This window comes from Arthrobacter sp. CP30, from assembly GCF_053470025.1.
This window is the reverse complement of the sequence record NZ_JBQEMM010000001.1, coordinates 114910-225755: the sequence shown is the minus strand read 5'-3', so window position 1 is coordinate 225755 and position 110846 is coordinate 114910. Positions and strand designations below refer to the sequence as shown.

Here is a 110846-nt window from a genome sequence, read left to right as displayed (position 1 = left end):
TCGCCCGTACCCTGCCCGTCCTGCTCGCCGCCACCGCCCTGGCCCTGCCCGCCGCACTCGCTACGCTGCCGGCGTCCGCCGCGCCCGCCCGCGACGACGTCGTCCTCGGGGACCCGCAGGCCGCCGCCCACGCGCACAACGACTACGAGCACGACTGTCCGCTGTACGACGCACTCGAGCACGGCTTCACCAGTGTCGAAGCCGATGTCCACCTCGTCGACGGGGAGCTGCTCGTGGCCCACGATGCCGAGGACGTGACCCCGGGTGTCACTCTGGAGAGCCTGTACCTCGACCCGCTGGACGAGCTCGTCCGCGGCAGGGCCGGCAGCGTCTACCCGGGGTGGGACGGCGAGTTCCAGCTCCTCGTGGACATCAAGGGCGACGCCGGGCAGACGTGGGCGGCCATCGAGGCGGAACTCGAGGAGCACCGCAGCATGCTCACGCGCTACGGCAACGGCACGGTCGAGCGGGGCGCGGTGAGTGTCGTCATCAGCGGTAACCGGCCGCTCGCGACCATGGCCGCGGACCGCCAGCGCCTCAGCTCCTACGACGGCCGGGCGACGGACCTCGGGGGTGCGCTCCCGTCGTCGCTCATGCCGCTGATCAGCTACAACTGGACCCAGCTGTTCACCTGGCGTGGGGTGGGCGAGATGCCCGTCGCCGAGCGTGCCGAGCTCGAGGCCTACGTCGCAGCAGCGCACCAGCAGGGTTCGCGCGTCCGCTTCTGGGCGACCCCCGACCTCCCCGGCGCCGCCCGCGACGCGATCTGGGCCGAGCTGGCCGACGCCGGCGTGGACCACATCACCACCGACGACCTCCCGGCTCTCGAGGCGTTCCTCGCCGCGCGCGGCTGACGCAGGGACCACTGACCCACGACGGCGCCCCTGCGGACCAGCGGAGGCGCCGTCGTCATGCCCGCGCGGGTTCCGGTGCCGGACGACTGTGCAGCCGTTCGTGCAGGCGCTTATCCAGGCGGACCGAGGCACCGTCGGGGTCGCGGGCGAATGCGGCGGGAATGCCGTGCAGACCTCCGTGGTTCGCTCTGACCATGAAGGCAATCGTCTACACCTCCCCAGGCCCCTCGTCCGTCCTCTCCGTCGTGGAGCGTGAGATCGCCGAGCCGGGCCCCGGGGAGGTACGGGTCCGTGTGGTCACGTCGGGCGTCAACCCGACCGACTGGAAGGCTCGTGCCGGCGGGACCATCGCGTTCCCCGAGGTGGTGCCGAACCAGGACGGCGCCGGTGTGGTCGACGCCGTGGGCGACGGCGCCGACGGGCACACGATCGGTGACCGCGTGTGGCTGTACCTGGCGGCTCACGGCCGACCGACCGGCACGGCCCAGGAGTTCTCCGTCGTGCCCGCCGAGCGTGCGGTCGTCCTGCCGGACGGCGTCGACCTCGGTCTCGCGGCGAGTCTGGGTGTACCCGCCATGACCGCGCACCGTGCGCTGACCGTCCACGAGCACGGCCCGTCCCGTCTCGCACCCGGCGCACTCGAGGGGCGCGTGATCCTCGTGCAGGGCGGCGCCGGGGCCGTCGGCCACGCGGCGATCCAGCTCGGCGTCTGGGCCGGGGCGACCGTCATCGCCACGGTCAGCAGCGACGCGAAGGCCGAGCTCGCCCGGGCCGCAGGGGCGCACCACGTGCTGCGCTACCCCGACGAGGCGCTCGCAGATCGCATCCGTGAGGTCGCGCCCGACGGCGTGGACCACGTCGTCGAGGTGTCCCCGGCGCAGAACGCGGCCCTCGACGTCGCGGTGATCGCCAACCACGGCAGCATCGCCTACTACGCGAACAACGGCGGGGACCACTTCTCCGCGCCGATCATCGAGAGCTTCGCGAAGAACGTCCGGTGGCAGGGCCTCCTGCTCTACACCGTGGGGCAGGATGCGCTCGACGCGGCAGCGGAGGACATCACCGCGGCCCTGCGGAGCGGTGCGCTGCCCGTCGGGGAGGATGCCGGGCTCCCCCTGACCTGGTTCCCGCTCGAGGAGACCGCCGCGGCCCACGACGCCGTGGAGGACGGGACCGTCGGCAAGGTCCTCGTCCGCGTGGCCGACGAGATCTCCTGAGACCCCCGGTGTCCGACGACTGCCCCTGCGGGTCCGCCGTGCCGTACGAGGAGTGCTGCGCACCGCTCCACCGGGGTGGTGCTGCCGGGACGGCGCTCGCCCTGATGCGGTCGAGGTACTCCGCGTTCGCCCTCGGGCTCGAGCAGTACCTGCTCGACTCCTGGCACGCGTCGACGCGGCCGCTCGGCATCGACCTCGACGGGGACACGGAATGGCGGCGCCTGCAGATCGTCGACACGACCCACGGCGGCCAGTCGGACGATGCGGGGTTCGTGGAGTACCGGGCGTCGTTCCGCAGCGGCGGGCAGCCGGGGCTGCTGGAGGAGCGCAGCAGGTTCATCCGGGTGGACGGGCGCTGGCTGTACGTCGACGGGGACGCGCAGTGGCGGTAGGGGATCGGACCAGGTAGTACGCCCGTCCTGTCCGACCCCTGGAGGTGCGAGATCGTCTCCACCGTCGATGAGCTTCGAGTCGGCGTCTGACGAGGCGCGGCACCGCGTCCGCGCTCCATCGCCGGCACCGTGTCCGCGCTCCATCGCCGGCACCGTGTCCGCGCTCCATCGCCGGCACCGTGTCCGGCAGGAGGGCCGGGAGCGGCTTGAAGGATGGCCATGGCCTGTGTGAGCAGCCGACGGCGCCCCTGCTCTCCGCGGGGGCGCCGTCGTCGCTCTCCTGATGAACCGAACTGGTGCTACGGCGTGACGGGGATGGTGCCCGCGTAGTCCGTGCTGTAGCCCGTGACCGGAGCGTGCGGGATCTCCTCCCACACCTCAGGATCGGTCTGCTGCACCTCGCCGTTCGCCAGCCCGGTGAGCAGCGTGCGCATGGCGAGGATGTTCTGCTGGATGCTCTTGCCGCGGGCCTTCTGGCCGAGCGAGCCGTCACTGGTGTTGCCGGAAGTCTCGAAGAACACCACAGGGTTGGAGTGACCCTCGGCGTTCAGGCCCTGGTAGTCCAGGCCCAGCATCATCGCCGAGACGACGCCGCCCTTGATGTCGATCTCGAGGCTGCCGCCCACCTGGTACCGGTCCATGGTGATGTAGCCGGCGCCCTTCAGTTCCTCGTAGACGTAGCCGTGCATCTGGCGGGTGAGGATGTCGTACGCGCCGCCCTCGAGCGTCGGCAACGTGGGTCCACCCGGCGCGAGCGAGATCCCGAGGGAGAGCGTGACGTCGTCGCCCGTGCCGTACTGCTGCTTGAGGCCCTGGTGGTGGATGTCGATGCCGTAGTCCGGGTCCACCATGGTCCAGTACTCGTAGAAGGCCAGCGACTCGCGGGCCTGGAACTTGTCCGCCACCCAGTCCCGGTTGAGGTCGACGATGAGGTCCCGACCGTTCGCGTCCTTTCGCGGGGCATTCGCGGCGGTGTCCCAGAGGACGGTCTGCCGGATGTTCAGCTCACTTCCGTCCGGGTTGTACATCGGGATGAAATGGATGGTGAAGGCGTCGCGGATCTCCTCGTACTGCGGGGATCCGTTGGTCCCGAGGTCCTTCAGCAGGCTGAGGATGGCCTCGGCGCCGTACGGTTCGTTGCCGTGGATGCGACCCTGCACCCAGACGTCCCGAGGCCCGTCGCCCACGGTCGCCACGTACAGGTCCCTGCCCTGTTCGCTGGTGTTCACCGTGGTGCCCGCTTCGGCGAGGGTGAAGACGTCGACGCCGTAGCGGGAGGTCTTCTCGATCTTCTCGAGCTCCTTGATGGTGTCGGCATAGGTGAGGATGCTCGCGGTGCTGGTGCTGCCCTCGGGTGAGGGGAAGTTCCCCTTCGCCTGTGCCGGCCCGGAGGTCAGCAGCGGCAGGCTGACGAGGGCGGCGAGACCCAGTGCCAGAGCGCGGCTCCTGGATGTCCTGGGCTTGCCTGATGCGGTGGTGTCGCTCCTGATCACGAAATTCCTCCATTGGCGCGTGAGTGGATGCCGGTCGGGAAACACCGCACGCACCCCCTGTGCGGTTGGTCCTCCCCAATGACTGGTGCGCCCTACGGTACCGTTCCGGAGCGACGGTGCACAGGGTGCTGAGTATGCTCGAAGGAACACGGTGGTCGAGGGGCCGGTGCGGTCCCGCCCGTTCCCGCCGGAGCCGGCGTCGAAACGGAAGGAACCGGTCATGTCGCGTTTCACGAAGGACGGCAAGGTCAAGCCCGAGACCCTGCCCAGCACACTCCAGCGGTCCGAGCTCAAGGCCCAGGACACGTTCGCCGCCACCCTCGATGCGGCGGAGGACCAGTACGGGGACGGTGAGCGCGCCCGCCGTACGGCGTTCGCCTCCCTCAAGCACGGGTTCGAGAAGGTCGGGGACCACTGGGAGCAGAAGGACTCGAAGGGGCCGTCCGACGACCAGGCGGCAGGCGGTGGCGCTGACGCGCGGCCGACCGCGGGGGGAGTGGATGCGAACTCCTCGAAGAAGCACCTCTACGACCTCGCGAAGAAATTCGACGTCCCCGGCCGGTCGAGCATGACCAAGGCCGAACTCGTCGAGGCCCTGCAGCGCGCCAACGACCGTGAGACGCGCAAGGCCCGCGAGAGGTAGCCGCAGCCTATTACGCAACGAAAGCATTTCGTAATAGAGAAGACCTTAGGTTAGCCTTACTTCTATCCCGTCCCCACGGCCTCCAGCGAGGCCATAGAAGCCAAGGAGCCTCATGGCCCCCTCACGCCTGCGCGGCCTGATCGCCGCTGCCGCCGTCGCCGCCCTCTCCCTCTCCGCCTGCTCCACCGGCCCCGCCGACGGCGGTTCCACGGCCACCGGTGGCAGCAGCGCCTCGGCCGACGCGGGAGCCTTCCCCGTCACCATCGAGCACGCCTTCGGTGAGACCACGCTGAGCGAGAAGCCCGAGCGTGTGGCGACGGTCTCGTGGGTGAACGCGGACGTGTCCCTCGCCCTCGGTGTCGTGCCCGTCGGGATGCCGGCCGACTCCTACGGCGGCAACGAGAACCAGTCGACGCCGTGGAAGGACACGAAGCTGGAGGAGCTCGGCGCCGCGATCGGCACCGAGAGCGCCCCGGTCCAGTACTCCGAGACGGACGGGATCGCCTTCGACGACATCGCCGCGACCGATCCCGACGTCATCCTCGCTGCGTACTCGGGCCTGTCGCGGGAGGATTACGACACCCTGAGCAAGATCGCCCCGGTCGTCGCCTATCCCGAGGTCGCCTACGGCACCGCATGGCAGGACTCGACGCGGATCATCGGCGATGCCCTGGGCCTGTCCGACGACGCGGAGCAGCTCGTCACCGAGACGGAGCAGGCCATCGCCGACGCCGCCGCCGACTACCCGCAGCTCGAGGGCAAGACCTTCATCTACGGCACGCTGGCTCCGGCGACCGCCGATGCCGTGAGTGTCTACACGGCCAACGACAACCGGCCCCGCTTCCTGACCGAGCTCGGCATGGTCCAGGCGGACGTCGTCACGGAGAACACGAAGGGGTCCGAGGAGTTTTTCATCCCCTGGTCCGCCGAGCGGGCCAACGAACTGGACTCCGACATCTTCGTCACGTGGGTCCCTGACGAGGCCACCAAGGACGCCATCGCCACCGATCCGCTGCTCGGCCAGATCCCCGCGGTGCAGGACGGCGCGCTCGTGGCCGACAGCGACAACACGCTGACGCTGTCCGTCTCCGCGGCGAACCCGCTCAGCCTCGTGTGGGCACTGGACCGCTTCCTGCCGATGCTCGGCGAAGCCGCGGACAAGGCCTGACGGACTGTCCTGATTGCCCTCCGGCCGCATCTGGGCTGGAATGGGAAGCGAACCGATCCTCGTCCTCGAAGGGAAGCCGATGTCTCAGGCAGAAATCAACAAGCTCCAGGCCGCCGTGGCCTGGGACAGCAAGGGCAAGAAACTCGGCGATGTGAACGACGTGCATCTCGAGAAGGAATCAGGCATCCCCGCCTGGATCACCGTGTCGCTGGGCCTGCTGAACTCCCGCAAGCACTTCGTGCCGCTCGCGAACTCGCGCTTCGAGGGTGCTGATCTCCACCTCGCCTGGACGAAGAGCGAGATCACCGACGCCCCGAAGTCCGCGAACAGCATCGAGCTCTCACCTGCCGAGGAGACTGCGCTGATCGACTACTACCGTCTCCGTGACGAGGCGTCCGCGTCCTAGCACGCTTCCCGCCCACGCAGAAGCCCCCGTCCGCTTGTCGCAGAAGCCCCCGTCCGCTTGTCGGTGGACGGGAGCTTCTGCGTGCTCGACAGGAGTGCCGGCTAGAACATCTGGAAGATGCCGACGATGTTCCCGACGATGAACACGAGCACCAGGAGCACGACCAGCCCGATCACGCCGAGCCAGACCCCCTGAAGGCCTTTCGATGGCGTCTCCTCATCCGCATGGCCCTGCTGCCAGGTGGTGCTCGCCTCGGCGGGTGGCGTCTCTCCCGGCGGGACGCCACCTCCCGGCTCGAGGCCGGTGATGTTGTTGTCCAGCGGATCGGGGTTCCCTGCGTTCGAGGGATCGGGGCGCTTCTCGCTCATGCTGTCCTCCACGTGGTTGGCAGTACGGTTTCCACCCACCCTACGCCCGAAACGCTAAGTGTGCTTATCGATGATCGCGGTCCGACCCATGGGCGGGTCGGGCCTCCGCACGGGTCGCTGGACGAGGCGCCCGCTCGGCTACTGGCCGACGCCGGCCGTGCTGCCTCCGGTCGGGTCGAACCGCTGGCCCGCGGCGGAGTGGGCTGCGGCGTCGGAGGCGTCCTGCTCGTCCTCGTCGGAGCCCCCTGCCGCTCGGCCCGTCTCGCCCGTCTCGCCCGTGCTGTGGGACGGAGCAGCCGCCAGGGACCCCTGCTCGCGCGGCGTCCAGGACATCGTGATGTTCACGCCCTCCTCGGTGTCCTCGACGAAGAGGTGGAGGTCCTCGCCGACCAAAGCCTCGTGGTGGACCGGATCGCCCGCCTCCCGGGCCATCTCCGTGAGCCGGCAGATCGCCACCGCCATGGCCCGTCCCCAGTCGTGGGGATGCTTGCTCGTCGATTCCGCGGTCGCCGCGAATTTCCTGTCGGTCGTCGCCATCGTCTTCCCTGCTGTCAGTGAGGAACTAAGTACCCTTGGCTTCCAGGTGAGGCAACTTTAGCAGTGCGTCATACGGGCCGGCACGTGATATCCCCTTAAGCATGACCGGCACGACGAGAGCACCGCAGGCCGCCGAAGAACGCAGCGCACGGACGGCAGTGACGCTGTTCCCGCTCCTGATCCTCGCCGGCGGACTGGTGGCAGTGCTCACGCCGGACACCTTCACGGGGCTCGGCCCCCTGGTGAATCCGCTGCTCGGCGTCATCATGTTCGGCATGGGTCTGACGCTCAGGCCGGTCGACTTCGCCCTCATCGCCCGACGTCCCCTCCCCGTGGTGATCGGCGTCGTGGCCCAGTTCGTCATCATGCCGTCGATCGGCTGGCTGGTGTCGATGGCGCTCGGGCTGCCGCCGGCGTTGGCCGCGGGTGTCATCCTCGTGGGCTGCTGCCCGGGCGGGACCGCCTCCAACGTCGTCTCCTACCTCGCCCGCGGCGATGTGGCGTTGTCGGTGGCCATGACCTCGGTCTCGACGATCCTCGCGCCGCTGCTCACCCCGCTGCTCACCCTCTGGCTCGCGGGCCGGTACATGCCCGTCGATGCAGCAGGAATCGGCCTCTCCATCCTCCAGATCGTCCTGGTACCGGTGATCGTCGGACTCGCCGTCCGCTTCTTCCTGCCCCGGGTCGTCGAGCGGCTTCTTCCCGCCCTGCCGTGGATCTCCGTGGCGGCCATCACCCTGGTGGTGATCGCCGTGGTGTCCGGCAGCGCGTCGATCATCTTCTCCGCCGGGCTCCTGGTCCTCGCGGCCGTCATCCTGCACAACGGGCTCGGCCTCGCGCTCGGCTACGGGGCCGCACGGCTGTTCGGGCTCCCCACGCCCGCGAGAAGGACCACGGCCATCGAGGTCGGGATGCAGAACTCCGGGCTCGCCGCAGGGCTCGCCCGGACCTACCTGACCCCGGAGGCCGCCCTGCCGGCGGCGATCTTCTCGATCTGGCACAACGTCTCCGGAGCCGCGCTGGCCGCCTACTGGCGTCGGCGTGACGCGCGCGCAGCCATCGTCTCTGCCGATCCCGCCTGACGTCCGCCGCCCCTGTCGACCAGGAGGGCGTGGTCAGTCCGGGCTGCCGCCCACACTGACCAGCCGCCAACCGTCGCGGGCGGCGTCGAATGCGATGCCGAACTCCAGGACGGGCGAGGCCGGTCCGGTCTGGGCGGAGAAGTGCCATCCCGTCGTCGAAGCCGCTGCTGCGGCCACCGTCGCCGGCCGGCCGATCACCTGCCAGATCCCGCCGTGCCACCTCAGGGCCAGTGGCCGGCCCTGAGGGGTGAAGCGCACGGCTGCCGGCTCGTCGAGCCGCCTGTGCCCGTGGTGCACACCGATCACCTGTGCTGTCATCTGCTGTCCTCCGTTGGTGCGTCCGCTTTCCTGTGAATAATAGAACACGTCTTCTATTCCTCGGCAAGGAGTGACGCGCCCACGGGTCCTCGCCGGGGCTGTGTGATCACCGGTCGGCGGAAGTGGGGGTGGCACCGGCTAGTGTTCCTCACGCCACGGTCTAGCAGCAGGCTTCGGTTCCTGACCATCATCGGATTCCCCATGACAGAGCCCTCAACTGTTCCCGATGTCACCAGCACCACCGGTGGCACATCGCTCCACTCCGTCTCCGGTCTCAGCCACACCGACACCATCCCGGCGCCCGACCGCGGGATCTCCACCGACGTGCCTCTCACCAAGCGGGAGCGCGAAGCACAGTGGATGGGCGCGGCCCTGGAGACACCCGACCTCTCCGCGGTGCCCCTGGCCGACCTCCGCATCCTGGCCAACAGGATGTTCCGCATGCTCGATTCCGACCATCCGCCACTGCAGGCGGGCGAACGCTACGCGGCGGCGGTGGAGGAGATCGAGGAGCGCTCGCGCAGGATCGCAGCCCGTGGCGAGGCAGGCGGGATCCGCGAGGTGTTCAAGGACTCGGGATTCAACTCCCGCTTCGAGCTCTACTTCGACGGCTCCCTCGCCGCCTACATCCGCTACTCGATGCTCGGCGGCCAGCTCACGCTGCGCGCACTGGTCGAGAAGCCCGGCTTCGAGGGCCGGGGCCTCGGGCCGGTGCTCATGCGCCACGCGATGCTCAACGCGCACAAGCGTCGGCTGAGCGTCGTGGCGGGGTGCCCTTCCGCGCAGGCGTTCGTCGAGCAGAATCCGCAGTACCGGACCCTTGCCCGGATGCCGCGCTAGCGCTCACGGACTCGTCCGGGGAACGATCCCTCGCCGGCTGCAGACCGGCCGGCCGCTGACCATGGGGGTCCGCGTGACCAAAAGCCGTCAGCCGCGGAGTGCAGCCCGTGCGGCGTGGCCGATCACCGCGCTGTACGTCGGGTAGGCGAACTTCACGCGGGCGAGCGTCGCGAGATCGGTTCCACCTGCCATGGCGGAGGCGACGGCCGTGATGACCTCGACGGCGTTCTCGCCGACCGCGTGCGCGCCCAGGATCAGTTCGCGCCGACGATCGACCACCAGTTTTAGGAAGCCCTGCTCCCGGTCGTCGATGATGGGACGCTCCACCACGGCGTAGGGCACCGTCACGGCGTGGCACTCGGCATCACGCTCGCGGGCCTTGGCCTCCGTGAGGCCTACACCCGCGTAGTCCGGATCGGTGAAGCCGCCTTCGGGCAGGAGGTGGTGGGGTGTGGTCCGCGTGGCACCGAGGACGGCGTTCTCCGCGGCCGTCTCGCCCTCGAAGACCGCGGCCTGCACGAGCATGCTGCTGCCGTTCGCGTCGCCCGCGACGAAGATGTGGGGCACGTTGGACCGCAGGTAGCCATCCACCGGGACGAAGGAGCGCGCGGTCTGCACGCCCGCCGCCTCCAGTCCGAGTCCCGGCAGGTTGGCCGGCCAGCCGGCGGCCATGATGACGGCGTCGACGTCGCGTGACTGCTGTTCGCCGTCGCGCTTCCAGGTCAGGGTGAGGTGCGCGCCGTGCCGGCTGATGCTGTCGATACCGTCGATGCCCGTCTCCACCTGCACCCCTTTGCCGGTGAAGCTGGCGGTGACCGCCGCAGCGACGTCCTCGTCCTCCGTCATGAGGATGCGCGGAGCGAGGTCGAGCAGGAGGACGTCGGATCCCATGGCGTCGAAGATGGTGGTCATCTGCGCGCCGGTGTGGCCGCCGCCGATGATGGCCACCGAGCCGGGGAGGCTCTCCAGGTCCAGGACCTCGTGCGGCAGGACGGCGAGTTCGGCGCCCTCGATGGGCAGCCGGCGCCCGCTGCCGCCGATGCACAGGATGATCGAGGCCGCCGTGACCTCCCGGCCGTCGACGAGGACGGCGTGCTCGCCGGTGAGTTCGGCGTCGCCCTCGATGAGCTCGATGTTGAGGCGCTCCATCGTGGGGCCGTACCCCTTGGCCTCGAGGACCCGGGCGACCGTGGCCCGCACGCGCTGCACGGTCTTGTCCCAGTCCACCGAGGGTTCGTCCACGACGATCCCGTAGTCGTAGGCCGTCCGCACCTCGCGGAACAGGCGGGCGGTCTTCGCCAGGACGCGGGTGGGGACGCATCCCGAGTTCACGCACGTACCGCCCAGAGCGGACCGTTCGACGACGGCGGTGCGCGCCCCGAGTTCGGCGGCGCGGGTGGAAGCGGCCATACCGGCGGGTCCACCACCGATCACGAGGACATCGAACGTGTACTCCATGGAACAGCTCCTTCGGTCCGTGCACGGGTCGCTGCCCCCATCCTCCACCGGATTCCGGCCGGGTCACAACGCGCCGCCGGATCCCGCGGGGAGTGTCGCCCACGGGCGGCTGCCCCTAGGATCGAAGCCTAGGATCGACGAAGGACGTGCATGACGGGGGACGCTGGGGAGCAGTCTCGATTCACCCTGACCGACGAGGGCGCCGTGCTGCGCCTGGCCTGGGCCGCAGGGGTCACCATCGAGGCCGACGACGTCCATGCGACCATGGCCGCGGTGACGGCGGCCTCGCCACAGGGCAGGAGGCCGCTGCTGGTCCTGATCGGCCTCGTCGAGGCCATCACGCTGGAGGCACGGCACCTCCTGATCGAGGACACGTGCTCGCTGCGCACGGGCGTGGTCGGCGTGGACGAGGTGGGCAAGGTCCTCACGGCGTTCAACTACCGGTCCGTCACCCCCAGCAGGTACTTCACGAACGAGCCGGACGCGCTGGCCTGGCTGACCGGCCATGCCGACGTCGGCGAAGCCACCAGCCGTCCGGCGGAGGAGCCGGAGCCCTACCTCGCCCGGCTCGACGAGGGCGTGATCGTGGTGGAGTGGGACCGCGGCACCAGCGTGAGGACGTCCACGGCGGAGTCTCTGGTCACGGCTGTCGCGGCGCTCGCGCCCGAGGGGTGCACACCGATGCTCGCGCTGAACAACAACATGGTCTCGCTGACGCCCGGCGCCCTGGAGGTGTTCGCCCACCGGCTCGGCGTGGCAGCGCTCGCGATCGTCGGCGTCGAAGGAGACCGTGTGATCGCCGCCTACTACAAGCAGCTGCACAATCCGCCGTATCCCACGCGTTTCTTCCCGACGGCCGCAGAGGCGCGTGCGTGGTTGGCCCGCGGAGCGAGCCCTGCGCGGGGGGATTGACCACGATCCGTGCCGGTCGGGGACCGTGCCGGCCCGATCTCCTACCCGGGTCCTATCCGTGCAGGTACCAGCAGGGCCTCCCACACCGATCCGATCCCGCCTACCGTGGAGGGGTGAGCACCCAGAGCGACATCCAGGACTTCCTGACGTCGAGGCGCGCTCGCATCACACCGGGCCAGGCCGGCCTGGCCGCGTTCGGTACCAACCGCCGTGTGCCCGGCCTCCGCCGCGAGGAGGTGGCGATGCTCGCCGGCGTCAGCGTCGACTACTACGTCCGCCTCGAGCGCGGCAACCTGTCCGGAGTGTCCGACGGCGTCCTCGAGTCCCTCTGTGCCGCACTGCAGCTCGACGACACGGAACGTACCCACCTCTACCATCTCGCCCGTTCCGGCACCACGGAGGTGCGCGCACGCCGGCAGCCGGCGTCGCGCCGGGTCCGCCCGAGCGTGCAGCGGTTGCTGGACACGATGGTGGGCGCTCCGGCGGTGGTGCAGAACGGCAGGCTGGACCTCCTCGCCGCGAATCACCTGGGCCGCGCGCTCTATGCGCCGCTGTCCGACGGCGCCCGGGGCCCCGCCAACTACGCCCGCGCCACCTTCCTCGACCCGCGGTCCAGGGACTTCCTCGGCAACTGGGAGCGGGCGGCCGACGACTGCGTCGCCCTGCTCCGGCTCGAAGCCGGACGCAACCCGCAGGACCGCGAACTGACGACCCTGATCGGCGAGCTGGCCACGCGCAGCGACACCTTCCGCGTACGCTGGGCCGCGCACAACGTCCATCTCCACACCACGGGGTCGAAGACCTTCCGGCACCCGGTGGTGGGTGAGCTCACCCTCACCTTCGAGGGCCTGCAGCTCGCCGCGGACCCGCACCTCACCCTCTTCGCCTACACGGCCGAACCCGGCTCTCCGTCGTCGGACGCCCTGGCGCTCCTCGCCAGCTGGAGCGCGCACGAGCGTCCCGGCACCGTCCCGGTCGGTGACAGCTCCGGCGGCCCGGCGGAGGTGCTGCCCGGCGACGGCGGACGCACCGACGGGTCGCGGTCCGTGCCTGGCGCCGTCCGGCTTCCTCCGGGCCGTTCCGTCGACGACGACGGCTAGACCGAGCGGCTCCCTTCCCGTGTCCCGGGTCGGGCAGCCCGCACCCCCGAGATCCACGGCCGGCGGTCCCGCCTGCCGTTCCGACATCCTCCAGGAGGAACCCATGACCACAGTCCACGCCTACGCAGCGCCGTCCGCCACGGATCCGCTCGTCCCCACCACCATCGAACGCCGCGAGGTCGGCGCACGCGACGTCCTCATCAAGATCGCCTACGCCGGGATCTGCCACTCGGACATCCATACCGTGCGGGGGGAGTGGGGGCCGCAGCAGTACCCGTTGACCGTCGGCCACGAGATCGTTGGTGTGGTCGAGGAGGTCGGCTCCGAGGTCACGCGCCACCAGGTCGGCGACCGCGTCGGTGTCGGCTGCATGGTGAACTCCTGCGGCGAGTGCGCCAACTGCGCCGAGGGTGAGGAGCAGTACTGCCTCAAGGGAAACGTCGGCACCTACGGCGCGAAGGACCGCGACGGCACCATCACGCAGGGCGGCTACTCCACGCACGTCGTGGTCGTCGAGAACTTCGTCCTCTCGGTCCCCGAGAGCATCCCCTACGAGGCTGCGGCTCCGCTCCTGTGCGCCGGCATCACCACCTACTCGCCGCTGAACCACTGGAACGCCGGTCCCGGCAAGAAGGTCGCCGTCGTCGGACTCGGTGGCCTCGGCCACATGGCCGTGAAGATCGCCCATGCCATGGGCGCCGAGGTGACCGTCCTGTCGCAGAGCCTCAGCAAGCAGGAGGACGGCAAGCGCTTCGGAGCCACCGACTACTTCGCGACGAGCGACCCGGAGACCTTCGAGAAGCTGGCCATGAGCTTCGACCTCATCATCAACACGGTGAGCGCGAAGATCGACCTCGACGCCTACCTCTCACTCCTGCGGCTCAACGGCACCATGGTCAACGTCGGGGCTCCGGCTGATGCGCTGCCCCTGCACGTGTTCACGCTGTTCAACCAGCGTCGCTCCTTCGCCGGTTCCGGGATCGGCGGCATCCGCGAGACCCAGGAGATGCTGGACTTCTGCGCGGAGCACAGCATCGCCCCCGAGGTCGAGGTGATCTCGGCCGAGGCCATCAACGAGGCCTACGAGCGCGTCCTGTCCTCGGACGTCCGCTACCGCTTCGTCATCGACACGGCGACGCTGGGCCAGGCGGGCTAGGGACCCGGATCGGGGCAGGCGCCGGCCGCCCTGCCGGACAGCGCGAGCCATCGACCGATGGCTCGCGCTGTCCGCGTTCGGTCCGCTGTGGACGGCGCCGGTCCCCACCCGTCCCGGAGCTGTCCCCGAGCTGTCCCGGACCACCTTGCGGCCCCTCGCCGTACGCCGTGCGGCCCTCGTGCCGCAGAGGACCCCACGGCGGACACCGGCCGGGACGGCCAACCAGTAAGCTGAGGTCCACGGCGGCCCTGCTCAGAGGGCGGACGGCAATTCTTCGGACGGGTAGTGGGATGGGCGAGGGGCGGATGCACGGGGTCGCGGGACGGCTGGCAGCGCTGTCGCCGACGACCCTGCATCTCCTGTTCGGTCCGGTGCTGGCCGCAGCCGCAGCCTTCGGCCGCAGCACGAACCTCGAGTCCTCGGGCCTCGCCCTGGTCTGGCCCGCGGCCGGTATCGCGTTCCTGTGGAGCCTCTGGGGATCGCGGTCCAGGCTCGACTTCACCGTCTCCCTGGTCGCCGCCTTCCCGATCCTCGCCTCGGTCAATCTCCTCACAGGTCTCAGCCCGTCCCTCGGCTTCGCCGTGGCCCTCGGCAGCATCGCCCAGACGGCCGCCGCCGTGGTCCTGTTCCGCCGATTCATCCCCGGACTCGAGATCCGGACCGTGGGGGACTACCTCCGCCTCGGATCCATCGCGATCGCGGCCTGCTCCGTCGGCGCCCTCGCGATCGTCGTGGGCAGCGCGATCGACGGATCCGCCGATCCCCTGTCCGCCTTCGTCCCGTGGCTGGTCCGCCACGGCGTCTCGCTCACCGGGATCGGATCGCTTGGCGTCGTGATCGCCTCGAGCATCAGGGCCAGGGCTGCGGGCCAGACACCTCCCTCGCTCCCGTCCGCCCGCCGTGCCGAGTACGCGATGCTCGCCGTCGTCTCCGTGGTCCTCTACGTCGCGACCTTCGGGGCCGGTACGGCGCTGCCCATCGCTTACACCACCATCCCGGCGCACATGTGGGCCGGACTCCGCCTCCGTTCGGGCTGGGCGATGCTCCATGGCCTGGTCAGCGGTGCCTTCCTCGTCTTCTTCACCCTCGAGCGCCGGGGGCCCTTCCAGGACCTGGACCCCGGCATCGCCGCGTACGTCGCGCAGTCCTTCATGTTCATCGCCTTCTCCCTCTCCGCCGTGCTGGCACTGAGCATGGATGAGCGGCGCCGCCTCATCTCCCGTCTCTACCGGGCCAACGCCGAGGCGAAGGCCGCCGCCGATCTGCGCGACCTCGTGATCGGCCGGATGAACGACGGCGTCCTGGTGGCCGGCGCGGACAAGCGCCTGATCTTCCAGAACGCGACGAGCGAGCGGTGGCTCGGCGGCGGAACCGCGCGTCCGGGCGAGGTGTGGCGGCGCGACTACACGGTCACGACGCCGGACGGGCAGCAGCTCCACGACGACGCCAACCCGCTGACCCTGGCACTCCAGGGCGTCGTGACCGAGCGGATGGACCTCGACCTCACGCACTGCTCGGGTGAGGTCATGCACCTGTCCGTCGACGCGATGCCGCTGCCGGGCGAGGGCGGCGCCGTCGTCGTGCTGCGCAACGTCACGCACGAGCGCCTGTACGAGCGGGATCTGGGGCGGTTCGCGTCCGTGGTGGCGCACGATCTCCTCACGCCGCTGACCGTGTTCGACGGCTGGTTGGAACTCCTCGAGGATCCGGACCTTCCCGCGGACGAACGCCGGGCCAGCATCGAGCGGCTGCAGCAGGCGAGCCTGCGCATGCGGACGCTCATCCGGAACCTGCTCGCCTACAGCCTCGCGAAGGAGGAGCGGCTCACCGCCTCACGGATCGACGTGGGCCGGATGGTGGAGGGGATCATCGACCTCCGGACGGCGCTGCCGGGCACACAGCTCCCCGAGGTGTCCTTCCACGTCGACGCACCGCACGCGGTCTACGCCGACGAGCGGCTGTTCCTCCAGCTCATGGAGAACCTGGTGGGCAACGCGATGAAGTACGGCCGGACCGACGGGACGGGCGAGGTGACGGTGACCACGACGTCCGAAGCGACGTCCGGCCGCACCCTCGTGCGCGTGCGGGACAACGGCATCGGTGTCCCGGACGCCGACCTCGACCGCGTGTTCGAGGAGTTCCACCGGTCCGAGAACGGGCTCAGCCAGGCGTCGGGGACGGGGCTGGGGCTCGCGATCTGCCGACGTATCGCGGAGAGCCACGGCGGATCGATTGTCGTCCGGAACGTCGAGGAGGGCGGCGCGGAGTTCACCGTCAGCCTGCCGGGTACGGCCGCGCAGCTACCCGAGGGCATCCCCTTCGTCGAGGCGGAGGGCTCGCCGCGGGTCTCCGCTTCCTGACCGGACCAGGGGCCCCGGAGGCTCCTGCCCGGAGTCGCCCCGCGCCGGGACCTCAGGCCGCGGACCGCGGGTACAGCTTGGGGGACGCACCGCGGCCCCACCCTCCCCGCAGCCCGGCCAGCACCTCGGCCATGGCCTCGCGAGAGGAGCGCCGCGCTTCCCAGCCGAGCACGGAGCGTGCCCGCGAGGTGTCCATGACGGGGCACTGGGAGGCCATGTCGATCCACCCCGGGTCGGTGCGCTGGACACCCAGCCCCCACGACGCCCCGACGATCCACCGGAGCACCCGTACGGGGAACCCGGTCACGCGGCGTGCGCCGAGGAGGTCGGCGACCCGCTCCGGCGTCAACTCGGGCTCCGCTGCGATGTTGAAGGCACCTGACGCCCGCCGGGCCACGACGCGCCAGTAGGCGTCGGCGACGTCGTCGGCATGGACCGCCTGGAACACGAAGGCCCGGGGAATCGGCAGGAGGGGGAGGGGGATCCGGCCGAGGACGATCTTCGGCACGAGCGGACCGAGGAAGTAGCGGCTGATCTCGCTGCCCGCCGCCCCCTGGAAGATGAGCCCCGGCCGCAGCCGGGCCACGGGGATCTCCGGGTACTCCGCCTCGAAGGAATCGAGCAGCCGTTCCTGCTCGGCCTTGTGGCGGCTGTAGTGGGACGTCCCGATACCATCCGTGGGCCATGACTCGTCCCTGCGGGTCTCCTTGTCCGACGGCGAATACGCCCCGACGGAGGACGCGCACACCACGTGCCGGACTCCTGCGGCGCCCGCCGCGGCCAGTACGTTTGCCGTGCCGGTGACGTTGGTGCGGTGCATGAACGCCTCGTCGCGGTTGGGCTGGATGGCCCAGGCCAGATGCACGACGGCGTCGATGCCGTCGAGCGCCCGCGTCAGGGCCTCCCGGCCCTCGTCCGTGCCGATGTCGATGGCGTGCCAGTCGATGCCGTCGTACGGTGCCCCGCCGGTATCGGGGATGGTCCGGGCGACGGCCGTGAGCGAGATGCCGCCCGTGTCCTCGGCGGTGTCGTACCCTGAACGCTGAATGGACTCGCGGTCCCGGGCGGCGCCCTGCAGCCGGGTGAGCAGGGCCGTGCCGACGTTTCCGGTGGCGCCGATGACTGCTATGCGCATGGGTGGCTCCTGTGACTCGAGGTGTCACGGGCGCGGGGTGCGCCCATGGGGACTGGACTACTAAGTAAGCTTATGGTGCAGTTGAAGCAGACGTACAGCCGTAAGCACGCCCCGCTCCGATTCCGGGGCCGAGACCTGGAGGATTCCGTGAGCAGCAACAGCAGGGTGAGCAGCGCGTCGCGCAGTGACGCGGCCGAGAAGGCGCGGAACGCGCCGGATCCCAACGATCCGCGCAAGCCGGACGATCCGAAGGACGTCAGGAAGCCGGCGTGGAAGTACGTGTTCAAGCGGTCCCTGAGCGAGTTCGGCAAGGACCAGTGCACCGATCTGGCAGCGGCGCTCACCTACTACGCCGTCCTCGCCATCTTCCCCGGCATCCTGGCGCTCCTGTCCCTCCTCGGTCTGTTCGGGCAGGCCCAGAGCACCACGAACCAGGTGCTGGAGATCGTCGGTCAGTTCGCGCCCCGCGATACGCTCGAGACGATCCGGCCGACGATCGAGGGCCTCGCCTCCAACCAGGCCGCCGGTCTCACGTTCGTCATCGGACTCGCGGGTGCCATCTGGTCGGCATCGGGCTACGTCAATGCCTTCTCCCGCGCCATGAACCGGGTCTACGAGGTCGAGGAAGGTCGCGGGTTCCTCAAACTGCGCCCGCAGATGCTCCTCGTCACGATCGTCGTCCTCGTCCTGATCGTGATCATGGGCCTCATGCTCGTCCTGTCCGGTCCCGTGGCGGAGGCCGTCGGCAACACGATCGGTCTCGGCAGTACCGCCGTGACCATCTGGAACATCGCCAAATGGCCCGTCATGGTGCTCTTCGCGGTGCTCATGATCGCGGTGCTGTACTACGGGTCCCCGAACATCAAGCAGCCCAAGTTCCGCTGGATGAGCCTCGGCGGCCTGATCGCCCTGCTGGTGCTCGCCATCACCACCGCGGCGTTCTCCCTCTACGTGGCGAACTTCGGCAGCTATGACAAGACCTACGGCGCCATCGCCGGGGTCATCGTGCTGCTGCTGTGGATCTGGCTGGCCAACCTGTCCCTGCTGTTCGGTGTCGAGTTCGATGCCGAAATGGAGCGCGGACGCCAGTTGCAGGGCGGTATCGAGGCCGAGGAGACCATCCAGCTTCCCCCGCGGGCCTCCAAGGCTGCGGAGAAGAAGCAGGAGAAGCACCTCAAGCTCGTCCGTGAGGGACGCGAATTGCGTGAGAAGTACGGACGGGATTACAGCAGGCAGTAGCGGCTCCCGCCCCGCTTCGGCATCCGTTCCACCAGGAGGCCCGGTCGTCACCGCAACCGGGCCTCCTGTCCGTCAGCACACCTAGACTGGCGGCATGACCGACACGCAGCAGTCCGAGCAGCAGTCCGAGCAGCAGTCTGAGCACAGCACCAGAGGGTCCTACGTCACCGGTGGTAAGGAGTTCACGCGGGACACGCAGTACATCGAGACGAGGATCACGAGGGACGGCGCCGACGGCTACCCCGTCGAAGCGGGTCGCTACCGCCTCATCGCCGCACGGGCCTGCCCCTGGGCCAACCGCACGATCATCGTCCGCCGTCTCCTCGGACTGGAGGACGCGATCTCCCTCGGCACCCCGGGACCCACCCATGACAGCAGGTCCTGGACCTTCGACCTGGACCCGGACGGCAAGGATCCCGTCCTCGGCATCGAGCGCCTGCAGGAAGCATTCTTCAAGCGGGACCCCGACTACTCGCGCGGCATCACCGTGCCGGCCGTCGTGGACACGACCACCGGCGCCGTGGTCACCAACAACTTCCCGCAGATCACCCTCGACTTCTCCGGCGAGTGGAAGGACTTCCACCGTGAGGGCGCTCCCGACCTCTACCCGGAATCACTCCGGGAAGAGATCGACACGGTCAACAAGCGGGTCTTCACGGAGGTGAACAACGGCGTCTACCGATGTGGGTTCGCCGGGTCGCAGGAGGCCTACGACGCCGCCTACGACCGCCTCTTCACCGCACTGGACTGGCTGGAGGAACGGCTGACGAACCAGCGCTTCCTCGTCGGGGACACCATCACGGAGGCCGACGTCCGACTGTTCACCACCCTCGTGCGGTTCGATCCGGTCTACCACGGCCACTTCAAGTGCAACCGGAACAAGCTGACGGAGATGCCGGCCCTCTGGGGCTATGCCCGCGACCTCTTCCAGACGCCCGGCTTCGGCGACACGATCGACTTCGAGCAGATCAAGCAGCACTACTACATCGTCCACGAGGACATCAACCCAACCGGGATCGTGCCGAAGGGTCCCGACCTCGCCGGGTGGACCACGCCGCACGGGCGCGAATCCCTCGGTGGCAGGCCCTTCGGGGACGGCACCCCGCCGGCTGCGGTGTAGGTCGCGGAGGGGTTGCGGACGAGGTGCCCCCGCAGCCCCTCGCGGCCCGGATTAGGGAACAAACTCGTTTCTTAATTGTCCGGAGCCTAGGCTAGCCTTACTTCAGACCGATCGTCCGTCCGAGGGAGGCACCATGGCAGTCCAGGCCTCCGCCGTGCGCCCCGCTCCCTCCACCGGTCCCCGGCCGGCCCCGGCCCTCCGCCGTCGGTCCTCGACGCCGCGGAACCTCGTCCGGCTGGGTGTCGCGGCGCTCGTGCTGCTCGCCGTCAGCATTGCCTCGCTCACCATCGGGGCGCGATCGGTCGGCATCGGCACCATGATCGACGCCGTCACAGCCTTCGATCCATCGAACGGCGAGCACGCCGTCGTCCTCTCCCGCGTCCCGCGCACCATCGTCGGGCTCCTCGTCGGAGCAGCGCTCGCCACGGCGGGCGCGGCGCTGCAGGGCGTCGCCCGCAATCCGCTGGCCGACCCGGGCATCCTCGGGATCAATGCCGGGGCCTCGCTCGCCGTCGTCATCGGGATCTACGTGTTCGGGCTCAGCAGCGCCTCCGGCTACATCTGGTTCGCCTTCGCCGGGGCGGGTGCGGCCGCCCTCACCGTCTACGCCGTGGCCAGTCTCGGCCGTGAGGGCGCGACGCCGGTCAAGCTCGCCCTCGCCGGCGCGGCCCTCGCGGCCGGCCTCGGCAGCCTCACCAATGCCGTCCTCGTGTCCAGCCAGGAGACCCTCGACGCCTTCCGCTTCTGGCAGGTGGGCACCCTCTCTGGCAGGGGGTGGGACGTCATCGGCGCGGTCACGCCCTTCCTCCTCGGCGGGCTCGTGCTGACCCTCGCCACGGGCAAGGTGCTCAACAGCCTGGCGCTCGGCGACGACGTGGCCCGCGGCCTCGGCCAGAACGTCGGCCTCGCGCGCGGAATCACGGCGCTCGGCGTCGTCATCCTCTGCGGCGCGGCGACGGCGGCAGCCGGGCCCATCGCCTTCGTGGGGCTCGTCATCCCGCACATGGTGCGGCTCGTAGCGGGCCCCGACTACCGCTGGATCCTCCCCTTCTCCGCCCTGCTCGGGCCGGTTCTGCTGCTCGGTGCGGACATCATCGGACGCGTGATCCTCCCGCCGGGCGAGGTCCAGGTGGGCATCATGACCGCCGTCGTCGGCGCACCCGTCTTCGTCTGGCTCGTGCGGCGCCGCCGGATGGCCCAGCTGTGAGCGCCCTCCAGCAGGCTCCCGCGCCCGCCGGGCAGGGTCCCGCCGGGGTCCGCAGCTCCTCGCCGGTTGGCGCCCGGGTGCAGCGCCGGCGGAGCACGGCCCGCCGCGTGGCAGCGGCAGCGTTCGCCGTCACCGTCCTGTTCGCCGTGAACGTGCTGCTCGGGACCTACACCGTGACCATCCCCGACTTCCTCCGCATCCTCGGCGGGGCGGACATCCCCGGAGCCAGCTTCATCGTGCTGGAGAACAAGCTCCCCCGTGCGGTCATCGGCCTCCTCATCGGCGTCGCGTTCGGCGTCTCGGGCGCCGTGTTCCAGACCATGCTGCGGAATCCGCTCGCAAGCCCGGACATCATCGGGATCAGCTACGGTGCGAGCGCCTCGGCCGTGGCGGCGATCGTCCTCTTCGGTGCTGCAGGTGCCGCGGTCTCGCTCTCGGCGCTGGTCGGGGCGATGGTGGTGGCCGCGGCGATCTACCTCATCTCCCGACGTGGCGGCGTGGCGGGGTACCGGCTCATCCTGGTGGGCATCGGGTTCGCCGCCGTCATGCACGCGCTCGTCAGTTTCCTCATCACCCGCACGGATCTCCGTACCGCCTCCGAGGCCGTGCTCTGGCTCAACGGATCGCTGAACTCGAGCACTTGGGACCGCGTCGTGGTGCTCGTCGCCTCCCTCCTGGTCCTGCTGCCGGCCGCAGTCGTCCTGTCGCGCAGCCTGCAGGGTCTCGAACTGGGCGACGACGCCGCGGCGGGCCTCGGTGTCCGCGTCGAGGCATCGAGGCTCGGACTGATGTCCACCGCCGTCGCCCTCGCCGCGGTCGCGACCGCGGCTGCCGGCCCGGTGGCGTCCATCGCGTTCCTGTCCGGCCCGATCGCGCGCCGGCTGCTCGGCAACCGACCATCGCTCGCGATGGCGGGACTCGTGGGCGCGGTGATCGTCCTCGCCGCGGACTTCGTCGCGGCGAACCTGATCGACGGCACCTCGCTTCCCGTCGGTGTCGTCACCGGCGTGCTGGGAGCGCCGTTCCTGCTGTGGCTGCTCGCCACGGCCAACCGCAGAGGCCAGGGAGGCTGAGATGATCCTTCGCCACGAACCGGCGGCGCATCCGCCGCGCACCACCTCTGCGGCTCCCGGTACCGCGCCGGACACGCTGTCCGCCGAGGCGCTCACGCTCGCGTACGACGAGCGCACCGTCGTCGACAAGCTCTCGCTGGAGCTGCCCGCGGGCAGGGTCACGGTCATCGTCGGGGCCAACGCCTGCGGGAAGTCCACCCTGCTCCGGGGCCTCGCCCGGCTGCTCAAGCCCGTCACGGGCAGTGTCATCCTCAACGGCACGGACATCCACGCCCGGTCCACCAAGGCCGTGGCCCGCGTCCTCGGTCTGCTCCCGCAGACACCGGTGGCACCGGACGGCATCAGCGTCGCCGACCTGGTGGGGCGCGGCCGCTACCCGCACCAGGGCTGGTTCCGCCAGTGGACCCCCGAGGACGACGACGAGGTCACCGCCGCGCTCGAGGCCACCGACACGCTGGCCCTCGCGGACCGGAACGTCGACGAGTTGAGCGGCGGCCAGCGCCAGCGGGTCTGGATCGCGATGGCGCTCGCGCAGCAGACCGGTATCCTGCTGCTCGACGAGCCCACCACCTTCCTCGACGTGACGCACCAGGTCGAGGTCCTGGATCTCATCACCGACCTCAACCGCCGATCAGGCACCACCGTGGTGATGGTGCTGCACGACCTCAACCTCGCAGCCCGGTATGCGGACCACCTCGTGGCCATGCGCGACGGCCGGATCGTGGCGCAGGGGCCGCCGTCGGACGTCGTGACCGAGCAGACGGTCTCCGGGGTGTTCAACCTCGAATGCCGCGTCATCGAGGACCCGGTGTCCCACACCCCGATGGTCGTCCCCATCGGCCGGCACCACGGGGCGGCGCCGGCCCTCCACCTTCCGTCCTCCCCGGGCGGCCGCGAGCCGTCACGGGGGTACCGACCCAATCCGCAGGACACCGTTCCTGCACGAGTGGAGGCAGCATCATGACCGACGTGACCGAGCGGACCGCGAGGCGGACCGCTTCCGACACCGAACCGATGGTCCTGGCCTTCGACGTCGTCGTCACCGCCGTGCAGGACCTGACGGCGTCCTTCCGCCGGATCACCTTCGGCGGTGCGTGCCTGACCTCCTTCGGGGTCGCGGGGGACACCCTCGACCTCCGCATCAAGATCGTCATCCCGTCCGAGGGCCGCGACTGCCCGGACATCGCCGGCATGATGGCCGGTGGGTCGGCGTCGAGCTGGTACCAGACCTGGCTCGGCCTGGACGCCGGGGAGCGGGGTTCCATGCGGACCTACACCGTGCGCGCAGCACGCTGCGGCGGCGAGCGGCCGGAGATCGACGTCGACTTCGTCCTGCACCTCGACGCCGACGGGCGTGGCGGGCCCGCCGCCGAATGGGCGGCCGCGGCACAGCCGGGCGACCGCGTCTGCGTCATCGGCCCGAATTCGTCCGCGGCGCAGTGCGCGACGGCGGGGGCCTACGGTGGGATCGAGTGGAGTCCGGGCCTCGCGCAGCACGTCCTGCTGGCGGGGGACGAAACCGCCGTCCCGGCGATCAGCGCGATCCTCGAGTCGCTGCCGGAGGACATCACCGGCCACGCCTTCCTCGAGGTCCCCGACGCGCGGGACATCCAGGACATCCGCACCCGCTCCTCGGTCTCCATCACCTGGCTCACCCGTGACGGGTCGTCCCACGGCGAAGCGCTCGATGCAGCGGTCCGTGACGCCGTCAGGGTCCCCGGCTGGGTCTCGCTCTCCGGATCGGGTGCAGTGAGCGGTGGCAGCGAGCCCGAGGAGGTGGACATCGATCGGACGATCCTGTGGGAGACACCGCAGCTCCTGGAAGCGGCCATCGTGAAGTCGACGGTCAATCCCGAGAGGTTCCCCGGCACGCAGCCGTTCTATGCCTGGATCGCCGGCGAGGCTGCTGTCGTCCGTGGCCTGCGCCGCTACCTCGTGCGGGACGTCGGCGTGGACCGGAAGCAGGTCGCGTTCATGGGCTACTGGCGCAAGGGTCGCGCGGAGCTGTCCTGACCCGGATCGGAGCCTCCGACCGCAGGTTTCGCCGGGCTTTTCCGCAGGAATCCGGAGCCGAACCGGAGTATCACAGATGATCCACAGGCGGGGTAACGGAATTGTAACTTCGCCCGTGGTGCCCTAGGGTTTGAGCAGCCACAGCAGCTTTCTCCCCCAGGTCCGCACGCCCGACCCTGTCAGCGGACCGCTGAACACCCTGTGACAGGGGCGGAGGAGCCACGGACCGGCGGCAGATGCCGCACCATCCGTGTCCCCCTCGCGGTCTAGTCGGCGCACGCCCTCCGCGGCTTTTCGCGGTGCTGCCGTGCCGACGAGCCGGATCGAGTCCTGCTCCGATCCGCCAACCGACGTCGCGGGCGTCCTGAAAGAGGTCAGTCGTTGAGCCAGACGGTCATGCCCGGTCGCCGCCGTGCGTCCGAGGGGCGCGCGCACCAGCAGGACACCCATCGGCGTCGCGCCGACCAGCACCCCGCCGATCCTTCCCAGACCGCCCGACGGATGACCCCCGTCCTCCCCACCCCTGCGGCCCGGGCGTCCGAGGTGCCCGCCCCCGCGCGGATCCCCGCTCAGACGTCCGAACGTCCTCCCACGACCCTCCCGTCCCGTCGGGCCCTCCGCGCGGCCCGGTCCGCGGACACGGCCGCGCCGCCGATCCTGCCCTCCCGTCGATACCTGCGTGAGGCCGCATCGGCCCCGGCGGGCGGACGTGCCACGGCGCCGCGGACCGCCGGAGGGCACCGCGCGGGCGGCCGCACCACGCGGCTGGAGCGGCTGCGGGGCAACGCGGCCACGGCCGGGATCGTCCTTGCCTCGGCAGGCCTGGTGATGGGTGCTGTCGCGCCGGCCGCCCAGGGCACCGCCCCCCAGGTCGCCACGGACGCCCCTGCGATCCCGGCGCCCCGGGTCTCCCCGGCCGTCACCGCTCCCGCCGATGCGGCGGTGACCTTCGGCCTCGTCGCAGCAGGTCCGGCAGCGGACGGCATCGCTCCGAGCATCGTCACGGCGCGCGCCCTCTCGGCGTCGCTCACACCGGCAGCGAAGGAGCGCAAGGCCTTCAGCGTTCCCGTGGACAACCCTGTCGTCGCCTCGACCTTCGGCTACCGCATCAACCCGCTGGGCGGATCGGGCGAGGAACTCCACACCGGCCAGGACTATGCGAGCGCCTGCGGGGCGGCCGTCAAGGCCGCCGACGCCGGCACGGTCGTGGACTCCGGCTGGCACGCGTACGGCGGCGGGCAGCGCATCGTGATCGACCACGGCGACGGCCTCAGCACCACCTACAACCACCTGAGCGTCCTCGACGTTGCCGCGGGCGCACGGGTGCAACGCGGCGACCTCCTCGGCGCCGTGGGCAGCACCGGGAATTCGACCGGTTGCCACCTGCACTTCGAGGTCATGGTCGACGACGAGAAGGTCGACCCCCAGCCCTGGCTCTGATGCCGGAGCCCGTCCGGAGCCCGGAGCCGGCCCCAAAGCCCGGAGCCCGCCCGGAGCCCGGAGCCGAGGCGCGATGCGGCCCGGAACGGGCTAGGGAAGCGGTTCGCTGACGACCGCAGGGTCCTTGTACCCCAGGGGCATCCGGAGCCTGAGCGAATCGGGCTTCACCTCGAAGGCCATGTGCGTGGCCTGGCCGAGGGGATCGCCGTCGAGCTGCACCTCGAGGGGTTCGCGCAGGGTCACCTCCGCGGTACGGCACTGGAAGTACTCGAGGGAGGGGTCCTTGCCCTTGCCCCGGGCGAAGAGTTTGCCCGCCACCGCGAGCCAGCCGAGCGCGCCCTTCGGTGCCACGGTCATGAGGTCCATGAGTCCGTCGTCGATCTTCGCGCCGGGGAAGATCTCGAGTCCGCCCATGATCTTCCCGCAGTTCCCGCCCATGACGCTGCGCAGCCTGCGCTCGAAGGGCTTGCCGCCGTCCACCGAGAGGGTGGTGCGCGTGGGCTTGCCCGGCAGGTTCCGCAGACCGGCATCGACGTAGGCGAGCCAGCCCACCTTGTCCTTCAGGTCGTCCCGGGTGTCGGACATGATCGCGGCGTCGTACCCGATCCCCGCCATGACGAGGAACACGTGTGCGTCCTGCGCCCGGTCGACGGTCACGTGCACGACGTCGATGGTCCGCTCGGTCCCGCGGAACGCGGCCTCGACGGCGGCATCGGGATCATCGACGGCGATGTCCAGGTTCCGGGCCAGGAGGTTGCCGGTGCCGAGCGGGACCAGTGCCATCATGGTCCCCGTCTCCGCGAGCTCCTCCGCGACGCAGCGCACGGTGCCGTCGCCGCCGGCGGCGATCACCAGGTCCACACCGGCGTCGAGCGCCTCGCGTGCCTGGCCGTGGCCCGGATCATCCGCCGTGGTCTCGATCACGAGCGGCTCGTCCCAGCCGTCCTCCTCGGCGATACGCCGGACGGCGCCCACGACGTCGACGTCGGTGGCCTTGATCGGGTTGATGATCAGGGCCGCGCGCCGGCGGGAGGAGCTGCCGGCAGGCGTGGCGTCCGTACGAGCCTCGGGTGGTGCTTCGGTCGGCATGGTGTCCTTCGGCAGGGTGTCAACGGATGGCTTCGTCGAGCTTATCGCGGGGCACCCCGACGTCGAAGGTAATCTTTGGTCGTGACCAACACCTCGCGCTACGTGGCCCTCGGAGACTCCTTCACGGAAGGCGTGGGTGACTGGGACCCCGAATCGCCCAACGGCGTCCGCGGCTGGGCGGACCGCGTCGCCGAGCAGCTGGTCCTGGCGGACCCGTCCTGGGAGTACGCCAACCTCGCCATCCGCGGCAAGAAGATGCGGCAGATCCTCGACGAGCAGATCGACGCGGCACTGGCCCTCGAGCCGACGCTCGTCACGGTGTACGCCGGCGCCAACGACATCCTCCGCCCGCGCATCGACATCGACCTTTTGATGTCGCGGTACGACGACGGCATCGCCCGCCTGCGCGCCTCGGGAGCCGACGTCGTGCTCTTCACGGGCTTCGACGCCTCCGGATCCGCCGTGTTCGGCAGGACCCGCGGACGCACCGCCGTCTACAACGAGTGGGTGCGGGAGATCGCGGACGGGCGTGGTGCGACCATCGTGGACTACTGGCGGCTACGGGAGTTCCAGGACTGGGGCTACTGGGACGTGGATCGCATGCACATGTCGGCCGCGGGCCACACCCTCATGGCGGTGCGGGTGCTCGAGGCCATGAAGGCCTCCCACCGGATCGACCTCCCGGAGCTCGAGGCCCGGCCCGCACTCAAGCGCGCGGAGCAGCTCCGAGCGGACGCCCAGTGGGCCAGGGAGTACCTGAGCCCGTGGGTGGGGCGCCGGCTCCGTGGGGTGTCCTCGGGGGACGACCTGCAGCCCAAGTACCCGGTGCCAGGGCATCCGCTCCGGGCCTCCGTGACCGCCTGAGGGCCTCCTGCGCCGGGCACCGTCGACGCTGGGAGCCGGTTCCCGCGGTGTCGCACCGCGCGGGACCGATGGCCGGCCGTCCGCCCAAAGGACCACGCGGGCACCGCCCCCGCAACCCGGACGGGGCGGTCGCGGAGCCCGGTGGACACCGCCGGCCATGTGCCAGAATGAGCGCATGGCGGCGCATTGGCTCACACCGGACGAGCGGCGGGCGTGGCTGGCACTGTACGCGCTGACGTCGCTCCTGCCGTCGACGCTCGACGCACACCTCTTCCGGGAAGCGCGCATCACCCTGTTCGACTACCACGTCCTCGCCATGCTCTCCGAGTCCGACGGCACCAGCCTCCCCATGAGCGACCTCGCGGCGCGATCGACGGCGTCGCTCTCGCGGCTCAGCCACGTGGTCAAGAAGCTCGAGTCCCGCGGCTGGGTCGCCCGGGTGCCGTCGTCCTCCGACGGCCGGGTGACGACGGCGTCGCTGACCCCGGACGGCCTCCGGATGCTGGAGGACCTCGCCGTCTCCCACGTCGCCCAGGTGCGGAGCACCGTGTTCGACGCCCTCGACGCGCAGGACGTCGCCGATCTCGAGCGGGTGGGCCGGAAGATCCTCCGGCGCCTGGACGGAACGCACTGGATCCTGGCGGAGATCGGGCCGGGCACGGATGGGGTCGAGCCGGATGCTCCCGCGGTGGAGGTCCGGGGCCACCACGCGGTACCCGACGCAGCCGCTGCGGCGTCGCTCCACCAGCAGGTTCACAGCAGCGGTCACTAGGCTGGCGGAGGCCGTTCACGGCCCTGACGAGGACAGGACGGCAGATGGAACAGCAGGGACAGTACCGGCACCAACCCCGGATCCTCGCGATCGTGCTGGCCGGGGGTGCGGGCGGCCGGCTAGGTGTGCTGACGGACCACCGGGCCAAGCCCGCCATGCCGCTCGGAGGGAGCTTCCGGCTCATCGACATCCCGCTGTCAAACCTTCACCACAGCGGGATCTCCGACGTGTGGATCATGGAGCAGTACCAGCCGAAGACCATCAACGACCACCTCCGGAACGGCAGGCCCTGGGACCTCGACCGGACGAGGGGCGGCCTGCTCGTCCTGCCCCCGTTCAGCGGACGCGAGGGGGAGGGGTTCGCCGAGGGGAACGCGGACGGGCTGCTCCGCCAGTCCGCCTTCATCCGGGACTTCGCGCCGGACCTCGTCCTCGTCCTCAGCTCCGACCACCTGTACCGCCTCGACTACCGCGACGTCGTCGACACCCACCTGCGCGCGGGAGCGGCGCTCACCATGGTCACGGTCGACTTCGACGGCGACGCCTCACCGCACGGCGTCGTGACGGTCGACGACGACGGCCGCGTCACCGGGTTCGCGTACAAGCCGGAGGAACCGCAGTCGCGGATCGTCGCCGCGGAGGTCTTCCTCTACTCGGCGGAGGCACTGCTCGAGGCGCTGGACCGACTCGACGGACAGCAGGAGAACCTCGGCGACTACGGGCACCACCTCGTTCCCCACCTGGTCGAGCAGCACGCCGTCGTCGAGCACCGACTCGAGGGCTACTGGCGAGACCTGGGCACGCCGGCCAACTACCTCCGCGCGCATCTCGACCTCCTCGCCGGCAGGGGACCGGACCTCGCCGATCCCGCCTGGCCCATCCTCACCGAGCCGCCCCACGTGGCACCGGCTTTCGTCGGTGAGGGCGCCGTGATCGCAGGGTCGCTGATCACTCCCGGCGCCCGGGTCCACGGGACCGTCCGGAGGAGCGTGATCGGTGCCGGGGCGGTCATCGAGCCCGGAGCCGTCGTCGAGGACTCGGTGGTGCTCAACCGGGTGCGGATCGGGACCGGGGTGTCGGTGCGCTGGGCGATCGTCGACTCGGACGCCGTCGTGTCCGCGGACCGCATCGGCGGCGGCCCGGACGAGCCCGTGGTCGTCGGGCGGGACGGCGAGCCGGGCGACTGACCCGTTTTGGTCAGGCCAGAACCTGTCGGTAGTATGGTAAGGCGTTTGGCTGTGGTGGAGGCCGCCCTGTTCCCAGGACAGGTCGGAATGCGCCCGGCTACCCGTGACTACTAGAATTCAGGGCTGGACCGGCCGCAAGGCCGCCCCGCCTGATCTTCACCGTCTTCCCCGCGGCGAGGCACTCTGGCAGGTTCTCACCCTGCCGGGTACACCTCCGGAAAGCTGCAGTAATAACGGTGTCATTACTGGTGGCGGGACGCTCGACAAGTGATTCCGTCACGTTCATCTAATCTGGAGGAGAGTTATGGCAGCCCACTGCCAAGTGACCGGAGCCGAGCCCGGCTTTGGACACAGCATTTCGCACTCGCACCGCCGCAACAAGCGTCGGTTCGACCCCAACATTCAGAAGAAGCGCTACTACGTGCCTTCCCTTCGCCGTAACGTCACGCTGCAGGTCTCGGCCCGCGGCATCAAGACGATCGACGTGCGCGGTATCGATGCGGTCGTCGCATCGATCCTCGCGAGGGGAGTGAAGCTCTAGTGGCGAAGGACAAGGACGTACGTCCGATCATCAAGCTGAAGTCGACCGCCGGCACGGGCTACACGTACGTGACGCGGAAGAACCGTCGTAACGATCCGGACCGCATGGTCCTCATGAAGTACGACCCCAAGATCCGCAAGCACGTCGAATTCCGAGAGGAGCGCTAAACATGGCCAAGAAGTCAAAGATTGCTCGCAACGAGCAGCGCAAGGTCATCGTCGAACGCTACGCGGCCAAGCGCCTCGAGCTCAAGAAGACCCTCGTCGACGAGAACGCCACGGATGAAGCACGCGAAGCGGCACGCCTCGGCCTGCAGAAGCTCCCCCGCAACGCTTCGCCGGTGCGCCTGCGCAACCGCGACCAGATCGACGGGCGCCCCCGCGGAACGCTCCAGAAGTTCGGCATCTCGCGTGTCCGCTTCCGCGACATGGCCCACCGGGGCGAGCTGCCCGGTGTGACCAAGTCCAGCTGGTAGCAGTTCCCGGGACCCTGCGTCCCAGCAGCACCACCCGCCGCCTCCGGCGGTGACACCACGGAAGCCGGCAACCCCAGGGTTGCCGGCTTCTGTCGTGTCGGGCCCCGAGAAGCGGCGCGCTCGGCCTACGACGGCCGAAAAGAGCCCCGGAAATGCCGTGATTATGCCGAAAAGCCCCGGAAACACGCGGGGCGCGGCGCCCAAGCTGATAGGTTTTCGGACAGAGGCTTTTCGAATACCGCGAAAAGCTCGTTCCGAAGAGTGACGTCCAGGAGGACCTGAAGTGGCTAAAAACCGTAGTGAACTTGTTGCCGAGGTAGCAGCGAAGGCCGACACGAGCCAGGCCGCCGTCAACGGCGTCCTTGACGCCCTGTTCGACGTCTTCGCCGAGTCCGTCGCCAAGGACGAGAAGATCACCATCCCGGGTTGGCTCGCCGTCGAGCGCACCAGCCGCGCAGCGCGCACCGGCCGTAACCCCCAGACCGGCGAGACCATCCAGATCGCCGCGGGCCACAGCGTCAAGCTGACCGCAGGCTCGAAGCTGAAGGCTTCCGCCAAGTAGTCCGCGTCACCCGCTGACTGAACGATCGAGGGGCCGCTGCCATGACGGCAGCGGCCCCTCGTCGTCGGCGCCCGTCCGCCCTCGGCGGCATCCCGCGGAAGATTCGCCCTATTTCTACTCCGGGTAGAGAATGGTGTATGTGTCGACAACTGCGAAGCAACCGCGCGAGACCCTCGCCGCAGCCTCCCCGGAGCGCGCTATCGGAACGGGCTGGCTGGTCCTCGCCGGCGTCGTCGTGCTCGTCTCGCTCGTGGTCGCGCTGTTCTACTCCGGTGCCGCCGCCGCCCGGCAACTCGGTGATCCGGGAGCGCTGACCCGCTGGGGCCTGCCCGTCGCCAAGGTCCTCAACAACACCGCCGCCGCGGCGACCATCGGTGCCCTCGTCTTCGCGGTGATCATGCTTCCGCGCAAGGTCGGGACGTCCGGGCGGAAGCCCAAGGACACCGCGGCCGAGCACCCGGCCTTCACCCGCGTCCTCATGCTGGCCGCCGTGTCCGCGGTCCTCTGGACCATCGGGGCGCTCGGCGTCATGGTCTTCACCTACTCCGACGCCGCCGGCCTGCCCCTGAGCACCGACCCGGCGTACACCCAGGGCCTCGCCGCGTTCCTGACGGACTTCTCCACCGGGCGCGCGTGGCTCGTGACCTCGATCGTCTCGGCGGTCCTCGCCACGCTCCTGTTCGGTGTCCGTTCGCAGACCGGTCTCGCCCTCACCCTGGTGCTCGCCCTGCTCAACCTGCTGCCCATGGCCCTGATCGGGCACTCGGCGAGCGGCGACGACCACAACGCCGCGGTCAACTCGATCGCCCTCCACCTCGTGGGTGTCTGCCTGTGGGTGGGCGGGATCATCTCCCTCGCCGTGGTGAGCGGCAAGCTCGGCGACCAGGCCCTCCCGGTCCTCAGGCGGTTCTCGGCCCTCGCCGGGTTCGCGTTCATCCTGGTCGTGGCCTCGGGCGTGGTGAACGCCAGCCTCCGCATCACCGACCTCGCGCAGCTCAGCTCCGAATGGGGCCTGCTCGTCACCTTCAAGACCATCGCCACGCTGCTGCTCGGCGGCATCGGCTGGATGCACCGGCAGTGGATCATCCCGCAGCTCGGCGCGTCGGGCGGCACCGCGCAGTCGCGGCTCTCCGCGCGCCGGGTCCTGTGGCAGCTCATCGCCGTCGAGCTCGTCATCATGGGTGCGGTCTCCGGCGTGGCGGGGGCACTCGGGCGCACGGCGCCGCCCCGTTCCGAGGTGCTGCCCACCGAGGCCGGCCCCGCCCGCATCCTGACCGGGTACGACCTCCCGCCGGAGCCGACCCTGAGCCGCTGGCTCACCGAGTGGCGGCCGGACTGGCTGTGGATCACCGTGGCCCTGACCTTCGGCGTCGCCTACGTGCTCGGGATGGTCAAGCTGCACCGCCGCGGGGACTCGTGGTCCGTGGCCAAGCTCATCAGCTGGCTCCTCGGCCTCGCCCTCCTGACCTACTTCATCTCGGGCGCGCCCGCCGTCTACGGGATGGTGCTGTTCAGCGCGCACATGGTGGACCACATGGCGCTCACCATGGTGGTGCCGCTCTTCCTGGTCCTCGGCGCACCCGTGACCCTGGCCCTGAAGGCCCTGACCGCGCGCCGCGACGGCTCGCGCGGGCTGCGGGAATGGATCCTGGTGATCGTGCACTCGTGGCCGTCACGGATCATCACGCACCCGCTGTTCGCTGCCGGCAACTTCGTCGCGTCGATCATCGTCTTCTACTACTCGCCCCTCTTCGGGTTCGCCCTGCGCGAGCACGTCGGACACGAGCTGATGATCACGCACTTCCTCATCACCGGCTACATCTTCGTGCTGTCGATGATCGGTTCGGATCCCGTGCCGTTCCGCGCGCCCTACCCGATGCGCATCCTGCTCCTCTTCGCGACCATGGCCTTCCATGCCTTCTTCGGCGTCACCCTGATGGGCTCGACCTCGCTGCTCGAGGCCTCCTGGTTCGGCAACATGGGCCGCGACTGGGGCGCATCGGCCCTGGCGGACCAGCAGGTGGGCGGAGCGGTCACCTGGGGCGTCGGCGAGATCCCGACGCTCCTGCTCGCCATCGGCGTCGCCGTCGTGTGGTCGCGCTCCGACGCGCGGGAGACCAAACGCAAGGATCGTGCCGCGGACCGGAATAACGACGCCGACCTGACGGCTTACAACAGCATGTTCGCCGACCTCGCCGCACGCGATGCCGGGAACCGCCGCCCCGCCCAGCAGCCGACCGCGCGCGCCACAGCCGGAGACACCGCAGGAGACAACGAATGACCGAGACCACCGTCCGCACCGGCTACCGGGTGCGCGGCTCCGCGCTGACCGGCCGCAACTGGCTGAACACCGGCGGCAGGCAGCTGCAGCTCGAGGACCTGCGCGGCAAGATCGTGATCCTCGACTTCTGGACCTTCTGCTGCATCAACTGCCTCCACGTCCTCGACGAGCTGCGGCCCCTCGAGGAGCAGTACTCGGACGTCCTCGTGACGGTCGGCGTGCACTCGCCGAAGTTCGAGCACGAGGCCGATCCGGTGGCCCTCGCCGCCGCCGTCGAGCGCTACGACATCCACCACCCCGTCCTCGACGACCCGGAGCTCACCACCTGGCAGGCCTACACGGCCCGGGCCTGGCCCACCCTCGTGGTCATCGACCCCGAGGGCTACATCGTGGCGCACCTCTCCGGGGAGGGGCACGCCGCCGGGCTCACATCGCTCGTGGAGGAACTCGTCGCCGAGCACGAGGCGAAGGGCACGCTGCACCGCGGCGACGGCCCGTACGTGCCGGCGGAGAGCACCGCGGGTGACCTCAAGTTCCCGGGCAAGCTCCTCGCGCTGCCGGCCACCGGCACCTTCCTCGTCGGCGACACCGGCCACCACCGCCTCGTCGAACTCGAGGCGGATCTCGTCACGGTGCGCCGCACCATCGGTTCGGGCAGCAAGGGTTTCCACGACGGCAGCGCCTCCGACGCCCAGTTCAACGAGCCCCAGGGCCTCGCGCTCCTGCCAACCGTGCTCGCGGCGGAGGTCGGGTACGACGTCGTCGTCGCCGACTCCGTGAACCACCGCCTGCGCGGTGTCACCCTGGCCACGGGCGAGGTGCGCACCCTCGTGGGGAACGGCACGCAGCGCCTGCTCGACGCCGGTAACCACACCAAGACGGGCCGGCAGGAGAACGCACACGAGGTCGGCGCGGAGGGCGAGACGCCGCGCCTCACTGAGACCCAGCTCGGCACGGATGCCCTGAAGGTCTCGCTGTCCTCGCCGTGGGACGTGCTGTACTCGTCGGTGCTGGACCGCGTGGTCGTCGCGATGGCGGGGACGCACCAGATCTTCGCCTACGATCCCCGCAGCAACGCCGTCGAGGTCCTGGCCGGCACGGGACTCGAGGGCCTGCTCGACGGCGATGCCTCCGCGGCGTGGTTCGCGCAGTCCTCCGGGCTCGCCGAGGACGCCAACGGCACCATCTGGATCGCCGACTCCGAGACGTCCGCCGTCCGGCAGCTGTCCTTCGTCGAGGTCAACGGCCGCCGGCGCGTCCAGGTCCAGACCGCGATCGGGACGGGACTGTTCGACTTCGGCTTCCGCGACGGCGATGCCGACCAGGCGCGCCTCCAACACCCGCTCGGCGTCAGCGCCCTGCCCGACGGGTCCGTCGCGATCGCCGACACCTACAACGGCGCGGTCCGCAGGTACGATCCGGTGACCCGCCAGGTCTCCACGCTGCTCCGTGGGCTGTCCGAGCCCTCCGATGTGCTGGTCGACCTCACGCCCGTCGCCGAGGGCGGCGACCCGCTGCTCATCGTCGTGGAGACGAACCGGCACCAACTCGTCCGCGTACCGCTGCCCAAGGAGGCGCTCGCCGTCCACGAGGGCGCGTCGCAGACCCAGCGTCCGACGTCGCCCATGTCCGCCGGACCCGTGGCGCTGACGGTGCGCTTCACGGCGCCGAAGGGCCAGAAGCTCGACGACCGCTGGGGTGACCCGACGCAGCTGAAGATCAGCGCCTCTCCCGAGTCCCTGCTGGTCTCGGGCGGCGGAACGTCCACCGGACTGACGCGGGAGCTCGTGCTGGCCGCGGATGCCGGGGAGGGCGTACTGCACATCACGGCGCGGGCGGCGTCCTGCGACGGCGAGCCGGGAGGGGAGATCCCCGACCACGCGGCGTGCCACCTGTACCAGCAGGACTGGGGCATCCCGGTGACGGTCACGGCCGACGGCGACACCGAGCTGACCCTCGACCTCCGCGGACTCGACTGATCCCAGCGCTCCTCAGCCGGACCAAGGGCACCTGCTACGGCGGGTGCCCTTCGTGCAAGCCTGGGTGCTGGGTGCTAGGTGCTAGGTGCTAGGTGCTGGGTGCTGGGTGCTGGGCAACAATCGGGCGGCTGGCACCCAGTGGTGCGTCCAGGCCGGGGCGCGAATCTGTCCGCCCAGCCGTCCGCGTGCCCGGCTTCGGGGGCGTTGCGACCTCCTTCGTCCCACTGACCGCCGTCAGTCAGTGGGAATATGCGCTCATTCCCACTGACCGGGTCCGGTGAGTGGGACGAAGCGCACCCTGCAGGGGCGGTACACGACGCTACTGGCTCCGCGGTTCCCCTCTCGGAAGCGGCAGCCCCTGCGATTCCGGATGTAGACGTCATCGTTCTCTTGCAGGTGATCCGCCCCGCGATCCTGGGCGCAGGCTTCATCCTTCACGTGCACCGCTTCCCCGACCATCCCGGACGGAGTGAGCCTTCCCTCCCACTGACTGCCGTCGGTCGGTGGGAATATGCGCACATTCCTACGAGCCGGGTCCGATGAGTGGGATGGAGCTCTGTGAGCCCGACGGAATATCGACCGCGCAGCGTGACTTGTCGCAGGGGAAGGGCAGACGCGCCCGCCTGGGTTGTCGCAATCAAGGAGGGGCGCTTGCCCGCACAGGACAACGTCCGCGTATGACAGTCCGCACTGGACAACGTCCGCGCATGACAGCCCGCATGGGACAGCCAGAACAGGACGCCCCGCACCGGACAAGGGCTGCACGGGACGATGCCGCACAGGATGAAGCCGCGCCGCTGGACGGCGCAGGAGGAGAGCACGCATGACCATCGACACCGGAACGAACCAGCACGACGGACAGCGCACCGCACTCGTGGTGGGAGCCACGGGTATCGCGGGCTCCGCGCTCGTCGAGAAGCTCGCCGGGGACGGCTGGCCGGTCCTGGCCCTCTCCCGCAGGCCCGGCCAGGAGCGCGACGGCGTCCGCTGGCTGTCGGCGGACCTCACCTCGGCCGATTCCCTCGTCGAGGTGCTCGCGCCGGAGAGTCCCACACACGTCTTCTTCACCGCCTGGTCCCGACGCGACACGGAGGAGGAGAACATCCGCGTCAACGCGGGGATGCTGCGCGACCTGCTCACCGCACTGCACGGCAAGGAGGTGGCCCACGTGGCCCTCATGACCGGCATGAAGCACTATCTCGGGCCGTTCGAGTCGTACGGCTCCGGTGACATGGCGGACACACCGTTCCACGAGGAGGAGCCCCGCCTGCCCTCGCCCAACTTCTACTACGCGCAGGAGGACGAGCTGTTCGCCGCCGCCGCCGAGCAGGGTTTTACGTGGAGCGTGCACCGGGCGCACACCGTCCTCGGCTACGCCGTCGGCAACGCGATGAACATGGCGCTCACGCTCGCCACCCAGGCCACCCTGTGCAGGGACGCGGGTGAGCCGTTCGTCTTCCCCGGGTCGGCGCAGCAGTGGAACGGCCTGGCGAACGTGACGGATGCGGGCCTGCTCGCCGAGCACATGGTGTGGGCCTCCACCACCCCCGCGGGCGCCGACGAGGCCTACAACATCGTCAACGGAGACGTCTTCCGGTGGCGGTGGATGTGGCCCAGGCTGGCCGGCTACTTCGGCGTGGAGTGGGAGGGCTTCACGGACGCGCCGCGTCCGCTCGAAGAGGCCATGAGCGGGAGGGAGGGTCAGTGGTCGGCGTTGGCCGAGCGGCACGGCCTCGCCGAGACCTCGCTGGACCGGTTGGCCTCCTGGTGGCACACGGACGGCGATCTCGGCATCGAGATCGAGGTGATCGTGGACATGGGCAAGAGCCGTGACGCCGGCTTCACGGGCTACCGCAGGACGCTCGACGTCCTCACATCGCTGTTCGACCGCTACCGCGCCGAGAACCTGATCCCCTGACCGGAGGCAGTTCGTGCGTGGCTAGTACCTCACCACGGGCGTGACGGTGATGGCGTCCTCGGTGACGTTCAGGTCCGCCGTGAAGTCGAACGGCATGGCCTCGGAGACGTCGCTCACCTCACCGGAGAAGAAGTCCCGCAGCCGGGTGTCGATCCGTGCCCTCCCGCTGAGGGGGGCGAGCAGCCAGCTCCCCCCGCTCGGGGTAATCGACGCCCGGGGGTACTCCTCGATGGTCCAGGTGATGTCACCGGCGAGCCGCTTGTCGGTGGGAAAGGCGAACGGGCAGTTGCCGGGCTGGAAGACCGTCTGCTCCGCGCAGCCGTCGAGGAAGGCGTGCACCTGCTTCTCCACCGCACGTACCAGCTCGGGCGTCGGCTCCAGCGCGAGGGCGAGGGGTTGCGGGGCCTCGACGCCCGTCACGGTCGTCCGGCTTTCGGGAGCGGCGAAGTAGCGGCCCTGGTAGCGGGCGCTCACGGCACCCGGGTAGAACGTGGCCAGTGCGGCGCGGCCGCCCGGCAGGCCGACGTCGACCCCGTTCACCGCTGCCTCCACGCTGTTGAGGGCGGAGACCTCCACTGTCGGCAGGACGGTCGGCTCGAACTCCCAGACGGCGAAGAATCCCCATTCGGTGCCGGTCTGCCGGAGCGGGAACACGCTCGTCGTCTCGGCACCGTCGAGCGTGTAGGTCACGGGTACCTCGACGCGGTCGCTGCCGCTTCCGCGTGCATCCCCCACCTCGATGTCCGTGAGTCCGGCTGTCGCTCGGCGCAGGGCGTCCCCGTCGAGCAGTGTCGGATCGGATCCCTCCGGTACCGAGGCGTGGAGGAGGCCGAGGGCCTCGCCGCCGTCGCCGTCGCGCAACGCGTCGAGGTACAGGCCCACCTGGTGTTCGGGGCCGAAGAGCCTGCTGTTCAGGACCGCGACCGTCGTGACGAAGGCGGCACCGACGAGCATGAGACCCAGCAGCCAGGCTGCGAGCACCTTCACGACCGGGGTTGTCTGCACCTCTCCACGGTACCGGGTGCGGTGAATCAGGCGGGCAGGAAGCCGAGCAGGGTGCCGGTCACCGCGCACGCGAGCCCGACGACGGCGATCACCCGGGTGCCTCGGTAGGGTTCGCCGAGCGACCAGTGGGTGGGCTGTCGGACGTGGTAGTGGATGGTGACGTCCTCACCGGGCGGCGGTGCCGCGGGCATGGGCGCCTTCCGCCCGCGACCCGGGGAGCCACTGGACCAGAGCGCCTCGACGATGCGGTACCGGTGGTCGTGCCAGCGGAGGTAGGGATGCCCCTCGTACGTGAAGGTGATCGCCTGGGTCCTGGTCCAGGATCCGTAGACCAGCCGGATCACGAGGGCCGCGGCGAGCAGCCCCAGTCCCAGCGCCACCAGGCTGGAACTGATGATCTCCACCACGATCATGGGCGCGCGCCCTGCACTGCGGGGATCCGGGACGCCGGCCTCAGTACCATTTCCGCTTGCGGTGCTTGGTGCCAAAGAGCCCGCGCGCGAGTTCCTTGCCGATCACTCCTGCGGCTTTCAGGGCGAGGTCCGCCATCTCGTTCCGGTCCGGCCCGTTGCTGCCGGAGGACCGTCCGGCGTCGTACCCGCCCGCACGGCTTCTGCTGTTGCCGCCGCGGTCCGTCCGCTCGCGACCGGCACCCTGCGCACCCTCGCCCGCGTACCCGCCGCCGTATCCACCCGCGTAGCCACCACCCGCATAGCCGCCGCGTGCGCTGCCGCGCGCCCCGCGTCCGTCCTCGCGCGGCGAAGCGTCGTCGACGGGCCGGCGGTCCCGGTCGCGGGCGGGCCGGGACGGCATGCCGAGGATCTCCTCCTCGATGCGCCGCGCTTCCGCGTCCCGGTCCTCGCGGGCCGTGTCCCGCGTCGCGTCGGCGGCATCGCCCCGCGCGTTCTGCTGCTCGGATGCTCCAGGCTCACCCGGTTCTGCCGTGGTCGGTTCCGGCGAGGGCGTCCCGACCCCCGAGGAGGGGGCACCGGATGCGCCGTCCGCGCCACGGCCGGCGGGATCGGGCAGACCGCGGAGCTTCTCGTACGCGGAGTGGCTGTCGACGGACCGGCTGTAGCGGACGAGCAGCGGAGAGGCGGCGACGACGGCGGCCACCGTTCCCTCGGGTGCCCGGCCCATGACGGACTCGGGGGAGCGGAGCCGCGTCCACGCGACGGGAGTCGGGGCGCCCCGCTCGTTCATCACCGTCACGACGGCCTCGCCGATGCCGGCGGACGTGAGGACCTCTTCGAGATCGTACGGGCTGGTGGGGAAGGTCGAGACCGTTGCGCGGAGCGCCTTCGCATCGTCAGGTGTGAAGGCCCGCAGCGCATGCTGCACCCGGTTGGCCAGTTGTCCGAGGACCTCCGCGGGCACGTCCTTCGGCGTCTGCGTCACGAAGAAGATGCCGATCCCCTTGGACCTGATGAGCCGGACCGTGGCCTGGATCGACTCGCGGAACGCCTTCGACGAGCCCGTGAACAGCAGGTGCGCCTCGTCGAGGAAGAACACGAGGCGTGGCTTGTCGAGATCGCCGACCTCGGGCAGCTCGGCGAACATGTCGGCGAGCAGCCACATCAGGAATGTGGAGAACAGGCGCGGCTTCTGCTGCACCGTCACAAGCTCCAGGGACGTGATGATGCCCCGCCCGTCGGTGTCCGTCCGCAGGAGGTCGGCGGTGTCGAACTCGGGTTCGCCGAAGAACGCGTCCATGCCCTGCGCCTCGAGCGTCACGAGTTCGCGGAGGATGACGCCGGCCGTCGCCTTCGAGAGGCCGCCGAGAGCCTCGAGCGCTTCCTTGCCCTCGTCCGAGGTGAGGAAACTGATCACGGCCCGGAGGTCCGCCAGGTTGTAGAGCTCCAGTCCGTTCTTGTCCGCGTAGTGGAACACGAGCTGCAGGCTGGACTCCTGCGTCTCGTTGAGGTCCATGACGCGGCTGAGCAGCAGCGGGCCGAAGGAGGAGATCGTGGCACGCACGGGAATGCCGCCACCGTCACCACCCAGGGAGAGGAATTCGACGGGGAAGCCCGTGGGCGTCCAGTCCTGCCCCACCCCGGCGGTCCGCTTCGTCAGCCGCTCCGTGGCCGTTCCCGGAGTGGTCAGTCCGGTGAGGTCGCCCTTGATGTCGGACAGGAAGACGGGCACGCCCTGCGCCGAGAGCTGTTCCGCCATGACCTGCAGTGTGACCGTCTTGCCGGTGCCCGTGGCACCGGCGATCAACCCGTGTCGGTTCATCATAGCCAGCGGCAGGCGTACCTGCGCTCCGGCGTCGAGCACGCCGTCCACGAGGGCAGCGCCCAGGTGGAGGGTGGGCCCCTCGAAGACGTATCCGGCAGTGATGGCGGCGGACTGGGCGGCGCCGTCGTGTTCGACCATAGGGTCAGACTACACAGCAGGACCGGCACCCCTGCGGGTGCCGGTCCTGCTCACGGATGCTCGGGTGCGCGCCACCGCGCAGCCGGTCAGCCTGCGGAGTGCCTGCCCCCGGCGGCCGTGGCGCCGCCGGACCGGCCGGTACCGGCGTCGACGGGCGAGCCGCCCGCCTGCCCGGAGGGCCCACTGCCGAAGCCACCACCGTGACCCTGGCCGTCTCCCGACTGCTGCGCGTTCGCGAGCTCCTCCGCACGCTCCTCCGAGGCCTCACGGGTGAGCTCGGCGCCCGCTTCGGCGTCGCGCGTCAGGTTCTCGCCCGTCTCGGCGTCGAACAGGTGGAGCTTACGGGTGTCGAGCCAGATCTCGGCCTCACGGCCTCCACGGATGCGGCTGGCGGCATCGAGCGTGACGACCACCTGCGGGCGCAGTTCGTCGGCGTCCATGTCCCGGGCGAGGCTGTTGAGCAGCTCCCGCATCTCGGGCGCCGGATCGAAGTTGATGTACCCGTACTGCTCGTTGCCGAGCCACTCCGTGTGCGTCAGGGTCGCGGTGAACGTGGAACCGTTGGACATCTTGTGGTCCTCGACGAGCTTCGCGTCCTCGAAGAACTCGGGACGCACGCCGACGAGCACCACCTTCTTGCCGGCTGCCTTCGCCGCCTTGTCCTCGGGGATCTGCAGGTCACCGATGGCGGTCTTCAGGGTGGTGCCCTCGAGCGTGGCCGGCAGGAAGTTCATCGACGGCGAGCCGATGAAACCCGCGACGAACAGGTTCACGGGCTGCTCGTAGAGCTCGCGGGGCGAGGCGATCTGCTGCAGTTCGCCCTTCTTGAGGACGGCCACGCGGTCGCCGAGGGTCATGGCCTCCGTCTGGTCGTGCGTCACGTAGACCGAGGTCACCCCGAGCCGGCGCTGCATCTGCGAGATCTCCGAACGCATCTGGCCCCGGAGCTTCGCGTCCAGGTTGGAGAGCGGCTCGTCGAACAGGAACGCGTCCGCCTGCCGGACGATCGCGCGACCCATCGCGACACGCTGCCGCTGCCCGCCCGAGAGATTCGCCGGCTTGCGCTGCAGGTGGTCGGTGAGCTCGAGTGTCGCGGCCGCCTCCGTGACCAGCTTGTCCACCTGGTCCTCGGAGTGCTTGCCCTTGGCGAGGCGCAGCGGGAAGGCGATGTTCTCGTACACGGTGAGGTGCGGGTACAGCGCGTAGTTCTGGAACACCATCGCCAGGTTGCGGTCGCGCGGCGCCTTGTCGTTGACGCGCTGCCCGTCGATCAGGAGGTCGCCGTCGGTGATGTCCTCGAGGCCCACGATCATGCGCAGCAGCGTCGACTTCCCGCAGCCCGACGGACCCACGAGGATGATGAACTCCCCGTCGGCGATGTCGATGCTCACGTCGTTGACGGCAGGGAACCCGTCGCCGTACTTCTTGACCAGGTGGTTGAGGGTGATTGAAGCCATGGTGCGAATCCTTTACTGAAACCGGGGGCGTTAGCCCTTGACGGCGCCGGAGGTCAGGCCTGAGACGATCTGGCGTTGGAAGAGCAGGACCAGGAGGACGATCGGGATGGTGACGATGATCGCCGCCGCCGAGATGGCCCCCGTCGGTGCCTCGAACTGGGAGGCCCCGGTGAAGAACGCGAGTGCCGCCGGGACCGGCCGCGCCGCTTCCGTCGACGTCAGCGAGATCCCGTACACGAAGTCGTTCCAGGCGATGAAGAAGGCGATGATCGCCGTCGTGAACACGCCGGGTGCGGCCAGCGGGACGATGGCCTTGCGGAACGCCTGCCACGTCGTCGCGCCGTCCACCTGCGCCGCCTGCTCCAGCTCCCAGGGGATCTGCCGGAAGAACGCGGCGAGGGTCCAGATGGAGATGGGGAGCGTGAGTGACAGGTACGGGATGATGAGCCCGAGCCAGGTGTCGTAGAGGCCGATGGTCCGCCACAGGTTGAAGAGCGGCGTGACGATCGAGATGACCGGGAAGATCGAGACCGCCAGCGCGGTGGTCAGGACCAGCTTCTTGCCGGGGAAGTCCAGCCGGGCGATCGCGTAGGCGCAGAGGGTGGCGAGGACGACGGCGATGAACGTCGCGATCAGAGAGATGCCGATCGAGTTGCGGAGCGCCGAGAGGAACAGACCCTGGGCGTCGCCGACCAGGATCTGCTCGTAGTTGCTCGTGGTCGCGGCGCCCGACGACGGGAGGAACTTCCCGCTCGTCAGGTCACTGGGGCTCTTGAAGGACGTCGCCAGGATCGAGAGCACCGGGAAGAGTGCGTAGATCAGGACGAGGACGGTCACGATGGCCCAGAGGACCTTGTTCTTCGTGCTGGAGTTCGTCATCACTTTCCTCCCTGGGATCCGGCGAGATCCACCTTGAAGAGCTTGATCGCCACGAAGCAGATCAGCAGGACGCACAGGAAGAGGAGCACGGAGACCGCCGAACCGAGGCCGATCTCGAGCCGGCTGATGGATTGCCGGTAGGCGAGCAGGGAGAGCACTTCCGTGCCGTACGCGCCGTTGGTCATGATGAACACGTTGTCGAAGATTCGGAAGGCATCCAGCGCCCGGAAGAGCACGGCGACCATGATCGCGGCCTTCATGTTCGGGACGATGACCTTGCGCATCTGCTCCCACCATGTCGCACCGTCGACCTTCGCTGCCTCCGTGAGTTCGTCGGGGACCTGGGCGAGCCCCGCCAGCAGGAGCAGTGAGATGAACGGCGTGGTCTTCCAGATCTCCGAGGCCATGATGACGAACAGCGCGGTGCCGCCCTGGGCGAACCAGTTCAGGTTCTCGTCGATCCCGGGGAGCCAGGCGAACCAGGAATTGATGTAGCCGGAGTTGATGTCGAAGGCATAGAACCAGGCGAAGGCCGAGACGACGGTGATGATGCCGTAGGGAACGAGGATCGCCGTGCGCAGGAGCCCGCGGACCGATTTCAGCGCCTTGTGCATCACGAGGGCGAGCGCGAAGCCGAGGACCAGTTCGACGAGGACCGTCACCACCGTGATGAACACCGTGGTCCACAGGCCCGACCACCAGACGGGGTCGGACAGGATGACCGCGTAGTTGCCGAGGCCGATGAACTCGCGTTCACCGGGCGCCGTGAGCCGGAACTTGAAGAGACTCTCATAGATGGCCTGCAGGATCGGGTAGAGCGTCACCAGCAGCATGATGATGAACGCGGGACCGGCGAGGATCCAGCCGAGCCGCCGTTCCGCGCGGACGCGGTCGCTGTACTGCTTCGGCGCCTTCCTGGTCTTCGTGCCCGTGTCGTCCCGGCTGAGCCGCGGGCCGGGTTCGGTCGACGACGCCGTCGTCGTCTTGGCGGGAATGGCGGAGGTCACAGGAGTTGCTCCCCTCTGAGGACCGATGTGATGAAGTTGCTCGACGTCTCCGGGGTGTTCTCCGGATCGACGGCGGACGGCGGTGCCCAGGTCTGCTGGATGCCGGTGGAGACCTCGTTGTAGAACGGGGTCTGGGGACGGGGGGCTGCGACCTGGAGGGAGTCCCTGATGGTCTCGGCCATCGGGAAGCTCTCCTCGATGCGGGGGTCCTCGTACGCCTCCGTGTTGGACGGCGGGTTGCCGTTGGTCACGAAGTACTCGGACTGGTTCTCGACCGAGACGATGCACTGGACGGCTTCGTAGGCGAGCTCCGGGTTGTCGCTCTCCGCGCCGACGCCGAGATTGATGCCACCGAGCGGGGGAGCGGCCTCCTGGTCCTCGGACATCCGGGGGAAGACGCCCCACCCGATGTCGTCCAGGACCGCCTGGTCCAGCGTCCCCGCCTCGACGGCCGCCGTGGTGGCCGGCCAGACGAAGGGGTAGTTGACCATGAAGGAGCCGGAGTCGCCCTGGAAGGCGATGAGTGAACCGTTCTCGTCCTGGGTGGGCAGGCCTGCCCCGCCCAGTCCGTCCTTGCCGATGGTGGAGATGACGTCTGCCGCCGCCTTGCCCGCATCGGAGTCGAGCCCGAGCTCGATGGTGTCCGCGGTGGCCTCGGGATCCACGATGATGGACCCGCCCGCGGACTCGACGAGCGCGTTGACCCAGACCGTCATGGATTCCGCCTGGGCGCCCTGCACACCGAGCGACTTGTCCTGCGTCCGGGCCGCCTCCATGATCTGGTCCCAGGTGACCGGCTTGCTCATGTCGAGGCCCGCGGCCTCGGCCACGGACTTCCGGTACCACATGATCTGGGTGTTGGCCCAGAACGGGACGGTGACGAGCTCGTCCTTCCAGGTGGCGCCGGCGAGGGCGCCCTCGACCACGTTCTCGGTGGTGCTCTGGGCGACGTCGTCCGGCACGGGGGCGAGGAAGCCCGGTTCGGCCAGTTCGGGGATGAAGGGGGGATCGAGACTCATGATGTCGAGCGAGCTGTCACCGGCGGCGAGGCGTCGTGCGAGCTGCTCGCGCTGGGAGGCGGCGTCACTCGGGAGGAGCGAGGTCTCGATGGTGTAGCGGCCGCCGGATTCTTCGCTGCACTTCTGCGCGATGGCGGCCTGCCCGCCGGCGTCCGGGTTGATGTACCAGGTGAGCGCGTTGTCCGACTGCGCGGGCCCGCATCCGCTCATCACGAGCGTACCCATCACCATGCCCGCCACGACGGTCGCTGTGCGACGGCTGTTCACGGCACTGCGTGTTCTTCGACTTATCGGCATTCGTACCGAGCCTCCACATCCTCGTAGACAACCCGGCTGACGGTTCACGCGAATCGACAGCCTAAGCAAGCTTGCTTTTTGACCCTAAGCCCTGCCGACACAAATCGCTAGGCGGGGGATCGATGATCGTGCAACGGCCGGGGATGCCGATGAGGCGGGATGCGCGTGCAGCGTCACCGGGAAGGCGGACGGAGGTGGTGCGCAGTCCTCAGGCGGGCAGTGCCGAGTTGTCGAGGGCGAAGGGGGGACGCTCCATGCCCGCGGTCACGGCTTCCGCGGGATCGGTGCCGAGGTCGACGATGGCGTTGTCCGCATCCACGTGCACCACGGTGGGCAGGAAGGAGCGTGCTTCCTCGGTGGTCATCTGCGCGTAGGTGATGAGGATGACGAGGTCCCCGCGATGGACGAGGTGGGCGGCTGCACCGTTGATGCCCAGGACTCCGGAGCCGCGCTCGCCGGCGATGGTGTAGGTCTCCAATCGCGCACCGTTGGTGATGTCGACGATCGACACCAGTTCGCCGGGCAGGATGTCCGCGGCTTCCAGGAGATCGAGGTCCACGGTGACCGAGCCCACGTAGTGCAGGTCCGCGTGGGTGACGGTGGCGCGGTGGATCTTGGACTTGAACATGGTGCGATTCACCGCTCAAGGATACTGCCGATGCCGGGCCCGGGACGGGGCGGGAAGGGTGTCCTTGCGCACACGGTGCACGTCGACGGAAGGCGCCCGTGAAGGACGAGAGCGGGCGACGGGAATCGAACCCGCGTATCGAGCTTGGGAAGCTAGCGCTCTACCATTGAGCTACGCCCGCACGGCAGTTGAAACCGCTCCATCACCTTACAACAGTCTCAGGGCGGGCCGTGACCGGCGCCGTCCGTCCCCTCCGCCCGTGCCCGCTCGATGAGTTCGCGCCAGGATTCGTCGATGCGCCCCTCGCCGATGGTGACCTCGGTGTAGCCGATGGAGATGCGGTAGGTGAAGCGGTCCCGCTGCTGGCCCGGCCCGCGCTCGGAGGGGTGCGGCATCGGCGCTGCTGCGTCGACGGAGTCCGCCCCCGACGCGGCCTGCGCGCAGTCGACCAGCGGCCCGGCCCCGTCCGCGGATCCGCTGTCCGCGCGTCCGTGGTCCGTCGCCGTACCGGCCTCCGCCTCGGCCAGGGGGAGCCAGCGTTGCTCCGCCTCCGTGCGGCTCACCTCGAGACTCCAGGTGCGCGTGAGGCCGCCGAATCCGCCGGAGCGCGTGATCTCGATCCTCACCGCAGGACGCCGACCCGGGTCCAGGCGTCCGCGACGGCCCCGGCTTCGCGGCTGTCCGGGCCGAAGCGTCGGCCCGCGGCGTCCTGCGTGGCCTGCGCGAAGGTGGGGAAATCACAGTCCGGGGGGATGGTGCCGCTGAGTACGGCGTCGTACCAGATGCGCCCCACGCCCGTCCACGCCTCGCCGCCCAGCGCCGTGGCGGCGAGGTAGAACGCGTGGTTGGGGATGCCGGAGTTGATGTGCACTCCTCCGTTGTCCGACGTCGTCTCGACATAGTCCGCCATGGTGGCCGGCTGCGGGTCCTTGCCGAGGACGTCGTCGTCGTAGGCGGTGCCCGGTGCCTTCAGTGAGCGCAGCGCCTCGCCGCGCACCGAGGGGGTGAAGATGCCCGCCCCGACGAGCCACGTGGCCGATGCGGCGTCTTGCCCGAGATCGCGCTGTTCCACGAGCACGCCGAAGACGTCGGAGAGTGATTCGTTGAGGGCGCCCGACTGGCCCTGGTACTCGAGGTTGGTGGAGTACTGGGTGAAGCCATGCGTCAGTTCGTGGCTGATGACCGTGAGCGACGCCGTGAAGCGGCCGAAGATCTCGCCGTCGCCGTCACCGAAGACCATGCGTTCGCCGTCCCAGAACGCGTTGTCGTAGCTCGAGCCGTAGTGGACGGTGGCATCGAGGCGCTTCCCTGCTCCGTCGATCGAGGACCGCCCGTACTCCTCGCTGAACAGGCGGTAGGTGGACCCGAGCCCGTCATAGGCCTCGTCCGCGGCGACATCACCGGTGGGGGGTGCTCCCTCCGCGCGGACGACCTCGCCCGGGAGCTCCTCCCGACCGCCGGCGTCGTGGATGCGTCGGGTGAGGCTGCCGGCGATCGCCGAGCCGCGACGCACCGGGGCGCGCAGGGCCTCGGACCGCTCGCGGAGGACCGGGTCCAGTTCCAGGAGGGCGTGCCGCGCGGCGGTGGACGCGCCGGAGAGGCGGGGGTCCTGCAGGGCGGCGAGCCGGGTGAGCAGGTGTGGCGGGACGATGCCGCAGTGGATTCTCTGCATGGGGGCCTCCTCGGATTGGTCCCACCGTAGACCCGTGGTCCGACATTCGGGCCCGCCCGGTGGCCCGTAGTCTTTCCGGATGAGCGTGCAGCGGAATACCCGTGACCTGGAGCAGGGGATCGAACGGGACTTCTCGGACAAGATGAGCTACGGCTCCTACCTGGAACTCGGGAAGCTGCTCGACGCGCAGCACCCCGTGAGCTCGCCCGAGCACCACGACGAGATGCTGTTCATCATCCAGCACCAGACCTCCGAGCTGTGGCTGAAGCTGGTGCTGCACGAACTGCGGGCCGTGCGGCTGCACCTGCAGGCGGACGATCTCCGGGCGGCCATGAAGGGGATCGCCCGCATCAAGCACATCCAGCGCTCGCTGACGGAGCAGTGGTCCGTGCTGGCGACGCTGACGCCCTCCGAGTACGCCGAGTTCCGCGGGGATCTCGGTGCGTCGAGTGGTTTCCAGTCCTACCAGTACCGCGCCGTCGAGTTCCTCCTCGGCAACAAGAACGCCGCCATGGTCGATGTGTTCGACGCCGATCCTGCAGCGCAGGCCCTGCTGACGGAACTCCTGGGTCAGAGCAGCATCTACGACGAGTTCATCGCCCTGCTGGCCGGGCGCGGGTATCCGGTCCCGGATGCTCTCCTGCATCGCGACGTCCGTCTGGCCCACGAGTTCAGCCCGGACCTCGTCGCCGTGTACAAGCTGGTGTACGAGGACGCCGCCGCGCACTGGGACATCTACGAGGCGTGCGAGGAGCTGGTGGACCTCGAGGACAACTTCCAGCTGTGGCGCTTCCGCCATCTGAAGACCGTGGCCCGGACCATCGGCTTCAAGACGGGTACGGGAGGATCCTCCGGCGTCGGCTTCCTCCAGCGTGCCCTGGAGCTCACGTTCTTCCCGGAGCTCTTCGCCGTGCGCACCGAGATCGGCCGCTGACGCCGCTGTCGGAGCCGTCGTTGACGCCCCGTCGACGCCCCGTCGCCGACGCACCGGGCACCCATGGTGCGGCTGGTAGTTTTGGACGGTGCTGATCTCAGACCGCGACATCCGAGCAGAAATCGCCGCCCACCGGATCGTCCTCGAACCGCACGATCCGCTCATGGTGCAGCCCTCCAGCGTCGACGTGCGCATCGACCGCTACTTCCGGCTCTTCGACAACCACAAGTACGCGCACATCGATCCGGCGGAGGACCAGCCGGACCTCACGCGCCTCGTCGAGGTGGCTCCTGACGAGCCGTTCATCCTGCACCCCGGCGAGTTCGTGCTCGGGTCGACCTACGAGACCGTGACCCTGCCGGACGACATCGCGGCCCGGCTCGAAGGCAAGTCGTCGCTCGGTCGCCTGGGGCTCCTGACCCACTCCACCGCCGGCTTCATCGATCCCGGGTTCTCCGGCCACGTGACCCTCGAACTGTCCAACATGGCGACGCTGCCGATCAAGCTGTGGCCGGGCTCCAAGATCGGGCAGCTGTGCTTCTTCAAGCTGACCTCGCCCGCCGAGCACCCCTACGGCTCGGGTGAGTACGGCAACCGCTACCAGGGGCAGCGGGGCCCGACGGCGTCGCGCAGCCACCTGAACTTCCACCGCACCGACATCTAGGGCGGCCCGTCCCGGCCGCACCGGGACCGCGGCTACGCCTCGGGCACGACGGCGCGCGTCACCTGCGCGGGCGGCTTGACCGGGAGGAGCACGAGGAGTCCGGCGAGCAGGACCACGAGGATCCCGATCACGCCGTAGAGCTGGGACCCGAAGAGTCCGATGCAGAGGGCGAACAGGGTCGGTGCGAGGAAGCTCACGGCCCTGCCGGTGGTCGCATAGAGGCCGAACAGCTCACCCTCGTCCCCGACAGGGGCGAGCCGCGCGAGATAGGCACGCGACGAGGCCTGCGCCGGGCCCACGAAGAGCGTCAGCAGCAGTCCGAAGACCCAGAACGTGGTATCGGAGGTCCACTGCATGCCGAAGAAGGAATACGTCTCGGTGCCGAGCAGGAGGATCGCCGAGCCGGCGACCAGCAGTCCCACCAGCGCTCCGATGATGACGCGCTTGGGTCCGATGCGGTCGTCCAGGAAGCCGCCGACCACCGCTCCGATCGCGGCGATCACGTTCGCTGCGATGGCGAAGACGATCACCATGCTCGGCGAGAAGTCGAATGCGCCGGCCGCGAGGATGCCGCCGAAGGTGAAGACGGCCGCGAGCCCGTCGCGGAAGATGGCGCTCGCGAGCAGGAAGTAGATGGTGTGGGGACTCTCGCGGTAGATGGTCCGCACCCTGCGGACGAGCAGCCCGTAGGAGGCGAGGTAGCCGAGCTGCGCGGCCCTGGCCCGCCGTGGCACCTCCGGCACGGCGAACATCACGGGCAGCGCGAAGGCCGCGAACCACAGGGCGGAGAACACCGCCACGAGCCTGATGTTCAGCCCGTTCTCACTCGAGGCCCCGGCCCAGTCGACGACCGGCTGGATGAACACCACGAGCACCACGACGAGGGCCACGATCCCGCCGACGTACCCCATGGCCCAGCCGAACCCGCTCACGCGGCCCACGGTGGCGGGCGTGGAGATCTGCGTCAGCATCGCGTTGTAGTTGACGCCGGCGAACTCGAAGAAGATGTTGGCGGCGGCGATCAGCGCCACTCCGAGGATCAGCATGCCGGGGCTCGGGAGGACGAAGAAGCAGAGCGCCGTCAGGACGGCGACGATCAGGCTGTTCACGCCGAGCCACAGCTTGCGGCGGCCACCGGAGTCGGACCGCTGCCCGGTGACAGGGGCGAGCAGGGCGATCAGCAGGCCGGCGCCGGCAAGACCCCAGCCGAGGACCTGCGATGCGCGCTCCTCCCCGCCGAACGCCTCGGACGTGAGGTAGACGGTGAAGACGAAGGTCGTCATGACGGCGTTGAAGGCCGCGGACCCCCAGTCCCACGATGCCCACGCGAGGACCGGCCTGCTGAAGATGCGACCGGTGCCTACGGACGGCTGGGGTTCGGGGGTGTCGGCAGGCTGAGGGGCCTGCTGGTAGGTGCTCATGAGCTGAATGCTAGCGCCGCATGACCTGTATCACAGGAGCGCCGCAGCAGGGGATGCCTCCGGGACAGTGGAAGCTTTGACCAATTCCAGTCGATAGACTGGGGGAGCCCGACCGACCGCCACCGGAAGATCGAGACCCCATGCTCACCGTGCTGATTGTGATGTTCGCCGGTGCGCTCGTGGCGCCCGCGCTCTTCGCCCGATTCGGCAGGTCCGCGTTCTTCGTCCTCGCCGCTGCTCCTGCGGGCGGCTTCGTCTGGCTCCTCGTGCAGCTGCCCGCCGTGCTGGGCTCCGACCAGGTGGCCCTCGACGGCGGGAGCGGCGCGCCGCCCTCGGTCACGGTGCCCTGGATCCCCAGCCTCCAGCTCGAGCTGGCCTTCCGGCTGGACGCGCTGGCGGCCGTGCTCTGCATCCTCATTCTCGGCGTGGGCGCCCTCGTGCTGTTCTACTGTGCGCGCTACTTCAAGAGCGACGATCCCGACGTCGGGGCCTTCGGTGCCCAGCTGCTCGCGTTCGCCGCGTCGATGTTCGGGCTGGTCCTGGCCGACGACCTGATCCTCATGTTCATCTTCTGGGAACTGACGACGATCCTCTCCTACCTGCTGATCGGCTACTCCCGGCACAGGCTCTCAGCGCGCCGGTCCGCACTGCAGGCGCTCATCATCACCACCTTCGGCGGACTGGCGATGCTCGTGGGCCTCGTCATGATCGGCCAGACGGCAGGGACCTACCGCATCTCGGAGATCCTCGCCTCGTCGGCGGACCTGGTGACGCGCGGGACCATCATCGACGTCGCCGTCGCGCTGGTCCTGGTCGGGGCCATCACGAAGTCGGCACTCGTCCCGTTCCACTTCTGGCTGCCGGGAGCCATGGCCGCGCCCACGCCGGTCAGCGCCTACCTGCACGCGGCCGCGATGGTCAAGGCCGGGGTCTTCCTCGTCGCCCGCTTCGCCCCGGGCTTCGGCGAGACGGCCTTCTGGTACCCGGTCATCCTCGTGCTCGGGATGACCACCATGCTCCTCGGCGGGTGGCGGGCGCTCCGCCAGCACGACCTCAAGCTCGTGCTGGCCTACGGCACGGTGAGCCAGCTGGGCTTCCTCGTCATGGTCGTGGGGCTCGGCGGGCAGGACGGAGCCCTCGCGGGCCTCGGGCTGGTCCTCGCCCACGGCTTCTTCAAGGCGACCCTGTTCCTGGTGGTCGGCATCATCGACCACCAGTCCGGGACGCGTGACCTCCGGGTGCTGTCCGGCGTCGGGGCCACCTCACCGGCCCTGTTCGCCGTCGCGCTGGTCGCTGCCGGATCGATGGCCGGCGTGCCGCCGCTGCTCGGGTTCGTCGCCAAGGAATCTGTCTTCGAGGCCTTCGTGCACCGGGCCGGGGACGGCGTGGTCGGCACCCTCCTGCTGGGAGGGATCGTCCTCGGGTCCGTCCTCACCTTCGCCTACAGCGCCCGCTTCGTCTGGGGTGCCTTCGCCCTCAAGCACGGGGTACCGCGGACCGACTTCAAGCGCGTGCGCACCTCCTTCCTCCTGGCGCCCGCCGTCCTCGCGGTGGCCTCCGTGCTGTTCGGTGTGTGGCCGCTCCCGCTCGACGCCGTGATCCAGCCCTACGCCTCGCTCTTCCCCGTCGAGGGTGACACGGCGCACCTGGCGCTGTGGCACGGATTCAACCTCCCCCTCCTGCTCTCGGTGGTCACCATCGCTGCCGGTACCGCCCTGTACCTCCTGCGCGGTCCCTTCGAGCGACTGCAGGGGCGCCTGCCGTCCGCCCGTGACGCCGAGGTGGTGTACCGCTCCACCATCGGCATGCTCGACGACGTCGCGGTGGGCGTGACCGGGCGGACGCAGCGAGGCTCCCTCGCCTTCTATCTCTTCGTCATCCTCACCACGGCCGTCGTCACGCCGCTCACGGCCCTGATCGTCTTCGACGCGCCGATGCCGGCAGACTTCCGCATCGCGGATTCGCCGGCCCAGGTCGTGGCGGCGGCCGCGATCCTGGTCGGCATCGTAGCCGCGCTCCGTGCCACCAAGCGCTTCATGGCGGTACTCATGGTGGGCATCACGGGCTACGGCATGGCGATCATCTATGCCCTCCACGGAGCTCCTGACCTGGCCCTGACGCAGATGCTCGTCGAGACGATCGTGCTGGTCGCCTTCGTCCTGGCACTGCGCTCGCTGCCGGCCCGCCTGTGGAACCGCGCGGAGAGCAGGCACCGCCTCCTGCGGGCGGGCCTCGGGATCGCCTTCGGCGGCATCATGGCGGTGATCGCGATGTCGGCAATGGCCTCCCGGAACTCCGCTCCAATCTCGATCGCCTACCCGGGCATGGCCTACGACGAGGGCGGCGGCGCGAATGCCGTCAACGTGCTCCTGGTCGACATCCGGGCATGGGACACGCTCGGCGAGATCACCGTGCTCGCCATCGCGGCGACCGGTATCGCGAGCCTCATCTTCGTCCGCGGGCGGGGGGACAAGCGGCGCCGGGCCGACGGCGTCGAGGACGGCTCGGTGGACCGCGGGCAGGAACCGCTCGACGCCGGTGGGCGGGCCGGTGCCGCGCGTGCCCTGGCGATGAGGTTCGCGGACGTCAGCCGCGATCCGTGGCTCGTCGCCGGTCGTACCCTGGCCCCGGAGCGCCGCTCCATCATCTTCGAGGTCATCACGCGGCTGCTCTTCCACACGATCATCGTGCTCTCCGTCTACCTGCTGGTCGCCGGTCACAACCTGCCCGGCGGCGGTTTCGCCGGAGGCCTCACCGCGGGCCTCGCCCTGGCCATCCGATACCTGGCGGGCGGACGGTTCGAACTGGCGGAGGCCAGCCCGGTGAGCGCCGGAACCCTCCTCGGCGCCGGACTCGCGATCGTGACCCTGACGGCGATCGCGCCCCTGTTCCTCGGCGGGGCCGTCCTGGAGAGCTACATCCTCGAGTTCTGGTTGCCCGTCTTCGGCGACGTGAAGTTCGTGACGTCCACCATCTTCGACATCGGCGTCTACATCATCGTCGTCGGCCTGGTCCTCGACGTCCTGCGGAGCCTCGGATCGGAGATCGACGAACGCGCGGAATCGGACGACCCTGTCGCCGAGGACACCGGGGCCGACGCCCTCGTCCCACCCGCCACCGAGGCAGAGGGAGTACGGCCATGACGGTCAACATCACGCTGATCGTCCTCATGGCGGCCTTCTTCGCCGCGGGCATCTACCTCCTGCTCGAGCGCAGCCTCACCCGGGTGCTCCTCGGCCTGATCCTGCTCGGCAACGGCGCGAACATCCTGATCCTGGCGACGAGCGGCCCGAGCGGGAGATCCCCGCTGTACACCGCGGGGACTCCCGCGGAGGAGTACACCGACAGCCTGCCGCAGGCCCTGATCCTGACGGCGATCGTGATCACCTTCGCCGTCACGGCGTTCATGCTCGGCATCATCTACCGGTCCTGGGTGCTGGGCCGCGTGGACGACGTGCAGGACGATCCCGAGGACCGCAGGGTCGCCGACCAGGACAGCTACGACTACGAGGACGACGCCGACATCATCGCCGACACCACCGAGTTCAGTGAGGCGGAGGATCCGTCCGCCGCTGCCGCCGCCGATCGCACGGGCCGAACGGAAGGACCCCGATGATCGCCGCGGACCTCGCCCCGCTCGCCGTCGTCCTGCCCTTCCTCGGGGCCGCGGTGACCTTCATCCTGATCCGCCACGCCCGGGCGCAGCGGGCGGTGAGCATCTCGACGCTCAGTGTGACGCTCCTGATCGAGGTGGTGATGCTCATCGCCGCCCCGTCCGCCGGCACGCACGCCGTGAAGCTCGGCGGCTGGGAGCCACCCTTCGGGATCGTGCTCGTCGTCGACCAGTTCTCGGCGCTGATGCTCGTGGTGTCCTCCGCCGTCAGCCTCTCGGTGCTGATCTATGCCGCCGGCCAGGGGATGGCGGACGGCGACGAGGACGGGCCGGTCTCGATCTTCCACCCCACCTACCTGATCCTGGTGGCAGGGGTGTCCAACGCTTTCCTGACCGGGGACCTCTTCAACCTGTACGTCGGATTCGAGATCCTCCTCACCGCGAGCTACGTCCTCATGACGCTCGGCGGGACCGCCCCGCGCATCCGGGCGGGCGTGACCTACGTCGTCGTGAGCGTGGTGTCGTCCATGCTGTTCCTCATCGCGATCGCGATGATCTACGGAGCCACGGGGACCATCAACATGGCGGATCTCGCCGTGAAGCTGGAGTCGGTGGACCCGGCGACACAACTGGTCCTCCATCTCATGCTGCTCGTGGCCTTCGGCATCAAGGCCGCGGTCTTCCCGCTCTCCTTCTGGCTCCCCGACTCCTACCCCACCGCACCGGCTCCCGTGACCGCGGTGTTCGCGGGTCTGCTGACGAAGGTGGGCGTGTACGCGATGGTGCGCGTGGAGACGCTGCTCTTCCCGGGTGACCGCATCAACTCCCTCCTCATGGTGGTCGCCCTGCTGACCATGGTGGTGGGCATCCTCGGCGCCCTGGCGCAGTCGGACATCAAGAGGCTGCTCTCCTTCACCCTCGTCAGCCATATCGGCTACATGGTGTTCGGGCTCGCGATCTCCACGCGGATCGGCCTCGGCGCGGCCGTCTACTACGTGGCCCACCACATCATCGTGCAGACCAGCCTCTTCCTCGTGACGGGGCTGATCGAGCGCCGTGGTGGGACGGCGAACGTGGACCGGCTCGGCGGGCTCGCGAAGCTGTCGCCGCTGCTCGGGCTCCTGTTCTTCCTGCCGGCCATGAACCTCGCCGGGATCCCGCCGTTCTCCGGTTTCCTCGGCAAGCTCGGCCTGATCCAGGCGGGCGTGGAACTCGGCACACCCCTCGCCTACGTGCTGGTGGCCGGGGGAGTGGCGACCAGCCTGCTGACACTGCTCGTGATGGCCCGCGTATGGAACCGTGCGTTCTGGCGCAGCCCGGCCGATGCCGAGGACCCTGATCCCATCCTCCTCGCGAGCAAGGCCGACGGCTCGAGCGTCGGGACCTCCCGCCACGTGACCGGCGAGGACACCGGTCGGTTCGCCGGCAAGGACCCCGTGCGGCTGCTGCCGGCGAGCATGACCGGCCCCACGATCGGCCTCGTCGCCCTGGGGCTCGCGCTGACCGTCCTCGCGGGGCCGCTGTTCACCCTGAGCGACGGCGCCGCGCAGGAGATGCTCGACCGCACGCCGTACATCGAGGCCGTCCTCGGAGCGGGGGCCGACCGATGAGCCGGCAGCGGATCCCCCTGATCACGGAGCTTCCCCTCGTCATCTGGTTGGTCCTGGTGTGGGGTGCACTCTGGCAGGACTTCGGCGTCGGGAACCTGGTGTTCGGGGCGATCATCGCCTATGGCGTCGTCAACTTCTTCTATCTTCCTCCGGTGGAGCTGACAGGGCGGTTCAACGTGTTCTGGCTGGTGCCGTTCATCGGGAGGTTCCTCGTCCAGCTCGTCACCGCCAGCGTGCAGGTGTTCTGGCTCGGCCTCACACGGGGGCCGGAGCTACGGAACGCCGTGGTGGCGGTCGAACTGCGGAGCTCCTCCGACTTCCTCGTGACCGCCACCGGGCACGCCCTCTCGCTGATCCCGGGCTCGCTCGTGCTGGAGGTCGACCGCTCGACGTCGACGCTCTACCTGCACTGCCTCAACGTCCTGACGGACGAGGACGCCCAGGACATCCGCGAGGAGGTCCGCGCGACCGAGGCGTGGCTCATCCGCATCATGGGGACCCGGACGGACCTCGATGCACTGCTGGCGGAGGAGCGGGCATGAGCGCCGTGATCTATGTCGTAGGGGGAATTCTCGCGCTGGCCGCGGGTCTGGCCCTCTACCGTGCGGTCCTGGGACCGTCGATCCTGGACCGCGTTCTCGCGCTCGACGTCGTCCTCGCCGTCATCGGCGCGGCCCTCGTGCTGAACATGGTGGTGAACAGGCACCTCGACAACCTGATCCTGCTGGTCACGATCTCTCTGATCGGCTTCATCGGATCGGTCACGGTCGCCCGTTTCGTCACGGACAGGAAGTAGCCCATGGTCCAGGACGTCGTCGTCTCCGTCCTCCTCATCGGCGGTGCCCTCATGTCGCTCGCGGCCGGCGTGGGGCTCGTCCGCTTCCCCGACCTGCTCTCGCGCATGCACGCTGCCACGAAGCCGCAGGTGCTGGGACTGCTGCTCTTCCTGCTCGCCCTCGCGGTGGAGAACGGCAGCTGGCTGCTGGTGCCGATCCTCGTGCTCTGCTGGGTCTTCCAGCTCCTCACCAGCCCCGTCTCTGCGCACATGGTGGGACGGGCCGGATACCGCACACGGCACCTGCGGCGGGACCTGCTGACCCTCGACGAGCTCGACGACGTCGTCACGCGGGCCGCGGCGGCGCCCGGCCACGAGCAGGAGCGTCCCGGATCTCCCGCCGGGGATGCCGAGGCCGGCGCACCGGGCGACGCTGCGACCACGGGGGAGGACACCGGGACGGGCGGTCCCGGTGCCGGTTCTCCCCGACGCGGTGCGCCGGGCGGCGCGACCACCCGGGGCGAGTCCGGCAGATCCTCCTGATCCGCCGCCCTGGCCAGGGAGCACCGACGGGTGACCGGGCAGCGGGGGGTATGGCGGCCGGGGACGGTAAGGTAACTGCTGATCGGGGGGATCGGAACGATGGGGTGGCGATGGGACGGAGCGAGGGCATGAACGGGCAGCGGCGGGAGGCCGTCGTGATCGAGGACGACGCCGACATCCGCCAGCTGCTCGTGATCGTGCTGTCCTCCCGCGGGTTCTCGGTCCACGAGGCCATCACCGGGGCAGAGGGCCGGCGCCTCGTGGAGGAGACGGACCCCCAGCTGATCACGCTCGACCTCAATCTGCCCGACATGGACGGGCTGACCCTGTGTCCCGTCCTGCGTGCCCTGTCCCACGCGCACATCCTGACCATCTCCGCGCGCCCGCCCCAGCTCACCGCCGAACAGTGCCTCGCCGCCGGCTCCGACCACTTCATGGGCAAGCCGTTCAGCCCACGCGTCCTCGGTGCGTATCTCGACGAGGTCCTACCCCGCGAGGGTGCCGCCTGACCCGGGACCGGGCCGACGACTTCCAGGACCGGCACGACGCACGGTAGCGTGTCCGTCAGGTCAACAACGGTTCTGCGGGGGCGCATGCCGGTGAAGAAGAACGTCCCCGCGCCGTCCCATCCTTCTCCTGCCTGGCTCAGCCCTGCTGGTCTCAGTCCGCCCAGCGCTACCCAGGAGTCATCGGCATGACCGTGCAGGGTCCCTACCCGTCGTATCCCATCGACAGCGCCGTCCTCGAGCGATTCGTCGCGGAGACGTCGCCGGAAGCAGTCACGTCCTTCGTGGCGTCCTTCGTCGAGCTCGCTCCGGAGCGTCTGCGGCGCATCAGGCGTGCGTGCACCGCACGGCAGACCGAGCAGGCCGTCATCGCGCTGCTGAGCCTCCGGTCGAGCGCCGCCATGATCGGTGCCGACCGCCTCGTCGAGGCCACGTCGGTGCTCCTGCGTGGACTGCGCACCGTGCCGCGCCCGTGGGCCATGATCGACGACGCCGTGGACCACAAGCTGGGCGCCGCCGTCGACGAGGTGCTGCCGGCCCTGACGGGCCGCGCGGGGTGGACCGCATGACCCGCCCGCGCGCCGCCATCTCCCGCGCCATGGCAGTGTCCGTGTCGCGCGGCTCAGCCGAGGCCGGTGGATCGTCCGCTGACGAGGGGTGGTCGACCAGCCGCCTCCTCACGACGGCGGCGCGCCTGTGGGAGCAGGACGTCAACGAGCGGCTGCAGGGAGCGGGCCTCACCACTGCGGGGCTCGTGGCGCTGCAGGCCCTCCAGGCCGTCGAGCCCGCAACCCAGGCGTCGCTCGCCCGCATCCTGCATCTGCAGCCCCAGACCCTGCGCCGCACGCTGGCGTCGCTGGAAGGCCGGGGCTTCCTGACACGTGGGGCGTCCGCGCGCGCCGGCAGGGCGCTGACCGTCCGACTGACCGATGCGGGGCGGGAGACGCTGCACTGGGCCGCCGAGACGCTACCGGTCGCCCACCGGTCCTTCGGCGCGGAGCCGGGACTGCGGACCAGCCTGGTGGTCCTGCTCGAGGGGTTGGGCGTGCAGCACGCTCCCGGGGCCCCGTAGACCGACGGCGCCACGCATCAGGACCTCGCTGTCGGACGGCTGTCACGGAGCAGGTCCACCGGCAGGCCCGGGGTGGCCGGTCCGGTCTGCGCCTTCAGTGGAGGTGTCGTCGCCAGTAAGTGGGGACACGACCGGCGGGCCCCGGCGCGGGCTGATCCAGAGGCCTGCTCGTGGGCTCCGCGAGCGCCGGACCGTCGACGAACTGCTGCGCACGGTAGTCCCAGAACCAGTCCTCGCCCGGCTCGAAGGACATGGCCACGGCATGACCGGTCCCGGCGGCGTGGGCCGAGGCGTGCTGGGCGGGCGAGCTGTCGCAGCAGCCGACGTGCCCGCAGCCCGCACATCTCCTCAGGTGCACCCACCACCCGCCGGTGTCCTCGCAATCCGCGCACCCGGTGCCCGAGGGGCGTGCCCCGGTGTCGATGGTCGTCATGATCGTCGTCCTTCCACGAGCAGATGGGGGGCCAGATCCTGCAGCGCCGCGCGGAAGACCCGCACGGCGTCCGCGGGCGGAGCGGCCGAGGCGACGAAGCCGTCCGGCCGCACGAGGTAGAGGGTGCCGGCACGCAGCCCGGTGGCACCACCGGAGGTGAACGCGTGGAGCGCCAGACCGAGCTCCTCCGCGACGACGGCGGCCTCGGGAGCATCGGCTCCTGCGCCGTACGCGTGCACCTGCCAGGACGCAGCCCGCAGCGCGTCGAAGTTCCCGCCCGTCCACGGCAGGCGGCGGCCGACGACGGCGTGCCGTCCCCGCTGCCCCTCCCGAGCGCCGGGCATGCAGTACCGGATGCGGACCTGGCCGAGATAGCCCGCGAGCCGCCGCCCGAGGGGCAGGTGCGGCAGGACGGCGACGGCCGGCGGCAGCACGACCCGCGGCAGGTACCGGCGCACCAGCAGGGCGGGGCGCGAGCGTGAGGTGATGCCCCGGAAGACGGCATCCGTGGTGCGCAGCAGCCGCAGGGCGACCGGCCGGCGCTCGGCCTCGTAGCGGTCGAGGATGCGCTCGGGGGCGGCTCGGAGGATCACGTCGGCGAGCGTGAACGCGAGATTGTGCGCGTCCTGCAGCCCGGTGTTCATGCCCTGTGCGCCGACGGGCGAGTGGACGTGGGCGGCATCTCCGGCGAGGAACACGGGCCCCGTCCGGAACCGCGCTGCGATGCGGTGGTGGACCCGGTAGGTGGAGAACCAGCGGGACCACTCGTAGGTGACACCGAAGGACGCTGCGAGGCGGCTCCGCGCGACGTCCTCCGTGACGGCGGGGGCGTCGTCGTCGGAGGCGATCCCGATGAGGCGCTGCCCGCCCCGGCCCTCGCCGTCGGGCCGCATGGGGAAGGCGAGGAGGAACTCGGTGGCGCCCTGCCGGATGTTGACGGAGGCGGGAGCCAGCCCCTCCACTCCCACGGCGTCCACGAGGTAGAAGGTCCGGCGGCTGGTGGTCCCCTCGAAGGGGATGCCGAGGAGTGCCCGCACCGTCGACGATGCACCGTCGCACCCCACCGCGTACCGCGCGCGGAGCGTCCAGGGGCCCGCCGGAGCGTCCCCGCGCGCGACGACACCGCCGTCGGCGAGGTCCAGGGCCACGAGGCGGTGCCGCCAGCGGACGGACCCGCCGAGCGCCAGGAGGTTCTCCGCGAGGATCCGCTCGTTGGCGCTCTGCTCGAGCACATACATGCCGGGGTAGGGGGTGATCCCGCGACCGAGGGTGGTGAGCGGGATGGGCGCGAAGGCCGTCCGGCCGAATCCCTGCCGCATCGATACTGCGCGCACGGCCTGGTCCAGGACGCGCTCGACGACGCCGAGCTGGTCGTAGATCTCCATGGAGCGCGAGTGCACCCCGAGCGCCCGTGACTCCTCCGTCGGCCCGTCCTTCGCGTCGATGACGGCGACCCGGACGCCCAGCCTCACGAGCCAGTTGGCAAGCATCAGGCCGGTCGGCCCGGCACCGACCACCAGGACGTCGACGTCCTCTCCCCGGTCCTCGTGCCCGGTCATGGCTGCCGGATCGCCTCAGCGTCCCAGGACGGTGCAGACGCAGGCGCGGTTGCCGTCGGTGTCCGCCAGGACCGTGAACGACGGCGCCCGCCCGTCGTCGACGACCGTCCCACCGGCGGCGACGGCACCGGCGATCCGCGCCTCTGCGACGTCGTGCGGCAACCACACGTCGAGGTGGAAGCGCTGGCGCGGGATGTCGTGGGCATCAGTGTGCTGGAACCACAGGAGCGGGACGCGTCCGGTCGGGTCGGTGACGTCGTCGCCGTCCAGCGCATCCGCATCACCCGTCAGCAGAGCGGCCCAGAACGGGCCGATCCCCGCGACGTCCGCCGTGTCGAGGGCGAGCTCGACGACGGCGGGAGCAGCGGGATCGGCCAGGAGACCGCGACCGCCGGCGAGGTCGCTGATGCGGCGCGCGAGGTCGACGTCGCGTTCCGTCACGCCCGCGGCGTCGTGGCTCATGAGCAACACGTCCACGTGGGGATAGCTCAGCGTGACGTCGGGATGGTGGTCCGCCTCCTCCGCGAGATCGCCGATGGCCGAGACGAGTGCCACCCCGGTGGCGAAGTCGTGCGTCAGGAAGCGGGCGTGCAGGGCCTGGGCGAGTTTCCGCCAGTCGTCCAGCCCGGCATCGAGGATCTGTTGCGTGCTGAGGATGCTCATGCCGCCAGTATCGTCCGGCACGGCCCCTGGGGAAAGGGCGGGCTCCCTGTCCATGGAGACGATGCTGCCGCCCCGGCCCGGGCGGGACCTACCGCTCTGGTGCCATACTGCGGGGATGTCCCAGAACCGGATCCCCGGTCGCCGCCTCCGCGTCCCGCGCCTCGACCCCGCGCTGAAAAGCCGCATGCGAGCGGCGGCCGTCAACCCGCAACTCCTCCTCGCGGCGAAAGCGGCGCTCGCCGCCGCCCTCGCGTGGACCCTGGCCCTGGCCATCCCCGGGACGCCGTCGGAGTACCCCTACTACGCGCCGCTCGGCGCCCTCCTGGCCATGTACCCCACGGTCTCGGGTACCCTCAAGCTCGGCCTGCAGACCGTGGTGGGCCTGACCCTCGGGATCGTCCTCGCCTACGTCGCGGTCTGGGCGGGGGACCCGAACTGGATCACCATCGGGTTCGTGGTCGGGGCCGGGGTGCTGCTGAGCGGATTCCTCAGGAGGACGGCCGGCGGCGGTTCGGGAATCGCCTCGGCCGGGCTCTTCGTCCTCGTGATCGGGAACGAGGACCTCGGGTACTCCCTGGGCTACCTCGTGCAGACCGTGGTCGGCGTGGGGGTGGGGCTGGCCGTCAGCGCCTTGATCTTCCCGCCGCTCCACCTCAATGACGCCGTCGGCCAGATGAGTCTGCTCCGACGGACCGCGGCCCGGGACCTGCAGCAGATGGGCCAGGCGCTGGAGGAGGACTGGGCGGAGGACGACGCACGGTGGGCGGAGGTGCGGGACGGCCTCTCGGCCTCGGCCCGCAACGCCCGCAGCGCACTCCAGTACGCGGACGAGAGTCGCAAGGGCAACGTGCGCCGACGCTTCCACCCCCGTGACGTCCGGGAGGACTACCGGCACGTCGAGGTCCTCGAAGTGGTCGCCTCGCACACCCTGAACATCACCAACCTCCTGCAGGACGCCCTGCACGGGACATCCCGCGAACGGCCCCTGCCGGTGGCGGTCCGGCCGGCCCTGCAGTCCGCCTTCACGGCCGTCGGGGACGTGCTGGACCTCTGGACGGTGGAGGAGGACGATGCCGCGATGCTCGCCGCGGCGGAACGCGCGCTCCGCGACCTGGAAGCGGCGGCGTACGGGACGTCCTCGAGGGAGGTGCCGTTCGGCGCAGCCGCGGCGATCGGCATGAGCCTCCACCGCATCCTCCAGGCCGTCAGGCCCGACCTGCGACAGGCGGACGGCGTGTAGCGGGAGAGGCGCCCGGACACCGCCCTGCGAGAGAACAGGACGGGCCCCTGGGGAGCCCGTCCTGTCCTCCTGCTCCGCGGTGGTACCCGGAGCGCCCGTGGCTCAGGTCAGGTCGCGGGTCTTCGCGAACCTCTCGATCGCCTGCTGCGTGGAACGGTTGGTGAGCACCTGGATGGTGGTGCTGACCGCTCCGGAGACGATTGCGAAGACCAGGGCCGAGCGCAGCGTGTTCTCCAGTCCGTCCTTGCTCTTCGGGGGCGCCTCGCCCGTGATCTTCTCCCACAGGAAGTCGACGAGCTTGGTGCCGACGAAGCCCGCACCCACACTCATTCCCACTCCGAGCAGCTTGAACACGACGTTCATGGTTTCTCCTTCTCGTCCGGTGGTCCTGTACCTACCCTAGCCGCGCGACGAGGCGCTCGGCAGGGACGGGTCCGCCCTGGCCGCGGGACGGCCGCCGTGGTTCGTCCAGGCCGGTCGACCTGCCCGGGTGCACGCCCCTGCGGTGTAGGATCGGAACGCTCAACCATCACACGACAGGGGAGCGCAGACCCGCAGCACGCTGCCGGGTCGGGCGCTGAGAGTGCGGACCGCCGCAGACCCTCGAACCTGATCCGGCTAGTACCGGCGAAGGGAGTCGAGTTCTCGGAGTGCACGGACACCGCCCCGGCGGTACCGGCACTCCCCCCTCCTGTACCTCAGGAGGATCCACCATGGCATCACCCACCGCCCTCAGGGGCGTCTCCCGGCACACCAACCAGTGGCGCGTCGTCGACATCGTCGTGGCCTCGGTCATCGCGGTCGCCGTCGGCGTCCTGTTCTTCGCGTGGTCCGCCGGCTATTCGGGCATCAGTCTGCTCACCGCCGGTTTCCCGCCGCTCGGCGGGCTGTACTCCGGGGGCTGGCTGATCGCCGGCGTCCTCGGCGGCCTGATCATCCGCAAACCCGGGGCGGCGATCTACTGCGAGGTCCTCGCAGCCGCCGTGTCCGCCCTCATCGGCACGCAGTTCGGGATGGCCGTTCTGGTCTCCGGCGCCATCCAGGGTCTCGGCGCGGAACTCGTGTTCCTGCTGTTCCTCTACCGGAGATGGAACCTCCCCGTGGCACTGCTGGCCGGACTCGGTGCCGGACTGGCGCTCGGGATCAGCGAGAACATCCTGTACAACGCGCTGTGGACCATCGAGTTCAAGCTCCTCTACGTGCTGTTCGCGGCCATCTCCGGCGTCGTCATCGCCGGGCTGCTGTCCTGGCTCGCCACCCGGGGCCTGGCGCGGACGGGCGTGCTGTCCTCGTTCGCCGCCGGCCGCACGGCGGACGTGTGACACCACTCGGCGGGCCCCTCCCGCGCGCCGTGCAGGTCAGCGCGCGGGGGTGGGGCTGGCGTCATGCCGGGCGCAGGGCGTTCGCCGCCCGGCACCTCGACCTCGAGCTGACGCCCGGAGAGCGGGTGCTGCTGCTCGGTGCCTCCGGCGCGGGGAAGTCCACGGTGCTCCACGCGCTGGCCGGCGTGCTCGGCAGCAATGACGAGGGTGAGCAGGAGGGGGACCTCCTGCTCGACGGCGTCCCGCCCGCCGCGGCGCGGGGACGCGCGGGTCTGGTACTGCAGGACCCGGAGTCCCAGGTGGTCCTCGCCCGCGTCGGCGACGAGGTGGCCTTCGCGGCGGAGAATCTCGCCGTGCCGCGGGACGAGATCTGGCGACGCGTGCACCGGGCGCTCGACGACGTCGGCCTCGACCTGCCGCTCGACCACCCCACCACCGCCCTGTCCGGCGGGCAGAAGCAGCGCCTCGCACTCGCCTCCGTCCTCGCGATGGAGCCCGGACTGCTGCTGCTCGACGAACCCACGGCCAACCTCGACCCGGACGGCGTCCTCGAGGTCCGGGACGCCGTGATCCGGGTCCTCGACCGCACCCGGGCCACGCTCGTCGTCGTCGAGCACAGGGTCGCGGTGTGGGCCGATGTCGTCGACCGCGTGATCGTGCTGGATGCCGACGGCGGTGTCCTCGCCGACGGCGCACCCGGCGAGGTCCTCGTGCAGGAGGCGACCCGCAGCCGTCTCGAACAGGCGGGTGTGTGGGTGCCCGGTCGACGGCCCGCCGTCGGCGGCGCCGTGCCGACGTCCGCCGGAGGGGAGGTGCTCCTCGCAGCCACCGGGCTCGACGTCGCGCGCACGAAGCGCGGTCCGGTCGCCGTCGCCGGGCTCGACCTCACCGTCCGTGCCGGCCAGGCCCTCGGCATCACGGGCCCCAACGGTGCCGGGAAGTCGACGGCGGCCCTGACCCTCGGCGGTCTGCTGCGCCCCCGGGCCGGCTCGGTCCGGGCCGTCCCGGCCCTCGCGGGCACGGCCGGTGACGACCCCTTCCGGTGGCGGTCCACCGAGCTCGTCCAGCGCATCGGGACGGTGTTCCAGGAACCCGAGCACCAGTTCCTCACCGCGAGCGTGGGGGAGGAGCTCGCCGTCGGCCCGGCCAGGGTGGGCGGCGCGCAGGCTCCTGGACGCATCGCGGAACTCGCCGAGCGCCTCCGCCTCACGCACCTCCTGCAGGCCAACCCCTTCACGCTCTCCGGTGGCGAGAAGCGCCGCCTGTCCGTGGCGACGATGCTCGCCACCGCGCCGCGGATCCTGATCCTCGACGAGCCGACCTTCGGACAGGACGCCCTGACCTGGGCCGAGCTCGTCACCCTGCTCCGCGAACTGGTCGACGACGGTGTGGCCGTGCTCTCCGTCACCCACGACGCCGAGTTCATCGACGCACTGGGCGGAGCGACCCTGCACGTCTCCGGCGGTGCGGGGACCCTGGTGCACCGATGAGCACCGACTACCTGACACCGGTCCTGACCGGGACGACGCTCCTGCGGGCCAACCCGGTGTCCAAGCTGTTCGCTGCCACCGTCATCACGCTCGCCCTGATGGCGAGCATCGACTGGGTCAGCGCGGCTGTGGTCCTCACCTGCGAACTGGTGCTCATGCCCCTGCTCGGCATCAGCGTCCTGGCACTGGCACGCCGGATCTGGCCGCTGCTGGTCGCCGCCCTGATCGGCGCCTACGGCACGGCACTGCTGGCCGACAAGACCGGTGGGGTGGTGCTCGACGTGGGGCCGTTCCTGTTCACCGAGGACTCCGTCGCGTCGGGGATCGCCGTCGGACTCCGCGGGCTCGCGCTCGCGCTGCCGGGGATCTTCGTCCTGCTCACCACCGACCCCACCGACCTCGCCGACGCCCTCGCGCAGAAGCTGCACCTGCCGCACCGCTTCGTGCTCGGCGGGCTCGCGTCGCTGAGGCTCGCGGGTCTGTTGGTGGAGCAGTGGGAGGCGCTCGGGCTGGCCCGCCACGCGCGCGGTGTGGGATCGGGCGGGTCCGTCGGCGCGCGCACCCGCAACCTCCTCGGGCAGTCCTTCGGGCTGATCGTGCAGGCGATCCGGCGCGCCACCCGCCTCGCGACGGCCATGGAGGCCCGCGGCTTCGGTGGCGGGACACGCACCTGGGCCCGGGAGAGCTCGTTCTCGGCGCTCGACGCCGTCGTCGCGGCCGTCGGGCTCCTCATCGCGGCCGGTGCGGTCACCGCGGCCGTCCTCGCGGGGACCTGGAACTTCATCCTGTCCTGACGCCGTCGGGAGGAACGCGCCGGGATGACGGCCGGGGCAGACGCCCACAGGGGGCCCGCCGTGGCGGGCCCCCTGTGGGCGCATCGTCCGTGCCGGCGGTCCGGCTAGAGGACGTCCGAGAGGAACGATCGCAGGCGGGCCGTCCGCGGATCGTCGAAGATCGCCGCCGGCGGACCGGACTCGACGACGACGCCGGCGTCCATGAACGTCACCGTGTCGGAGACGTTCCGGGAGAACCCCATCTCGTGCGTGACCACGACCATGGTCATGCCCGCCGACGCGAGATCCGCCATGAGGGCCAGCACCCCCTTGACCAGCTCGGGGTCGAGGGCCGAGGTCGCCTCGTCGAAGAACATCACCTCGGGATCCATCGCCAGGGCACGGGCGATCGCCACGCGCTGCTGCTGCCCGCCGGACAGGTTGCCCGGCCGGGCATCGGCCTTGTGCTTCAGGCCCACGAGGTCCAGTTGGGCGAGGCCCTTCCGGCGCGCCTCGTCCGCCGACATCCCGCGCAGCTTGCGCAGGGCCAGCGTGACGTTCTCCAGCACCGTCTTGTGCGGGAACAGGTTGAACTGCTGGAACACCATCCCGATGCGGCGGCGCAGCTCGTCCGGGTTGTCCTTCAGGACGGAGCGCCCGTCCAGGAGGATGTCCCCCTGGTCCGGCTCGATGAGGCGGTTCAGGACGCGCAGCAGCGTGGACTTGCCGGACCCCGACGGGCCGATCACGGACGCCGTGGTGCCCCGCTCCACGTGCAGGTCGATACCGCGCAGCACGTGGTTCGAGCCGAAGGAGAGGTGCAGGCCCCGTCCGGTCAGCGTGCCCGACTCGATGGCCTTCATGCCCGTGCTCCTTCGCTCATGGTGGTGAGGTCCTCCAGCTCGGGCTTCTGCTTCCGCCCGACGCGCAGCCGGTGGTCGATGAAGTTCACCAGGTGCGTGAGCGGGATGGTCAGGCACAGGTACAGGACTCCGGCCGCGATGAGCGGCGACAGGTTGCCCGTGTTGCTCGCGGCATCGTTGCCCACCCGGAAGAGCTCCCGTTCACTGGCGACGAGGCCGATGAAGTAGATGAGCGAGGACTCCTTGATGAGCGCGATGAACTGGTTCACCAGGGCCGGCAGCACGCGTCTGACGCCCTGGGGGATGACCACGAGCCGCATGGACGAGCCGTAGCTGAAGCCCAGCGCCCGGGTGGCCTCGAGCTGGCCCTTCTCCACGCTCTGGATGCCCGAGCGGAAGATCTCGCCGATGTACGCCGACGCGATCAGCGAGAGCGCGAGGATGCCCAGCGGATAGGGGCTCGTGCTGCCCGTGAGCTGCCGGAGGATCGGACCGAGTCCCAGGCCGATGAGCAGGATGATCACGACGGCGGGGAGGCCGCGGAAGATGTCCGTGTAGATGCGGGCGATCCACCGGAGCACGCGGTTGCGGGAGATCCCCATGATGGCGAGGATCATGCCGACGATCGTGCCGATGACGCCCGAGGCCAGCGCGAGCAGGAGGGTGTTGGGCAGTCCGACGGTCAGGAGGTCCGGCAGGACGGCGGCCATCGCCTCCCAGTCGAAGAACGTCTTACCGAGTTGTTCGAAGGCATCCATGCAGGACCGGCTACTTCACGACCGCGGCTTTGCTGCCGGGCTTCCAGTCGGAGGGGAGCTCGCGGTCCGGGTACCACTCCTGGGTGAGCTCGGTCCACGTGCCGTCGGCGATCACGGCGTCGAGGCCCGCGTTGAGCGCGTCGATCAGCGCCTTGTTGTCGCTGTTGACGGCGTACGCGGTGAAGTTCTCCGTGTTGATGATGGTCTCGGCGATCGTCGTGCCGTCACCCTCCTTCACCTGGCCGGTGGCCTGCTGGGAGGGGGCGACCCAGGCGTCGACCTGACCGTTCTTCACGTTCGCGTAGACGGTGTTGTAGTCAGGGAAGCGGACCGGCTCGAGACCCAGGGTGTTGGAGACGTAGTCGTCCTGCACCGTGCCCTGGACCACGCCGATGCGGGTGCTCTCCGAGAGGGAGTCGAAGCCCGTGACGGAGGAGCCGTCCTTCGTGACGACGGCCATGTAGCCGAAGTCGTAGCCGTTGGTGAAGCCGACGTTCTCGCGGCGGGCCGCCGTCGTCGAGATCGAGGAGGATCCGACGTCGAACTGCTTGTTCTGGACCTGCGCGAGGAGGGCGGAGAAGTCGGTGGACGCGAATTCGACCTCGAGGTCGAGCTTCTCGCCGATGGCACGCAGCAGTTCGTTGTCGTAGCCGGTGAACACACCGTCCTCGAGGAAGATGTTCGGCGGTGCGTCCGAGAGCGTACCGACGCGCAGGGTGCCGTCGGTGATGAGGCCGAGCCCGGACGTGTCGATCTCGTCGATCGGCGTGGTGTCCTCGGTGGTGTACTGGTCGAGCGACTGCTGGTCGCTGCCGGCCAGCGCGTCGGTGCTCTCGGTGGGCTCGCTCGAGGAGCTGCCGCAGGAGACGGTGAGAGCGAGCAGGGGGACGGTGAGGGCCGCGAGGAGCTTGCGGGAGATGGTCATGGGGGTCCTTCGTCGAAGCTGCGCCCGCTGGCGGGCGCGGAGGATGGAGTGTCGGGGACGCCGCGGGGCGGCAGGAGGAAGGGCTGCTTGCTGCTGGGTGACACGCTCGCTGTTCTGGGCTGTGCGCGCAGATGCGGAACGGGGGACCCGGGATTTTCCGGTGCTGGACCGCACGACGCCGTACTTGCCATCCGGGGGACTTGTCCCGGCGGCCGAATCTTCACCTGGAGCACCCCACTACGGGAGAGGGTTGCTGTCCAGCCGGCCAGGGCCGTGGGCTGGAACTCTTGATTTCAGGAAAACGCTAGGCCAGCAGGGAGGGCCGGGTCAAAACGCCGGCCGGTGAAAAGCCACGATCGACGTCGCATTCGGCCCTTTCGGGCCCGATTGTGGCGAGGATTACACGAATCGGTCGACGAGCTCGGTCAATTCGGCCGTCAGGGCCGTCGACGTCCGGAGGTCCTGGCCGTCGAGGGAGAGGACGGGCGCGAGGAGCCGGATGCTCGAGATGAGCCACACGGCGTCGGCCTCGAGCAGGTGGTGCGGCTCGAGCGGTCCGTAGCCCAGCTCCCAGCCCTGCTCCTTCGCCGCGGCGAAGAGCGCGCTCTGTGACGTGCCGGCCAGGATGCCGCTCTCGAGCTGCGGGGTGAGCAGGGTCTTCCGCCCGTCGCGGTCGTAGGCGAGCAGCACCGTGGACGTGGGGCCCTCGAGGACCTTGCCGTCGGAGGACGTGAAGATGACGTCGTCGGCACCGTGCGCCCTGGCATAGCGCACGGCCGCCATGTTGACGGCATAGGAGAGCGTCTTGGCCCCCATGAGCAGCCAGGGCGCGCGCTGGGCGACGGTGCTGTCGTACCCGCGCTCGAGGAACAGCACCCGGAGCCCTGTCGCCCGCTGCTCCAGTGTCGACGCCGGGACGGGGGACACCTGTACCCAGGCGGTCGCGCTGCCCGCACCCTCGACGCCGCGCGTCGCGATCAGCTTCACGACGGCGTGCGTGCGGTCGGGCTCGGCCGCCGCGAACTCGCGGAGACCCGTGCGGATCGCGCGGCTCCAGGCGCCGGCCCCGGGCACGGTCAGGTCCAGTGCGGCGGCCGACGCCGCCAACCGATCGAGATGGGCCTGTTCCTTGCGCGGTGTCCCGCCGACGGCCAGCATCGACTCGAAGATGCCGTCCCCCCGGGTGGCGCCGAGATCGGTGGCCATGAGCTGGGGACGGGAGGCGTCGGCCACGGTGCCGTCGTCGTGGGCCGGGTCGAGGAACACCAGAACAGTCATGCCTGACAGCGTAGGCGACGAGGGCGTCCGGCCGGCCGTCAGGACGAGCGCCGACCCATCCTGAACAGGAGGCCGTCCCGCACCATCGGCCACTCGTGGGCGAGGATCGAGTAGACGACGGTGTCGCGCAGCTCGCCGTTCCGCGCACGGGTGTGGCTCCTGAGGACGCCGTCCTGCTTCGCGCCGAGGCGGGTGATGGCCTCACGGGACTGGCGGTTCAGCCAGTGGGTGCGGAACTCGACGGCGGGACACCCGAACACCTCGAAGGCGTGGCGCAGCAGGAGGTACTTGGACTCGGTGTTGGTGCCCGTGCGGTGCGCCGAGGCGGCGTTCCAGGTGGAGCCGATCTCGACGCGGGGCGTGTCCCGATCGATGTTCATGTAGGTGGTCATCCCGATGATCCGGCCCGGCCCGTCCGTTTCGACGGTCCGCGCGGTGAACGGGATCATGGATCCGGAGTCCTGCAGGGTGAGGCGTCGCTCGATCTCCTGCCTCATGTCCTCGGGTTCGGGGACCGAGGTGTACCACAGCTCCCAGAGGCGTCCGTCCCGGGCGGCGTCGACCAGTCCGTCATGGTGGTCCGGAGCGAGGGGTTCGAGGATGACCCCGTTGCCGCGGAGGACGGTCGGCTGGAGGGCGTTCATGCATCGACCCTAGTCCCTGGCCGGCGGCACGGACCGGCGCCGGCCCGATCCGCAGCGGTCAGTGGGACCCGGGCTGCAGTGCGTCGACGGCGTCCAGGACCGCGAGCGAGGGGAGGTCCGCCATGGCGGCGACGACAGCCAGGGGCTCCCCGCTGCTGACGGCCGACGCCGCGGCCACCTGCAGCTCCGTCAGGGACAGGGCACCGGTGTCGGGGTGCAGGCCCTCGATGGTGGTGTGGGAGCGGCTGGAGCGTGCCGCAGCGACGACCCGTTCAAGGTGGCCCGAACTCATGATGTCTCCCTCGCGTCGTTGCCTTTCAGTCTCACCCTCGGCCATGAAGCTGGGAAGTTGCGCAACGCGGGCTGGAAGCGCTTGCGATCGGCGCCTCGATCAGGGCGCCTGTGCCGGAGGGTCGTCGAGATCGCCCCCTGGAAGCCTTCTTGACTCCCGGAGGGCGGAACCCCACGTCCGCGCACGCGCTTCGATGTAGTCAACGTCAGGACGCGGACAGGTCCAGGTCTTCGGTTGCGTCCTTCCACTCTGGCCGGGCAACCCGGTGCTCCCGCTCGCATGCAGGTCTTTTTCCCCTCAAGGAGCATCGCTGGCGACGGCGCATCCCCCGCTCGTCGACCCGTCGGCGACGGCCGGCTCGTCCGTGAGCGCGGTGATGAGCCGTTCCAGCCGGACGAGTCCCGCGAAGCGACCGGCGTCGTCGGTGGCCATGACCGGACCGAAGCGCGACGGCTCGTCGCGGGTGATACAGCGGGCGAGGGCTTCGCGGATGGGTGTGTGGATGTTCACGCACATCCCCGGCGGCACCGCGCCGGCCACGGTGTCCTCCCGGGTGAGGACGGACACCGGGCGTCCGGCGGCAAGAGGACCACCTCCGCGAGCAGGGGCTGGGTGGCGAAGGCCGCCCCCGCTTCCGTGAGGTCCCGCACCGTGAGGGCGGTCTCGGTGATCGCCCGGATGGCGGGAGCGCGGCCGGTGCCGGAGCGTGTCGCGAGGTGCCGCGCCATGCCCTCGTCGAGACCGACCCAGGGCAGGGCAGGGCGGCCGAGCAGATAGCCCTGCATGAGCGGGACGCCGAGGGACGCCAGCACGTCCAGTTCCTCCACCTGCTCCACGCCCTCGGCGATGATCCAGGCGTCGATCCTGTCGGCGAAGGACCCCAGCATGTCGACGAGGGCACGGCGCGCCTCGTCGTGGTGGATGTTGCTGATGAAGTCCCGGTCGATCTTGATGAAGGAGGGGCGGAGGGCGAGGAGGTGCTGCAGCCCCGCGTACCCGGAGCCGGCGTCGTCCACCGCGATCAGTGCGCCGCGTTCCTTCAGGAGGTCGAGGTCCGGCCTTAGTGCGGCGTAGGACTCGATGGCGGAGTGTTCCGTGAGCTCGACGATCAGCCCGGCGAGGTTCCCGCTCGCCTCCCAGACGGAGCGGATCGCGGGCGAGGAGAGGAGGTCCGGCGAGACATTGACCGTGAGGAAGGTGTTCCGGGGGAGTCCGGACCGGTGCGCGAGGGCGACCCGCAGTGCTGCTGCTTCGAGATCTGCGGCGCGTCCGAGTTCGCGGGCCTTGGTGAACCACGCCGCGGGGTTCTTCTCGCCGTACCCGGGGAAGCGCAGCAGTGCCTCGAAGCCGGCGATCGTGGCGCGCGTCGTGTCCACGATCGGCTGGTACATCGACACGATGCCCTCACCCCGGCATGCCGACTCGAGGTCCCTGCTCCACTGGTCCTCCAGCAGCAGGACCGTCCCGATGTCATGCATGGGCCACCACCGCCCCGGAGCTGTCGACGTGCCCGGGATCAGGCGGTCGTCGTCCGCGCACGCACGGCGGCGACGACGGCGGGCGGCAGGTCCGTGAGCCCGTGGACCGCCGCAGCGTGGTCGCGGACGCCGGCCAGCAGCTCGTCCTCGGACTCGACCGTCCAGCGGGCGTCGCAGCCCGGAACCACGTCACCACACGCGAACGACTTCATGTCGGAAGAATCCCCCATCTGCGCCACGGCCCGTCCCAGGGTGACTCGCCCCGGAGCTGCGTCGCCGGTACCGGCGATCGGCCTAGAAGATCATCGTAGGGATACGGGTCACGGGGCACCAGACCTTTCTTCCCGTGCCCTGTCGACGTCGGCCAGGATCAGCCCGTCGGCGCGTCGTGTTCCGGGAAGCGGGCCCCGAGCGCCGAGAGCACTCCGCGCGCCTTCGTCCGGATCTCGTCCCACTCGTCGTCCGGGACGGAGTCCGCGGTGATCGCTCCGCCCACGCCGAGGGTCAGCCGGGTGCCGCCGTCCTCCGGTCCGTCCTGCAGCACGAGGGTGCGGATGACCACGGCGAGGTCGGTGGCCCCGGTGAGGCTGAAGTACCCGGCGGCCCCCGAGTAGGGCCCGCGCGGCTCCCGCTCGAGCGCGTCGAGGACGGCCATGGTGCTGATCTTCGGGGCGCCGGTCATGGACCCGGCAGGGAAGGCCGAGGCGACGACGCCGGCGCGGGGGCTGCCCGGGCGCAGGCGCGCGTCGATGGTGCTGACCATCTGGTGGACCGAGGCGTAGGTCTCGATCGCACACAGCCGGCTGACGGTCACGGAGCCGGGGACGGCGTGGTGGGAGAGGTCGTTGCGCAGGAGGTCCACGATCATGATGTTCTCCGCGCGGTCCTTGGGCGAGGTCCGCAGGTCCTCCAGCAGGGCCGCGTCCTCGGCGGCGTCCGCGGAGCGGCCCCGCGTCCCCTTGATCGGTTCGGCACGCATGGCGCCGTCGGCGGTCACGCGGAGGAAGCGTTCGGGGGAGGAACTCGCGACCGCGAAGCCGGGGAAGCGGAGGAAGTGGGCGAAGGGCGCGGGGCTCACGGCGCGCAGGCGGAGGTAGGCCGCCAGGGCGTCGACACGCGGCACCTCGGCGGACAGCGACGTCGTGAGGCACACCTCGTAGGTGGTGCCCTCCGTGATCTCCGCCTGCGCCCGGTGAATCTTCGCGAGGTACTCGGTGCGCGTGTCACGGAGGGTGAAGGCGGGCACGGGCAACGGCCTCCCGGTGCCGGGAGGTGCGGCGGAGGCGACGGCACGCCGTGCCCGCGCCAACCACGCCTCCCGCTCGGGATCGGGCCGTCCGTCGGAGAGCGTGAGGAGGTGCACGGCACGGTCCGCATGATCGATCACGACGGCGCGCCCGGCGAAGACGAGCGCCGCATCCGGGAGGGCCTCGTCGGCGGGCGGACCGGACGAACCCCCGGTCTCCCGCTTGAGCTCGTAGCCGAGGTACCCGAGCCAGCCGAGGCCGAAGTCGCAGGCGAGACCCTCGGGCGAGCGGACCGCCCGCCGGCCCCAGGCGTCGTCGAGCCAGCGGAAGAACGGCTCCCGCACGCGCGCCGTCACGGCGCCCGCGCTGATCTCCGTGACCCCGTCCCGGTGGAAGGCCTGCTGCCCGAAGGCACCGCCGTCGTCGGCCAGGATGCTGAAGCGGTTGCGCCCGCCCGGGGCCACGCCGTCCCCACCCGCACCTGCCGCATCCGAGCTGTCGAGCCACACCGCTGCGGCGGACTCCGCGTAGAGCGCCGAGAACAGCGCCGCAGGGTCGGGCCCGGCACCCCGAGCGGCGTCGATGCGCTCGGCGGCGAGGACCAGTCCGCGCCGCACGGCACGCTCCGGTGCGAGCAGCCCGGCACAGGCGGGCAGGGCGGTGAGGGCCAGGCGCACCGCCGGTGGCGTGGATTCGCCGGTGTGCCCCCGCACGACGACGTCGGCCGCTCCGCTCGGATCGTCGACGGCGAGCCAGGCGGACTCCTGGTCGGCCCAGCGGTCCCAGAAGGGGGAGTAGGTCTCGCCGTCGCGGGCGATCGCCGAGCGGTGCCGCACCGCGGCGTCGGCCTCGACCCAGATCACGACGTCGAGATGCGCGCGTGCCGCCGCCGTCGCCGCCCCCACGCCCTCGAGCAGGACGATCTTCGCGGCGGCCGTCGTGCGCTCCGGCCCGTCCCGGCCGGCCGTCCAGTCCCAGGCGTTCCAGCGGGCGGTGCTGCCCGAGCGCAGCGGCACAAGGACGTGCTCCACGTAGCGTGCCACGCCGTCGTCGAGACCGTCCCAGCCCGGATAGATGTCCTCGAGGTGGAACACGGACACGGTGTGGTGCTCGCGGAGGAGGGCGGCGAGCTCGACGGCGAGGGTCGTCTTGCCCGCACCGGACCGGCCGTCGACGGCGATGAGGAGCGGGGTGTCGGTGGGCACGGCTCAGGCCAGCGCGAGCAGCGCGCCGACGCCCACGAAGAGTGAGCCGAAGGTCCGGTTGAGGATGGTCTGGCCGCGGTCGCCGCGCGTGAAGCGGCGGAACGAGCGGGCGGTCCCGGCGTAGAAGAACCACATGACGAGGACGTCGATCACCACGACGGTCGCTGCCAGCACGCCGTACTGACGCAGGAGGGGCTCGTCCGGCCGGATGAACTGGGGGATCAGCGCGAGGAAGAACACGACGGCCTTGGGGTTGAGCAGGTTCACCCACACCCCGCGGCGGAACATCGTGAGCCGTCCCTCGGTACCGCGGAGGGCGTGGAGATCACCGTGGTCGGGCCTCTGCAGGAACTTCCTCACGCCGAGGTACACGAGGTAGGCCGCGCCCGTGTAGCGGATGAGGTCGAAGGCGAGGGGCGAGTTCGCCACCAGGATCCCGACCCCGGCGGCCGCGATCCCGATGTGCACCAGCAGGGCGGCCTGCTGGCCCAGGATGCCCCAGATGGAGCGCCGGAACCCGACCGTGAGGGCGTTGCTCATCGTGTTCACCGCACCTGCGCCGGGCACGAAGCTGATGAGGGTTCCGGCGCCGAGCAGCGCCAGCCAGAGCGAGGGGTTCACCCGTTCATGGTAAGCGTCCGGGATCAGGCGTCCGGCCCGCCGGCGTCGAGCTCCTGGCGCACGAAGCGGACCACGCCGTCGACGGCGCCGTCGACCATGCCCCAGGTGGCCTCGAAATCGCTGGAGTCGCCGTACCAGGGGTCGTAGATGCCGAGCTCCTCGAGGTCGGTGTCCGTGGTCGACGGGTCGAATTCGCGCAGCAGGTGGATCCGGTCCCGGGAGGCGTCGTCGGGCGCTTCGGAGCGCAGCTCGCGGTAGTGGTCGAGGTCGAGCGCCAGGATGAGATCCCGCTCGCGGTACCACGCGGTCTCGAAGCGCCGCGCTCGGTGGAGGTGGCTCTCGATGCCCAGCTCCGTCAGCTTCGCTGCCGCACGCTCGTCGATGGGTCGCCCGGACTCCCAGTCCGTGGTGCCCGCGGAGTCCACCAGGACGTCGTCCGCCATGCCCGCCCCGGCGAACGCGTGGGCCAGCATGAGTTCGGCCATGGGGGAACGGCAGATGTTGCCGGTGCAGACGGTGACGATGCGGTACATGCGGACAGCCTAGCGGCGCCCGGCGCCGTGGCTAGGACCGGCGGGCCCCCGAGCGGACGCGCTGGAGCAGGAGCACGACGGCGGACACGTGCTGCCCCGTCTCAGCCCCGGGCAAGGATCTCGACGCTCGGCATGAGGAAGACGCCGCCGTCGCGCCGTGCCCACCGGCGCCAGCCCTCGGCCAGCCGCCGGAGGGTCTGCTGCTCGGCGAGCCCGCGCTCCAGCGCCTGCGTCGCGAAGGCGGAGTGCAGTACCCGGTCCGCCCAGGAGTCCGCGAGGAACCGGCGGTCCGCTTCGGCGGAGTAGGTCCAGTTCGACGACGACACCTCGATCTCCGCGAAGCCTGCCGCCGCGGCCCAGCCGGGGAGTCGCCGCCCTGCGTCGGGCTCGCCCCGGTTCCCGCGGGCCAGGTGCCCGTAGAGCCCGCGCCACTCGTCGAGCTCGTCGACGGCCGGGAACCAGGTCATCGCCCCGAAGTCGGCCTCGCGGACCGCGACGAGCCCGCCGGGCCGCACCACCCGTCGCATCTCGCGGAGCGCAGCGACGGGATCGGCCAGGTGCTGGAGGACCTGATGGGCGTGGACGACGTCGAAGGACTCGTCGGCGGCATCGAGGTCGTAGACGTTGCCCTCACGGAACGTCAGGTTCAGGAGGTCGGCGTGGGCCTCGGAGGCCTCCGCAATGACGTCCGCCGAGCTGTCGACGCCCACCACCGAGCCGGGGACCACGAGATCGGCGAATCCGGCGGTGATGCTGCCGGGGCCGCAGCCGATGTCGAGCAGGTCCATCCCGCTCTCGAGGAGCGGCTCGAGGTAGGCGGCCGATGTCGCGACCGTTCGGGCGGCATGCGCCGCGGTGACGCTGGGGTGGTGGCCGTGGGAGTAGACCTCGTCGCTCATGAGGGGAGCGTAGCGCGGGCCGGCCCTCAGTCAGCGGCTGTGTCGTCCCGCGCCTCGATCGTCGCGGCGGCCGTCGCGTCCGTCACCTGCTGCATCAGGTCGCGCAGCAGTGTGAGTTCCTCCTCGGAGTACCGGTCGAGGACGCCGGTGATGTGACGTCCGAGGGGGGCGAAGAGCAGGGCGCCGGTGGTGCGCGCCTTCTCCGTCAGCTCGAGGTGGACCTGGCGCCGGTCGACGTCGCTGCGCCGTCTCGTCACGTGTCCTGCGGAGTCGAGCCGGTCCACGAGCGCCGTGGTGGCGGGCGAGCTGAGGTTGAGTTCCTCCCGGAGAAGGCCCGGCGTGACGGTGAGCCCGGCCCGCGCGGCACCCATCATGATGCTCAGGGCGTGCAGGTCGGTGCGGTAGAGGCTGTCACGGTTGCTCGCGACGTCCACGTAGCGATCGGTCTCCACGGTGAACTGGCGCATGAGTGCCATGAGGTCGTCCCGAGCCGCCATCGTTCCTCGCCTTCTTTCCTTCCAGCTTAGGCTGGTTCCCATTATCTCCATCATAGATATACTTTGCTGCAGAGATACCTTGAGGAAGGCGTGAAAGTTCATGAGAAGTACGTGGTTGAGGGTCCTGCTGCCCGTCGTCGTCGTCCTGATCTGGCTGGTGGGTGCCGCGGTGGGAGGGCCGACGTTCGGTCGGCTCGAGGAGGTGTCGAGCAACGACCAGGCGTCATTCCTGCCGGCGAGCGCCGAGTCCACGGAGGCCGGGGAACTGCAGCAGCAGTTCAGTGACTCGGAGGCCATCCCGGCGGTCATCGTGGCGGAGTCGGGTACGGAGATCGCGCAGGAGGAGCTCGGGCCCTACGCGGATCTCGGCGCCACGCTCGGTGCCGTCGAGGGACTGGAGCCGCCGGCGGAGGGCGCCCCCGCCGTCGCCGGTCCCATCCCCTCGGAGGACGGCTTCGCGGTCCAGTACATCGCCTTCGTCTCGCCGGATGCCGAGCTCGCCGAGGTGGTCACGGAACTGCGGCAGGTCCTCGCGGACGACCTGCCCGACGGCGTCACGGGCTACGTCACGGGGCCCGCCGGCTTCACCAACGACCTCGTGGAGGCCTTCGGCGGTATCGACGGGATCCTGCTCGGGGTGGCGCTCGGCGCGGTCTTCGTCATCCTGCTCGCCGTCTACCGTTCCGTGGTCCTGCCGTTCCTCGTCCTGCTGACCTCCGTCTTCGCCCTCGCCACGTCCATCCTGCTGGTCTTCGCGTTCGCGAAGCTCGACTGGATCCAGCTGAGCGGACAGAGCCAGGGCATCCTGTCCATCCTCGTGATCGGCGCCGCCACCGACTACGCGCTGCTGCTCGTCGCGCGGTTCCGGGAAGCACTCGCGGAGAACGAGACCAGGTGGGACGCGATGCGCGTGGCCTACCGCGGCTCGGTCGAACCCATCCTGGCCTCGGGCGCCACGGTGATCCTGGGCCTGCTCTGCCTGCTCTTCTCGGACCTCAACTCGAACAGGAGCCTCGGGCCGATCGCGGCCATCGGGATCGTCTTCTCCCTCGCTGCCGCGCTGACGCTCCTGCCTGCGCTCCTGCTGCTGTTCGGGCGCGCCGCGTTCTGGCCACTGCGGCCGCGCTACGATCCCCGGCTCGCGGTCGCCGTCGCACCCCACCACGGCAGGCACGCCGCACCCACCGCTGCGGGTGCCGAGACCGGCCTCGAGCGGCTGAAAGGCATCTGGAAGCGTGTGGCGCTGCAGGTGGCACGCCGTCCTCGCGTCCTCTGGATCGCGTCGCTGCTCATCCTCGTCGCGGGAGCCCTCGGGCTCACCCAGCTGCAGGCCAGCGGTGTACCGCAGTCCGCACTGATCCTGGCGCCCTCCAACGCCGTGGACGGCCAGGAGGCGCTCGGCCGTCACTTCGATGCGGGCTCCGGCAGCCCCGTCTACGTCGTGGCACCGGAGGGGGATCAGGACGCTGCGCTCGACACCGTGAGTGCCCAGGAGGGCATCGCCGACGCGAGCCTTACGGCCGATCCGAGCGGTGCCGCGGTCGTCGAGGACGGCCGGGTGCTCATCAGCGGCACGCTCGAGTATCAGGCGGACTCGGACCGGGCGGAGGACGTGGTGCGGGACCTGCGGACCGCGCTCGACGACGCCAGCCCGGATGCGCTCGTCGGCGGCGTGACCGCGGTGGCCATCGACACGAATGACACCGCGCTGGCCGACCTCGTGAAGATCATCCCGATCGTCCTGCTCGTCATCCTCGTGGTCCTCGTCATCCTGCTGCGCTCGGTGCTGGCGCCCGTGCTGCTCGTGGCCAGTGTGGCGCTCTCCAATGCGACGGCGCTCGGCGTCTCCGCACTCGTGTTCAACAACGTGTTCGGCTTCGAGGGCGCGGACGCCTCGGTGCCGCTCTTCGCCTTCGTGTTCCTCGTGGCGCTCGGCGTGGACTACAACATCTTCCTGATGACCCGCGTCAGGGAGGAGTCGCTGCGCATCGGGACACGGCCGGGGATCCTCCGCGGCCTCGGGGTCACGGGCGGCGTCATCACGTCGGCGGGCGTCGTCCTCGCGGCGACCTTCGCGGCACTGGGGGTCATCCCGATCCTGTTCCTCGCGCAGATCGCCTTCGTCGTGGCGTTCGGCGTCCTGCTGGACACCGTGCTGGTGCGCTCGCTGCTCATCCCTGCCCTCGCCTACGACATCGGGCCGGCGATCTGGTGGCCGTCCAAGCTCGGGAAGACCCCCTCGCCGCGCTAGCGGTCCCCGCCCGTGGAGGGGCCGTCCGGATGAGCTCCGACGGTCCTTCCGCGTCGCCGGGTGCACCTGCCCTGCGGCCCTGCGGCCCTGCGGCCCTGCGCCCACCGCCCCGGGCCTTCCGCAAGCTTTGCGCAAGAACCGGATGGTTCCGCATCCTCGCAACCCGCTGTCGCTACCCTTGGACTGTGCCCATCCATTCGACTCCGTCAGGTCCTGGTCAGCACCAGGACAGCGGGACGGCACCCCCCAGGAGTGAAGCCGTCCCGGCTACGGGCGCGCCGGGCAAGGCTGCCCCGCTGCTGGTGCCGGCGGTCCTGGAGGACATGAGGAGCGATTTCGACGATCCCGCCGTCGTCAACCGGTTCGCCCACGACTTCTGCTCGACGCTCGGGGGGAAGATCGACCGGCTGGACGTCCGGTTGCGGGGCGGCGATGCCATGGGCGCAGCGGACGCGGTGCTCAGCGTCACGACGTCGTCGGCCATGGTGGGGGCCGTGCGCCTCACGCAGGCCGCGCTCCGGATGCAGCGCCTGATCGCGGCGGACGACCTCGACGAGGCCTTGCACTCCCTCCCACTCCTCCGGGCGTGCGCTGCGGACACCGTGGCGGCGCTCGGCCGGTCCTACCCGGTTGGGAGCGCGGGCGCTGCGCCCTAGACCGGCTTGGTGCGGTGCCGACCCGCGGGGACGCTGTCCGGTCCCACGCGGGGGAGCCGACGGCTACCGGGAGGTCGAGCTCCTCGGCATGATCCTGAAGCCGACGCCGCGCACCGTGGTGATGAGATCCGGGTCCCCCGAGGTCCGGGCCAGTTTCTGCCGCAGGTTCGCGATGTGCACCTCGATGGCGCGCTCGTCCGTGCGGCTGACGAAGTTGTAGCCCCGGTACTCCCTGCCGCGCGATACGCGCACCAGCTCTTCCTTGGTGCGCACCGCACCGTTGCTGCGGAGCAGTTCGTGCAGGAGGTTGAACTCGGTCTTGGTGAGCGGGAGTTCGACGCCTGAGCAGGTCGCGGTGCGGGCCTCGCCGTCCAGCACCAGGTTGCCGTTGCGGAGGAGGTCCGCCGCATCGGGCGCGGGCCCGGTGGTGGCCGCCGGGGCAGGCGCGGTGCCACCGGACAGTCCGGGGGTGACGGTCGCGGGGGGAGCCACCGGCTGGCCGATGCGGGGCCGGCGCAGCATCGCGTCGATCCGCGCCCTCAGTTCCCGCGGGCGGAAGGGCTTCAGGACGTAGTCGTCCGCGCCGGCCTGCAGAGCGGTCAGCACGTCCATCTCGTCCGTGCGGCCACTCAGGACGATCACGTAGCAGTCCGACGTCGTGCGGATGCGGCGCAGCACCTCGTAGCCGTCGATGTCGGGGAGGCCGATGTCGAGCGTCACGACCGCCGGATGTTCCTGCCGCACGGCATCCACTCCCTCGCGGCCCGTCGCGGCACCGCATGCCGCGAAGCCGCCCTGCTCGAGGACGGCGCACAGCAGGTTGCGGATGTCGAGGTCGTCCTCGATCACGACCGCTGCGCGGCGGTCACCGGCAGCGACGCTATTCATGGGCTGCGACCTTCGGCTCGGTCGCCAGCAGCGCCGCTTCGGACGGATGCTCCGCCTGCCGGGCGGACGGGAGTTCGGAAGTGACGGCGGGTGTCCGTGCCATGGTGCGAGACCTGTTCTCTTCGGCGGCCCGGCTGACCGCGTGGGTCCCGTGGCTTTGCGTCCCCGGCTCGCACCGGGTTTGCCTTTGTCGACGGGCGGCTGCCCGCTCCATGATTTTAGCAACCCGCACCGACGCCGTGGGATCGCTCCCTCCATCACACTCCGTCACTGCTCCGTCCGCCCCGTCCCGGGCTGCCGGAGCAGTGCCGCGCCGCGTCGGACGGCCGACCCGACGGCCGTGAGCGCCGTCGAGCCGTGGCGCCACTGCTGCCAGTGCAGAGGGACGTCCAGGTGCCCGTCGTCGTCGAACGGGAGGAGGTCCCCGCGATCCCTGTGCAGCTCCAGCTCCGAGACCAGGCCCCAGCCCATGCCGAGGCGGATGGCCTCCGCGAACTCCTCGGCTGCGGGGACGTGGTGCCGTGGTGCGTCCCGGGCACTCCGGGTACGTGGGCGGAGATAGGCGTCCTGCAGGTCGTCCTTCCGGTCGAAGACGATGAGGGGGGCTTTCCCCAGTGCCTCCGGCGTCGCGCCGTCCGGGAACCAGGCCCTGCGGAAGCTGCGCGTGCTCACCGGGAGGTAGCGCATGATGCCGAGCGGGTGGGAGGAGCAGCCCTGGACCGGCGCCGCGACCGACGTGATCGCCGCCGCGGCCGCGCCGCTGCGCAGGAAGTCGAGCGAGTGGTCCTGGTCCTCCCGGAGCATCTCGATCTGGAGCGTCTCCGCGATCGGGGCGAGGGCCGGCAGCACCCAGGTGTGGAGGGAATCGCCGTTGACCACGATCGTGATGCGCTGCCGGCTCCGCTGGTCCTCCGCGGCGAGCTCGTCCGAGAGGTCGGCGGTGAGCAGTTCGAGCTGCCGCGCGAATCGCACGATCGCCTGCCCGGCGTCGGTGGCCCGGAGCGGCCGGGCCCGCGTGATGACGGGGCGTCCGACGGCGACCTCCAGGGCACGGATCCGCTGGCTCACCGCCGACGGGGTGATGGAGAGCGTGGCGGCAGCAGCCTCGAAGCTGCCTCCGCCCACGATCGCGGCGAGCGCCTGCGCCTGTGCAGGGTCGACATGTTTCATGAGCACTTCTTACCATGCTGAAGAAGCTTTAGCTGGTCTTACCCGCTGTGCACTCCTAGGTTGATCAGGTGATCACCACCGCCGCCACCGGCTTCGCTGCCGGCCTGACCCTCATCGTCGCCATCGGGTCGCAGAACGCCTTCGTGCTGCGCCAGGGCCTCCGACGCTCCCACGTGGTCCTCGTCGTTGCGGTCTGTGCCCTGTCGGATCTCCTGTTGATCGGGCTCGGCGTCGGCGGCCTCGGCGCCCTGATCGAGGGGGCGCCGGTGCTGCTGGAGGTGATCCGCTGGGCGGGCGCGGCCTTCCTCACGGGCTATGCCGTCCTTACCGCACGCAGGGCAGTCCGGGGCGGGACCCTCGACACTGCCGGGGGTGCCGCGACGACGTCCTGGCGCGCAGCGCTCGGCACCTGCCTCGCCCTGACCTGGCTCAATCCCCATGTGTACCTCGACACCGTGTTGCTGCTCGGCTCCCTGGCGGGGACGCACGGCCCCACCGGCAGGTGGTGGTTCGCGGCCGGCGCGGGCCTGGGCAGCATCGTCTGGTTCACCGCCCTCGGCGCGGGAGCACGCTTCCTCGCCCCGCTGTTCGCGCGCCCGGTGGCATGGCGCGTCCTCGACGCGCTGATCGCCGTCGTCATGCTGGTCCTCGCCGTGCTCCTCGTGGTCCGGTAGGACGGCGGACAGTCAGGCAGGCCGTCGTCGCGGTACGCGACGCGCCTGGGTCCGCCGGTCCCACAGCCACAGCACGACGACGACGGCGGCACCGACCACGAACACGGCGAGGGGAGCCGCCCACGCCTCGGGATCCGGGGCGAGGAGGGCCGCCCCGTCCTGCCACGGCCACAGGGCACGCGCGGAGCCCAGGATCAGGCCGGTGGCAATGAGCAGGGTTGCGCGCCTCCTCGCCCGCAGGAGATAGGCCAGGCCACGCACCACTGTCGCGAGCCCGAGCACCGCACCGCCGGCGAAGAGTGCGAGGTAGCCGAGGTCGCGGGTACTCGCGGCCTCGAGGGTCGGCTCGTACAGGCCGATCGTGAGCAGGATGAAGGAGCCCGAGAGACCAGGCAGCACCAGTGCACAGACCGCGGCGGCACCACTGAGGACGAGCACCCACCCCTGCGGCTCGCCCACCTGCAGGGTCGGCAGCCCCAGTCCCAGGAAGACGCCGACAGCGACGACCACCACCACGAACACGGCCAGAGCCCACGGTGCCGGCCGAGGCGGGAGCAGCCGCGTGACCATGGACAGCGGGACCAGCAGGCTCGCGAGCACCATGCCGAGGAAGAGGGCACGGGCGATCACGGGTTGCGTGTCGACGAAGGCGTGCAGCGGTCCGGCCAGCGTGAAGAGCGCCACAGCCATGCCGACGACCAGGGGCAGCACGAGCCTCCATTCGACGGCGCGGAGATGCGTGCGCGACGCCGCCCGGCCGTTCCCGCCGAGGAGCGCGGTCACGGCGTGGACGGCATGGTCGGCCGAGGCGATGAGGCGGTCGTAGATACCGAGGACGAGGGCCATGGTGCCTCCCGAGACCCCCGGCACCAGCTCCACCAGGCCGATCAGGGCGCCCTGCAGGAAGCTGGGCAGGGCGCGCAGCGAGGGGTTCGGAGGTACAGGGCCGCTGGGTGTCGGGTGCAAAGCCATCCTCCTCACCGTACGGCGGCGGCATCCGCCGATCCACCTGGGACCGGGTGCGGCGACCGTGTGTGAGGCACCACGCATCGGCGTCCTGCGTCCCACGGAACACCCAGACGCTGCTGCTACCGTGTCAGCTTCCCCCGCTCCCCCCGGCTCGCCTCGTGCTGCCCGGACCCGAAGGAACCCGTGTGACGCACCTGCCCGTCCAGCCCCAGCCGGCGGACCGACCCGTCCGACGCCCCGATCCCGGCGAGGGGCTCCTCGTGCCGGGCAGGGCCGAGCACCAGGACGAGAGCCGGCCCGAGCACCGTGCCGGTCACCGCTCCGGCCGTGGCCTCGACGACGTGGACGGTGGGCGGCCCCGGTGGCAGCGTCCCGTGGCGGTGGCCGTGATCGCTCTCGTCACGGCCGTCGTCGTGTTCGGCGGGTACTGGGCGGTACGACTCGCGACCAACGTCGACAGTCTCGACCTCAGCGCCAACGGGACGTCGGGGTCCGGGGTGGACGACCGCACCGACCGGCTCCAGATCCTGGTCCTGGGTTCGGACACCCGGAGCGGATCGAATGCGGCCTACGGCGCCGAGGACGATTCCTCGGGCTACGGGCAGGCGGACGTCATGATGCTGCTCGACATCTCCGCGGACAACCAGCACGTCAACGTCCTCAGCTTCCCGCGCGACCTCCTCGTGGACATCCCCGCCTGCACGGACGGGCAGGGCGGCGGCTCGTTCGACGGCAGGTCCGGCGAGATGATCAACAGCGCCATGCGGGACGCCGGTCCGGGGTGTGCGGTGGACACCGTCAACGAGGTCACGGGGCTCGAGGTGGACCACTTCATGCTGGCTGATTTCGCCGCGGTCACCGAGCTCTCCGACGCCGTCGGGGGAGTGGACGTCTGTGTCACCCAGGCGATCGACGAGCCGAAGTCCGGCCTGAAGCTGCCGGCCGGGACCTCGAGCGTCCAGGGCGAGCAGGCCCTGGCATTCCTGCGGGCCCGCGCGGCGTTCGGTGACGGTGGTGACCTCGGCCGGATCCAGGCGCAGCAGGCCTTCCTCGGTTCGCTCACCCGGAAGATCAAGGATGAGGGGACTCTCGGGAACCCGCAGCGACTGCTCGGGATCGCCGACGCCCTGACCAGCAACCTCACCGTGGACAGGGGACTGGCCTCCGTTCCCGCCATGGTCACCATCGGGAACCGGTTGAAGGACATCGACCCGGCGAAGGTCGCGTTCATCGCCGTCCCGACGGTGCCCGCGGCCGATCCGAACCGCCTGGTGCTGGACGAACCCCTCGCGTCCGAACTCTTCGCCGCACTCCGGTCCAGTGCCGATCTGACGACGCCCGCGGCGGACGTTCCCGCGGAAGGTGTTCCCGCTGCGGACGTTCCCGCGGAGGGTGATCCCGCGGCCGGGAGCACCGACCCGACCGCGAGTCCCGACACCGGTCCGCAGCCCGAAGCCTCCTCGGTCCCCGTGGTCGTCGCGGACGGGACGGGCGGCGCAGGCGTCGTCGCGTCACTCGTCCCGGCGCTGACGGGGGCCGGCTATGCCGGGGCCGGGAGCATGCCCGCCCCCGCGACGCCCCTCACCGGCATCTACTACGGCGAGGGCCTCGAGGAGGAGGCACGGGCCATCGCCGCCCTGCTCGGGCTGCCGGCGTCGATCGCCGCTCCAGATCCCTCGGTCTACGGTGTGCAGGTGTATGTCGGCGCGGACGCCGCAGGTGGGCTCGACCAGGTCGCCGGTCCCGACGTCTCGGGTGCCATCAACCAGACCGCCGATGAGGTGTCCTGCCAGGACACCAACCCGTTCGGCTGACCCCGGGACGGCGGGGCGTCGCAGACGTCTTCCCGCCCGCCGTCGTCCGTGATGATCCGGTCAGAGCACGACGACGTCGGACACCGCGACCACGGCGCCCCCACCGTCGCGGATCTGGAGCTGGGACACGTCCTCGCGCAGCACCGCGGCGTTCATCCGGCAGGTGACCGTGCGGTCCGCCCCGAGGAAGGTGCCGGAGAGGTACTCCTCGCCGTCCTCACCCACCAGCACCACCTCGAACTCCTCCCCGACGGCGAGCCCGTCCAGTTCGAGCACCGTCTCCGTGCCCCAGGTGTGCGCCACGAGGGCGGCGTCGACGGTGGTTCCTGCAGGCTGCTCCGAGAAGGCGACATCCTCCATTGCGCCGAGCGTCCCGGGCGGGCCGTCCGGGGGAGCCTGCAGGGCTCCCGTCAGGGCCTGCCCCCCGAGCGCACCGGCCACCACGAGCCCGGCCGCGGCGAGCGAGAACTGCAACCGACGCGGGCGGGTCCCGGACGTGGGCCTCCTGCTGCCGGTGCGCCGGGAGCGGAACGGAGCGGTGTCCACGGCGGGATCGACGGGATCCGCACCCGTGGCCAGGGAGACGCGCTCGGCGAGGCCGGGCGGCAACGGCGCTTCCTCCCACGCCAGGTCCGCGCGGCCCAGCCGCCGCGTGAGGTCCCTGAGCTCCTGCAGCTCCTCCGCCAGGGTCGGGTCCGCGGCGCAGGCGAGGTCGAAGTCGCGCTGCTCGTCGCCGTGGAGATCACCGGTGAGGGCAGCCGCGAGCAGTGCCTCCCGGCGTGCATGCTGATCGCTCATTGCTCCTCCTCCTCGCGCAGTGCTTCCCTCAGCGCTCTCAGTCCGTAGAACATCCGTGTGCGCAGCGTCGCCGCGGGAACGCCCGTGTGCCTCTCGAGCTGGAGGTAGGTCATCCCCTGCAGCTGGACCGCGACGATCACCTCGCGGTGTTCCCTGCTCAACCGCGCCAGCCCGCCGTACAGCACGATCCGGTCATCGGCCGGTCCCGTCTCCGAGACCACGGTGGCGGACGCCTGCAGGTGGTCGTCGGTGACCGGAGTGGGCCGTCTCTGCCGGGCACGCAGCTGGTCGATCACCACGTTCCGGGCTATCGCGAACAGCCAGGTCCGCTCCGACCCGCGGTCGGGCCGGTAGCTGGCCCGTGCCCGCCAGGCCCGGACGAAGGTCTCCTGCACGCATTCCTCGGCCATGCCGCCGTCGCGCGTGCTGTTGAACGCGAAGGCGTAGAGGCCACGGCCGTGCTCGTCGAAGGCCTCCCGCACGTCGAACGTGCCGGCGTCGTCCCTGATTGAAACCGCCCTCCGAGCCGTCGTCCCGAGCATCGTGTCCGCCTGTCCGCAGGTGTGGGTGCGAAGGGGATACAGCCGGGGGTGGTGAAACGTTCACCGGTTCGTCCGCGACGTCCGACCACTCCGCGACGACGGCGGTCCGTCCGCGGCGATGAACGCCCGGACGCAAGCGCGAGTATACCTTCGCAGGCGCACCGACCCGCGGCGCGCACATCGGAAGGGACACCATGCAGAGGACCACGAAGAGAAGGATCGCCGGGCTGTCGGGCATCGTCGGGACAGCGGCGCTCGTGACGGTGATGGGCGCTGCGCCCGCGTCCGCTGAGACGGCCGTCGACCGGCCGGACTCCTTCACCAGTGCCTACACGGTCGCGGCGCTCCCGGGCAACGTGATCGGCCCGGACAGCGCACCCGCCCCGGGTGAGCCCGGTGCCACCGGCACGTTCAACTTCATGATCAACTCGGACCTCGAGATCATCTGCTACGACATCACGCTCGACGGCGTCACGCCGCCGTTCCAGAGCATGGCGAAGACCTCGACCCACATCCACCAGACCGCGGCGGGGAAGAACGGCCCGCCCCGCATCGCCTTCCCGAATCCTGCGGGCGAGGGGACCCTGACGGGTTCGGGCTGCCTCCAGGGCCCCTTCACCACGGGACTGACGGGTGACGACGGCGTGGACACGGGCGAGGGCTTCTCCCTCAAGCAGCTCGAGGCCGACCCCGCCGGCTTCTCGGCCGACACGCACACGTCCGGCTTCGTGCCGGGTGCTGTCCGGGGCCAGCTGACGGCCCTGCCGATGGGCGGTGTGGACACGGGCGTCGCGTCGGCGCCGGCCTCCTCGCCGGAGTCGACCGCGCCCCTGGCCCTCGGCGCGCTGGCGCTGGTGGGAGCAGGCATCGGCGGTGCGGTGCTGGTCCGCCGTCGCGCCGGCGTCGCGTAGGGAGGACGAGGAGGGAGGACGAGGAGGGAGCCGGTCCCGACCTCCGTCGGGTCCGGCTCCCGCCGTCGTCGGCGGTGCAGGGGCGCGGGAAGGTCCGCCGCGTCGCTGACGCGCGGGACCGCGCCCCGGCGTCACTCCGTGTTGGCGCGCGCTTCGATCCAGTCGGTCGCCGCATCCGAGAGGAAGACGCCGTCGGGGCCGCGCTCACCGATCCACCAGGGGTCGGCGGCGATCAGGCCGCCCACGCGGCTGATGTCCGCGGCCACCTCGGGGGAGAGCGCCTCGCCGTTGTGATCGCCCAGCCACTGCCGCGTCTCCGGCAGGACGGCTGCCCACCACTCGTCGAGTTCCATGACCGCAGTATGCCCCGGCGCCGCGGGCTGCGGCTAGGGGAGCGGGCCGCGCCGCGGATGTCCGGCGAGCACGGAAGCGGACCAGGGCCGGGCTGCCGGACGGAACGACGGGAAGAGGACTCCCGGCGCCGGACCGTGCGCCGCCCTGCAGGGGAGAGCAGTCGACGGTGCAATCGACGGTGCAGTCGACGGTGCATAGGCTGGGTCCGGGAAGCCGAGCCCCGCGTCATGCACGGCCCGTCACGCCTCCTGATCCCCGGCCTCCGATCCGCGACCCCTGATCCCGACCTCCAGAGCAGAAGTGAGTACCCCGATGAGCTTCAAGGCAGCCACGCCCTCGGTCCTGTTCGTGTGCGTCAAGAACGGGGGCAAGTCACAGATGGCGGCCGGCCTCATGGACAGGGTGGCCGGGGGTGCCGTCGCCAGCGCCTCCGCCGGGTCGAAGCCCGGGTCCGCCGTCAACGGCCTCTCCGCGGAGGTCCTGGCCGAGCTGGGGATCGACATCAGCCGGAACATGCCCCGGCGGATCACCCGCGAGGACCAGGAGCGGGCGGACCTCGTCGTCGTCCTGGGTGCCGAGGCGCAGGTCGACGAGGTCGACGGCACGCTCTACGAGCGATGGGAGACGGACGAGCCCGGTGAACGCGGTATCGAGGGGATCGAGCGCATGCGCCTGGTCCGGGACGACATCCTCGAACGCGTCACCGCCCTGCACGCCGCCCTCACCCGCCGGTAGTGCGCCGGCGGACCAGCCCGTCCGGCATCCGCCGGCCTGCCGGGGTGCACGTCCATCCGCGTGTCTTCTCCGTGGTGTCGGAGCCCCCCACACACACACGCAATCTCTCCCCGGCGGACCTGATGGAGCCGACCGCCCGAGGAGGAGTTGAGTCGACCCGACTCAAGGTGATTTGGTGCCTCGAGCCCTCGGGCCTATAGTTGAGTGCAGAACGCTCAATCTACGCGCCCGGCGGATGAGCGCCTCGCAAATCCCGGGCAGTCGAAAGGAAATTGCATGTCACGTGCAGTAGGTATTGACCTCGGAACCACCAACTCGGTCGTCTCGGTTCTCGAAGGCGGCGAGCCCACCGTCATCGCGAACGCCGAGGGCGCCCGCACCACGCCGTCGATCGTCGCATTCTCCAAGTCCGGCGAGGTGCTGGTCGGCGAGATCGCCAAGCGCCAGGCCGTCAACAACATCGACCGCACCATCGCGTCGGTCAAGCGCCACATGGGCACCGACTGGAACGTCGACATCGACGGCAAGAAGTACACCGCGCAGGAGATCTCCGCACGCACGCTGCAGAAGCTGAAGACCGACGCCGAGAGCTACCTCGGCGAGAAGGTCACGGACGCCGTCATCACCGTGCCCGCCTACTTCAACGACGCCGAGCGCCAGGCCACCAAGGAGGCCGGCGAGATCGCGGGCCTGAAGGTCCTGCGCATCGTCAACGAGCCCACCGCGGCCGCTCTCGCCTACGGGCTCGACAAGGGCAAGGAGGACGAGCTCATCCTCGTCTTCGACCTCGGCGGCGGAACGTTCGACGTCTCGCTCCTCGAGGTGGGCAAGGACGAGGACGCCTTCTCCACGATCCAGGTCCGCTCCACCGCCGGTGACAACCGGCTCGGCGGCGACGACTGGGACCAGCGCGTGGTCGACTACCTGCTGTCGCAGGCCAAGGCGAAGGGTGCGGACCTGTCCAAGGACAAGATCGCCCTGCAGCGTCTGAAGGAGGCTGCGGAGCAGGCCAAGAAGGAACTCTCCTCGGCCACCTCCACCAACATCTCGCTGCAGTACCTCTCCGTCACGGCGGACGGTCCCGTCCACCTGGACGAGCACCTCTCGCGCGCCAAGTTCCAGGACCTGACCAAGGACCTGCTGGACCGCACCAAGAAGCCGTTCAACGACGTCATCGCCGAGGCCGGGATCAAGGTCGCCGACATCGACCACATCGTCCTGGTCGGCGGATCCACGCGTATGCCCGCGGTCGGTGAGCTCGTCAAGGAGCTCGCAGGCGGCAAGGAGCCCAACAAGGGCGTCAACCCGGACGAGGTCGTGGCCGTCGGTGCCGCACTGCAGGCCGGCGTCCTCAAGGGCGAGCGCAAGGACGTCCTGCTCATCGACGTCACCCCGCTGTCCCTCGGCATCGAGACCAAGGGCGGCATGATGACCAAGCTCATCGAGCGCAACACGGCCATCCCGACCAAGCGCAGCGAGACCTTCACGACGGCGGACGACAACCAGCCGTCCGTGGCCATCCAGGTCTTCCAGGGCGAGCGCGAGTTCACCCGTGACAACAAGCCGCTGGGCACGTTCGAGCTGACCGGCATCGCGCCGGCCCCCCGCGGGGTGCCGCAGGTCGAGGTCACCTTCGACATCGACGCCAACGGCATCGTCCACGTGTCCGCGAAGGACAAGGGCACGGGTACCGAGCAGTCGATGACCATCACCGGTGGTTCCTCGCTCTCCAAGGAGGACATCGAGCGCATGGTCCGCGAGGCCGAGGAGCACGCGGCCGAGGACAAGAAGCGCCGCGAGGCGGCCGACGTCCGCAACGGCGCCGAGCAGCTCGCCTACTCGGTGGACAAGCTGATCGCCGACAACGCGGACAAGCTGCCCGAGGAGGTCAGGACCGAGGTCCAGGCCGACGTCGACGCCCTCAAGAAGGCGCTCGAGTCGCAGGACAACGACGACGAGGTGAAGTCGGCCTTCGAGAAGCTGCAGGCATCCCAGTCCAAGCTCGGCGAAGCGATCTACGCTTCGGCCCAGCAGGACGCGGGGCAGGCCGGTGGCGCACCCGCCGACGACCAGCCGACGGCCGAGGGCTCCGACGAGGACATCGTCGACGCCGAGGTCGTGGACGACGACAACGAGAAGAAGTAGTCATGCCGCACCACGGAAATGAAGAAGAGCACCAGTCGGAGCCGGTGAGCTTCCGTGACAAGCGGAAGATCGACCCGGAAACAGGCGAAGTCCGTGGGCAGCAGAACGACGCCGGCGCCCCGGCCGCGGAGGATCCCGCGGCCGGGGAGCAGGCAGCGCCCTCGGGCGACGCCTCCGAGGGTGACGCCCTGGCCCAGGCCGAGGCCATCCTCAATGAGGCGGGCGCGGAGGGCGAGAGCAATCCGGCCGTGGACGTCGTCGCGGAACTGCGGAACGACCTCCTCCGGCTCCAGGCGGAATACGTCAACTACCGGCGCCGCGTCGAGCGTGACCGGGACGTCGCCCGTGACCAGGCGGTCATCGGCGTGCTCAACTCGCTGATGCCCGTCCTCGACGACATCGACGCCGCACGCCAGCACGGCGACCTCGCCGGGGGGCCGTTCGCGGCCATCGCCGGCAAGCTCGAGAACGTCCTCAAGGCGTACGAGCTCACCCGGATCGACGAGGTCGGCGTCGCCTTCGACCCGAACGTCCACGAGGCGCTCATGCAGCAGCCGAGTGCCGACGTGCAGGCCGACAGCGTCAGCCAGATCCTCCGCGCGGGCTACCGTAAGGGCGAGCGCGTCCTCCGGGCCGCCCAGGTCATCGTGGCGGTTCCGGAGTAATCAGCACCGTGAGAGCCGGGACAGCCCCCGAACGGCGGCAACGAAATTCCTGCGGGCCTGGCGGCCCTTGGAATATTGAAGCCGCCTTCCTCGGGGACTGCCCCGGCTCCCGCCGATTACTCACCTCTTTATTCGAAGAACTACGGAAGGAGACGCCCAGTGGCCAGTCAGGATTGGGTCGACAAGGATTTCTACAAGATCCTGGGTGTCTCCAAAGATGCGTCCGACGCCGACATCAAGAAGGCGTACCGCAAGCTCGCCCGCAAGCACCACCCCGACCAGAACCAGGGTGACGCCGGGTCCGAGCGCATGTTCAAGGACGTGTCCGAGGCCTACTCGGTCCTGTCCGACGCCGAGCAGCGCCAGCAGTACGACGCCATCCGCGCCATGGGCGGTGGTGCCCGATTCTCCGCCGGTGGTCCGGGTGGGGGCGCGGGAGCCGGTGCCGGGTTCGAGGACATCTTCGGCAACCTCTTCGGCCAGGGCGCAGGGCCGCGCCAGCGCACGGGGTTCTCGAACAGCACCCTCCCCCCGGAGTTCGCCGATCTCTTCGGCGGCGGCGGGATGGGCGGCAGCAGCTTCCCCGGCGGCTTCCAGCAGTCCCGCCCGCAGAAGGGCGCGGACCGGACGGCCAGCACCTCCATCTCCTTCGCCGGTGCCATCAACGGCACCACGATCGGCCTGCGTGAGCCGTCGGGCGAGCAGATCGACGTACGGATCCCCGCCGGCATCCGCGACGGACAGAAGGTCCGGGTCAAGGGCAAGGGCCAGCCCGGCCAGGCAGGTCCGGGCGACCTCATGGTCGCGGTGTCCGTCAAGGAGCACCCGCTGTTCAAGCGCGACGGCGACACCATCCGCCTGACCGTGCCCGTCACGTTCCCCGAGGCCGCCCTCGGAGCGCAGATCGAGGTCCCGACCCTCACGGGTGAGCTCGTGAAGATGCGTATCCCCGCAGGGACGCCGTCGGGCCGTACCCTCCGCCTCAAGGGCCGCGGTGTGAAGACGTCGAAGACCACGGGAGACCTGCTGGTGACCGTCGAGGTGGTGGTGCCGCAGAACCTGTCCAAGGAGGCGGAAGCCGCCGTCGAGGCGTTCAGGGACGCGACGAAGGACGCCGATCCCCGGGACGGCCTGGCCGCGAAGGCGCGCCTGTAACAGTACATTTGAGCGAACGCCGGGAGGACCGGCACGGAAGGAGGCCACCGATGGACTACGCGATGCCCGTGTACGTCATCTCCGTGGCCGCGGAGCTCGCCGACATGCACCCGCAGACGCTGCGGCAGTACGACCGGCTGGGACTCGTCACGCCCAGCCGTGCCCCGGGACGGGCGCGGCGCTATTCCCAGAAGGACGTCGGGACCCTGCGGGAGATCCAGCGGCTCTCCCAGGAGGGCGTGTCCCTCGAGGGCATCCGCCGCATCCTCGACCTCGAGAACCAGGTCGCGGCGCTCCGGTCCCGCGTGGGCGAGCTGACCGCGGAACTCGCGCAGCGGCGCGTGCAGGCCGAGTCGGGGCGCGTCTTCGCCGCCGGTCTCGCGGGCGACGTCGTCACCCTCGCGCGCGGGCAGCGCCCCCGCCCGCGGAGCCAGGCCGTCGTGGTGTGGCGACCGGAGGCCGTCCGGCCTCCTCTGGGGCAGCTGCCCCTGCGCGCCGCGAACTAGGGCGCGGTCCTGACCGCCGGTCCTGCGCCGGTGGAGCCACGGACCACGAGGTCCGCCTGGAAGAGGATGTCCGAGCGGGAGGTGCGGTCGCCGGCGAGTTCGGTGACGAGCGCGTGGACGGCGGCCTCCGCCATCGCGGTGATGTTCTGCCGGAGCGTGGTCAGGGGCGGGTCGGTGAAGGCCATGAGCGGTGAGTCGTCGAAGCCGACCACCGAGATGTCCTCGGGCACCCGCAGCCCGCGCGTCTGCGCCGCACGCATCGCGCCGAGTGCCATGACGTCGGAGGCGCAGACGATGCCCGTGTGGCCGCTGTCGATCAGCTCGTCGGCGGCACTCTGGCCTCCCTCGATGGTGAACATGCTCGTCGCGATGTGCGGATCGGCATCGTCCTCGCCGAGGAACTGGTGGAGCCCGGCACGGAAGCCCTCGAGCTTCCGGCGGCTCGGGATGAACCGGTCCGAGCCCGTCGCGAATCCCACGCGCTGGTGCCCCTGCGCCACGAGGTGGCGGACCGCGGTCCGGATCGCGGTGGCGTCGTCGTTCGAGACGGACGGCGCGTCGATCTCGGGGCGGGCGCCGTTGACCAGCACGAACGGCACGCGGCCGCGCAGCCTGCGGTAGCGCTCCACGCTCGCCCGACCGTCCGAGTGCGCGGCGCAGACGAAGATGATGCCGCTGACGCCCTGGTCCAGCATCAAGGCCACGTACTCGTCCTCCGTGATGCCCCCGCCGGGCAGTGTGCAGAGGGCGGGGATGTAGTCGTTCGGTGCCAGCAGGGCGGCGATCGCCCCCGCGAAGGCCGGGAAGACGGGATTGACGAGATCGGGCACCACGACGCCGATCTGCCCTTTCGACCGGCCGGCCGTCCGCGCCGGGCGCTCGTAGCCCAGGCTGTCCATGGCCGCGAGCACCGCCTGCCGGGTCTCCTGCGAGGCGCCGCCCTTGCCGTTCAGCACCCGTGACACGGTGGGCACGCTGACGCCGGCCGTCCGGGCGACGTCGTCCAGGCGGGGGCGGTCGATCCGGGTCTCGGAAGTCATGAGGTCAATCTAGCGCAGGCGGCCTCCAGGCGTAGAAAGTTTTCGTGAAAGTTGCTTGACGACGGGTCATGCCCCTCCCTAGGGTCGGGAGAACCACTCCTGGACAGTCCGGCTGCGCAGCGACGCGCGGTCGGGGAAGGACCACCATGACACTCCTCGACACCACGGCCCGGCCGGCGCGGGGGCCGGCTGCCCCACGCGCGTCCCGGCTCGCCGCCGTCGTCCTCTCCCTGCCCCTCCTCGCCACCCTGACGCCCGCGCCGGCGCTCGCGGACCACACGGCCATGCCGGGCACGGTGGCCCTCGTCGGTTCACTGCAATCGGAACTCGGCTGCCCCGGCGACTGGCAGCCCGAGTGCGCAGCGACAAGACTTGCCCCCGAGCCCGGATCACCGGACACCTGGACGGCGACCTTCGACGTCCCCGCGGGCTCCTACGAGTACAAGGTGGCGCTGAACGATGCATGGGGCGAGAACTACGGTGCGGACGGGGCGGCGGGTGGTGCGAACCTGGTCCTCGAGGCTCCCGGGGGCCCCGTCACCTTCACCTACGACCACCGCACGCACGTGATCTCCAGCGACGTCCCCGCGGCCCCGACGGCGACCACGGCCGGGCACTGGCTCACCCCCGAAACGCTCGCCTGGGACGTGGATCTCCCCGACGGCACGCGGTACCGCCTGTACTCGTCGCCCGACGGCGGCCTGGCGGTCGAGGACGGCGCCGTCGTCGGGGGCGCCTCCCTCGATCTCTCCGTGAGCGGATCGCAGCTCGCCCCCGCACTCGCGGCGAGATACCCGCACCTCTCCTCCCTCACCACCCTCACGCTCGGGAAGAAGGACGTGCGGAGGGCAGGTGAGCTCCTCAGGGGCCAGCTGCTGCTCGCGGCCCTCGCACCGGACGGGTCCGTCCTCGCCGCCACCGGGGTGCAGGTGCCGGGGGTGCTGGACAGCCTCTACGCCGGTGCGGCACGGCAGGAGCTCGGCCTGAGCTGGAAGGGCCGGAAGCCCCAGCTCGACCTGTGGGCTCCGACCGCCCGCAGCGTCTCGGTCCAGGTCTTCCGGGACGGGACGGGCGGCAGCCCGATCACCACCCGCGCGTTGCGCGCGGGCAAGGACGGCGTGTGGAGCGTCAAGGGCGAGAAGGACTGGAAGGGCGCGTACTACGTGTACGACGTCGAGGTCTTCGTCCCCGAGACCGGCGCCGTCGAGCACAACATCGTCACCGACCCCTACAGCGTGGGCCTGTCGACGAACTCCGAGCGGTCCCTGATCGTGGACCTCGAGGACCCGGCACTCATGCCGCAGTCGTGGTCGCGCCTCACCAAGCCGGCCGTGCAGAAGCCCGAGGAGCTGTCCGTCTACGAACTGCACGTGCGCGACTTCTCGATCACCGACACCACGGTGCCCGAGGCCGAGCGTGGCACCTACGCGGCCTTCGGGCGCTCCGGCAGCGACGGCATGACGCGGCTCTCGGACCTCGCGTCCAGTGGCCTGAACGCCGTGCACCTGCTCCCGGTGAACGACATCGGCACCATCGAGGAGGACCGCGCACTCCAGGCGGAGCCCGGCTGCGATCTCGACTCCTTCGCGCCCGACGGCACGGAACAGCAGGAGTGCGTCACGGCCGTGGCCGGCCAGGACGGCTTCAACTGGGGGTACGATCCCCTGCACTACACGACGCCCGAGGGCTCCTACTCGACCGATCCGTCGGACGGGACCCGCATCGCCGAGTTCCGCACCATGGTCTCCTCGCTGAACACCGCCGGGCTCCGCGTGATCCAGGACGTCGTCTACAACCACACTGCCGGCGCGGGCCAGTCCTCGACCAACAACCTCGACCGGATCGTGCCCGGCTACTACCACCGGCTGAACCCCGCGTCGGGCGCCGTCGAGACCTCGACCTGCTGCCCCAACACCGCCACCGAGCACACCATGATGGGCAAGCTGATGGTGGACTCCATCGTCACCCTCGCCAGGACGTACAAGCTCGACGGCTTCCGCTTCGACCTCATGGGACACCACTCCAAGCAGAACATCCTCGACGTCCGGGCGGCCCTCGACGGGCTGACGCTCGAGCGCGACGGCGTCGACGGGAAGTCCGTCTACCTGTACGGCGAGGGCTGGAACTTCGGTGAGGTGGCCGACAACGCCCGGTTCGAGCAGGCGACGCAAACGACCATGGCCGGCACGGGCATCGGAACGTTCAACGACCGCCTGCGCGACGCCGTGCGCGGCGGCGGTCCGTTCGACGGCGACCCCCGGATCCAGGGCTTCGCCTCCGGCCTGCTCACCGACCCCAACGGCGTCGAGGGGAACGGCACGGAGGAGGAGCAGCGGGCCCGCCTGCTGCTGTCCCAGGACCAGATCCGCGTGGGACTGACCGGCAACCTCAGGGACTACCGGTTCACGGACCGCCTCGGCAACGAGGTGACCGGCGCCGGAGTGGACTACAACGGCTCACCCGCCGGGTACACCGCGGACCCGCAGGAGGCGATCACCTACGTCGAGGCGCACGACAACGAGACGCTCTTCGACGCACTGGCCTTCAAGCTGCCCACGGACACCGCAATGGCGGACCGGATCCGGATGCAGACCCTGGCGCTCTCGACGACGGCGTTCGGCCAGGGGATCTCCTTCTGGCACGCGGGCGGCGAAGCGCTCCGCAGCAAGTCGCTGGACCGCAACAGCTACGATTCCGGCGACTGGTTCAACGTCCTCGACCACACGGGCACCGACAACGGCTTCGGCAGGGGCCTCCCGCCCCGGGCGGACAACGAGGACAAGTACGCCTTCATGCAGCCGCTGCTCGCCGATCCCGCCCTCAAGCCGACCGCGGCGGACATCGAGGCGGCCCGGCTGCAGGCGCAGGAACTGCTCGCCATCCGGCAGGGCAGCCCGCTGTTCAGCCTCGGCACGGCGGACCTCGTGCAGCAGAAGCTGTCCTTCCCGGGCAGCGGTACCGACCAGGCGCCCGGCGTGATCGTCATGCACCTCGACGACACCGTCGGCCCGGACGTCGATCCCGGGCGGAAGGGCATCGTCGTCGTCTTCAACGCGTCCGACGACGCCACGGTGCAGCGGGTCCCTGCCGCAGCCGGAGCCGGCTTCGCCCTGCACACCGTCCAGGCGGAGGGGAGCGACGACGTCGTCCGCGGGGCGACGGCCGCCGCCGACGGCACCTTCATGGTCCCGGCACGGACGGTCGCGGTCTTCGAGGCCCGCTGACCCTGCCCGGGAAGGCCCGGCTCCCGCACGGGGGCCGGGCCTTCGTCGTCCGGTGGCGGCCGCGCCTCAGGGCTTCGGGACGGACGTGCTGGAGCGGATGATGAGGGCGGTCCGCGCGGCATGGTTCGTCGGCCGGTGCGCGTCCGGTTCCTGCAGGATCTGCAGGAGCCGCCCGACGGCCCGCCGGCCCTGCTCCTGCGGGAACTGCGCGACCGTCGTCAGGCCGAGGGCCTCACCCAGCTCGTGCCCGTCGATCCCGATCACCGAGACGTCCTCGGGGACGCGCAGTCCCAGTTCGCGCGCGGCGAGGACGGCGCCGATGGCCATCTCGTCGGAGGCGCAGAACACCGCGGTGGGGGTGTCCCGCGGATACCCGAGCAGCTGCTTGGCCTGGGCGTAGCCGCCCTGGATGGTGAAGTCGCCGTCGATCCGCCAGGAGTCCAGGATGTCCAGCCCCGCGGCGGCCATGGCCGACTCGTAGCCGTGCCGACGGGTGCCGGAGATGCGGAAGTCGTTCTCGAAGGCGTCCGAGCCGCCGATGTGGGCGATCCTGCGGTGCCCGAGCGTGATCAGGTGCTCGGTGGCCAGTTCCGCGATCTCGTGGTCGTTGACGCTGTAGGTCTCGGCTCCGGGCAGCGGGCCGCCGATGCCCACGACCGGCTTCCCGACCGCCAGGAGCTGGCCCAGTTCGTCACGGCTCAGCTCGAGCGAGACGGGGATGACGCCGTCGCACCGCTGCCGCAGCAGGAACTCCGACAGGACGCGGTCCCGGGACCCGGCGTCCTCGTTCAGGTTGTACAGCGTGAGGTCATACCCCGCCTCGAGGAGGGATGCGGCCACGCTGTCGAGGATCTGGGAGTAGTACCAGCGGGCCACGGACGGGACGACGACGCCGATGTTGCGGTGCCGTCCCGAGGCGAGGGACGACGCCGTCGAACTGACCACGAAGTCGAGTTCCTTCGCGGCCTGCAGCACGCGGGCCCGGGCCCGCTCGGACACGCGCCCGTTCCCGCTGAGGGCACGGGAGACGGTGGCCGTGGAGACGCCGGCGAGTTCGGCGACATCCTTGATCCCGGCCATGGTCCCCCTGGGTCTGCGCTCCCGGCCGGTAGGGCCGGCACGGGACGATGTGAAGGGCGCGCCGGTCGGCGTGCCCCGCCCGATCATCCCGGATCGGGCGCGGATCCGCTATCCGGCGGTGCTGAGGATCCAGACGCAGGCGTCCGGGACCAGCAGGCCGTCCTCCACCGCGCCGGGCGTGCTGGCCGCGATGACCGTGCCGGGAGGCAGGGGAGCGGCGAACTCACCCATGTTGAGGACCACGAGCACCTCGCCGTTGAGGAAGGCGACGACGTCGCTCTGCTCGAACGGCCGGGACCAGCTCAGTGATCCCGCACCGAGGCGCAGATCCCGCCTCAGCTGCAGGGCCGTGCGGTAGAGGGACAGGGTGGAATCCGGGTCCGCAGCCTGGACGTCGCGGGCGAACCCCGCCCAGCCCTCGGGCTGGGGGAGCCATGGTGCTGCGGTCGAGTCCGCCCCGCCGAACCCTGAGGACGGCTGGTCCGCGCGCCACGGCAGCGGTACGCGGCACCCGTCACGACCGATCCGCTCGCCCCCGGTCCGGGCGAAGGTCGGATCCTGGCGGGCGTCGTCGGGCATGGAGGTGTGGTCGGGGAGACCGAGCTCCTCGCCCTGGTAGAGGTAGATGCCGCCGGGCAGGGCGAACATGGCGAGCGACGCCGCCCTGGCGCGGGCGAGGCCGGTGTGGAGATCGGGCTGGGGGTCGCTGTGCCCGATCCCGTCACCACCGCGGGGCGTGCCGTCGGTGAGGCCGAAGCGGCTGGTGTGCCGGACGACGTCGTGGTTGCTGAGCACCCAGGTGGTGGGCGCCGCCACGGCGTCGAAGGCCGTGAGCGAGGAGGAGATGACGTCCCGCAGGGCGTGGGCGTTCCACGGGTGGTGCAGGTAGGCGAAGTTGAACGCCTGGTGCATCTCGTCCGCGCGGACCCAGTCGGTCAGCCGGGGCAGGGGATCGATCGAAGCCTCGGCGCAGAGGATGCGTTCGCCGTCGTACTCGGCGAGGATCGCCCGCCACCGGCGGTAGATCGCGTGCACCTCGTCCTGGCCGAACATCGGTGCCTCCCAGCCGGGGAAGCCGTCGGTGGAACCGCCGTCGGCGCGTCCGCCCCAGTCGGGCAGCCCCTCGGCCTTGATGAGGGCGTGCGCCACATCCACGCGGAAGCCGCCGACGCCGCGGTCCAGCCAGAAACGCAGGACACGCTCGAACTCCGCGCGCACGGCCGGGTTGTCCCAGTCGAAGTCGGGCTGCGAGGAGTCGAAGAGGTGCAGGTACCACTGGCCGGGGGCGCCGTCCGCAGCGACGGTCCGGGTCCACGCGGGCCCGCCGAAGTGGGACTGCCAGTTGTTCGGCGGGATGCTGCCGTCCTCGCCGCGGCCGTCGCGGAAGATGAACATCGCGCGCTCGGGGGAGCCGGCGGGTGCGGCGAGGGCGGCCTGGAAGAGGGTGTGGTCGCTGGAGCAGTGGTTGGGGACGAGGTCCACGATCACGCGGATCCCGAGGGCGTCCGCCCGCCCGACGAGGGCGTCGAAGTCGCCCAGCGTGCCGAATCGCGGGTCGACGTCGCAGTAGTCGGCCACGTCATAGCCGCCGTCGCGCTGGGGCGAGGTGTAGAACGGCGAGAGCCAGACGGCATCGATGCTCAGCTCCGCCAGGCGCGCGAGTTCGCCCGTGATCCCGGGCAGGTCGCCCGTGCCGTCACCGTTGGAGTCACGGAAGGACCGCGGATAGACCTGGTAGATCACGGAGGAACGCCACCACTGGTCCTCCTCGTGCGGTGCGTGCAGCGGAGTGTGGAAGGCGGCGGGCGAGGTCAGGGACTCGCCGAGCAGGGGGGCGATCTCGGGCATGCGGACCATCCTAAGCCCACACCGGGCATGTTCTGGAAGCGTTTCCAACCATCAGTGGGCTGGCTTTGTTGATTTGTCAGCGATATTGCGTTGATCTTGCGTGGACTAGGCAGAAATCTTGCAAGCGTTTACAGTTGTGACTCGGGTCACCGCAGCTCCGTCCCCGGAGCGGTCGTGGCATCGACGTCTCCCGGCTCCAGGACTCCCCGTCCGCCGCCGGGGGACTGACCGAAGACGCTCATGAAAGGTTCACCAATGAAGGTGCGATCCACCCAGCCGACGCGTCGGCACGCTTTGATCACCGGCGTGATGTCGGTTGCAGTCCTGGCCCTCACGGCCTGCGGAGGGGGAGCTTCCGAGTCCTCGTCCACCACCACCACCTCCGCAGCGGCCGCCGACCTCGCCGAGGGTGGATCGACGACCCTCACCATGTGGGTGGACGCCGAGCGCGCCCCGGCCCTCGAGGAGATCACCAGGTCCTTCAAGGAGGACACCGGCATCGAGGTCAAGCTCGCGGTCAAGGACTTCGCCGCCGTGCGCGACGACTTCATCACGCAGGTGCCGACGGGCAAGGGCCCGGACCTGATCGTCGGCCCCCACGACTGGCTGGGCACGTTCGTCCAGAACGGGGTCGTGGCGCCCGTCGAACTCGGCGACAAGGCCGCCGGGTTCCAGGAGTCCGCCGTCCAGGCTATGACCTATGACGGCAGCGTCTACGGCGTCCCCTACGCCCTCGAGAACATCGCACTGCTCCGCAACACGGACCTCGTGCCCGAGCCTGCGGGCACCTTCGACGAGGTCATCGCCAACGGCGAGGCCGCCGTCGCCGACGGATCCGCCGTCTACCCGTTCCTCGTGGGCATGGACCCCAAGCAGGGAGACCCGTACCACCTGTACCCGCTGCAGACGTCCCTGGGCGTACCGGTCTTCGGCCAGAACGAGGACGGCAGCTACAACGCCGACGAACTGCTGCTCGGCGAGCCCGGCGGTGTCGAGTTCGCGAAGAAGCTCGTGGAATGGGGAGACACCGGATCGAAGATCATCAACTCCAACATCACGGGTGACATCGCCAAGGAGAAGTTCAACGCGGGGGAGTCGCCCTACTTCCTCACCGGTCCCTGGAACGTCCCCGACGCGCAGGCCGCCGGCCTGAACCTCGCCGTGGACAAGCTCCCCACAGTCGGTGACGAGGATGCCCAGCCGTTCATCGGCGTCAACGGCTTCTTCATCTCCTCACAGAGCGTCAACGCGCTCGCCGCGAACGAGTTCGCCGTGAACTACCTCAGCACCGAGGCCGCACAGGACGCCATGTACGACGTCGGCGGACGCCCCCCGGCGCTGAAGGCCAGCTTCGACAAGGCAGCCTCGGATCCGATCGTCGCAGCCTTCGGCGAGATCGGCGCCAACGGCGTCCCCATGCCGGCATTGCCCGAGATGCAGGCCGTCTGGGCCGACTGGGGAGCCACCGAGCTCGCCCTGATCAAGGGCAGCGGCGACCCCGAGGGCGCCTGGACCACCATGGTCGGCAACATCGAGGCGAAGATCGCCGGACAGTAGGACCCCGCGGCGCCCGTCGTCCAGACGGCGGGCGCCGTCCCGGCTGCTCCGGCAGCAGGCCGGCCACCGCCGGTCGAGCGATTCCCGGCGGTGGCCATCCACCCAGTAGCGTCGCCGATCAACGAAAGCTCCCCCCATGCCCACACTGGCCCCTCCCGGCCCGGCCGCAACGCGCCCGCCGAAGAAGACCGCCCTCCGCGCCGACTCGACCCTCGGCCTGCTCGTGAAGATCGTGCTGCTCGGGCTCGTGGACGCATTCGCCGTCTACGTCATGATCACCCTCTTCCTACAGGAGAAATGGCTGGTCCTCGTGTTCGCCGCCGTCGTGACGGTGCTGATCAACTGGGTCTACCTGCGCCGGGGCGGCCTGCCCGCCAAGTACCTGGCGCCCGGCATCTTCTTCCTGGTGATCTTCCAGGTCTTCGTCATGATCTACAGCGGCTACGTGGCCTTCACCAACTACGGCGACGGGCACAACAGCACCAAGGCCGACGCCGTGAACGCCATCCAGCTCTCGGCACAGCAGCGCGTCCCCGACTCGCCCGCGTACCGGGTCACGATCCTCGAGCGCGACGGCGTCTTCCACCTCCTGGCCACCGAGCCCGACGGCACGGTCTCGGTCGGCACCACGGGTGAGCCGCTGGAGGAGGCCGAGGACGCCGTCACGGACGGCACCGGCAAGGGCACGGAACTCGAGGGCTACCGCGCCCTGCAGTTCGGCGAGGTCCTCGCGAACCAGGCGGACATCCTCGCGATCACGGTCCCGTTCTCCGACGACCCCGAGGACGGCAGCCTGAAGACCGGCGACGGCTCCAACGCCTACGTGTACCGCCCGTCGCTGAGCTACGACGAGGACACCAGCACCTTCACGGACCTCGAGACCGGCGCCACCTACTCCGATCGCGGCGAGGGCTCGTTCCAGTCCGAGGACGGCGAGCAGCTCAGTACCGGATGGAAGATCAATGTCGGCCTCGACAACTTCACGAAGGCGTTCTCGGACCAGAACATCCGGGGGCCGCTCCTCCAGGTGGTCCTCTGGACCTTCACCTTCGCGATCGTCTCGGTGCTCTCGACCTTCGCGCTCGGGCTCTTCCTCGCCAACGCCTTCAACCTGCCGGACCTCCGCGGGAAGCGGATCTACCGGATCCTGATGATCCTGCCGTACGCCTTCCCGGCGTTCCTGGCCGGCCTCGTCTGGTCCGGTCTGCTCAACCCGGAGTTCGGGTTCGTCAACAACACCTTCTTCGGCGGCGCGGACATCCCCTGGCTGACCGACCCGGTCCTCGCGAAGGTCAGCGTGCTCGTGGTCAACCTGTGGCTCGGGTTCCCCTACATGTTCCTGGTGTGCACGGGAGCACTGCAGTCGCTGCCCGAGGAGGTCAACGAGGCCGCCCGCATGGACGGTGCCTCCGCCTGGCGTACCTTCACCGCCATCAAGCTGCCGCTGCTGCTCGTCTCCGTGGCGCCCCTCTTGATCGCGAGCTTCGCGTTCAACTTCAACAACTTCAACGTCATCTACATGCTGACGGACGGCGGGCCCCGCTTCGACAACACGACGGCGAACATCGGCCACACCGACATCCTCATCACCATGGTCTACGAGATCGCCTTCGGGACAGGTGTGGGCCGCGACTACGGCCTCGCCAGTGCCCTGTCCATCATCATCTTCATCATCGTCGCCGTGATCTCCGCCATCAGTTTCCGGCAGACCAAGGCTCTGGAGGACATCAACGGATGACCACGTTCATCGATCCGCAGGCAGTAGCACCGGCCCCCACCCCGTCCGGGGGGTCCGGTTCCGTCCCCGCACAGCGCAAGCGTTCCTTCGGCCAGTGGTTCCGGCACAAGGGCTGGCGGCACGTGGTCGGCGTCGTCACGACGGTCTTCGCCGTGTTCCCCCTCCTGTACGTCCTCTCCGCCGCCCTGAACTCGAACGGCACCATGGCCGGGTCCAACGCCCTGTTCACCGCGTTCGACGGTGGCAACTTCGAGGCCCTGTTCAGCGATCCCACGCGTCCCTTCGGCCGCTGGTTCATGAACACCATGGTGATCGGCGTGGTGACGAGCGCGGCCACCGTGTTCCTCGGGGCGCTGGCCGCCTACGCGTTCAGCCGCATGCGCTTCACGGGGCGCCGCGTCAGCCTGCTGTCGCTGCTGATCCTCCAGATGTTCCCCCAGCTGCTCGCCGTCGTCGCGATCTTCCTGCTCCTCAATGCGATCACCGACGTCGTGCCCTGGCTGGGCCTCGGCAGCCAGCTCGGCCTGATCATGGTCTACCTCGGCGGAGCGCTCGGCGTGAACACATACCTCATGTACGGGTTCTTCAACACCGTGCCGAAGTCGCTCGACGAGGCCGCGCGGATCGACGGCGCGAGCCACGTGCAGGTGTTCTTCACGATCATCCTGCCGCTCGTCACGCCGATCCTCGCCGTCGTCGGGCTGCTGGCGTTCATCGGGCTGAGCAGCGAGTTCGTCATCGCCAGCGTGGTGCTCACGGACCCGGAGTCGCAGACCCTCGCCGTGGGCCTCTACTCCTACGTGGCGCAGCAGCGCTCCGAGAACTGGGGCGTCTTCGCCGCCGGCGCCGTGCTGGCAGCGGTCCCGGTGATGGCCCTGTTCCTGTTCCTGCAGAAGTACATCACCAACGGTCTCGTGGCCGGTTCCGTCAAGGGCTGACACGTGCAGGAGTCCTTCCTGGCCCCGCACCACGACGGGTCGCCGCTCTACGTCCCGCAGCAGTCACCGTCGCTGGGGGAGGAGCTCGTGATCCGCATCCGGGTCCCCGCCCTCTGGGGGCGCCCCGTACGCGTGTTCGTCCGGTCCCTGCGCGACGGCGAAGCGCACTACGACGAGGCCCGGGGGCCGTCCGCAGGGAACGACGACGCCGCGTGGTCGTGGTGGGAAGCGCGCGTCACCGCCGTGAACCCGACGCTGCGGTACCGCTTCCTCCTCGAGCTGCCGAGCGGGGACGGGCCGGTCCACCGCTGGCTCGGCGCCGTCGGGATCTCGACCACGGACCCGGCCGACCGGGACGACTTCCGGATCGACTGCCGTCCGGCGCCGCCGGGCTGGGTGCAGGATGCCGTGGTCTACCAGGTGTTCCCGGACCGGTTCGGCCGGTCCGCGGACGGTCCGCCCCACGACGCGGTGCCGCGGGACCTGCCGGAGTGGGCGGTCGGGTGCGCCTGGCACGAGCCGGTCCAGCCGCACGGCGGGCTCACGCCCCGTCAGGTCTACGGGGGGACGCTCGACGGCGTCCGCGAGCGGCTCGATCACCTCGCCGACCTCGGCGCGAGCGTCCTCTACCTCACCCCGTTCTTCCCCGCCCGTTCCAACCACCGCTACGACGCGACGACCTTCGACGTCGTCGACCCCCTCCTCGGCGGCGACGAGGCGCTCGTCCGCCTGGTCGGGGCGGCGCACGAGCGCGGTATCGCCGTCATCGGGGACCTGACCGTGAACCACACGGGCGATGGCCACGACTGGTTCCTGCAGGCACTCGCCGATCCCGCGAGCGCGGAGGCGGACTTCTACTACGTCAGCGACGACGGCACGGAGTACGCGAGCTGGTTCGGCGTCCCGAGCCTGCCGAAGCTCGACTGGTCCTCGGCCGAGCTGCGGCGCCGGTTCGTCGAGGGCCCGGATTCCGTGGTGGCGCGGTGGCTGCTCCCGCCGTTCGGCCTCGACGGGTGGCGCATCGACGTGGCCAACATGACCGGCCGCCACGGGGCCGAGGACCACAGCCGGGAGGTCGCCGCGCTCATCCGGGGCACCATGGACGCCGTGCGGCCGGGCCTGATGCTGATCGCGGAATCCACGGGTGATGCCACGGAGGACCTCGCGGGCCGTGCATGGGACGGCGGCATGACCTACTCCCACTTCACGCGGCCGCTCTGGCAATGGCTGAGCCGGGGGGCGGGCGCGACGGCGGACCTCAACTTCTTCGGCACACCGGTGCGGGGTGTCCCCCGGATCGAGGGCCGGGACCTGGTGTCCACGCACACCGCCCTCGCCTCGGGTTTCTCCTGGCGGGTCCGGACCCAGACCCTGACCGCGCTGAACACGCACGACACCGCGCGGGCCGCGTCCGTCATGGTCGCGGGCGGACCGGCCGTCGGGCTGGTGCTCGCCTGCTTCCTCCCCGGGCTGCCCACCCTGTTCGCCGGCGACGAGTTCGGCCTGTCCGGAGTCAACGGCGAGGACTCCCGGACGCCCCTGCCCTGGGGGGCGGCCGACGGTGCCTCCGGGAGCCTGAGCGCCCACCTCCGGTCCCTCACCGCGCTCCGCGAGGCTTCCCCCGCCCTGCGGCAGGGGTCGGTGCGATGGCTCGCTGCGGACGCGGACGCCGTCGTCCTCCTCCGCGAGCACGAGGAGGAGTGCGTGCTCCTGGTCGCGGCGCGGGCCGACTACGACGGCGTCCGGGTCCCGTCCGGGCTCCTGCCGGGGAGCTGGGCCGATGCGGAATCGATCGGCCTGCGCCTGCCCGGCGGCGGAGTCGTCACAGGCACCGACGGCCTCGTGTTCTCCGGGCAGGGTCCGGGGGCGCAGGCGTGGCGCCTCCCCGGCACCGGCCCCGGCGGTCGGGACCGCTGAACGCCGTCGTGCCCGTCCGGACCGGGTGCGGTCCTGGGGTCAGCGATGTGCGGAGAGCGGGCGTGCAGGGTGCGCGGCGAGCGCCCGGTGCGCCCTCAGGAAGCCGTCGGCCACGTCCCAGGCGGCGATGATCACGACGGCGGCGACCACGATGCCGCCCGCCGTCCACCCGCCTCCCGCTGCGACCGCCGGATCCCACCCCACGGCGTCGGTGAAGGCCGGATTGAGCACCCGGCCGCCGGCCCACAGCAGGAGGGCAGGCACGGCGAACGCGAGCCCCAGCACGAGGTTGACCACTGCGGACCACCAGGACCAGCCTCGTCGATAGACCCGGAGGGCGAAGAGGGCTTCGGCGGCGATCAGGCCGAGGAACCACGGGATCCAGAAGGACCACAGTGCCGGGTCGAGCAGCGGGACGGCTCCGCCGGCCTCGTCCCGGACCACCGAGCGGAGCTGCTGCCAGACGATCGCGCCGGCGAACAGGCCGAGGAACACCAGGGAGGCGATGAACTCGGGCAGGCGTGCGCTCCGGTCGTGGTCGGGCAGGTCGGGCAGGCGGTCGACGGTCCACTCCATGGTGCCGTCGGTGGTCCCGCTGCGTTCCAGGACGACGAACAGCAGGGTGGTCCAGAAACCGATGTGGACCGTGGCGGTGATCGCCGTGGACACCGCGCTGCCGATCGCACCGCCGATGCTCCCGGTGGTGAGCAGCTGGACGACCAGGACGGCCACCGTCGCGAGGGGGACGACGATGAGCAGGACGGTCCTGAGGATCCTGAGCCAGTCGAGGTAGTAGCGGGGTCCGATCAGCGTGAGTGGTCGGTCGACGTAGTCCGCGGCGAGCCGTTCCGGATCCCCCAACTCGGAGAGTGCGTCCCGTTCGGCGGCTGCGGGATCGTGGCGGGTGGCGGTCCGCGCCTCGACGGCGCCCTCGATCAGGTCCCTGATGTCGAGTTCGAGATCCGGCCGTTCGGATTCGGGAACGGTGCGGACAGCGGCCCAGATGTAGCGGTCGGTCAGGCTGGTCATGGTTCTTCCCCTTCGGAGAGGCGATGCAGTGATGCGGTCAGCCGATCCCAGTCGTCGGTGAGGAGTGCGGCGAGGTCGTCGCCCGCCGGGCTCGTCCGGTAGAACTTCCTGGGACGGGACTCGGCGGTGTTCCACTCGCTGACCAGCAGCCCTTGCTTCTCGAGGCGGCGGAGGAGTGGGTAGAGCGTGTTCGCGTCGACCTGGATGCCCAGGACGTCGAGTGACTCGAGGAGCGAATAGCCGTAGTCGGGCGTTCGCAGCCGGGTGAGGCAGGCCAGGACGACGGTTCCCCGCCGCAGTTCCTGCAGGTGCCCTGCAGCGAGGTCGTCGTCTCTTCTCATGACGAGAACAATACTGTGTGACGCACAGTATTGGAAGAGGCACGATGAAGCGCGGGAGTCGGAAGCGTCGGGAGCCCACCCCTGCCCCGTCCTCGGGTCCGGGTGGAATTTGTCGGAGGACGAGGGCAGACTGGAGGAATGGCAGCCACTCCGGATCAGCACCGTGCTTGAGGTTCTCGTCGAGACCCTGGCGGTCGGTGCCGGGGTGCTCGCGACCATCGGAGCGGGAACGGGCATCGCCGGCTGGCTCGTGGTGCGGAAGGTCAGGCGCTCGCGCGTCATCGAGCGCACCCGGGACCGCGGTATGCTCGCGGCCCGCGCGTACGCCCCGGACCGGCTCACGCGTGAACCCGCACGGCTCATCGGCGAACTCAAGCGGTCTTCGCGCGCCACCCACCTCGCGCTGCAGGAAGCCTCCGAACAGGGGCGGCCGGTCGGGGACCTGCCGCGGGCCGCAGCGGAGATCGACCGGGCAGCGGCCTCCCTCGAGAACATGCTGCGCACCGCGGACCGGGAGCCCAACCGGCAGCTCAAGGAGGAGTTGACCACCGATCTCGCCGCCCAGGCCAAGGCCCTCGACGAGCTCTCGGCGGAACTGCGCCGCAGCCTGCTGAAGACCTCGCGGTCCATCGACACCCGCCAGCTCGATCAGGCCACCACCCGTCTCCGGGGAGAGATCTCGGCCATGGGGACCTGGCGGGACACCTACGGGAACCGCCCGGACTGGTGATCGGTTCAGTCTGGGAGGGACGACACCACTTCAGCGACCACCGGGGGTCCACGTGACGATCAGACGGCGTATCACGCGCATCGTGAAGGCCAACCGCAGTGCCGCCGTGGAGGCGAAGCAGGACCCGCGCGTCGAGGCACAGAACGCTCAGGCGGCGCAACGCACCCTGCTCGACCAGGCGCGGCGGGGCGCTGCCGACGTCGCCGCCCACCACCACCGGGTGGGGCTGGCCGCGAACGAGGCGGCGGCCTACCTCAACCGGGTGGAAGCCGCCGTGGCTGCGGCGGTCCGGCGTGGGGACGACGACGCCGCCCGTGCCGCCATCCGGGAGTCCATGACGGCGCGGCGACGCCTCGACACCCTCACCGCCCAGCTCCGCGAGGCCGAGCAGCAGGCCCGGCGGCTCCACGAGGACGTGCAGCGGCTGGAACACCGCGTCCGGCAGAACGCGATGGAGTACGACGCGATGGTCGCGCGGCGTGCGGCGGCACAGGCCGCCATCGGCGTCCACGAGGCCCTCGCATCCTCCTCCCGTGAGGCCGCCTCGATCGAGGCGGCCCGCCGCAGCGCCGAGCTCGAGGTCCGCCGCTTCGAGGCGCAGGCCCGGGCGCGCGAGGAGCTGTCCTGGTCCGACCCGTCGTCGCCCCGGCTCCAGCAGGCGTTCGAGGAGCTGGAGGCGGAGGCGTCCGTGCAGCAGCAGCTCGACGAGCTGAAACGTCGGGACCACCGGGGCGGTCCGCCGGCGCAGTACTGAGCGCGCTGCGCCCTCCCGCGCCCTGTGCCGGAGGGGATCGAAGGGCCGGACGGCCCGGTATCCGCTGCCCCGGGGACGGTCGGAGCCCGTTGCTACAGTGAGCCCATGACTGAACTCAGCGGTACCCACGTCCTGGTCGTCGGCGCCACCGGTGTGCTCGGCGCGGAGCTGGCACGCCAGCTTGCCGCCCAGGGCGCGCAGCTCACCCTCTCGGGCCGGTCGGAGGAGAAGCTCGCGGTCCTCGCCGGCGACCTGGGGGAGGCCGTCGTCGGGCAGGTGGCCGCCGATCTCGGCAAGCCCACGGGGCCGGCCGACGTCGCCGCTGCGGTGTACGGGCGGGAACTCCACGGCGTGGTGTTCGCCTCCGGCGTCGTCGCCTTCGGTCCTGCTGTGGAGGTGGACGACGACACCCTCGACGAACTGATGCTCGTGAACCTGCTCGGCTACATGCGGCTGATGCGCGAGGTGGCGCCGAGGCTCGGCAAGGACTCCTTCATCGCCCAGATCAGTGCCGTCGTCGCCGAGAGCCCCACCGCGGGGATGGCCGCCTATTCCGCGACGAAGGCCGGCCTCAGTGCCTACGGGAAGGCGCTGACCCTCGAGCTGCGTCGGCAGGGCGTACGCGTGCTCGACGCCAGGCCACCCCACACGGAGACCGGTCTCGCCACGAGGCCGATCGCCGGCGAGGCGCCGAAACTGCCGCAGGGCAAGGATCCCCGATCGGTCGCCGGGCGCATCATCACGGCCATCGTCGAGGGTGAGCGCGACCTGCCGTCGTCGGCCTTCTGACCCGCCCTGTCCGTGGCGCCGGCGCTGTCGGCGTCACGGTTCGGACCACCCCGGACGGCCGTTCGCCGTGGCCTGTCCCACGCTCGCGGACGTGCCCTGCGCAGGCGGTCCCCCCGACTCCCGCGCCCCGGCGGCGGCCTACGTCCGGAGGATCAGCACCGAGGTGGCCGCGGTGCAGACTAGGCCGAACAGTGCTGCCACCGCGCACCACGGTGTCCGCATCCCGTCCGT

The 110846-nt window shown here is 70.3% G+C and carries 109 protein-coding genes, 1 tRNA gene and 3 riboswitches (1 of these 113 running past the window's edge); of the genes, 62 read left to right on the top strand and 48 right to left on the bottom strand.

The genetic code is table 11. The features are described 5' to 3' along the window. From ACTIMO_RS01050 to ACTIMO_RS01040, 3 genes are all read left to right on the top strand, one after another. Positions 1 to 854 carry the 3' portion of a phosphatidylinositol-specific phospholipase C/glycerophosphodiester phosphodiesterase family protein gene (locus tag ACTIMO_RS01050; protein WP_448181187.1) on the top strand. The gene continues 7 nt to the left of window position 1, outside the view, so the window shows 854 of its 861 coding nt (coding positions 8-861); the start codon falls outside the window, past its left edge; its stop codon occupies positions 852 to 854. 194 nt (positions 855 to 1048) lie between these two features. Beyond that, the gene (locus ACTIMO_RS01045; RefSeq protein ID WP_448181186.1) at positions 1049 to 2071 is read left to right on the top strand and encodes an NADPH:quinone reductase; all 1023 of its coding nucleotides are present in this window, start codon (positions 1049 to 1051) and stop codon (positions 2069 to 2071) included. 8 nt (positions 2072 to 2079) lie between these two features. After that, positions 2080 to 2463 (top strand): YchJ family protein, encoded by a 384-nt coding sequence (locus tag ACTIMO_RS01040; RefSeq protein WP_422390705.1) that lies wholly within the window; start codon positions 2080 to 2082, stop codon positions 2461 to 2463. Between the two features lie 299 nt (positions 2464 to 2762). Here ACTIMO_RS01040 and ACTIMO_RS01035 read toward each other — a convergent pair whose 3' ends face one another. Further along, entirely contained in the window at positions 2763 to 3956 is a 1194-nt protein-coding gene (locus ACTIMO_RS01035; RefSeq protein ID WP_235498646.1) for a M14 family zinc carboxypeptidase, read from the bottom strand. Between the two features lie 220 nt (positions 3957 to 4176). Between ACTIMO_RS01035 and ACTIMO_RS01030 the strand changes: the two genes are divergently transcribed. The 3 genes from ACTIMO_RS01030 (at position 4177) to ACTIMO_RS01020 (ending at position 6173) form a co-directional block, all read left to right on the top strand. Beyond that, positions 4177 to 4599: a ChaB family protein gene (locus ACTIMO_RS01030; RefSeq protein WP_448181185.1), complete on the top strand. Its 423-nt coding sequence runs from the start codon at positions 4177 to 4179 to the stop codon at positions 4597 to 4599. 112 nt (positions 4600 to 4711) lie between these two features. Further along, a complete protein-coding gene (locus ACTIMO_RS01025; RefSeq protein ID WP_448181184.1) occupies positions 4712 to 5767 on the top strand; it encodes an iron-siderophore ABC transporter substrate-binding protein in 1056 nt (351 codons plus the stop codon). Between the two features lie 79 nt (positions 5768 to 5846). Next, complete coding sequence (locus ACTIMO_RS01020) at positions 5847 to 6173, top strand: PRC-barrel domain-containing protein (protein ID WP_157365729.1); 327 nt, start codon at positions 5847 to 5849, stop codon at positions 6171 to 6173. Between the two features lie 101 nt (positions 6174 to 6274). On the opposite strand, the gene ACTIMO_RS01015 is transcribed toward ACTIMO_RS01020, so the two are convergent. Next, entirely contained in the window at positions 6275 to 6541 is a 267-nt protein-coding gene (locus ACTIMO_RS01015) for a DUF6480 family protein (RefSeq protein WP_055769106.1), read from the bottom strand. A gap of 138 nt (positions 6542 to 6679) precedes the next feature. Beyond that, the gene (locus ACTIMO_RS01010) at positions 6680 to 7078 is read right to left on the bottom strand and encodes a hypothetical protein (RefSeq protein ID WP_055767049.1); all 399 of its coding nucleotides are present in this window, start codon (positions 7076 to 7078) and stop codon (positions 6680 to 6682) included. Between the two features lie 101 nt (positions 7079 to 7179). Here ACTIMO_RS01010 and ACTIMO_RS01005 point away from each other — a divergent pair, with 101 nt between their 5' ends. Beyond that, a complete protein-coding gene (locus ACTIMO_RS01005) occupies positions 7180 to 8160 on the top strand; it encodes a bile acid:sodium symporter family protein (RefSeq protein WP_448181183.1) in 981 nt (326 codons plus the stop codon). Positions 8161 to 8193: 33 nt separating this feature from the next. Here ACTIMO_RS01005 and ACTIMO_RS01000 read toward each other — a convergent pair whose 3' ends face one another. Next, entirely contained in the window at positions 8194 to 8478 is a 285-nt protein-coding gene (locus ACTIMO_RS01000; protein ID WP_448181182.1) for a hypothetical protein, read from the bottom strand. Positions 8479 to 8679: 201 nt separating this feature from the next. On the opposite strand from ACTIMO_RS01000, the gene ACTIMO_RS00995 reads away from it, so the two are divergent. After that, positions 8680 to 9318: a GNAT family N-acetyltransferase gene (locus ACTIMO_RS00995; protein WP_448181181.1), complete on the top strand. Its 639-nt coding sequence runs from the start codon at positions 8680 to 8682 to the stop codon at positions 9316 to 9318. Between the two features lie 87 nt (positions 9319 to 9405). On the opposite strand, the gene ACTIMO_RS00990 is transcribed toward ACTIMO_RS00995, so the two are convergent. Continuing rightward, entirely contained in the window at positions 9406 to 10776 is a 1371-nt protein-coding gene (locus ACTIMO_RS00990; RefSeq protein ID WP_448181180.1) for a dihydrolipoyl dehydrogenase family protein, read from the bottom strand. A 150-nt stretch (positions 10777 to 10926) separates the two neighbouring features. On the opposite strand from ACTIMO_RS00990, the gene ACTIMO_RS00985 reads away from it, so the two are divergent. The 4 genes from ACTIMO_RS00985 (at position 10927) to ACTIMO_RS00970 (ending at position 16304) form a co-directional block, all read left to right on the top strand. After that, a complete protein-coding gene (locus tag ACTIMO_RS00985) occupies positions 10927 to 11688 on the top strand; it encodes a DUF7793 family protein (RefSeq protein ID WP_448181179.1) in 762 nt (253 codons plus the stop codon). A 113-nt stretch (positions 11689 to 11801) separates the two neighbouring features. After that, positions 11802 to 12788, top strand: coding sequence for a helix-turn-helix transcriptional regulator (locus tag ACTIMO_RS00980; RefSeq protein ID WP_448181178.1), 987 nt, complete (start codon positions 11802 to 11804; stop codon positions 12786 to 12788). 103 nt (positions 12789 to 12891) lie between these two features. Beyond that, on the top strand, positions 12892 to 13944 hold the full coding sequence (locus tag ACTIMO_RS00975) for an NAD(P)-dependent alcohol dehydrogenase (RefSeq protein WP_448181177.1): 1053 nt from the start codon (positions 12892 to 12894) through the stop codon (positions 13942 to 13944). 290 nt (positions 13945 to 14234) lie between these two features. Then, complete coding sequence (locus ACTIMO_RS00970) at positions 14235 to 16304, top strand: ATP-binding protein (protein ID WP_448181176.1); 2070 nt, start codon at positions 14235 to 14237, stop codon at positions 16302 to 16304. Positions 16305 to 16356: 52 nt separating this feature from the next. On the opposite strand, the gene ACTIMO_RS00965 is transcribed toward ACTIMO_RS00970, so the two are convergent. Further along, positions 16357 to 17439, bottom strand: coding sequence for an NAD-dependent epimerase/dehydratase family protein (locus ACTIMO_RS00965; RefSeq protein WP_448181175.1), 1083 nt, complete (start codon positions 17437 to 17439; stop codon positions 16357 to 16359). A gap of 147 nt (positions 17440 to 17586) precedes the next feature. Here ACTIMO_RS00965 and ACTIMO_RS00960 point away from each other — a divergent pair, with 147 nt between their 5' ends. From ACTIMO_RS00960 to ACTIMO_RS00930, 7 genes are all read left to right on the top strand, one after another. Further along, positions 17587 to 18678: a YihY/virulence factor BrkB family protein gene (locus ACTIMO_RS00960; protein WP_448181174.1), complete on the top strand. Its 1092-nt coding sequence runs from the start codon at positions 17587 to 17589 to the stop codon at positions 18676 to 18678. Positions 18679 to 18772: 94 nt separating this feature from the next. Beyond that, complete coding sequence (locus ACTIMO_RS00955) at positions 18773 to 19798, top strand: glutathione S-transferase family protein (protein ID WP_448181173.1); 1026 nt, start codon at positions 18773 to 18775, stop codon at positions 19796 to 19798. 133 nt (positions 19799 to 19931) lie between these two features. After that, complete coding sequence (locus tag ACTIMO_RS00950) at positions 19932 to 21005, top strand: FecCD family ABC transporter permease (RefSeq protein ID WP_448181172.1); 1074 nt, start codon at positions 19932 to 19934, stop codon at positions 21003 to 21005. Between the two features lie 77 nt (positions 21006 to 21082). Continuing rightward, positions 21083 to 22078 (top strand): FecCD family ABC transporter permease, encoded by a 996-nt coding sequence (locus tag ACTIMO_RS00945; protein WP_448181475.1) that lies wholly within the window; start codon positions 21083 to 21085, stop codon positions 22076 to 22078. 1 nt (position 22079) lies between these two features. After that, the gene (locus ACTIMO_RS00940) at positions 22080 to 23042 is read left to right on the top strand and encodes an ABC transporter ATP-binding protein (protein WP_448181171.1); all 963 of its coding nucleotides are present in this window, start codon (positions 22080 to 22082) and stop codon (positions 23040 to 23042) included. Next, positions 23039 to 24091: a siderophore-interacting protein gene (locus ACTIMO_RS00935; protein ID WP_055767086.1), complete on the top strand. Its 1053-nt coding sequence runs from the start codon at positions 23039 to 23041 to the stop codon at positions 24089 to 24091. Before ACTIMO_RS00940 ends, ACTIMO_RS00935 begins: the two co-directional genes overlap by 4 nt. 381 nt (positions 24092 to 24472) lie before the next feature. After that, entirely contained in the window at positions 24473 to 25531 is a 1059-nt protein-coding gene (locus ACTIMO_RS00930; protein ID WP_157365730.1) for a M23 family metallopeptidase, read from the top strand. Between the two features lie 90 nt (positions 25532 to 25621). Here ACTIMO_RS00930 and ACTIMO_RS00925 read toward each other — a convergent pair whose 3' ends face one another. After that, positions 25622 to 26620 (bottom strand): diacylglycerol/lipid kinase family protein, encoded by a 999-nt coding sequence (locus tag ACTIMO_RS00925; RefSeq protein ID WP_448181170.1) that lies wholly within the window; start codon positions 26618 to 26620, stop codon positions 25622 to 25624. A gap of 81 nt (positions 26621 to 26701) precedes the next feature. Here ACTIMO_RS00925 and ACTIMO_RS00920 point away from each other — a divergent pair, with 81 nt between their 5' ends. The 10 genes from ACTIMO_RS00920 (at position 26702) to ACTIMO_RS00875 (ending at position 37199) form a co-directional block, all read left to right on the top strand. Beyond that, positions 26702 to 27484 carry an SGNH/GDSL hydrolase family protein gene (locus tag ACTIMO_RS00920; protein ID WP_055767094.1) on the top strand — a complete coding sequence of 261 codons (783 nt, stop codon included), beginning with the start codon at positions 26702 to 26704 and terminating at the stop codon, positions 27482 to 27484. Between the two features lie 175 nt (positions 27485 to 27659). Further along, positions 27660 to 28256, top strand: coding sequence for a MarR family winged helix-turn-helix transcriptional regulator (locus tag ACTIMO_RS00915; RefSeq protein WP_422390689.1), 597 nt, complete (start codon positions 27660 to 27662; stop codon positions 28254 to 28256). Between the two features lie 44 nt (positions 28257 to 28300). Further along, positions 28301 to 29443 carry a glucose-1-phosphate adenylyltransferase family protein gene (locus ACTIMO_RS00910; protein ID WP_448181169.1) on the top strand — a complete coding sequence of 381 codons (1143 nt, stop codon included), beginning with the start codon at positions 28301 to 28303 and terminating at the stop codon, positions 29441 to 29443. Positions 29444 to 29747: 304 nt separating this feature from the next. Next, positions 29748 to 29984, top strand: coding sequence for a 50S ribosomal protein L28 (rpmB, locus tag ACTIMO_RS00905; RefSeq protein WP_043441573.1), 237 nt, complete (start codon positions 29748 to 29750; stop codon positions 29982 to 29984). Then, positions 29984 to 30151 (top strand): 50S ribosomal protein L33, encoded by a 168-nt coding sequence (gene rpmG, locus ACTIMO_RS00900; RefSeq protein ID WP_019481734.1) that lies wholly within the window; start codon positions 29984 to 29986, stop codon positions 30149 to 30151. The genes rpmB and rpmG overlap by 1 nt, the downstream gene beginning before the upstream one ends. A gap of 2 nt (positions 30152 to 30153) precedes the next feature. Further along, complete coding sequence (gene rpsN / locus ACTIMO_RS00895; RefSeq protein ID WP_026545363.1) at positions 30154 to 30459, top strand: 30S ribosomal protein S14; 306 nt, start codon at positions 30154 to 30156, stop codon at positions 30457 to 30459. 283 nt (positions 30460 to 30742) lie between these two features. Then, on the top strand, positions 30743 to 31021 hold the full coding sequence (locus tag ACTIMO_RS00890) for an HU family DNA-binding protein (RefSeq protein ID WP_055767099.1): 279 nt from the start codon (positions 30743 to 30745) through the stop codon (positions 31019 to 31021). Positions 31022 to 31151: 130 nt separating this feature from the next. Continuing rightward, a complete protein-coding gene (locus ACTIMO_RS00885) occupies positions 31152 to 33302 on the top strand; it encodes a cytochrome c oxidase assembly protein (RefSeq protein ID WP_448181168.1) in 2151 nt (716 codons plus the stop codon). Beyond that, a complete protein-coding gene (locus ACTIMO_RS00880) occupies positions 33299 to 35281 on the top strand; it encodes an NHL domain-containing thioredoxin family protein (protein ID WP_448181167.1) in 1983 nt (660 codons plus the stop codon). Before ACTIMO_RS00885 ends, ACTIMO_RS00880 begins: the two co-directional genes overlap by 4 nt. An 823-nt stretch (positions 35282 to 36104) precedes the next feature. Next, a complete protein-coding gene (locus ACTIMO_RS00875; protein ID WP_448181166.1) occupies positions 36105 to 37199 on the top strand; it encodes an SDR family oxidoreductase in 1095 nt (364 codons plus the stop codon). 21 nt (positions 37200 to 37220) lie between these two features. Here the strand turns inward: ACTIMO_RS00875 and ACTIMO_RS00870 are convergent, their stop codons facing one another. The 11 genes from ACTIMO_RS00870 to ACTIMO_RS00820 all read right to left on the bottom strand — a co-directional run bounded on the left by ACTIMO_RS00870 (position 37221) and on the right by ACTIMO_RS00820 (position 47539). Beyond that, positions 37221 to 38204, bottom strand: a complete 984-nt coding sequence (locus tag ACTIMO_RS00870; RefSeq protein WP_235498647.1) for a hypothetical protein — start codon at positions 38202 to 38204, stop codon at positions 37221 to 37223. Between the two features lie 26 nt (positions 38205 to 38230). Beyond that, positions 38231 to 38617 (bottom strand): hypothetical protein, encoded by a 387-nt coding sequence (locus ACTIMO_RS00865; protein ID WP_448181165.1) that lies wholly within the window; start codon positions 38615 to 38617, stop codon positions 38231 to 38233. 40 nt (positions 38618 to 38657) lie between these two features. Further along, on the bottom strand, positions 38658 to 40580 hold the full coding sequence (locus ACTIMO_RS00860) for a helicase HerA-like domain-containing protein (protein WP_448181164.1): 1923 nt from the start codon (positions 40578 to 40580) through the stop codon (positions 38658 to 38660). A gap of 86 nt (positions 40581 to 40666) precedes the next feature. Further along, on the bottom strand, positions 40667 to 42037 hold the full coding sequence (locus tag ACTIMO_RS00855) for an ABC transporter ATP-binding protein (protein WP_055767113.1): 1371 nt from the start codon (positions 42035 to 42037) through the stop codon (positions 40667 to 40669). Between the two features lie 30 nt (positions 42038 to 42067). After that, complete coding sequence (locus ACTIMO_RS00850) at positions 42068 to 42916, bottom strand: carbohydrate ABC transporter permease (protein ID WP_055767117.1); 849 nt, start codon at positions 42914 to 42916, stop codon at positions 42068 to 42070. Next, on the bottom strand, positions 42916 to 43923 hold the full coding sequence (locus tag ACTIMO_RS00845; protein ID WP_235498648.1) for a carbohydrate ABC transporter permease: 1008 nt from the start codon (positions 43921 to 43923) through the stop codon (positions 42916 to 42918). The genes ACTIMO_RS00850 and ACTIMO_RS00845 overlap by 1 nt, the downstream gene beginning before the upstream one ends. Next, the gene (locus tag ACTIMO_RS00840) at positions 43920 to 45239 is read right to left on the bottom strand and encodes an extracellular solute-binding protein (RefSeq protein WP_055767120.1); all 1320 of its coding nucleotides are present in this window, start codon (positions 45237 to 45239) and stop codon (positions 43920 to 43922) included. The genes ACTIMO_RS00845 and ACTIMO_RS00840 overlap by 4 nt, the downstream gene beginning before the upstream one ends. A gap of 208 nt (positions 45240 to 45447) precedes the next feature. Then, positions 45448 to 45879 carry an aspartate 1-decarboxylase gene (panD, locus tag ACTIMO_RS00835; RefSeq protein WP_422390680.1) on the bottom strand — a complete coding sequence of 144 codons (432 nt, stop codon included), beginning with the start codon at positions 45877 to 45879 and terminating at the stop codon, positions 45448 to 45450. A gap of 98 nt (positions 45880 to 45977) precedes the next feature. Beyond that, positions 45978 to 46048: transfer RNA gene (locus tag ACTIMO_RS00830), tRNA-Gly, on the bottom strand. A gap of 37 nt (positions 46049 to 46085) precedes the next feature. Continuing rightward, entirely contained in the window at positions 46086 to 46493 is a 408-nt protein-coding gene (locus ACTIMO_RS00825; protein WP_055767126.1) for a protealysin inhibitor emfourin, read from the bottom strand. After that, positions 46490 to 47539 carry a M4 family metallopeptidase gene (locus tag ACTIMO_RS00820; protein ID WP_448181163.1) on the bottom strand — a complete coding sequence of 350 codons (1050 nt, stop codon included), beginning with the start codon at positions 47537 to 47539 and terminating at the stop codon, positions 46490 to 46492. The genes ACTIMO_RS00825 and ACTIMO_RS00820 overlap by 4 nt, the downstream gene beginning before the upstream one ends. Positions 47540 to 47618: 79 nt before the next feature. Here ACTIMO_RS00820 and ACTIMO_RS00815 point away from each other — a divergent pair, with 79 nt between their 5' ends. Further along, entirely contained in the window at positions 47619 to 48473 is an 855-nt protein-coding gene (locus ACTIMO_RS00815) for a tryptophan 2,3-dioxygenase (RefSeq protein ID WP_055767133.1), read from the top strand. Between the two features lie 88 nt (positions 48474 to 48561). Further along, the gene (dcd, locus tag ACTIMO_RS00810) at positions 48562 to 49137 is read left to right on the top strand and encodes a dCTP deaminase (protein WP_055767136.1); all 576 of its coding nucleotides are present in this window, start codon (positions 48562 to 48564) and stop codon (positions 49135 to 49137) included. A gap of 32 nt (positions 49138 to 49169) precedes the next feature. Here dcd and ACTIMO_RS00805 read toward each other — a convergent pair whose 3' ends face one another. After that, a complete protein-coding gene (locus ACTIMO_RS00805; protein ID WP_055767139.1) occupies positions 49170 to 50558 on the bottom strand; it encodes an MFS transporter in 1389 nt (462 codons plus the stop codon). Positions 50559 to 50698: 140 nt separating this feature from the next. Between ACTIMO_RS00805 and ACTIMO_RS00800 the strand changes: the two genes are divergently transcribed. From ACTIMO_RS00800 to ACTIMO_RS00760, 9 genes are all read left to right on the top strand, one after another. Next, complete coding sequence (locus ACTIMO_RS00800) at positions 50699 to 53701, top strand: Na+/H+ antiporter subunit A (protein WP_448181162.1); 3003 nt, start codon at positions 50699 to 50701, stop codon at positions 53699 to 53701. Beyond that, positions 53698 to 54174 (top strand): Na(+)/H(+) antiporter subunit C, encoded by a 477-nt coding sequence (locus ACTIMO_RS00795; RefSeq protein WP_448181161.1) that lies wholly within the window; start codon positions 53698 to 53700, stop codon positions 54172 to 54174. Before ACTIMO_RS00800 ends, ACTIMO_RS00795 begins: the two co-directional genes overlap by 4 nt. Next, the gene (locus ACTIMO_RS00790) at positions 54171 to 55781 is read left to right on the top strand and encodes a Na+/H+ antiporter subunit D (RefSeq protein ID WP_448181160.1); all 1611 of its coding nucleotides are present in this window, start codon (positions 54171 to 54173) and stop codon (positions 55779 to 55781) included. Before ACTIMO_RS00795 ends, ACTIMO_RS00790 begins: the two co-directional genes overlap by 4 nt. Continuing rightward, positions 55778 to 56323, top strand: coding sequence for a Na+/H+ antiporter subunit E (locus ACTIMO_RS00785; protein ID WP_055767151.1), 546 nt, complete (start codon positions 55778 to 55780; stop codon positions 56321 to 56323). Before ACTIMO_RS00790 ends, ACTIMO_RS00785 begins: the two co-directional genes overlap by 4 nt. Continuing rightward, complete coding sequence (locus ACTIMO_RS00780; protein WP_448181159.1) at positions 56320 to 56577, top strand: monovalent cation/H+ antiporter complex subunit F; 258 nt, start codon at positions 56320 to 56322, stop codon at positions 56575 to 56577. The genes ACTIMO_RS00785 and ACTIMO_RS00780 overlap by 4 nt, the downstream gene beginning before the upstream one ends. Before the next feature lie 3 nt (positions 56578 to 56580). Then, positions 56581 to 57099, top strand: coding sequence for a monovalent cation/H(+) antiporter subunit G (gene mnhG / locus ACTIMO_RS00775; RefSeq protein WP_082471213.1), 519 nt, complete (start codon positions 56581 to 56583; stop codon positions 57097 to 57099). A gap of 128 nt (positions 57100 to 57227) precedes the next feature. Next, complete coding sequence (locus ACTIMO_RS00770; protein ID WP_162237509.1) at positions 57228 to 57608, top strand: response regulator transcription factor; 381 nt, start codon at positions 57228 to 57230, stop codon at positions 57606 to 57608. A 185-nt stretch (positions 57609 to 57793) separates the two neighbouring features. After that, a complete protein-coding gene (locus ACTIMO_RS00765) occupies positions 57794 to 58174 on the top strand; it encodes an Hpt domain-containing protein (protein ID WP_448181158.1) in 381 nt (126 codons plus the stop codon). After that, the gene (locus ACTIMO_RS00760; protein ID WP_055767164.1) at positions 58171 to 58677 is read left to right on the top strand and encodes a MarR family winged helix-turn-helix transcriptional regulator; all 507 of its coding nucleotides are present in this window, start codon (positions 58171 to 58173) and stop codon (positions 58675 to 58677) included. Before ACTIMO_RS00765 ends, ACTIMO_RS00760 begins: the two co-directional genes overlap by 4 nt. A 94-nt stretch (positions 58678 to 58771) precedes the next feature. Here ACTIMO_RS00760 and ACTIMO_RS00755 read toward each other — a convergent pair whose 3' ends face one another. Genes ACTIMO_RS00755 through ACTIMO_RS00745 form a run of 3 tightly spaced genes read right to left on the bottom strand, consistent with a single transcriptional unit; the run spans position 58772 to position 61332 of the window. Continuing rightward, positions 58772 to 59110 carry a UBP-type zinc finger domain-containing protein gene (locus ACTIMO_RS00755; protein ID WP_448181157.1) on the bottom strand — a complete coding sequence of 113 codons (339 nt, stop codon included), beginning with the start codon at positions 59108 to 59110 and terminating at the stop codon, positions 58772 to 58774. Beyond that, positions 59107 to 60669: an FAD-dependent monooxygenase gene (locus ACTIMO_RS00750; RefSeq protein ID WP_448181156.1), complete on the bottom strand. Its 1563-nt coding sequence runs from the start codon at positions 60667 to 60669 to the stop codon at positions 59107 to 59109. Before ACTIMO_RS00750 ends, ACTIMO_RS00755 begins: the two co-directional genes overlap by 4 nt. A 15-nt stretch (positions 60670 to 60684) precedes the next feature. Next, positions 60685 to 61332 carry a 4a-hydroxytetrahydrobiopterin dehydratase gene (locus ACTIMO_RS00745; RefSeq protein WP_448181155.1) on the bottom strand — a complete coding sequence of 216 codons (648 nt, stop codon included), beginning with the start codon at positions 61330 to 61332 and terminating at the stop codon, positions 60685 to 60687. 115 nt (positions 61333 to 61447) lie between these two features. On the opposite strand from ACTIMO_RS00745, the gene ACTIMO_RS00740 reads away from it, so the two are divergent. After that, on the top strand, positions 61448 to 62572 hold the full coding sequence (locus tag ACTIMO_RS00740; RefSeq protein WP_448181154.1) for an FUSC family protein: 1125 nt from the start codon (positions 61448 to 61450) through the stop codon (positions 62570 to 62572). A 102-nt stretch (positions 62573 to 62674) separates the two neighbouring features. Here ACTIMO_RS00740 and ACTIMO_RS00735 read toward each other — a convergent pair whose 3' ends face one another. Then, a complete protein-coding gene (locus ACTIMO_RS00735; protein WP_055767179.1) occupies positions 62675 to 62935 on the bottom strand; it encodes a DUF4235 domain-containing protein in 261 nt (86 codons plus the stop codon). 165 nt (positions 62936 to 63100) lie between these two features. Further along, positions 63101 to 63225: riboswitch (TPP riboswitch) on the top strand. 60 nt (positions 63226 to 63285) lie between these two features. Between ACTIMO_RS00735 and ACTIMO_RS00730 the strand changes: the two genes are divergently transcribed. The 3 genes from ACTIMO_RS00730 to ACTIMO_RS00720 are packed head-to-tail and all read left to right on the top strand — an operon-like array spanning position 63286 to position 66178. Continuing rightward, positions 63286 to 63894: an ECF transporter S component gene (locus tag ACTIMO_RS00730; RefSeq protein ID WP_055767182.1), complete on the top strand. Its 609-nt coding sequence runs from the start codon at positions 63286 to 63288 to the stop codon at positions 63892 to 63894. Further along, on the top strand, positions 63891 to 65384 hold the full coding sequence (locus ACTIMO_RS00725) for an ABC transporter ATP-binding protein (RefSeq protein ID WP_448181153.1): 1494 nt from the start codon (positions 63891 to 63893) through the stop codon (positions 65382 to 65384). Before ACTIMO_RS00730 ends, ACTIMO_RS00725 begins: the two co-directional genes overlap by 4 nt. Next, positions 65381 to 66178: an energy-coupling factor transporter transmembrane component T family protein gene (locus tag ACTIMO_RS00720; protein ID WP_448181152.1), complete on the top strand. Its 798-nt coding sequence runs from the start codon at positions 65381 to 65383 to the stop codon at positions 66176 to 66178. The genes ACTIMO_RS00725 and ACTIMO_RS00720 overlap by 4 nt, the downstream gene beginning before the upstream one ends. Before the next feature lie 104 nt (positions 66179 to 66282). Here the strand turns inward: ACTIMO_RS00720 and ACTIMO_RS00715 are convergent, their stop codons facing one another. From ACTIMO_RS00715 to ACTIMO_RS00650, 14 genes are all read right to left on the bottom strand, one after another. Next, complete coding sequence (locus ACTIMO_RS00715) at positions 66283 to 67020, bottom strand: amino acid ABC transporter ATP-binding protein (protein WP_055767191.1); 738 nt, start codon at positions 67018 to 67020, stop codon at positions 66283 to 66285. Continuing rightward, complete coding sequence (locus tag ACTIMO_RS00710) at positions 67017 to 67778, bottom strand: amino acid ABC transporter permease (RefSeq protein ID WP_448181151.1); 762 nt, start codon at positions 67776 to 67778, stop codon at positions 67017 to 67019. The genes ACTIMO_RS00715 and ACTIMO_RS00710 overlap by 4 nt, the downstream gene beginning before the upstream one ends. Before the next feature lie 10 nt (positions 67779 to 67788). Further along, positions 67789 to 68703, bottom strand: coding sequence for an ABC transporter substrate-binding protein (locus ACTIMO_RS00705; protein WP_055767198.1), 915 nt, complete (start codon positions 68701 to 68703; stop codon positions 67789 to 67791). A gap of 175 nt (positions 68704 to 68878) precedes the next feature. Beyond that, positions 68879 to 68996: riboswitch (SAM riboswitch) on the bottom strand. Positions 68997 to 69102: 106 nt separating this feature from the next. After that, positions 69103 to 69981, bottom strand: coding sequence for an aminodeoxychorismate lyase (locus tag ACTIMO_RS00700; protein ID WP_448181150.1), 879 nt, complete (start codon positions 69979 to 69981; stop codon positions 69103 to 69105). 38 nt (positions 69982 to 70019) lie between these two features. After that, on the bottom strand, positions 70020 to 70625 hold the full coding sequence (locus tag ACTIMO_RS00695) for a GNAT family N-acetyltransferase (protein WP_055767204.1): 606 nt from the start codon (positions 70623 to 70625) through the stop codon (positions 70020 to 70022). Between the two features lie 58 nt (positions 70626 to 70683). Next, on the bottom strand, positions 70684 to 70917 hold the full coding sequence (locus ACTIMO_RS00690) for a hypothetical protein (protein ID WP_055767207.1): 234 nt from the start codon (positions 70915 to 70917) through the stop codon (positions 70684 to 70686). Between the two features lie 297 nt (positions 70918 to 71214). Then, the gene (locus tag ACTIMO_RS00685; protein ID WP_448181149.1) at positions 71215 to 71427 is read right to left on the bottom strand and encodes a hypothetical protein; all 213 of its coding nucleotides are present in this window, start codon (positions 71425 to 71427) and stop codon (positions 71215 to 71217) included. Further along, a complete protein-coding gene (locus tag ACTIMO_RS00680; RefSeq protein ID WP_448181148.1) occupies positions 71424 to 72395 on the bottom strand; it encodes an EAL domain-containing protein in 972 nt (323 codons plus the stop codon). Before ACTIMO_RS00680 ends, ACTIMO_RS00685 begins: the two co-directional genes overlap by 4 nt. A gap of 38 nt (positions 72396 to 72433) precedes the next feature. Continuing rightward, positions 72434 to 72607: a DUF1059 domain-containing protein gene (locus ACTIMO_RS00675; protein ID WP_082471216.1), complete on the bottom strand. Its 174-nt coding sequence runs from the start codon at positions 72605 to 72607 to the stop codon at positions 72434 to 72436. A gap of 158 nt (positions 72608 to 72765) precedes the next feature. Then, a complete protein-coding gene (gene pabB / locus ACTIMO_RS00670) occupies positions 72766 to 74847 on the bottom strand; it encodes an aminodeoxychorismate synthase component I (protein WP_448181147.1) in 2082 nt (693 codons plus the stop codon). A 3-nt stretch (positions 74848 to 74850) separates the two neighbouring features. Continuing rightward, positions 74851 to 75468, bottom strand: coding sequence for a LysE family transporter (locus ACTIMO_RS00665; protein WP_448181146.1), 618 nt, complete (start codon positions 75466 to 75468; stop codon positions 74851 to 74853). Positions 75469 to 75491: 23 nt separating this feature from the next. Further along, positions 75492 to 76001: a low molecular weight protein-tyrosine-phosphatase gene (locus ACTIMO_RS00660; protein WP_422390664.1), complete on the bottom strand. Its 510-nt coding sequence runs from the start codon at positions 75999 to 76001 to the stop codon at positions 75492 to 75494. Between the two features lie 101 nt (positions 76002 to 76102). Then, complete coding sequence (locus ACTIMO_RS00655; protein ID WP_448181145.1) at positions 76103 to 76900, bottom strand: methyltransferase domain-containing protein; 798 nt, start codon at positions 76898 to 76900, stop codon at positions 76103 to 76105. Positions 76901 to 76926: 26 nt separating this feature from the next. After that, on the bottom strand, positions 76927 to 77397 hold the full coding sequence (locus ACTIMO_RS00650) for a MarR family winged helix-turn-helix transcriptional regulator (RefSeq protein ID WP_448181144.1): 471 nt from the start codon (positions 77395 to 77397) through the stop codon (positions 76927 to 76929). A 100-nt stretch (positions 77398 to 77497) separates the two neighbouring features. On the opposite strand from ACTIMO_RS00650, the gene ACTIMO_RS00645 reads away from it, so the two are divergent. Beyond that, a complete protein-coding gene (locus ACTIMO_RS00645; protein ID WP_448181143.1) occupies positions 77498 to 79648 on the top strand; it encodes an MMPL family transporter in 2151 nt (716 codons plus the stop codon). Between the two features lie 323 nt (positions 79649 to 79971). After that, the gene (locus tag ACTIMO_RS00640; protein WP_448181142.1) at positions 79972 to 80304 is read left to right on the top strand and encodes a hypothetical protein; all 333 of its coding nucleotides are present in this window, start codon (positions 79972 to 79974) and stop codon (positions 80302 to 80304) included. A gap of 63 nt (positions 80305 to 80367) precedes the next feature. Here ACTIMO_RS00640 and ACTIMO_RS00635 read toward each other — a convergent pair whose 3' ends face one another. Next, positions 80368 to 81192: a response regulator transcription factor gene (locus ACTIMO_RS00635; RefSeq protein WP_448181141.1), complete on the bottom strand. Its 825-nt coding sequence runs from the start codon at positions 81190 to 81192 to the stop codon at positions 80368 to 80370. 121 nt (positions 81193 to 81313) lie between these two features. Further along, a riboswitch (cyclic di-GMP riboswitch) is annotated at positions 81314 to 81388 on the bottom strand. 71 nt (positions 81389 to 81459) lie between these two features. Continuing rightward, positions 81460 to 82362 (bottom strand): LysR family transcriptional regulator ArgP, encoded by a 903-nt coding sequence (locus ACTIMO_RS00630; protein ID WP_448181140.1) that lies wholly within the window; start codon positions 82360 to 82362, stop codon positions 81460 to 81462. Positions 82363 to 82430: 68 nt separating this feature from the next. On the opposite strand from ACTIMO_RS00630, the gene ACTIMO_RS00625 reads away from it, so the two are divergent. Beyond that, the gene (locus ACTIMO_RS00625; protein WP_448181139.1) at positions 82431 to 83036 is read left to right on the top strand and encodes a LysE/ArgO family amino acid transporter; all 606 of its coding nucleotides are present in this window, start codon (positions 82431 to 82433) and stop codon (positions 83034 to 83036) included. Positions 83037 to 83048: 12 nt separating this feature from the next. Here ACTIMO_RS00625 and ACTIMO_RS00620 read toward each other — a convergent pair whose 3' ends face one another. Continuing rightward, complete coding sequence (locus ACTIMO_RS00620) at positions 83049 to 84002, bottom strand: DUF368 domain-containing protein (protein ID WP_448181138.1); 954 nt, start codon at positions 84000 to 84002, stop codon at positions 83049 to 83051. 188 nt (positions 84003 to 84190) lie between these two features. Here ACTIMO_RS00620 and ACTIMO_RS00615 point away from each other — a divergent pair, with 188 nt between their 5' ends. Next, positions 84191 to 85819 carry an LCP family protein gene (locus tag ACTIMO_RS00615; protein WP_448181137.1) on the top strand — a complete coding sequence of 543 codons (1629 nt, stop codon included), beginning with the start codon at positions 84191 to 84193 and terminating at the stop codon, positions 85817 to 85819. 60 nt (positions 85820 to 85879) lie between these two features. Here ACTIMO_RS00615 and ACTIMO_RS00610 read toward each other — a convergent pair whose 3' ends face one another. After that, positions 85880 to 86617, bottom strand: a complete 738-nt coding sequence (locus ACTIMO_RS00610) for a hypothetical protein (RefSeq protein WP_448181136.1) — start codon at positions 86615 to 86617, stop codon at positions 85880 to 85882. Continuing rightward, a complete protein-coding gene (locus ACTIMO_RS00605; RefSeq protein WP_448181135.1) occupies positions 86614 to 87159 on the bottom strand; it encodes a sigma-70 family RNA polymerase sigma factor in 546 nt (181 codons plus the stop codon). Before ACTIMO_RS00605 ends, ACTIMO_RS00610 begins: the two co-directional genes overlap by 4 nt. Positions 87160 to 87353: 194 nt before the next feature. Between ACTIMO_RS00605 and ACTIMO_RS00600 the strand changes: the two genes are divergently transcribed. Continuing rightward, on the top strand, positions 87354 to 88070 hold the full coding sequence (locus ACTIMO_RS00600) for a CHRD domain-containing protein (RefSeq protein ID WP_448181134.1): 717 nt from the start codon (positions 87354 to 87356) through the stop codon (positions 88068 to 88070). Positions 88071 to 88201: 131 nt separating this feature from the next. Here ACTIMO_RS00600 and ACTIMO_RS00595 read toward each other — a convergent pair whose 3' ends face one another. Beyond that, on the bottom strand, positions 88202 to 88423 hold the full coding sequence (locus ACTIMO_RS00595; protein ID WP_448181133.1) for a hypothetical protein: 222 nt from the start codon (positions 88421 to 88423) through the stop codon (positions 88202 to 88204). Between the two features lie 313 nt (positions 88424 to 88736). On the opposite strand from ACTIMO_RS00595, the gene ACTIMO_RS00590 reads away from it, so the two are divergent. The 5 genes from ACTIMO_RS00590 to ACTIMO_RS00570 all read left to right on the top strand — a co-directional run bounded on the left by ACTIMO_RS00590 (position 88737) and on the right by ACTIMO_RS00570 (position 93630). Then, complete coding sequence (locus ACTIMO_RS00590) at positions 88737 to 89159, top strand: arsenate-mycothiol transferase ArsC (RefSeq protein WP_055767262.1); 423 nt, start codon at positions 88737 to 88739, stop codon at positions 89157 to 89159. Between the two features lie 276 nt (positions 89160 to 89435). Then, positions 89436 to 91304: a molecular chaperone DnaK gene (gene dnaK, locus ACTIMO_RS00585; RefSeq protein WP_055767265.1), complete on the top strand. Its 1869-nt coding sequence runs from the start codon at positions 89436 to 89438 to the stop codon at positions 91302 to 91304. Positions 91305 to 91306: 2 nt separating this feature from the next. After that, positions 91307 to 91969 (top strand): nucleotide exchange factor GrpE, encoded by a 663-nt coding sequence (locus tag ACTIMO_RS00580; RefSeq protein WP_448181132.1) that lies wholly within the window; start codon positions 91307 to 91309, stop codon positions 91967 to 91969. Positions 91970 to 92128: 159 nt separating this feature from the next. Further along, on the top strand, positions 92129 to 93124 hold the full coding sequence (locus ACTIMO_RS00575) for a DnaJ C-terminal domain-containing protein (RefSeq protein WP_055767271.1): 996 nt from the start codon (positions 92129 to 92131) through the stop codon (positions 93122 to 93124). A gap of 50 nt (positions 93125 to 93174) precedes the next feature. Next, positions 93175 to 93630, top strand: coding sequence for a heat shock protein transcriptional repressor HspR (locus ACTIMO_RS00570; RefSeq protein ID WP_448181131.1), 456 nt, complete (start codon positions 93175 to 93177; stop codon positions 93628 to 93630). Here the strand turns inward: ACTIMO_RS00570 and ACTIMO_RS00565 are convergent. Then, on the bottom strand, positions 93627 to 94670 hold the full coding sequence (locus tag ACTIMO_RS00565; protein WP_448181130.1) for a LacI family DNA-binding transcriptional regulator: 1044 nt from the start codon (positions 94668 to 94670) through the stop codon (positions 93627 to 93629). The two genes, ACTIMO_RS00570 and ACTIMO_RS00565, sit on opposite strands and share 4 nt — an antisense overlap. A 146-nt stretch (positions 94671 to 94816) precedes the next feature. On the opposite strand from ACTIMO_RS00565, the gene pulA reads away from it, so the two are divergent. Continuing rightward, on the top strand, positions 94817 to 97894 hold the full coding sequence (gene pulA, locus ACTIMO_RS00560; protein ID WP_448181129.1) for a pullulanase-type alpha-1,6-glucosidase: 3078 nt from the start codon (positions 94817 to 94819) through the stop codon (positions 97892 to 97894). A 66-nt stretch (positions 97895 to 97960) separates the two neighbouring features. Here pulA and ACTIMO_RS00555 read toward each other — a convergent pair whose 3' ends face one another. Next, positions 97961 to 98974 carry a LacI family DNA-binding transcriptional regulator gene (locus ACTIMO_RS00555; RefSeq protein WP_055767283.1) on the bottom strand — a complete coding sequence of 338 codons (1014 nt, stop codon included), beginning with the start codon at positions 98972 to 98974 and terminating at the stop codon, positions 97961 to 97963. Between the two features lie 108 nt (positions 98975 to 99082). Then, complete coding sequence (locus tag ACTIMO_RS00550; RefSeq protein WP_448181128.1) at positions 99083 to 100822, bottom strand: glycoside hydrolase family 13 protein; 1740 nt, start codon at positions 100820 to 100822, stop codon at positions 99083 to 99085. A gap of 255 nt (positions 100823 to 101077) precedes the next feature. On the opposite strand from ACTIMO_RS00550, the gene ACTIMO_RS00545 reads away from it, so the two are divergent. The 4 genes from ACTIMO_RS00545 (at position 101078) to ACTIMO_RS00530 (ending at position 106972) form a co-directional block, all read left to right on the top strand. Then, positions 101078 to 102379 carry a sugar ABC transporter substrate-binding protein gene (locus ACTIMO_RS00545; RefSeq protein ID WP_448181127.1) on the top strand — a complete coding sequence of 434 codons (1302 nt, stop codon included), beginning with the start codon at positions 101078 to 101080 and terminating at the stop codon, positions 102377 to 102379. 136 nt (positions 102380 to 102515) lie between these two features. Next, positions 102516 to 104117: an ABC transporter permease subunit gene (locus tag ACTIMO_RS00540; RefSeq protein WP_055767291.1), complete on the top strand. Its 1602-nt coding sequence runs from the start codon at positions 102516 to 102518 to the stop codon at positions 104115 to 104117. Further along, entirely contained in the window at positions 104114 to 105055 is a 942-nt protein-coding gene (locus ACTIMO_RS00535; RefSeq protein ID WP_055767295.1) for a sugar ABC transporter permease, read from the top strand. Before ACTIMO_RS00540 ends, ACTIMO_RS00535 begins: the two co-directional genes overlap by 4 nt. A gap of 3 nt (positions 105056 to 105058) precedes the next feature. Then, positions 105059 to 106972 (top strand): alpha-amylase family glycosyl hydrolase, encoded by a 1914-nt coding sequence (locus tag ACTIMO_RS00530; protein ID WP_448181126.1) that lies wholly within the window; start codon positions 105059 to 105061, stop codon positions 106970 to 106972. Positions 106973 to 107011: 39 nt separating this feature from the next. On the opposite strand, the gene ACTIMO_RS00525 is transcribed toward ACTIMO_RS00530, so the two are convergent. Together ACTIMO_RS00525 and ACTIMO_RS00520 are read right to left on the bottom strand one after the other, a co-directional pair. Then, positions 107012 to 108001: a permease prefix domain 1-containing protein gene (locus ACTIMO_RS00525; protein WP_448181125.1), complete on the bottom strand. Its 990-nt coding sequence runs from the start codon at positions 107999 to 108001 to the stop codon at positions 107012 to 107014. Continuing rightward, positions 107998 to 108342 (bottom strand): PadR family transcriptional regulator, encoded by a 345-nt coding sequence (locus tag ACTIMO_RS00520; protein ID WP_448181124.1) that lies wholly within the window; start codon positions 108340 to 108342, stop codon positions 107998 to 108000. Before ACTIMO_RS00520 ends, ACTIMO_RS00525 begins: the two co-directional genes overlap by 4 nt. 163 nt (positions 108343 to 108505) lie before the next feature. On the opposite strand from ACTIMO_RS00520, the gene ACTIMO_RS00515 reads away from it, so the two are divergent. The 3 genes from ACTIMO_RS00515 to ACTIMO_RS00505 all read left to right on the top strand — a co-directional run bounded on the left by ACTIMO_RS00515 (position 108506) and on the right by ACTIMO_RS00505 (position 110615). After that, positions 108506 to 109072 (top strand): hypothetical protein, encoded by a 567-nt coding sequence (locus ACTIMO_RS00515; protein ID WP_152812849.1) that lies wholly within the window; start codon positions 108506 to 108508, stop codon positions 109070 to 109072. Positions 109073 to 109124: 52 nt separating this feature from the next. Next, positions 109125 to 109826, top strand: coding sequence for a PspA/IM30 family protein (locus tag ACTIMO_RS00510; RefSeq protein ID WP_055767310.1), 702 nt, complete (start codon positions 109125 to 109127; stop codon positions 109824 to 109826). Between the two features lie 105 nt (positions 109827 to 109931). Then, the gene (locus ACTIMO_RS00505) at positions 109932 to 110615 is read left to right on the top strand and encodes an SDR family NAD(P)-dependent oxidoreductase (RefSeq protein ID WP_448181123.1); all 684 of its coding nucleotides are present in this window, start codon (positions 109932 to 109934) and stop codon (positions 110613 to 110615) included. Positions 110616 to 110846 lie beyond the last annotated feature (231 nt).

Coding starts and splice junctions, on each gene's coding strand:
- ACTIMO_RS00855 (WP_055767113.1), bottom strand. CDS start 42,037: ATGGCTTCAATCACCCTCAACCACCTGGTCAAGAAGTACGGCGACGGG.
- ACTIMO_RS00640 (WP_448181142.1), top strand. CDS start 79,972: ATGAGGAGCGATTTCGACGATCCCGCCGTCGTCAACCGGTTCGCCCAC.
- ACTIMO_RS00580 (WP_448181132.1), top strand. CDS start 91,307: ATGCCGCACCACGGAAATGAAGAAGAGCACCAGTCGGAGCCGGTGAGC.
- ACTIMO_RS00745 (WP_448181155.1), bottom strand. CDS start 61,332: ATGAGCATCCTCAGCACGCAACAGATCCTCGATGCCGGGCTGGACGAC.
- ACTIMO_RS00805 (WP_055767139.1), bottom strand. CDS start 50,558: ATGAGCACCTACCAGCAGGCCCCTCAGCCTGCCGACACCCCCGAACCC.
- ACTIMO_RS00650 (WP_448181144.1), bottom strand. CDS start 77,397: ATGGCGGCTCGGGACGACCTCATGGCACTCATGCGCCAGTTCACCGTG.
- ACTIMO_RS01005 (WP_448181183.1), top strand. CDS start 7,180: ATGACCGGCACGACGAGAGCACCGCAGGCCGCCGAAGAACGCAGCGCA.
- ACTIMO_RS00995 (WP_448181181.1), top strand. CDS start 8,680: ATGACAGAGCCCTCAACTGTTCCCGATGTCACCAGCACCACCGGTGGC.
- ACTIMO_RS00910 (WP_448181169.1), top strand. CDS start 28,301: ATGGAACAGCAGGGACAGTACCGGCACCAACCCCGGATCCTCGCGATC.
- ACTIMO_RS00955 (WP_448181173.1), top strand. CDS start 18,773: ATGACCGACACGCAGCAGTCCGAGCAGCAGTCCGAGCAGCAGTCTGAG.
- ACTIMO_RS00730 (WP_055767182.1), top strand. CDS start 63,286: ATGGCATCACCCACCGCCCTCAGGGGCGTCTCCCGGCACACCAACCAG.
- ACTIMO_RS01045 (WP_448181186.1), top strand. CDS start 1,049: ATGAAGGCAATCGTCTACACCTCCCCAGGCCCCTCGTCCGTCCTCTCC.
- ACTIMO_RS00540 (WP_055767291.1), top strand. CDS start 102,516: ATGCCCACACTGGCCCCTCCCGGCCCGGCCGCAACGCGCCCGCCGAAG.
- ACTIMO_RS01025 (WP_448181184.1), top strand. CDS start 4,712: ATGGCCCCCTCACGCCTGCGCGGCCTGATCGCCGCTGCCGCCGTCGCC.
- ACTIMO_RS00765 (WP_448181158.1), top strand. CDS start 57,794: ATGACCGTGCAGGGTCCCTACCCGTCGTATCCCATCGACAGCGCCGTC.
- ACTIMO_RS00520 (WP_448181124.1), bottom strand. CDS start 108,342: ATGAGAAGAGACGACGACCTCGCTGCAGGGCACCTGCAGGAACTGCGG.
- ACTIMO_RS00885 (WP_448181168.1), top strand. CDS start 31,152: ATGGTGTATGTGTCGACAACTGCGAAGCAACCGCGCGAGACCCTCGCC.
- ACTIMO_RS00950 (WP_448181172.1), top strand. CDS start 19,932: ATGGCAGTCCAGGCCTCCGCCGTGCGCCCCGCTCCCTCCACCGGTCCC.
- ACTIMO_RS00595 (WP_448181133.1), bottom strand. CDS start 88,423: ATGGAACTCGACGAGTGGTGGGCAGCCGTCCTGCCGGAGACGCGGCAG.
- ACTIMO_RS00840 (WP_055767120.1), bottom strand. CDS start 45,239: ATGCCGATAAGTCGAAGAACACGCAGTGCCGTGAACAGCCGTCGCACA.
- ACTIMO_RS00790 (WP_448181160.1), top strand. CDS start 54,171: ATGATCGCCGCGGACCTCGCCCCGCTCGCCGTCGTCCTGCCCTTCCTC.
- ACTIMO_RS00925 (WP_448181170.1), bottom strand. CDS start 26,620: ATGCCGACCGAAGCACCACCCGAGGCTCGTACGGACGCCACGCCTGCC.
- ACTIMO_RS00600 (WP_448181134.1), top strand. CDS start 87,354: ATGCAGAGGACCACGAAGAGAAGGATCGCCGGGCTGTCGGGCATCGTC.
- ACTIMO_RS00695 (WP_055767204.1), bottom strand. CDS start 70,625: ATGAACGCCCTCCAGCCGACCGTCCTCCGCGGCAACGGGGTCATCCTC.
- ACTIMO_RS01030 (WP_448181185.1), top strand. CDS start 4,177: ATGTCGCGTTTCACGAAGGACGGCAAGGTCAAGCCCGAGACCCTGCCC.
- ACTIMO_RS00755 (WP_448181157.1), bottom strand. CDS start 59,110: ATGACGACCATCGACACCGGGGCACGCCCCTCGGGCACCGGGTGCGCG.
- ACTIMO_RS00760 (WP_055767164.1), top strand. CDS start 58,171: ATGACCCGCCCGCGCGCCGCCATCTCCCGCGCCATGGCAGTGTCCGTG.
- ACTIMO_RS00815 (WP_055767133.1), top strand. CDS start 47,619: ATGAGCGTGCAGCGGAATACCCGTGACCTGGAGCAGGGGATCGAACGG.
- ACTIMO_RS01015 (WP_055769106.1), bottom strand. CDS start 6,541: ATGAGCGAGAAGCGCCCCGATCCCTCGAACGCAGGGAACCCCGATCCG.
- ACTIMO_RS00850 (WP_055767117.1), bottom strand. CDS start 42,916: ATGACGAACTCCAGCACGAAGAACAAGGTCCTCTGGGCCATCGTGACC.
- ACTIMO_RS00645 (WP_448181143.1), top strand. CDS start 77,498: ATGAGAAGTACGTGGTTGAGGGTCCTGCTGCCCGTCGTCGTCGTCCTG.
- rpsN (WP_026545363.1), top strand. CDS start 30,154: ATGGCCAAGAAGTCAAAGATTGCTCGCAACGAGCAGCGCAAGGTCATC.
- ACTIMO_RS00720 (WP_448181152.1), top strand. CDS start 65,381: ATGAGCACCGACTACCTGACACCGGTCCTGACCGGGACGACGCTCCTG.
- ACTIMO_RS00555 (WP_055767283.1), bottom strand. CDS start 98,974: ATGGCCGGGATCAAGGATGTCGCCGAACTCGCCGGCGTCTCCACGGCC.
- ACTIMO_RS00675 (WP_082471216.1), bottom strand. CDS start 72,607: ATGAAGTCGTTCGCGTGTGGTGACGTGGTTCCGGGCTGCGACGCCCGC.
- ACTIMO_RS00785 (WP_055767151.1), top strand. CDS start 55,778: ATGAGCCGGCAGCGGATCCCCCTGATCACGGAGCTTCCCCTCGTCATC.
- ACTIMO_RS00940 (WP_448181171.1), top strand. CDS start 22,080: ATGATCCTTCGCCACGAACCGGCGGCGCATCCGCCGCGCACCACCTCT.
- mnhG (WP_082471213.1), top strand. CDS start 56,581: ATGGTCCAGGACGTCGTCGTCTCCGTCCTCCTCATCGGCGGTGCCCTC.
- ACTIMO_RS00635 (WP_448181141.1), bottom strand. CDS start 81,192: ATGAATAGCGTCGCTGCCGGTGACCGCCGCGCAGCGGTCGTGATCGAG.
- ACTIMO_RS00800 (WP_448181162.1), top strand. CDS start 50,699: ATGCTCACCGTGCTGATTGTGATGTTCGCCGGTGCGCTCGTGGCGCCC.
- ACTIMO_RS00750 (WP_448181156.1), bottom strand. CDS start 60,669: ATGACCGGGCACGAGGACCGGGGAGAGGACGTCGACGTCCTGGTGGTC.
- ACTIMO_RS00710 (WP_448181151.1), bottom strand. CDS start 67,778: ATGGATGCCTTCGAACAACTCGGTAAGACGTTCTTCGACTGGGAGGCG.
- pulA (WP_448181129.1), top strand. CDS start 94,817: ATGACACTCCTCGACACCACGGCCCGGCCGGCGCGGGGGCCGGCTGCC.
- ACTIMO_RS00630 (WP_448181140.1), bottom strand. CDS start 82,362: ATGAAACATGTCGACCCTGCACAGGCGCAGGCGCTCGCCGCGATCGTG.
- ACTIMO_RS00565 (WP_448181130.1), bottom strand. CDS start 94,670: ATGACTTCCGAGACCCGGATCGACCGCCCCCGCCTGGACGACGTCGCC.
- ACTIMO_RS00770 (WP_162237509.1), top strand. CDS start 57,228: ATGAACGGGCAGCGGCGGGAGGCCGTCGTGATCGAGGACGACGCCGAC.
- ACTIMO_RS00700 (WP_448181150.1), bottom strand. CDS start 69,981: ATGACTGTTCTGGTGTTCCTCGACCCGGCCCACGACGACGGCACCGTG.
- dnaK (WP_055767265.1), top strand. CDS start 89,436: ATGTCACGTGCAGTAGGTATTGACCTCGGAACCACCAACTCGGTCGTC.
- ACTIMO_RS00525 (WP_448181125.1), bottom strand. CDS start 108,001: ATGACCAGCCTGACCGACCGCTACATCTGGGCCGCTGTCCGCACCGTT.
- ACTIMO_RS00550 (WP_448181128.1), bottom strand. CDS start 100,822: ATGCCCGAGATCGCCCCCCTGCTCGGCGAGTCCCTGACCTCGCCCGCC.
- ACTIMO_RS00865 (WP_448181165.1), bottom strand. CDS start 38,617: ATGATCGTGGTGGAGATCATCAGTTCCAGCCTGGTGGCGCTGGGACTG.
- ACTIMO_RS00985 (WP_448181179.1), top strand. CDS start 10,927: ATGACGGGGGACGCTGGGGAGCAGTCTCGATTCACCCTGACCGACGAG.
- ACTIMO_RS00880 (WP_448181167.1), top strand. CDS start 33,299: ATGACCGAGACCACCGTCCGCACCGGCTACCGGGTGCGCGGCTCCGCG.
- ACTIMO_RS00990 (WP_448181180.1), bottom strand. CDS start 10,776: ATGGAGTACACGTTCGATGTCCTCGTGATCGGTGGTGGACCCGCCGGT.
- ACTIMO_RS00505 (WP_448181123.1), top strand. CDS start 109,932: ATGACTGAACTCAGCGGTACCCACGTCCTGGTCGTCGGCGCCACCGGT.
- ACTIMO_RS00975 (WP_448181177.1), top strand. CDS start 12,892: ATGACCACAGTCCACGCCTACGCAGCGCCGTCCGCCACGGATCCGCTC.
- ACTIMO_RS00690 (WP_055767207.1), bottom strand. CDS start 70,917: ATGAGTTCGGGCCACCTTGAACGGGTCGTCGCTGCGGCACGCTCCAGC.
- ACTIMO_RS00735 (WP_055767179.1), bottom strand. CDS start 62,935: ATGAACGTCGTGTTCAAGCTGCTCGGAGTGGGAATGAGTGTGGGTGCG.
- ACTIMO_RS00570 (WP_448181131.1), top strand. CDS start 93,175: ATGGACTACGCGATGCCCGTGTACGTCATCTCCGTGGCCGCGGAGCTC.
- ACTIMO_RS00970 (WP_448181176.1), top strand. CDS start 14,235: ATGGGCGAGGGGCGGATGCACGGGGTCGCGGGACGGCTGGCAGCGCTG.
- ACTIMO_RS00935 (WP_055767086.1), top strand. CDS start 23,039: ATGACCGACGTGACCGAGCGGACCGCGAGGCGGACCGCTTCCGACACC.
- ACTIMO_RS00590 (WP_055767262.1), top strand. CDS start 88,737: ATGAGCTTCAAGGCAGCCACGCCCTCGGTCCTGTTCGTGTGCGTCAAG.
- ACTIMO_RS01000 (WP_448181182.1), bottom strand. CDS start 8,478: ATGACAGCACAGGTGATCGGTGTGCACCACGGGCACAGGCGGCTCGAC.
- ACTIMO_RS00875 (WP_448181166.1), top strand. CDS start 36,105: ATGACCATCGACACCGGAACGAACCAGCACGACGGACAGCGCACCGCA.
- ACTIMO_RS00545 (WP_448181127.1), top strand. CDS start 101,078: ATGAAGGTGCGATCCACCCAGCCGACGCGTCGGCACGCTTTGATCACC.
- ACTIMO_RS00820 (WP_448181163.1), bottom strand. CDS start 47,539: ATGCAGAGAATCCACTGCGGCATCGTCCCGCCACACCTGCTCACCCGG.
- ACTIMO_RS00705 (WP_055767198.1), bottom strand. CDS start 68,703: ATGACCATCTCCCGCAAGCTCCTCGCGGCCCTCACCGTCCCCCTGCTC.
- ACTIMO_RS00780 (WP_448181159.1), top strand. CDS start 56,320: ATGAGCGCCGTGATCTATGTCGTAGGGGGAATTCTCGCGCTGGCCGCG.
- ACTIMO_RS00680 (WP_448181148.1), bottom strand. CDS start 72,395: ATGCATGACATCGGGACGGTCCTGCTGCTGGAGGACCAGTGGAGCAGG.
- ACTIMO_RS00605 (WP_448181135.1), bottom strand. CDS start 87,159: ATGCTCGGGACGACGGCTCGGAGGGCGGTTTCAATCAGGGACGACGCC.
- ACTIMO_RS00660 (WP_422390664.1), bottom strand. CDS start 76,001: ATGTACCGCATCGTCACCGTCTGCACCGGCAACATCTGCCGTTCCCCC.
- ACTIMO_RS00535 (WP_055767295.1), top strand. CDS start 104,114: ATGACCACGTTCATCGATCCGCAGGCAGTAGCACCGGCCCCCACCCCG.
- ACTIMO_RS00860 (WP_448181164.1), bottom strand. CDS start 40,580: ATGGTCGAACACGACGGCGCCGCCCAGTCCGCCGCCATCACTGCCGGA.
- ACTIMO_RS00915 (WP_422390689.1), top strand. CDS start 27,660: ATGGCGGCGCATTGGCTCACACCGGACGAGCGGCGGGCGTGGCTGGCA.
- ACTIMO_RS01020 (WP_157365729.1), top strand. CDS start 5,847: ATGTCTCAGGCAGAAATCAACAAGCTCCAGGCCGCCGTGGCCTGGGAC.
- ACTIMO_RS00610 (WP_448181136.1), bottom strand. CDS start 86,617: ATGAGCGATCAGCATGCACGCCGGGAGGCACTGCTCGCGGCTGCCCTC.
- ACTIMO_RS00965 (WP_448181175.1), bottom strand. CDS start 17,439: ATGCGCATAGCAGTCATCGGCGCCACCGGAAACGTCGGCACGGCCCTG.
- ACTIMO_RS00715 (WP_055767191.1), bottom strand. CDS start 67,020: ATGAAGGCCATCGAGTCGGGCACGCTGACCGGACGGGGCCTGCACCTC.
- rpmB (WP_043441573.1), top strand. CDS start 29,748: ATGGCAGCCCACTGCCAAGTGACCGGAGCCGAGCCCGGCTTTGGACAC.
- ACTIMO_RS00655 (WP_448181145.1), bottom strand. CDS start 76,900: ATGAGCGACGAGGTCTACTCCCACGGCCACCACCCCAGCGTCACCGCG.
- ACTIMO_RS00740 (WP_448181154.1), top strand. CDS start 61,448: ATGTCCCAGAACCGGATCCCCGGTCGCCGCCTCCGCGTCCCGCGCCTC.
- ACTIMO_RS01010 (WP_055767049.1), bottom strand. CDS start 7,078: ATGGCGACGACCGACAGGAAATTCGCGGCGACCGCGGAATCGACGAGC.
- ACTIMO_RS00795 (WP_448181161.1), top strand. CDS start 53,698: ATGACGGTCAACATCACGCTGATCGTCCTCATGGCGGCCTTCTTCGCC.